This window comes from Marinomonas balearica (genome assembly GCF_004362145.1).
GTDB classification, from domain to species: Bacteria; Pseudomonadota; Gammaproteobacteria; order Pseudomonadales; family Marinomonadaceae; genus Marinomonas; species Marinomonas balearica.
The window spans coordinates 114,463-229,805 of the sequence record NZ_SNXC01000012.1 but is presented as its reverse complement, the minus strand read 5'-3'; the positions used below and the strand labels follow the sequence as shown (position 1 = coordinate 229,805).

General features: G+C 45.3%; 106 protein-coding genes. 66 read left to right on the top strand and 40 right to left on the bottom strand.

All coding sequences use genetic code 11. The features are described from left to right. Positions 1-481: 481 nt before the first annotated feature. The gene (locus DFP79_RS10870) at positions 482-1,426 is read left to right on the top strand and encodes a LysR family transcriptional regulator (RefSeq protein WP_133503972.1); all 945 of its coding nucleotides are present in this window, start codon (positions 482-484) and stop codon (positions 1,424-1,426) included. Positions 1,427-1,436: 10 nt separating this feature from the next. Here the strand turns inward: DFP79_RS10870 and DFP79_RS10865 are convergent, their stop codons facing one another. After that, positions 1,437-2,381 carry a LysR substrate-binding domain-containing protein gene (locus DFP79_RS10865; RefSeq protein WP_133503971.1) on the bottom strand — a complete coding sequence of 315 codons (945 nt, stop codon included), beginning with the start codon at positions 2,379-2,381 and terminating at the stop codon, positions 1,437-1,439. 92 nt (positions 2,382-2,473) lie between these two features. On the opposite strand from DFP79_RS10865, the gene DFP79_RS17895 reads away from it, so the two are divergent. Together DFP79_RS17895 and DFP79_RS10855 are read left to right on the top strand one after the other, a co-directional pair. Further along, positions 2,474-2,701, top strand: a complete 228-nt coding sequence (locus DFP79_RS17895; protein WP_166637690.1) for a hypothetical protein — start codon at positions 2,474-2,476, stop codon at positions 2,699-2,701. A 183-nt stretch (positions 2,702-2,884) separates the two neighbouring features. Then, entirely contained in the window at positions 2,885-3,658 is a 774-nt protein-coding gene (locus tag DFP79_RS10855) for an SPOR domain-containing protein (protein ID WP_133503970.1), read from the top strand. Positions 3,659-3,713: 55 nt separating this feature from the next. On the opposite strand, the gene DFP79_RS10850 is transcribed toward DFP79_RS10855, so the two are convergent. From DFP79_RS10850 to DFP79_RS10820, 7 genes are all read right to left on the bottom strand, one after another. Beyond that, complete coding sequence (locus tag DFP79_RS10850; RefSeq protein WP_133503969.1) at positions 3,714-6,692, bottom strand: hypothetical protein; 2,979 nt, start codon at positions 6,690-6,692, stop codon at positions 3,714-3,716. A 20-nt stretch (positions 6,693-6,712) separates the two neighbouring features. Further along, a complete protein-coding gene (locus tag DFP79_RS10845) occupies positions 6,713-7,471 on the bottom strand; it encodes a fimbria/pilus periplasmic chaperone (protein WP_166637689.1) in 759 nt (252 codons plus the stop codon). 105 nt (positions 7,472-7,576) lie between these two features. Then, positions 7,577-7,990 (bottom strand): DUF4402 domain-containing protein, encoded by a 414-nt coding sequence (locus DFP79_RS10840; protein WP_208111416.1) that lies wholly within the window; start codon positions 7,988-7,990, stop codon positions 7,577-7,579. A gap of 77 nt (positions 7,991-8,067) precedes the next feature. Beyond that, positions 8,068-8,661, bottom strand: coding sequence for a DUF4402 domain-containing protein (locus tag DFP79_RS10835; protein ID WP_133503966.1), 594 nt, complete (start codon positions 8,659-8,661; stop codon positions 8,068-8,070). Between the two features lie 243 nt (positions 8,662-8,904). Next, a complete protein-coding gene (gabT, locus tag DFP79_RS10830) occupies positions 8,905-10,185 on the bottom strand; it encodes a 4-aminobutyrate--2-oxoglutarate transaminase (protein ID WP_133503965.1) in 1,281 nt (426 codons plus the stop codon). Between the two features lie 90 nt (positions 10,186-10,275). Beyond that, positions 10,276-11,742: an NAD-dependent succinate-semialdehyde dehydrogenase gene (locus DFP79_RS10825; RefSeq protein ID WP_133503964.1), complete on the bottom strand. Its 1,467-nt coding sequence runs from the start codon at positions 11,740-11,742 to the stop codon at positions 10,276-10,278. Positions 11,743-12,152: 410 nt separating this feature from the next. Then, positions 12,153-14,186: a hypothetical protein gene (locus tag DFP79_RS10820; protein ID WP_133503963.1), complete on the bottom strand. Its 2,034-nt coding sequence runs from the start codon at positions 14,184-14,186 to the stop codon at positions 12,153-12,155. Positions 14,187-14,566: 380 nt separating this feature from the next. Here DFP79_RS10820 and DFP79_RS10815 point away from each other — a divergent pair, with 380 nt between their 5' ends. The 5 genes from DFP79_RS10815 to DFP79_RS10795 are packed head-to-tail and all read left to right on the top strand — an operon-like array spanning position 14,567 to position 23,823. Further along, complete coding sequence (locus DFP79_RS10815) at positions 14,567-16,036, top strand: circularly permuted type 2 ATP-grasp protein (RefSeq protein ID WP_133503962.1); 1,470 nt, start codon at positions 14,567-14,569, stop codon at positions 16,034-16,036. 1 nt (position 16,037) lies between these two features. Further along, positions 16,038-16,982: an alpha-E domain-containing protein gene (locus tag DFP79_RS10810; protein WP_133503961.1), complete on the top strand. Its 945-nt coding sequence runs from the start codon at positions 16,038-16,040 to the stop codon at positions 16,980-16,982. Further along, positions 16,979-20,344 (top strand): transglutaminase family protein, encoded by a 3,366-nt coding sequence (locus DFP79_RS10805; RefSeq protein ID WP_133503960.1) that lies wholly within the window; start codon positions 16,979-16,981, stop codon positions 20,342-20,344. The genes DFP79_RS10810 and DFP79_RS10805 overlap by 4 nt, the downstream gene beginning before the upstream one ends. 30 nt (positions 20,345-20,374) lie before the next feature. After that, complete coding sequence (locus DFP79_RS10800) at positions 20,375-22,939, top strand: circularly permuted type 2 ATP-grasp protein (protein ID WP_133503959.1); 2,565 nt, start codon at positions 20,375-20,377, stop codon at positions 22,937-22,939. 2 nt (positions 22,940-22,941) lie between these two features. After that, entirely contained in the window at positions 22,942-23,823 is an 882-nt protein-coding gene (locus DFP79_RS10795) for a transglutaminase family protein (protein WP_133503958.1), read from the top strand. A 111-nt stretch (positions 23,824-23,934) separates the two neighbouring features. On the opposite strand, the gene DFP79_RS18250 is transcribed toward DFP79_RS10795, so the two are convergent. The 9 genes from DFP79_RS18250 to DFP79_RS10750 all read right to left on the bottom strand — a co-directional run bounded on the left by DFP79_RS18250 (position 23,935) and on the right by DFP79_RS10750 (position 36,917). Then, positions 23,935-24,021 (bottom strand): multicopper oxidase domain-containing protein, encoded by an 87-nt coding sequence (locus tag DFP79_RS18250; protein ID WP_424960646.1) that lies wholly within the window; start codon positions 24,019-24,021, stop codon positions 23,935-23,937. A 145-nt stretch (positions 24,022-24,166) separates the two neighbouring features. Then, complete coding sequence (locus DFP79_RS18070) at positions 24,167-27,052, bottom strand: HD domain-containing phosphohydrolase (protein ID WP_133503957.1); 2,886 nt, start codon at positions 27,050-27,052, stop codon at positions 24,167-24,169. A 253-nt stretch (positions 27,053-27,305) separates the two neighbouring features. Next, the gene (locus DFP79_RS18065; protein ID WP_133503956.1) at positions 27,306-30,197 is read right to left on the bottom strand and encodes an HD domain-containing phosphohydrolase; all 2,892 of its coding nucleotides are present in this window, start codon (positions 30,195-30,197) and stop codon (positions 27,306-27,308) included. A 294-nt stretch (positions 30,198-30,491) separates the two neighbouring features. Then, complete coding sequence (locus DFP79_RS10775; protein ID WP_208111414.1) at positions 30,492-32,075, bottom strand: aldehyde dehydrogenase (NADP(+)); 1,584 nt, start codon at positions 32,073-32,075, stop codon at positions 30,492-30,494. 39 nt (positions 32,076-32,114) lie between these two features. Further along, entirely contained in the window at positions 32,115-33,023 is a 909-nt protein-coding gene (locus DFP79_RS10770) for a 5-dehydro-4-deoxyglucarate dehydratase (RefSeq protein ID WP_133503955.1), read from the bottom strand. A 136-nt stretch (positions 33,024-33,159) separates the two neighbouring features. Further along, positions 33,160-33,969 (bottom strand): NAD-dependent epimerase/dehydratase family protein, encoded by an 810-nt coding sequence (locus DFP79_RS10765; protein ID WP_133503954.1) that lies wholly within the window; start codon positions 33,967-33,969, stop codon positions 33,160-33,162. Between the two features lie 51 nt (positions 33,970-34,020). Further along, a complete protein-coding gene (locus DFP79_RS10760; protein WP_133503953.1) occupies positions 34,021-35,304 on the bottom strand; it encodes a TRAP transporter large permease in 1,284 nt (427 codons plus the stop codon). A gap of 1 nt (position 35,305) precedes the next feature. Further along, complete coding sequence (locus DFP79_RS10755) at positions 35,306-35,836, bottom strand: TRAP transporter small permease (RefSeq protein WP_133503952.1); 531 nt, start codon at positions 35,834-35,836, stop codon at positions 35,306-35,308. 88 nt (positions 35,837-35,924) lie between these two features. Continuing rightward, the gene (locus DFP79_RS10750) at positions 35,925-36,917 is read right to left on the bottom strand and encodes a TRAP transporter substrate-binding protein (RefSeq protein ID WP_133503951.1); all 993 of its coding nucleotides are present in this window, start codon (positions 36,915-36,917) and stop codon (positions 35,925-35,927) included. 268 nt (positions 36,918-37,185) lie between these two features. Here DFP79_RS10750 and DFP79_RS10745 point away from each other — a divergent pair, with 268 nt between their 5' ends. The 3 genes from DFP79_RS10745 (at position 37,186) to DFP79_RS10735 (ending at position 40,000) form a co-directional block, all read left to right on the top strand. Continuing rightward, entirely contained in the window at positions 37,186-37,929 is a 744-nt protein-coding gene (locus DFP79_RS10745; protein WP_133503950.1) for a FadR/GntR family transcriptional regulator, read from the top strand. A gap of 67 nt (positions 37,930-37,996) precedes the next feature. Further along, a complete protein-coding gene (locus tag DFP79_RS10740; protein WP_133503949.1) occupies positions 37,997-39,133 on the top strand; it encodes a mandelate racemase/muconate lactonizing enzyme family protein in 1,137 nt (378 codons plus the stop codon). 15 nt (positions 39,134-39,148) lie between these two features. Next, positions 39,149-40,000: an amidohydrolase family protein gene (locus DFP79_RS10735; protein WP_133503948.1), complete on the top strand. Its 852-nt coding sequence runs from the start codon at positions 39,149-39,151 to the stop codon at positions 39,998-40,000. 137 nt (positions 40,001-40,137) lie between these two features. Here DFP79_RS10735 and lpdA read toward each other — a convergent pair whose 3' ends face one another. After that, the gene (gene lpdA, locus DFP79_RS10730; protein ID WP_133503947.1) at positions 40,138-41,580 is read right to left on the bottom strand and encodes a dihydrolipoyl dehydrogenase; all 1,443 of its coding nucleotides are present in this window, start codon (positions 41,578-41,580) and stop codon (positions 40,138-40,140) included. A 156-nt stretch (positions 41,581-41,736) separates the two neighbouring features. Between lpdA and DFP79_RS10725 the strand changes: the two genes are divergently transcribed. The 4 genes from DFP79_RS10725 to DFP79_RS10710 all read left to right on the top strand — a co-directional run bounded on the left by DFP79_RS10725 (position 41,737) and on the right by DFP79_RS10710 (position 45,397). Beyond that, a complete protein-coding gene (locus DFP79_RS10725; protein ID WP_243730251.1) occupies positions 41,737-42,345 on the top strand; it encodes a TetR/AcrR family transcriptional regulator in 609 nt (202 codons plus the stop codon). A gap of 101 nt (positions 42,346-42,446) precedes the next feature. After that, positions 42,447-43,376 carry an oxygen-dependent coproporphyrinogen oxidase gene (gene hemF / locus DFP79_RS10720; protein WP_133503946.1) on the top strand — a complete coding sequence of 310 codons (930 nt, stop codon included), beginning with the start codon at positions 42,447-42,449 and terminating at the stop codon, positions 43,374-43,376. A gap of 28 nt (positions 43,377-43,404) precedes the next feature. Beyond that, complete coding sequence (aroE, locus tag DFP79_RS10715) at positions 43,405-44,205, top strand: shikimate dehydrogenase (protein WP_133503945.1); 801 nt, start codon at positions 43,405-43,407, stop codon at positions 44,203-44,205. 34 nt (positions 44,206-44,239) lie between these two features. Beyond that, on the top strand, positions 44,240-45,397 hold the full coding sequence (locus DFP79_RS10710; protein ID WP_133503944.1) for a GNAT family N-acetyltransferase: 1,158 nt from the start codon (positions 44,240-44,242) through the stop codon (positions 45,395-45,397). Between the two features lie 29 nt (positions 45,398-45,426). Here the strand turns inward: DFP79_RS10710 and hmpA are convergent, their stop codons facing one another. Beyond that, on the bottom strand, positions 45,427-46,617 hold the full coding sequence (gene hmpA, locus DFP79_RS10705) for an NO-inducible flavohemoprotein (protein ID WP_133503943.1): 1,191 nt from the start codon (positions 46,615-46,617) through the stop codon (positions 45,427-45,429). A 168-nt stretch (positions 46,618-46,785) separates the two neighbouring features. Here hmpA and norR point away from each other — a divergent pair, with 168 nt between their 5' ends. After that, positions 46,786-48,426: a nitric oxide reductase transcriptional regulator NorR gene (norR, locus tag DFP79_RS10700; RefSeq protein WP_133503942.1), complete on the top strand. Its 1,641-nt coding sequence runs from the start codon at positions 46,786-46,788 to the stop codon at positions 48,424-48,426. 7 nt (positions 48,427-48,433) lie between these two features. Here norR and DFP79_RS10695 read toward each other — a convergent pair whose 3' ends face one another. Further along, positions 48,434-48,850: a globin domain-containing protein gene (locus DFP79_RS10695; RefSeq protein ID WP_133503941.1), complete on the bottom strand. Its 417-nt coding sequence runs from the start codon at positions 48,848-48,850 to the stop codon at positions 48,434-48,436. After that, positions 48,851-49,051 (bottom strand): hypothetical protein, encoded by a 201-nt coding sequence (locus DFP79_RS10690; protein ID WP_133503940.1) that lies wholly within the window; start codon positions 49,049-49,051, stop codon positions 48,851-48,853. 331 nt (positions 49,052-49,382) lie between these two features. On the opposite strand from DFP79_RS10690, the gene DFP79_RS10685 reads away from it, so the two are divergent. Further along, entirely contained in the window at positions 49,383-50,699 is a 1,317-nt protein-coding gene (locus tag DFP79_RS10685; protein WP_133503939.1) for an MATE family efflux transporter, read from the top strand. A gap of 115 nt (positions 50,700-50,814) precedes the next feature. Further along, positions 50,815-51,429: an outer membrane beta-barrel protein gene (locus DFP79_RS10680; RefSeq protein WP_133503938.1), complete on the top strand. Its 615-nt coding sequence runs from the start codon at positions 50,815-50,817 to the stop codon at positions 51,427-51,429. 7 nt (positions 51,430-51,436) lie between these two features. Here the strand turns inward: DFP79_RS10680 and DFP79_RS10675 are convergent, their stop codons facing one another. Beyond that, the gene (locus DFP79_RS10675; RefSeq protein ID WP_133503937.1) at positions 51,437-52,228 is read right to left on the bottom strand and encodes a TSUP family transporter; all 792 of its coding nucleotides are present in this window, start codon (positions 52,226-52,228) and stop codon (positions 51,437-51,439) included. A 151-nt stretch (positions 52,229-52,379) separates the two neighbouring features. Between DFP79_RS10675 and DFP79_RS10670 the strand changes: the two genes are divergently transcribed. After that, positions 52,380-52,595 carry a DUF2798 domain-containing protein gene (locus DFP79_RS10670; protein ID WP_133503936.1) on the top strand — a complete coding sequence of 72 codons (216 nt, stop codon included), beginning with the start codon at positions 52,380-52,382 and terminating at the stop codon, positions 52,593-52,595. Positions 52,596-52,726: 131 nt separating this feature from the next. On the opposite strand, the gene DFP79_RS10665 is transcribed toward DFP79_RS10670, so the two are convergent. After that, positions 52,727-53,401: a pyridoxamine 5'-phosphate oxidase family protein gene (locus tag DFP79_RS10665; RefSeq protein WP_133503935.1), complete on the bottom strand. Its 675-nt coding sequence runs from the start codon at positions 53,399-53,401 to the stop codon at positions 52,727-52,729. A gap of 127 nt (positions 53,402-53,528) precedes the next feature. Between DFP79_RS10665 and pdxR the strand changes: the two genes are divergently transcribed. From pdxR to DFP79_RS10615, 10 genes are all read left to right on the top strand, one after another. Next, on the top strand, positions 53,529-54,953 hold the full coding sequence (gene pdxR / locus DFP79_RS10660) for a MocR-like pyridoxine biosynthesis transcription factor PdxR (RefSeq protein WP_133503934.1): 1,425 nt from the start codon (positions 53,529-53,531) through the stop codon (positions 54,951-54,953). A gap of 260 nt (positions 54,954-55,213) precedes the next feature. After that, the gene (gene alr, locus DFP79_RS10655; RefSeq protein ID WP_133503933.1) at positions 55,214-56,347 is read left to right on the top strand and encodes an alanine racemase; all 1,134 of its coding nucleotides are present in this window, start codon (positions 55,214-55,216) and stop codon (positions 56,345-56,347) included. Between the two features lie 18 nt (positions 56,348-56,365). Continuing rightward, positions 56,366-57,157, top strand: a complete 792-nt coding sequence (locus tag DFP79_RS10650) for a putative hydro-lyase (RefSeq protein WP_133503932.1) — start codon at positions 56,366-56,368, stop codon at positions 57,155-57,157. A 15-nt stretch (positions 57,158-57,172) separates the two neighbouring features. Beyond that, a complete protein-coding gene (locus DFP79_RS10645) occupies positions 57,173-57,901 on the top strand; it encodes a 5-oxoprolinase subunit PxpA (protein ID WP_133503931.1) in 729 nt (242 codons plus the stop codon). Then, complete coding sequence (gene pxpB, locus DFP79_RS10640; protein WP_133503930.1) at positions 57,898-58,581, top strand: 5-oxoprolinase subunit PxpB; 684 nt, start codon at positions 57,898-57,900, stop codon at positions 58,579-58,581. The genes DFP79_RS10645 and pxpB overlap by 4 nt, the downstream gene beginning before the upstream one ends. Then, entirely contained in the window at positions 58,574-59,572 is a 999-nt protein-coding gene (locus DFP79_RS10635) for a 5-oxoprolinase subunit C family protein (protein ID WP_243730250.1), read from the top strand. The genes pxpB and DFP79_RS10635 overlap by 8 nt, the downstream gene beginning before the upstream one ends. A gap of 15 nt (positions 59,573-59,587) precedes the next feature. After that, on the top strand, positions 59,588-60,469 hold the full coding sequence (locus DFP79_RS10630) for a DUF4392 domain-containing protein (protein ID WP_133503929.1): 882 nt from the start codon (positions 59,588-59,590) through the stop codon (positions 60,467-60,469). 71 nt (positions 60,470-60,540) lie between these two features. After that, positions 60,541-61,398, top strand: coding sequence for a D-amino acid aminotransferase (locus DFP79_RS10625; protein ID WP_133503928.1), 858 nt, complete (start codon positions 60,541-60,543; stop codon positions 61,396-61,398). Positions 61,399-61,604: 206 nt separating this feature from the next. After that, entirely contained in the window at positions 61,605-61,916 is a 312-nt protein-coding gene (ppnP, locus tag DFP79_RS10620; RefSeq protein ID WP_133503927.1) for a pyrimidine/purine nucleoside phosphorylase, read from the top strand. 267 nt (positions 61,917-62,183) lie between these two features. Beyond that, a complete protein-coding gene (locus DFP79_RS10615; protein WP_133503926.1) occupies positions 62,184-62,519 on the top strand; it encodes a zinc ribbon domain-containing protein YjdM in 336 nt (111 codons plus the stop codon). Between the two features lie 76 nt (positions 62,520-62,595). Here DFP79_RS10615 and DFP79_RS10610 read toward each other — a convergent pair whose 3' ends face one another. Continuing rightward, a complete protein-coding gene (locus tag DFP79_RS10610) occupies positions 62,596-63,225 on the bottom strand; it encodes a LysE/ArgO family amino acid transporter (RefSeq protein WP_133503925.1) in 630 nt (209 codons plus the stop codon). Positions 63,226-63,322: 97 nt separating this feature from the next. Here DFP79_RS10610 and DFP79_RS10605 point away from each other — a divergent pair, with 97 nt between their 5' ends. Beyond that, the gene (locus DFP79_RS10605) at positions 63,323-64,219 is read left to right on the top strand and encodes an ArgP/LysG family DNA-binding transcriptional regulator (RefSeq protein ID WP_133503924.1); all 897 of its coding nucleotides are present in this window, start codon (positions 63,323-63,325) and stop codon (positions 64,217-64,219) included. A gap of 17 nt (positions 64,220-64,236) precedes the next feature. Here DFP79_RS10605 and DFP79_RS10600 read toward each other — a convergent pair whose 3' ends face one another. After that, positions 64,237-65,010: an MmyB family transcriptional regulator gene (locus DFP79_RS10600; protein WP_133503923.1), complete on the bottom strand. Its 774-nt coding sequence runs from the start codon at positions 65,008-65,010 to the stop codon at positions 64,237-64,239. 103 nt (positions 65,011-65,113) lie between these two features. Between DFP79_RS10600 and DFP79_RS10595 the strand changes: the two genes are divergently transcribed. The 18 genes from DFP79_RS10595 (at position 65,114) to DFP79_RS10510 (ending at position 83,993) form a co-directional block, all read left to right on the top strand. Next, a complete protein-coding gene (locus tag DFP79_RS10595) occupies positions 65,114-65,548 on the top strand; it encodes a hypothetical protein (protein WP_133503922.1) in 435 nt (144 codons plus the stop codon). A gap of 321 nt (positions 65,549-65,869) precedes the next feature. Then, entirely contained in the window at positions 65,870-66,505 is a 636-nt protein-coding gene (locus DFP79_RS10590) for a LysE family translocator (protein WP_133503921.1), read from the top strand. A 316-nt stretch (positions 66,506-66,821) separates the two neighbouring features. Next, the gene (urtA, locus tag DFP79_RS10585) at positions 66,822-68,105 is read left to right on the top strand and encodes an urea ABC transporter substrate-binding protein (protein ID WP_133503920.1); all 1,284 of its coding nucleotides are present in this window, start codon (positions 66,822-66,824) and stop codon (positions 68,103-68,105) included. A gap of 244 nt (positions 68,106-68,349) precedes the next feature. Continuing rightward, a complete protein-coding gene (urtB, locus tag DFP79_RS10580; protein WP_133503919.1) occupies positions 68,350-69,966 on the top strand; it encodes an urea ABC transporter permease subunit UrtB in 1,617 nt (538 codons plus the stop codon). Then, complete coding sequence (gene urtC / locus DFP79_RS10575) at positions 69,963-71,096, top strand: urea ABC transporter permease subunit UrtC (protein WP_133503918.1); 1,134 nt, start codon at positions 69,963-69,965, stop codon at positions 71,094-71,096. The genes urtB and urtC overlap by 4 nt, the downstream gene beginning before the upstream one ends. Then, entirely contained in the window at positions 71,093-71,971 is an 879-nt protein-coding gene (urtD, locus tag DFP79_RS10570; protein ID WP_133503917.1) for an urea ABC transporter ATP-binding protein UrtD, read from the top strand. The genes urtC and urtD overlap by 4 nt, the downstream gene beginning before the upstream one ends. Continuing rightward, positions 71,968-72,657 (top strand): urea ABC transporter ATP-binding subunit UrtE, encoded by a 690-nt coding sequence (gene urtE, locus DFP79_RS10565; protein ID WP_133503916.1) that lies wholly within the window; start codon positions 71,968-71,970, stop codon positions 72,655-72,657. Before urtD ends, urtE begins: the two co-directional genes overlap by 4 nt. 161 nt (positions 72,658-72,818) lie before the next feature. After that, positions 72,819-73,703 carry an urease accessory protein UreD gene (locus tag DFP79_RS10560; protein WP_133503915.1) on the top strand — a complete coding sequence of 295 codons (885 nt, stop codon included), beginning with the start codon at positions 72,819-72,821 and terminating at the stop codon, positions 73,701-73,703. Positions 73,704-73,807: 104 nt separating this feature from the next. Then, positions 73,808-74,110 carry an urease subunit gamma gene (locus tag DFP79_RS10555; protein WP_133503914.1) on the top strand — a complete coding sequence of 101 codons (303 nt, stop codon included), beginning with the start codon at positions 73,808-73,810 and terminating at the stop codon, positions 74,108-74,110. An 86-nt stretch (positions 74,111-74,196) separates the two neighbouring features. After that, positions 74,197-74,532 carry an urease subunit beta gene (locus tag DFP79_RS10550; protein ID WP_133503913.1) on the top strand — a complete coding sequence of 112 codons (336 nt, stop codon included), beginning with the start codon at positions 74,197-74,199 and terminating at the stop codon, positions 74,530-74,532. After that, a complete protein-coding gene (ureC, locus tag DFP79_RS10545; RefSeq protein WP_133503912.1) occupies positions 74,529-76,247 on the top strand; it encodes an urease subunit alpha in 1,719 nt (572 codons plus the stop codon). The genes DFP79_RS10550 and ureC overlap by 4 nt, the downstream gene beginning before the upstream one ends. 100 nt (positions 76,248-76,347) lie before the next feature. Beyond that, positions 76,348-76,788 (top strand): urease accessory protein UreE, encoded by a 441-nt coding sequence (gene ureE, locus DFP79_RS10540; protein ID WP_272643712.1) that lies wholly within the window; start codon positions 76,348-76,350, stop codon positions 76,786-76,788. Continuing rightward, positions 76,769-77,446: an urease accessory protein UreF gene (locus tag DFP79_RS10535; RefSeq protein WP_133503911.1), complete on the top strand. Its 678-nt coding sequence runs from the start codon at positions 76,769-76,771 to the stop codon at positions 77,444-77,446. Before ureE ends, DFP79_RS10535 begins: the two co-directional genes overlap by 20 nt. A gap of 140 nt (positions 77,447-77,586) precedes the next feature. Further along, positions 77,587-78,234 carry an urease accessory protein UreG gene (gene ureG, locus DFP79_RS10530; protein WP_133503910.1) on the top strand — a complete coding sequence of 216 codons (648 nt, stop codon included), beginning with the start codon at positions 77,587-77,589 and terminating at the stop codon, positions 78,232-78,234. A gap of 24 nt (positions 78,235-78,258) precedes the next feature. Beyond that, complete coding sequence (locus DFP79_RS10525; RefSeq protein WP_133503909.1) at positions 78,259-78,858, top strand: HupE/UreJ family protein; 600 nt, start codon at positions 78,259-78,261, stop codon at positions 78,856-78,858. Between the two features lie 88 nt (positions 78,859-78,946). Next, positions 78,947-82,402, top strand: coding sequence for a hybrid sensor histidine kinase/response regulator (locus DFP79_RS10520; protein ID WP_133503908.1), 3,456 nt, complete (start codon positions 78,947-78,949; stop codon positions 82,400-82,402). A gap of 22 nt (positions 82,403-82,424) precedes the next feature. Beyond that, a complete protein-coding gene (locus DFP79_RS10515; RefSeq protein WP_133503907.1) occupies positions 82,425-83,342 on the top strand; it encodes a response regulator transcription factor in 918 nt (305 codons plus the stop codon). A gap of 24 nt (positions 83,343-83,366) precedes the next feature. Beyond that, positions 83,367-83,993 carry a nucleoside/nucleotide kinase family protein gene (locus tag DFP79_RS10510; protein WP_133503906.1) on the top strand — a complete coding sequence of 209 codons (627 nt, stop codon included), beginning with the start codon at positions 83,367-83,369 and terminating at the stop codon, positions 83,991-83,993. Between the two features lie 17 nt (positions 83,994-84,010). On the opposite strand, the gene DFP79_RS10505 is transcribed toward DFP79_RS10510, so the two are convergent. After that, positions 84,011-84,382: a winged helix-turn-helix transcriptional regulator gene (locus DFP79_RS10505; protein WP_133503905.1), complete on the bottom strand. Its 372-nt coding sequence runs from the start codon at positions 84,380-84,382 to the stop codon at positions 84,011-84,013. A gap of 100 nt (positions 84,383-84,482) precedes the next feature. On the opposite strand from DFP79_RS10505, the gene DFP79_RS10500 reads away from it, so the two are divergent. The 4 genes from DFP79_RS10500 (at position 84,483) to DFP79_RS10485 (ending at position 88,407) form a co-directional block, all read left to right on the top strand. Then, on the top strand, positions 84,483-85,232 hold the full coding sequence (locus DFP79_RS10500) for an SDR family oxidoreductase (RefSeq protein ID WP_133503904.1): 750 nt from the start codon (positions 84,483-84,485) through the stop codon (positions 85,230-85,232). A gap of 375 nt (positions 85,233-85,607) precedes the next feature. After that, entirely contained in the window at positions 85,608-86,660 is a 1,053-nt protein-coding gene (rsgA, locus tag DFP79_RS10495; protein WP_133503903.1) for a ribosome small subunit-dependent GTPase A, read from the top strand. A gap of 165 nt (positions 86,661-86,825) precedes the next feature. Beyond that, positions 86,826-87,254, top strand: coding sequence for a Zn(2+)-responsive transcriptional regulator (zntR, locus tag DFP79_RS10490; protein WP_133503902.1), 429 nt, complete (start codon positions 86,826-86,828; stop codon positions 87,252-87,254). Continuing rightward, positions 87,238-88,407: an SO_0444 family Cu/Zn efflux transporter gene (locus DFP79_RS10485; protein WP_133503901.1), complete on the top strand. Its 1,170-nt coding sequence runs from the start codon at positions 87,238-87,240 to the stop codon at positions 88,405-88,407. The genes zntR and DFP79_RS10485 overlap by 17 nt, the downstream gene beginning before the upstream one ends. Here the strand turns inward: DFP79_RS10485 and DFP79_RS10480 are convergent. Beyond that, positions 88,404-89,309: an alpha/beta fold hydrolase gene (locus DFP79_RS10480; RefSeq protein WP_133503900.1), complete on the bottom strand. Its 906-nt coding sequence runs from the start codon at positions 89,307-89,309 to the stop codon at positions 88,404-88,406. The genes DFP79_RS10485 and DFP79_RS10480 overlap by 4 nt on opposite strands. A 232-nt stretch (positions 89,310-89,541) precedes the next feature. On the opposite strand from DFP79_RS10480, the gene DFP79_RS10475 reads away from it, so the two are divergent. Next, positions 89,542-89,874 carry a DMT family transporter gene (locus DFP79_RS10475; protein WP_133503899.1) on the top strand — a complete coding sequence of 111 codons (333 nt, stop codon included), beginning with the start codon at positions 89,542-89,544 and terminating at the stop codon, positions 89,872-89,874. Between the two features lie 96 nt (positions 89,875-89,970). Here DFP79_RS10475 and DFP79_RS10470 read toward each other — a convergent pair whose 3' ends face one another. Genes DFP79_RS10470 through DFP79_RS10455 form a run of 4 tightly spaced genes read right to left on the bottom strand, consistent with a single transcriptional unit; the run spans position 89,971 to position 94,681 of the window. After that, the gene (locus DFP79_RS10470; protein WP_133503898.1) at positions 89,971-91,350 is read right to left on the bottom strand and encodes an ABC transporter ATP-binding protein; all 1,380 of its coding nucleotides are present in this window, start codon (positions 91,348-91,350) and stop codon (positions 89,971-89,973) included. Beyond that, a complete protein-coding gene (locus DFP79_RS10465; RefSeq protein ID WP_133503897.1) occupies positions 91,347-92,201 on the bottom strand; it encodes an ABC transporter permease in 855 nt (284 codons plus the stop codon). Before DFP79_RS10465 ends, DFP79_RS10470 begins: the two co-directional genes overlap by 4 nt. Continuing rightward, complete coding sequence (locus DFP79_RS10460) at positions 92,198-93,139, bottom strand: ABC transporter permease (RefSeq protein WP_133503896.1); 942 nt, start codon at positions 93,137-93,139, stop codon at positions 92,198-92,200. The genes DFP79_RS10465 and DFP79_RS10460 overlap by 4 nt, the downstream gene beginning before the upstream one ends. A gap of 3 nt (positions 93,140-93,142) precedes the next feature. Continuing rightward, positions 93,143-94,681, bottom strand: coding sequence for an ABC transporter substrate-binding protein (locus DFP79_RS10455; RefSeq protein WP_133503895.1), 1,539 nt, complete (start codon positions 94,679-94,681; stop codon positions 93,143-93,145). Positions 94,682-95,035: 354 nt separating this feature from the next. Here DFP79_RS10455 and DFP79_RS10450 point away from each other — a divergent pair, with 354 nt between their 5' ends. The 8 genes from DFP79_RS10450 (at position 95,036) to DFP79_RS10415 (ending at position 102,158) form a co-directional block, all read left to right on the top strand. Continuing rightward, positions 95,036-95,410 carry a hypothetical protein gene (locus tag DFP79_RS10450; protein ID WP_133503894.1) on the top strand — a complete coding sequence of 125 codons (375 nt, stop codon included), beginning with the start codon at positions 95,036-95,038 and terminating at the stop codon, positions 95,408-95,410. Positions 95,411-95,605: 195 nt separating this feature from the next. After that, complete coding sequence (gene cyoA, locus DFP79_RS10445) at positions 95,606-96,556, top strand: ubiquinol oxidase subunit II (RefSeq protein ID WP_133503893.1); 951 nt, start codon at positions 95,606-95,608, stop codon at positions 96,554-96,556. Continuing rightward, the gene (cyoB, locus tag DFP79_RS10440; RefSeq protein ID WP_013659359.1) at positions 96,556-98,532 is read left to right on the top strand and encodes a cytochrome o ubiquinol oxidase subunit I; all 1,977 of its coding nucleotides are present in this window, start codon (positions 96,556-96,558) and stop codon (positions 98,530-98,532) included. The genes cyoA and cyoB overlap by 1 nt, the downstream gene beginning before the upstream one ends. A gap of 2 nt (positions 98,533-98,534) precedes the next feature. Further along, positions 98,535-99,143, top strand: coding sequence for a cytochrome o ubiquinol oxidase subunit III (cyoC, locus tag DFP79_RS10435; protein WP_133503892.1), 609 nt, complete (start codon positions 98,535-98,537; stop codon positions 99,141-99,143). Continuing rightward, positions 99,144-99,470 carry a cytochrome o ubiquinol oxidase subunit IV gene (cyoD, locus tag DFP79_RS10430; protein WP_133503891.1) on the top strand — a complete coding sequence of 109 codons (327 nt, stop codon included), beginning with the start codon at positions 99,144-99,146 and terminating at the stop codon, positions 99,468-99,470. A gap of 9 nt (positions 99,471-99,479) precedes the next feature. Beyond that, positions 99,480-100,415 (top strand): heme o synthase, encoded by a 936-nt coding sequence (gene cyoE, locus DFP79_RS10425; RefSeq protein ID WP_208111413.1) that lies wholly within the window; start codon positions 99,480-99,482, stop codon positions 100,413-100,415. A 132-nt stretch (positions 100,416-100,547) separates the two neighbouring features. After that, positions 100,548-101,480, top strand: coding sequence for an allantoinase PuuE (gene puuE, locus DFP79_RS10420; protein WP_133503890.1), 933 nt, complete (start codon positions 100,548-100,550; stop codon positions 101,478-101,480). 144 nt (positions 101,481-101,624) lie between these two features. After that, entirely contained in the window at positions 101,625-102,158 is a 534-nt protein-coding gene (locus tag DFP79_RS10415) for an NADPH-dependent FMN reductase (RefSeq protein WP_133503889.1), read from the top strand. Positions 102,159-102,324: 166 nt separating this feature from the next. Here DFP79_RS10415 and DFP79_RS10410 read toward each other — a convergent pair whose 3' ends face one another. The 7 genes from DFP79_RS10410 to DFP79_RS10380 form a co-directional block, all read right to left on the bottom strand. After that, positions 102,325-102,690, bottom strand: a complete 366-nt coding sequence (locus tag DFP79_RS10410; protein ID WP_133503888.1) for a cupin domain-containing protein — start codon at positions 102,688-102,690, stop codon at positions 102,325-102,327. A gap of 87 nt (positions 102,691-102,777) precedes the next feature. Beyond that, positions 102,778-104,022: an allantoate amidohydrolase gene (locus tag DFP79_RS10405; protein ID WP_133503887.1), complete on the bottom strand. Its 1,245-nt coding sequence runs from the start codon at positions 104,020-104,022 to the stop codon at positions 102,778-102,780. Between the two features lies 1 nt (position 104,023). Next, positions 104,024-105,244 (bottom strand): pyridoxal-phosphate-dependent aminotransferase family protein, encoded by a 1,221-nt coding sequence (locus tag DFP79_RS10400; protein ID WP_133503886.1) that lies wholly within the window; start codon positions 105,242-105,244, stop codon positions 104,024-104,026. Positions 105,245-105,305: 61 nt separating this feature from the next. Further along, on the bottom strand, positions 105,306-106,124 hold the full coding sequence (locus DFP79_RS10395; protein WP_133503885.1) for a sulfite exporter TauE/SafE family protein: 819 nt from the start codon (positions 106,122-106,124) through the stop codon (positions 105,306-105,308). Positions 106,125-106,193: 69 nt separating this feature from the next. Next, entirely contained in the window at positions 106,194-107,813 is a 1,620-nt protein-coding gene (locus tag DFP79_RS10390) for a gamma-glutamyltransferase family protein (protein WP_133504169.1), read from the bottom strand. A gap of 22 nt (positions 107,814-107,835) precedes the next feature. Continuing rightward, positions 107,836-109,041 carry an amidase gene (locus tag DFP79_RS10385; protein ID WP_133503884.1) on the bottom strand — a complete coding sequence of 402 codons (1,206 nt, stop codon included), beginning with the start codon at positions 109,039-109,041 and terminating at the stop codon, positions 107,836-107,838. 303 nt (positions 109,042-109,344) lie between these two features. Next, the gene (locus DFP79_RS10380; RefSeq protein ID WP_133503883.1) at positions 109,345-110,166 is read right to left on the bottom strand and encodes a MurR/RpiR family transcriptional regulator; all 822 of its coding nucleotides are present in this window, start codon (positions 110,164-110,166) and stop codon (positions 109,345-109,347) included. A 370-nt stretch (positions 110,167-110,536) separates the two neighbouring features. Here DFP79_RS10380 and DFP79_RS10375 point away from each other — a divergent pair, with 370 nt between their 5' ends. Genes DFP79_RS10375 through DFP79_RS10360 form a run of 4 tightly spaced genes read left to right on the top strand, consistent with a single transcriptional unit; the run spans position 110,537 to position 113,376 of the window. Further along, entirely contained in the window at positions 110,537-111,340 is an 804-nt protein-coding gene (locus tag DFP79_RS10375; RefSeq protein WP_133503882.1) for a transporter substrate-binding domain-containing protein, read from the top strand. Positions 111,341-111,351: 11 nt separating this feature from the next. After that, positions 111,352-112,014 carry an amino acid ABC transporter permease gene (locus DFP79_RS10370; RefSeq protein WP_133503881.1) on the top strand — a complete coding sequence of 221 codons (663 nt, stop codon included), beginning with the start codon at positions 111,352-111,354 and terminating at the stop codon, positions 112,012-112,014. Continuing rightward, positions 112,011-112,661 (top strand): amino acid ABC transporter permease, encoded by a 651-nt coding sequence (locus DFP79_RS10365; RefSeq protein ID WP_133503880.1) that lies wholly within the window; start codon positions 112,011-112,013, stop codon positions 112,659-112,661. The genes DFP79_RS10370 and DFP79_RS10365 overlap by 4 nt, the downstream gene beginning before the upstream one ends. Continuing rightward, positions 112,648-113,376, top strand: coding sequence for an amino acid ABC transporter ATP-binding protein (locus DFP79_RS10360; protein ID WP_133503879.1), 729 nt, complete (start codon positions 112,648-112,650; stop codon positions 113,374-113,376). Before DFP79_RS10365 ends, DFP79_RS10360 begins: the two co-directional genes overlap by 14 nt. A gap of 34 nt (positions 113,377-113,410) precedes the next feature. Here DFP79_RS10360 and DFP79_RS10355 read toward each other — a convergent pair whose 3' ends face one another. Then, a complete protein-coding gene (locus DFP79_RS10355) occupies positions 113,411-113,893 on the bottom strand; it encodes a hypothetical protein (RefSeq protein ID WP_013659376.1) in 483 nt (160 codons plus the stop codon). Between the two features lie 182 nt (positions 113,894-114,075). On the opposite strand from DFP79_RS10355, the gene DFP79_RS10350 reads away from it, so the two are divergent. After that, on the top strand, positions 114,076-114,495 hold the full coding sequence (locus tag DFP79_RS10350) for a GNAT family acetyltransferase (protein ID WP_133503878.1): 420 nt from the start codon (positions 114,076-114,078) through the stop codon (positions 114,493-114,495). A 17-nt stretch (positions 114,496-114,512) separates the two neighbouring features. Here the strand turns inward: DFP79_RS10350 and DFP79_RS10345 are convergent, their stop codons facing one another. Further along, entirely contained in the window at positions 114,513-115,262 is a 750-nt protein-coding gene (locus DFP79_RS10345; RefSeq protein WP_133503877.1) for an SDR family oxidoreductase, read from the bottom strand. Positions 115,263-115,343: the final 81 nt, after the last annotated feature.

Here is a 115,343-nt window from a genome sequence, read left to right as displayed (position 1 = left end):
TAACGGTATATTTGCGTTGTATGAGTCATTTATGACCTTAAGACGTGTGTGTTCAAGGTCGTACGATAAAATGGAAGCACTGAGGTGTTTTTTCGTGATCCAAGATGGGGCAAAATCGTTTGTGGTTGTAGGTTCAAAGCGATCTAAGTGGGTTATTTAAAAAAAGCCCGCTGACAAAATTGTCAGCGGGAAAAAATCAAAAGTTTGCTGAAAGACTTCCAGAGAACAATGCACGTTGATCTAAAGAAGTGATGTCGATGGGAATACATATGAACATCATGTAAGTCGACGTTATACACGGTAAAGAAGGTTTATAGTTGATGAAAGCCAATCTATTCAACTTAAAGTTGTGTCCGAATCGAACTAATATTCAATTTTTAATAGGTATCATATTTTATTAGAGGTATTCTAATAGCCTGAGAGGTAAAGACACTGTTTCGGTAAGACACCTATTTTTTGGTAAGTTTGTTAAGGTAAGTTGATGAGCGCTAAAAGTTATTCACTTGGCCAGGTAGGCGATTACGAGATAAAACAACTGAAAGTTTTTAAGACCGTTGTGGATTGTGGGGGGTTTTCGGCAGCAGAAACCTCTCTCAATATCGGACGATCAACCATCAGTTTGCACATATCTAATCTTGAATCTCGGTTAAACCTAGTGCTGTGTAAACGCGGTCGCGGTGGCTTTTCCCTCACGGAAGAAGGTGAGATTATCTACGAGATGACCGAAAAGCTTTTGAGTACATTGGACGCTTTTCGCTCAACCGTTAATAACTTGAATTCCAGTCTTACGGGCTCACTGCGCATTGCCTTGTCTGATAAAGTGAGTTTGGATCCTCGCAGTCGTTTTCCAAAATTGATACATCACTTTTCTACTGAAGCGCCGGAAGTCTCTATCACTACGAATGTTGCTTCGATGAATAACATTGAACGCATGATTCTCAATGACGAAGTGGATGTGGGCTTTATCCCCTATCATCGTAAGTTGGACGGTCTAGATTACATTCACCTGTACAGCGACACTTGCTACTTGTACGCCGCCAAAGGCCATCCGTTGACTCATTTATCATCGGAGGAACAAATAGCGCACGTTGATACGTTCCCCGCAACTCATGGGGGCTTGAAGCCGCATCAAGGTGTTAGTGAGCATCTTACTAAGATGAACTTGTCCGCCATTAGTTATTTTTATGACACGCGACTCGCCTTGATTTTATCTGGGCAGTACATTGGTTTTTTACCTGAATTGTATTCTGCGCCTTTTGTTGAGTCGGGTGATATTCAACCGGTAGCAGTACAAGATCGATTTTATGATCTGGGTATGGCCGTCGCGACGAAGAAAACGGCGCAACCTAGCAAGCCGAGAGAGTTGTTCCTAAAAACGATTAGACACGTGTTTAATCAAGAAGAGTTAGACTCTGCGCCCTACTAAGACCTGTACTCTATTGAGAAGGGTCAGAACCTGACAAAATTTTTGTTGGGCTGTAAGGGGTTACAATATTCTCTTCGCTTTCTTGCTTTATCCATTTAACAAACGCGTTGATGCGTTCAAGTCTTGGTGATTGTTTGGAGTGAGCGAGATAAAAGCTCAATGGCTCTGACAGTGGTAAATCAAACGGCTTTACTAACTCGCCTCTTTCTAATTCTTCTTGAACCATAAACTCAGGACATAAAAAGATGCCGTGTCCGGCTTTGACCGCACTAATGCCCATATACCATGAGCTGACTTCAGCCCATAAGCGCTCTTTTCCCGCTAAGGTTAAACCGTATTCCTTTCCCCATTGTGACCAACTGTATTCCGGTATATTGGTTTGAATTAACCAACAGCATAAAAAATCTTCGATGCTGTTAAAGCCAATTCTCTGAAAGAGTTCACGAGAGCAAATAGGTACAATAGGAGACGTGAGGAGAATTTTATTTTCTGTATCCTCTCTTAATATTGGGACGTTGTAGATGGATACATCTATATCGCCAGATTGTAAATCTGGAAGCTCCTCAGCAGAAAAAAGCCGAACGTTAATGTCGCTGTGCATGTCGGAAAAACGCCACAGTTTAGGCATTAGCCAAAGCGAAGTAATGCTTTGCAAACCGTAGACGGTTAAATTTCCTGCAAGTGGCTCAAGTTTAACGCTGTTTAGCCCATATTCTATTTTTTCAAACCCTACACTTAAATGTTCAGCCAGTGTTTTTCCTTGACTGGTAAGCAACATCTTTCGTCCCGCTCTATAAAACAACGATACGCCAAGATACTCTTCTAATAAGCGAATTTGCTGACTGACGGCAGCTTGGCTGACAGACAATTTGTTCGCAGCGGCGGTGTAACTCAGTGTTTCACTGGCAACGACAAAGTAGTGCGCTGCTTTCAAATGTGCGAGACGTGTAGCCATAAGATTATCTAATGAATAAGTTAAGTTTATAACGTTCGTTTTTACACCTTCCTAGCACCAAAATAAAGTCTCATCTTGGAAGGAGTTTTATTATGTTCTCTTTATTATTGTGGCTAGATCAAAAAGCAGTGCATTTTTACAATCGGTATTTAGAAGCTCATAAGCGTAAAGTTGAGAAGCGGCGTATTGTTGAAGCGCAGCAGGCAGCGGATTCGCTTCCAGATTATCTAAAGCGTGATATGGGCATCTCCCCTTCTAGTAGAAAACCGCTCAAAACGATCGAAGTGCAACGCTTACCACGCATACGTTGGAAGAAATAGCCGAGATTTTTGATGTCCGTATCTTTTAAATACTTCGGTGTTCATTAGAAACCTCCAAAGCTGGTCAGTATGTAATCAGAGTTGGTGTAAATTGTGTGATTTTATTCAGGCCGAATTGACCAGCTTAAGGACAACGATCCTTAGATTAGCGTATGATTAAGCCAGTTAAGGGAGAGGAATAATATGATGTTGAAGATATTCCCTGTTGTTTTCTTAGCAAGTGCGATCTGCGCCTGCGCAACTCAAAAACCGGCAGATGTTGCCGATGTGATGACGAACGAACAACTGGAAACAATGCTTTTAAAGCAGCAAAAAGAATGGAATGAGATGAAGCCTCAGCTTCAACGTATTCTGGCGCTCGAATCGGATCTCAAATTGTTGGTTGAGACGCTGGATACTGTTCCAGAGTCGTCTGAAGCGCTTACTCAACAGACCGTTACTTCAAGCGATGTTCAGGAATCTCTTCAAAATGTACCTATCTTGCCAAGCTCTGCATTGATTGAGATTGAAAGTGCAGAAAATGGCGCAGCGCATGATAATGTGACCTCCGATATCGTGGATCAGAGTGCGGATAACAGTGAAAGTTCAAAGACGAATCATATAGCGACGGAATACGGTCAAGATTCAAGTCGAAGTAAGCCTGTTTTAGTTCAGTTTTATAACACGCCAAGTGAAAGTGATCGTATAGAGCGCATGTATCCATTTGGTGTACAACTTGCTGCGTATTTTTCATTTTCACAGGCTCAAAATGCATGGCCAAAATTGCAAAAACAACATGCACATCTTGTTAAAGATCTGAGCCCTATGATTGCGCATTCTGTGATTAAAGGTCGGGACTATTATCGTTTGATCGTTGGCCCCATCGCCAAGAAAGCGAACGGGAAAGCGTTATGCTTTAAATTTAAAAAGAACAATCAAGATTGTCTTGTAACGCGATTTCAAGGGACGATGATTTAGTGTCGTGAATGACGACACTGCTCATCTAATTTAAATTGTGAACTCATACAGCGTGTTATTGGCGAACAATATCACGCACACTGCATGAGTGTTTGTCGCGAATGATAGCGCATACCGCTTCGGCTTTAGTCTTAGTTTTATCGAAGGCAACGTATAGATTAAATACTCCGCCACTTTCTAGATAAAAATACGAATAGCTTTTGAGTTTGGGGTAGGCGTTTCGCAGAACGGGCCAGTAGCTCCGTAAAGATAGGAGGCTGTTAAACTGACCTAAATGCGCACTGAAGCCTGTTTTGTTATACGCTTTTCTAAGAACCAAGTCGGCACCTTCAATAAACTCTTCCCCCATCTGAGGAGAGACCTCTATTGAGTCACCTTTGGTTAGAAGGTATTGGTTGGTGTTTATAAACTCTCGTGCGACTCTCACGGTAAAGGTTTGTGGCGGTAATTCCGCGATAGAATAATAACCATCAAATTCACTGATTGCGGTTCTTATAACAACGCCCTCCTCGTCTACCACCTCTAAAGGGACGTATGCGAGGAAGCCCTCAGAACCATTCTCTTTATATTCTTTGACAAACCCCTCTACTTCTCGCGCAACGACGATAGGAAGATCAACGGATTGTAATGTTCCTTTTCTTGGCGATACGGAAACGCCTGCGCCACTTCTTATCATATAAGGGTTAGGCAAGGTTGTTGTATCGACATCAATATCGGTTTTTCGGTGAACCGGTAGTGCAGCGAGAATAGCGGTTCCTTGGTCATTGGTTTTGGCTTTGCGAACACTCTGCTTGCTCTCTACTGTGACGCCTTTTAATAGAGGCTCATTGAGGTCGTATACGCCATTATGATTCAGGTCGTGAAATACGCGCGCCGCAACAGAGCCAGCACGGGTGAGCGATTGACTGGTTGTAAATGCGGCTTTATCCGCTACGCCTAAACTAAACTGGGCGATAAGGCGCGCTGACCACTTTGTTTGGTCACTGTAGGATAAGTTGGAGCTGATAGAAAACTCATTGGGCTTCCATTTAACATTGAGGCTTGATTCGTTGTTTTTGGTGCTGATGTTTCGCTTATACGCAAATTGAGCTTGAATATCTTTACCAAAGGCCCGGCTGATCGCTGTATTGACGGTACTGACTTTCATGCTGGGGTCGATGTTATAGTCTATACCTCCCATTATTGTGTATTTATCGTAAAAATCTCGTGCTTGAAGTGATCCAGACGCATAATGGTTGTCACCAAAGCCCCAAGATATCTGGTTGGTAATAGGTACATTGAGCAGTCGCGTACCAATGCGATTTTGCAGGACATAGTCGTCGGAGGTGCTTGATGTTATTCGGGCAATGCTTTGGGAGTAAGACAAGTTTAAGTCAGAAAACGCACCGGAAATAGAGGCTTCTTGAGTCGTTGTTTTTGACTCGGCTGACTCATCTGTTAGTGTCTTTTCGGAGGTGTGTATGATGTTAACAGATTGATTTGATATCTTACTGGAGAGCTGAGCTTTTTGTTTATAAGCGCCCTCGTCGCCTTCTAGATAATCCAAAGTAAGTAGGGCTTTTCCGAATAGCGCAAGCGTTGAGTTATAGGCTTTTTTATCGGCTTGTTCCGTTGTCTCCTGATAGCGCTTTGTGCCCGCTTCAATGTTCCACCAATCTGTTACGGATAACTTCGCGAGTGCATTGATAGCGAGCGCTGACTCTCCACTGTTTTGTGAAGAATAGTGTTCAAACAGTCGTTGGTTTTCCTCTGCAATGGTAATGTCATAGTTAAATTTTCCTGCTCCGTGCCCAGCAGCACTGACATGGTAGAACTTTTCTTCACGTTTGATTTGCCCTTGCGGTCCGTAAAAAATCAATTCAATTTGGTTATCACCGAATTCCAGTGGCACATTTGAAAATGTGTAGTGACCATCGGAAGATGAAAGCTGGCTGGCGACCAGCAGTTTATTACGGTAAACCTCAATGTCCCAATTAGGTTGGGTATCACCTTCTAAGTTAATGCTGTTGTCACTTTGAGAGTGGTACAACGGGCTGTTGTTTATTCTTATTCCGACGCCAGACTGTGCGCTTTCTAAAGGGCTTATATCTGTAGTGGATAGGTCGCCAATTTGAATTTCGGTTGCTGATAACGGCCCTAACAAGGATGCGTTTTTATCCTGCCTATTGGCATTAAATCGAGAGGTTGTTATCTCTTTGTCTTGGTTAACGGCTAAAAAGTAGTTGGTACTGAAATACGCGAGGTCGTTTGCGCCTTGCATCGAGACTGAATATTTTGAATCTTGGTTATGTGCAGCAGATGCACCAAGCCTAAGGTCTAATAAAGGTTGTGTAACAGACGAGTACTCGAATGCCTGTAGAGGAAAAATGGATCTATCTTGATGGCTACTTAACCCTTCTAAACGCGCTTCTCGTGCTAGTCTTTCTTCTAATGGAATTGGAATTTCGGACGATATGGTCGCGTTAAGTTTTTGGTAGTTTATGTTGAATTCAAGGGAAAACAAACGGGCGAGTTGAGCGCTTTCTATGTATACATCGTCATTGATTTGTACGTCTTCTAACGGGATGATGTACAATATCTCGTCTACTGTAACGATGTATTTGTCTTCTTTTTGAGTCAGTTCGAAGTGGTTATCAGGTGCCCTCACCCACCCAGTCGCCAGAGTCTGAGGTGTGTTTTCAGTTTCGTCCGTGTCAGGGTTAAAGAGTGCGTTCTCATTTACTGTTATTGGAAAATCCAATACGCTTGAAACATCATTCAAGGACATCATCGTGCCTTTCGATGACTTGATACCAATCACATCACCCAGTATATACTGGCCAAGTTGAAGTTCTAAAATGAGTTCTTCCCCTACAGGGATGCTTACTTTGTCTTGTATTTTTTCGACACTTTCTCTTAAAGTGGGAAGCGTTTCTTCACCCGATTCGATTGCCTGATAACGATTTTTTAATCGTTCAAAGACATCATTATTTGCATGAATCGGCGTCGAAATGAGTCCAACACATGTTAGGCATAAGATGATCCATATTCTCATTAGACTGACTTTCAAAAAAGTTATCGTTGGGCGTTGCGAACGATTGAATCCGTGATCTCAATGCTTCGACTGGCTAACAGTCTTCCTGAAAACTCTTGTTGTCCTTCGTAGCGTACTTCAAGAATACCGGGCTCCAACGTGAAGTCCTTCCAGTACAACTCGGCGTTTGTAACGGGAATTTCTGGGTAAAAGTTAAATCCGTTCAACAAAGCAACTTTTCGACGGGTGCCGTTCTTAGAGGTCCAGTAGGCAACTAGGCGGCCTGTCGCACTGTATTTGTCTTTGTGTGCGAGTCTCACTTTTACAAAAGTTTGCCCCGTTTCTTTTTTCGTTGTGATGGAAATATTTTGGATATCGGGTTGAACGGATACCGCGCCATTACGGTACATAACGGGAATGGAGTAGCTCATAAGCAGGTTAATGTTTAAGCTCATTTTTCCTTGGGCGGTCGGGGCTTTTTTAACGGGCAATGCTACAAATTTTAGATGTGAACGGTACTCGCCGTCGCTTAGCTTACCTTTTTTACGCAGGAGTAATTTTATAGATTGGCTTTGACCTGCTGGAATAGTGACTTGTTTTGGGCTTATTCTGACTATTCTTTCTAAACCCGAATACTTTTGTTTCTCTTTTTCTGTTAATTCTCTGTAACTCCCATTTGGCAATGCGACCTTTTGTGTCCATTCGATACGATAGCTTCGGGTGACAGCACTCGAATTGATTAACGTCACTTTGGCTGAGCGGTCACGATCACCTAAAACCACTCGCGTTGGTGAAATCATAAGGTCTGCAAATAGGCTGCTGCAGAACGAAAGGGTCAGTATTGAAATAAAGAGCTTAAGCATAATAAAAATAAGGGCTATGTGACGTTAATAGTTGAGTTCAAGCTAATAGTTGATAGAAACCCGGTACGTAATCGAATAAGCCGTATCTCCATAATAACCTGAGTTCCCTGATGTCGTGAGCGTGCCTCCTACGTAGAAGGAAGCGCTTCCTGAGGAATCTGTCGTTATAACAGCAGGCACACTGAGATCTGTTAAAGTAAATTGCTCGACGGTATATCCCGTGCTAGAGCTGTTAGGGGTAGAAACACTGCTCGATAAAAAAACGCGTTGGTCGTTGGGGTAACCCGTTAAAATAAATTCGGCTCGTGTTGGCTCTGTTATGGGATAGATTCCACTCGAGTACGAAACATTCCCATTATAACTGAGAGACAGGCGTTGAACGCTACTGTTTGATGCGACAACAATTGTTCCGAAATCCAAACTGGACGATTCGGTTACTTCTGCATAAGTACTCAAAGGAGTACTTATGCTCAAAGCAATTAAGGCTACAGATATGCCCGTTCGCTTTTGATTGTGCATTTTAAAAAAACGTCTTAGTAGTCTACAGTGATTTCGTAGGTACCGGTATAGGTGCCATCGGTATAAGCAGCATCGGTTGCACCTGTTCCAGTGGTTAGCGTTGCGCCTACAGCGAAAGTAACGCCTCCTGTATCATCCGTTAGTAGATTTCCAGAAGCATACGCTGTGCCATCACGAGGGCCGCTGGTAATGGTCGCTTCAAAGTCATCAATCGAGAACAGGCCATCGTTCAATGTGCTTGTTAGCTCAATTGCGGCTGACGGTAATGTAATCGTTAAGTTGGAGCTTGGTGCTGCGCTGTCGATGGTGAATACCGCTGGTTCACCGGCTTCAATGACACTGATTGCCGCAGCAGTAGAGTCCGTGGTCTCTGGGTTATTGCTGGTTCCGTCTGAACTAATTTGTAATTCTGCGGTTTGAGTACCTGCAGTATCGCCAGTCGCTCTAATTGTCCCAAAAGACAGAGCAGTTGTTTCTGATAGGTTGAACGCATTTTGAACCGTTACAGATGCATTACCTGTTGCTGTTTCAGCCCCCATCGCGATGGATGAAGATACGGCTAAGGCGCCTACTGCAAGAGCTTTCGCAAGTCTAAAATCATTAATCATTTTAAATATCCTTCTTTATTTAATGTAACTGCATTTAGGTTATCGGCTATGTTTTATACTGCTTTAGATAATTAGAACAATTAGTTAGACAATAAACAAAGGGTAAACAAAGGACAAGTAAAGAAAAAAAAGCCACTATTCGGGGAATAGTGGCTAAGCAGCAAGAGTTGCCTCTTGCAAACGGAAGTTGTACTACGGTTATTTACACCGACTATGAAGCCGTCTTTTCGTAAATATGCGTCGTTATACCAATTCTTTTAGGCAGCTCTTGAAGATATCCATACCTTCGTCGATAGTTTCCATGTCAATTGTCAAAGCGGGTAAGAAACGTATGACGTTGGCGCGAATACCGCATGACAACAGGATTAATCCTTTTTCAGCGGCTTTAGCAGATAACGCTTTTGTTAATGCTGGATTCGGAGTATTTGTATCGCCATCTTGCACAAACTCCATTGCGATCATTGCGCCAGTGTTACGAATATTACCAACTAGTTGTGGATATTCTGCCTGAATGTCTTTTAAGTGAGTCATGAAGCGCTCACCGACCGCAACGGCGCGATCAATCAGCTTTTCTTCTTCTATGACATCAAATACAGCAAGCGCAGCAGCACAGCCGACAGGAGAACCGCCGTAAGTACCACCAAGGCCACCCGGAAGAGGTGCATCCATAATATCCGCTTTACCTACAACGGCAGCCAGAGGAAAACCGCCTGCAATGCCTTTAGCGGCCGTCATTAGGTCAGCTTCAATACCAGCGTATTCGTGTGCGAACATTTTTCCTGTGCGGCCAAAACCGGATTGAATTTCATCAAGAATCAACAGGATGCCGTGCTCATCACATAATGCGCGCAGTGCTTGAAGGAATTCTGATGGAGCTTGGTAGAAACCGCCTTCACCTTGTACTGGCTCGATAATGATCGCTGCCACTCGGGAAGGTTCAATGTCACACGTAAAACGCATTTTCAGTTCTTCAAGAGACTGCTCGATGGTAATGCCGTGATATTCATTTGGGAACGCAACATGGTAGATCTCATTTGGGAACGGACCAAATCCAGCTTTGTATGGTGCTACTTTACCCGTTAAGCCCATTGTCATATTCGTTCGGCCGTGAAATCCGCCATTGAACGCAATAATGCCTGAACGGCCAGTGTAGGCACGCGCAATTTTGACACAGTTCTCTACGGCTTCTGCGCCAGTAGTAACAAAAATAGATTTTTTCGGAGTGTCACCTGGTGCGGCTTCGTTTAGCTTTTCTGCAAGCTCAACCGCTGAGTCATAAGGGCTAACCATGACACAAGTGTGAGAAAAACGCTCAACTTGTTCTTTCACTGCGGCAACCACTTTAGGGTGGCTGTGTCCTGTATTACATACTGCGATGCCAGAACCAAAATCGATGTGACGATTTCCTTCCACGTCCCAAACTTCTGCGTTCAGTGCGCGTTCGACGTAAACAGGAGCCATATTGCCTTGGCCACGGGCGATCGCAGCGACTTTGCGTTCTTGTAAACTAGCGTTCGTTGTCATTGTATCTCTCTCTAATAGTATGCGGCTCGAATCGTATTGCGCCGCATATCGTCTCTATTTCAACACAGATGCAGTGTGCTGTTTTTATAATTACTTCAAGTTACCCATACATAGGTATTTGACTTCAACGTATTCGTCGATGCCATAAATGGAGCCTTCGCGACCGCTGCCAGACTCTTTAACACCACCAAAAGGCGCAACTTCGCTGGAAATGATGCCTTCGTTGATGCCGACCATGCCGTATTCCAAATTCTCAGAGACGCGCCAAATACGGCTAATATCTTGAGAGTAGAAATACGCTGCTAGACCAAATGGCGTGTCATTTGCCATGGCAACCGCTTCTTCTTCTGTGCTGAATTTGAACAAAGGCGCCACTGGACCAAAGATTTCACTAGAGAAGATGCTCATAGTGTCTGTTACGTCCGTTAGAATGGTTGGAGCAAAGAACTGAGAGCCTTTAGAGGTCAGTTTCTCGCCGCCTACTAGCGCTTTTGCACCTTTCTCAACGGCATCTGAAACGAGGCTTTCTACTTTTTCAACTGCAGCATTGTTGATCAACGGCCCGATCGTTACACCGTTTTCAAAACCGTCGCCTGTTTTAAACTCTGCAACGCGCTTAGCCAGTTTTTCTGCAAATGCGTCGTATACGCCTTCTTGAATCAATAGACGGTTCGCACACACACAAGTTTGGCCTGCATTACGGAACTTAGAAGCAATTGCACCTTCAACCGCAGCGTCCAGATCTGCATCGTTAAAAACAATAAACGGCGCGTTTCCACCGAGCTCCATAGAGGTACGTTTTACCGTTTGAGCACATTGAGAAAGCAGCAGTTTTCCGACAGGGGTTGATCCTGTGAAGCTGAGTTTGCGAACAATCGGGTTACTTGTTAAAACACCGCCGATGTCCTTGGCATTTTTACCGACTACAACGTTCAATACACCAGCAGGAATACCTGCTTGATGTGCTAGCTCAGCAAGCGCTAGCGCACTTAGAGGCGTTTCGTCTGATGGCTTGATGACAATCGTACAACCCGCAGCCAGAGCTGGGCCGGCTTTACGAGTAATCATTGCAATAGGGAAGTTCCATGGCGTAATAGCTGCAACAACACCCACGGCCTGTTTAATCGTTAAAACTCGTTTGTCTTTGGCAAAAGTTGGAATAACATCGCCATTTAAGCGACGAGCTTCGTCAGCGAACCAGTCAATAAAAGACGCGCCGTATGCCACTTCGCCTTTTGCTTCTGCTAGCGGCTTGCCTTGCTCTAGAGTCATTAGTTTTCCAAGGTCTTCTTGGTTATCTAATATGAGTTGATTCCAACGACGCAATGCAGCGGAGCGCTCTTTTGCTGTGAGTGCTTGCCAACCTTTAAGCGCTTTGTTTGCCGCTTCTACAGCGCGCGTTGTTTCGTCTGCGCCAAGGTCTGCAACATCAATAATGTGTTCGCCATTGGATGGATTTGTAATGGCGTAAGTGTTGCCAGAATCAGCAGAAATCCACTTTCCGTCGATGTAAGACTGGCTTTTTAACAAATTTGGCTGCGATAAGGTCACTTGCATAGGGCACTCCAGACAGCAATATTCATGATAATAGGTCGACGCAGACCTACTTGTGATTTTCGATAGTATGAGAAGGTGTAACTAAGGAAAATGGGAAGCTATCAACGCTTTGTTTGATGGCGCTCAAACTTTATTATTTATTGGTTTATTGAGTGGTACTTCGCTATGAAATCAGCTCAAAAGCACCGGAAAAGCGTCCGCGACACGTTGAAAATGCTGTAAAGCGTTTTGCAGTAGGTTATGAAATGTTCGTTATTAGTCGCACAAGGCGTTGACCTTTGTATTTTTCTCGGAATAAGAGGGCGGAAACGTCTTTTAAATTGCGTGCTATTTAGTGAAGAATGTAACGAGTGATAACATCACTCGTTACATTCTTCACTGCCTTTGGACTTGGCTTAATATAGCTGCCGTTAGTTTGGAGTGTAACGATACAGACTTTCTTCATCTAACAGGCATTCAAAACCTCTACTGCCTGTCGGCAATAGCTCACATTGATAATTGCTGGGTTCTTGTGCCTGAAGTACAACATCACAGCTGTCTCGACCTAATACCTTCTGTTCTTGAATAGTAAGTTGACCGTTGACCTGTTCCCATTTGTATTCAACATTGAAAAGTTCGCAGCTTGGATTCAAATCGTCAATTACGCTATAAGATCCTGTGCCATCGCTTTTTATCGTTTCGAAACCGTAAACACTCCACTGGCAATCGTCTCCCATTGTTTCTACTTGATAAGTACCTGGTAGAGCGATGTCGTTAGGTGCTGGATTGGCTGACGCAATCACATCTGTTTCAATGCCGTAATCATTGAAGGATATCTGTGTCGTCGATTTTACGTTTAGATTACTGAACTTTTGTAATTCGGAATGAACGGGAATACAGTTACTGACTGCCCTTTGTTCCTGACCTCCTAACATACCAAGCATGTTATCAAATGAACTCAAGGTTGCCGTGTAATCGATCGCTGCGCCTAATAACCCTTTGTTATTTAGCTTTTCTTGGCTTTTTTCTTCGGACAGTGCAGAGGCTTTTGGTCCGCTATACACCATAAGGGCATTTCCTTTTACACGGCCTTTTGTCTGTATGGTCGGCGGAACGTCTGGAATTTCAAGGTTAGAAGGGCTGCCGTCTTGTGCTAAAGGTAAGCCTTTTATAGGCGCTACATTTGATAAGATGGCGGCGAGATTGGTTGGGTTTTCTGCAAACACTGAAAGAATCGCATCAAGACTTTTTAGCCCTTGAGTTTGAGAAAATTCAAAATCAAATAGATCTAAAGATAAGCCTGTTACTCCGTGTGCAAGGCCTGCAAACATAGCTAATTGCGATGGATGCTTTGCTTTTAGCTCGGTTTGAAGCTCTTTTAATGGCGGGCAAGTCAGTTCTAAACTTTGAAACTGCATCCAAAAATTGGTCAGTACAGGAATGAGTGTATTTACGTCGACCCCAAGCCCAACACTGGCGAGAGCACCACTGTTATTCAGAGTGGTTGCTGAAAGGTGCCCATTTAATCGTTGTAACCCAGACCTAACCTCGTCGTTTTTGATTTCCCATATAGTTTTGTAGTGTACGTTATAGGTGTCGTTTGCGAATGTTTCTGAGTTAAAACTACTGACAATAAGGGGAGCACTTTGGGCAAACATTTGAATGTCAGCGTTGCAGGCGTCTGGTGTGGGCTTTAAACCCAGTTTCTGTAGGTCTTTGCTGCCTGAGTGATTTTTGGAAGCGGTAACCATTAAAGCCAGTTGTTCTAAATCGATAAACCCTTTGCCTTCATCGCTGAGGTCAAATTTAGATACTAAGGTGTTTAATTTGCCCGTTTCTTTGAGAGACAGTGTTTCCGGTATAAACCCTAATCGAGAGAGTTTTGTTTCTAACGAGTCGCTTTTAAAGAATAAACCGAGTGAGATCAAATTACCGTTTTGGGCAACGGCTAATTGAGGTGATTCTCCTTTAAACTCTTCTATTGTAAGTGGCCAAGTGAAGACTTCTTGCCCTTTCCAAGATTCTCGCTTAGCGTCGAAAAGCTGGGACTCTGCAACAGATATTACTTTATTAACAAAGGTTTGTGGCTGAGCTGATGTCGCTTGGAAAACAGGCAGCCCTCCCTCAAAGTAAAATGCGGAAGTGTCGTTAAGAGTGAAGCCGTATTCGTGTAATAAAGTGGCGTTCCCTTGGCTAAACTGAGTCATATCAGACAGTAGCATACCAATAAAGTCTGATGCACTCGGGTCTGAAAAAAACGTATGGAAAGCTTGTTTTATATCGTCATCGGACGAGTTCATGCTAGAGAAACTTGCCGTGTTTTCGGTAAGGTTACCCTCAAAATACAGTGGAGTATCGGCTGGCGCATGCATTCTAAAGTCGTCCAAAGTGCTATTTGCGAAAGAAAGAGAGCTAAGCAGCGCACAACCAACGCCTGAGATTACCTCATATATAGGTCGTTTCATTTTTATCTGTATCCATTTTATAAAAAATTAACAATTTGTTAAAAGCACGATTTTGAGCATAATCATTCCTAAAATGAACAATTGTCAAAATTTACTTTTCCTTCGAAACCTATCATTCACTATTGGCCTAACCTTTGCAAACACACTCTAGTGAATAGCAATAGACTTGCTTGATCTGCCTCTTAATTTGGATTGTGTAACCTGTTGTTAATGTCAGCAATCAATACTGTACAAAAGGTCACGAATGATGCACTTTAGGTACATAGGGACTGAGTGCGTTCTGAAATTATGGCTCGGAAGCTTTACCTAACGCACACAATGGTTATTAAAAAAATGATAATGTGCCGCGACCTCCTAGACCTTTTGTGAGGAAAACTTATATGGAAAAACTTAGTCAAGACTATCGGTCTGCTCCTTTTTTTGATGAACTCATAGATCACAAGGGTTCACCAAGGCCTCCTGCGAAACAACTCCTACACTATTTAGAATCTCTCCCTCCTGAAGAACTCGAAAAACGAAGGCAAACCGCAGAAGCTACGATTCAAGAAATGGGCATCAGTTTTACGGTTTATACCGATGAAGGAAACATCGACAGAGCTTGGCCTTTCGACATCATTCCACGGACAATAGATGCACAAGATTGGAAAATAGCCGAAGCAGGCCTCAAACAACGACTCACCGCCCTCAACAAATTCATCGATGACCTCTACCACGATCAAAACTGCATCAAAGACGGCATTATCCCCGAACACATTATTAAAGATTCGAAAAACTTCCTACCCGAGTGTGTGGGCGTGTCGCCCGCATTTGGCGTATGGGCACACATTTGCGGCACTGATTTGGTGCGTGATGCAGACGGTGAGTTTTACGTTCTAGAAGATAACCTACGTGTTCCGTCTGGTGTTTCCTATATGTTGGAAAACCGCGCACTGACAAAACGGGTTCTGCCAGAGCTCTTTGAAAATGATCGAATCTTACCTCTCGATTCTTATCCCGGCCAATTGTTTGAAACGCTTGCCGCCTTGTCTCCTCGCAAAGTTCCGCAACCGGAAATAGTGGTGCTGACGCCCGGTATTTATAATTCTGCGTACTTCGAACACGCATTCCTAGCACAACAAATGGGGGCAGAACTGGTTGAAGGAAGCGACTTATTTGTAGACGAAGACGACTGCGTTTACATGAAGACGATTTACGGCCCAGAACGTGTTGATGTGATTTATCGTCGAATTGACGATCTGTTTATTGACCCAGAGACATTTGAACCCGAATCCGTTTTGGGCGTACCGGGATTGATGCGTGCGTGGCGCGCAGGCAATGTGGCACTAGCAAATGCACCGGGTGCAGGTGTTGCCGATGATAAGGTTGTATACGCATACGTGCCTGCATTAATCCGTTATTACTTGGACGAAGAGCCTATTCTCAAGAACGTTGAAACGTATTTGTGTGAAAACGATGAAGATAGAGAGTTTGTTCTTGCTCACCTAGATCAATTGGTTGTGAAACCGGCCAATGAATCGGGAGGGTACGGTATGTTGGTGGGTCCACACTCTACGAAAAAAGAGCAGCAAACGTTTGCGAAGTTAATTAAAGAGAACCCCAGAAATTACATAGCCCAACCCACTTTAAAATTGTCTACTGCACCTATTTTAACGGATAAAGGCGACATTGATCCGCGACATTTGGATCTGCGTCCATTTATATTACAAAGTAAAGATACTTATGTAACCACCGGTGGACTGACACGCGTAGCAATGAAAAAAGGGTCTCTTGTCGTCAATTCGTCACAAGGGGGTGGTAGTAAAGATACCTGGATCGTCGATACAAAAGTGACTGAGGCGAAAGGAGAGTAGTATGTTATCAAGAGTGGCAGAAAGACTGTACTGGAGTGCTCGCTACCTCGAACGAGTCGAAAATACGGCTCGCTTAGTCAGTGTCTATGATGAATTATTGTTTGATCTGCCAAGAGAAGTCGAAATCTCTTGGTATAACTTGATTACCATAAACAGTGGCACACAAGCGTTTGATCAACGTTACAAAAACAAAGATGAGCGTAATGTCGTCAAGTTTTTGTTATCCGATGACAGTAACTCCGGCTCTATGCTTAGCTCGCTGAAGATGGTGCGAGAAAACATACGTACCACGCGTGATGTGTTGCCACAGGAAATGTGGGAGTTGGTCAATGAGCTGGACTTATACGCACGTCAAAATATCAAGCAGGGTATTAATCGATCAGAACGTCACACGTTTCTAAACACCATTATTGAAGGGTGTCAGAAAGTCGTAGGGCTGCTGGCGGCGACCATGTGTCGTGATGCAGGTTGGAACTTCATGATAATGGGGCGTTATATTGAACGTGCCGATATGAATACCCGAATTCTTGATGCGGCGGTGTCGCAGATGTTGCAATCAGAAGAAGACGAAGTCATTAAACTGGGTCAGGTTATTTGGACAAAAGTGCTTAAATCTCAGAGTGCGATCTTGAATTACCGACGTACTGTTCGTTCAACGGTAAACGGTGCAAAAGCGGCAACCTTCTTAATGACAGACAATTATTTTCCACGTAGCCAAAAATATTGCATGACTCAGATTCGAGAGGCCGCTTCAACGTTGCCGCGATCAGGGCTGATAGCTGCGAACATAGACAAATTGCTTGAGGAAACCAAATCGGTTGAATCGTCAGAAGCGCTCAACCACGACTATCGTGAACATTTAAATGATATTCAATTGGCTATTATCGAATTGAATCATCAAATTACGGAAAACTGGTTTTACTTTCGTCAAGGAGACGCTGCATGACCATTCGTGTCGCCATACAACATAAAACGCATTATGAGTTTGATCGACCTGTTAACGTATCTCCTCATCTTTTGCGTCTGCGTCCTGCTCCTCATTCGCGAACATACATCCACGGTTACTCGTTGAAAATTGGGCCAGAAGAGCATTTCGTTAATTGGCAGCAAGACCCATTTGGCAACTATCAAGCAAGGTTAGTCTTCCCTGAGAAAACCACTAAATTGAGCTTTGAAGTGGAAGTGATCGCAGATATGACGGTCATTAATCCATTTGATTTCTTTATTGAAGAATACGCCGAAGAGTTTCCATTTGCCTATGAAAGCGCATTAAAAGAAGAGCTTGCGCCTTATTTGAAGATCAGTGAAAGCTGTCCTGAGCTGGACAAATGGCTATCGGCAGTGGATCGAAAAAGTACACGAATCGTCGATTTTCTTGTTGCGCTAAACAGTCGTTTGGCCAGTGAAATTGATTACGGTATTCGTTTACAGCCCGGTGTTCAAACATGTAAGGAAACACTCACTCTTAATAAAGGCTCCTGTCGTGATACGTCGTGGTTGCTTGTTCAAATATTAAGGCACCTAGGCTTAGCTGCACGTTTTGCATCCGGCTACTTGGTTCAGCTCACGGCTGACGTCAAATCTCTGGATGGGCCGTCAGGGCCAGAAGAAGATTTCACTGATTTGCACGCATGGTGTGAAGTGTATATCCCGGGCGCTGGATGGGTGGGGCTTGATCCGACATCCGGCTTATTTGCCGGCGAAGGCCATATACCGCTTTCGTGTACGCCTGAGCCGGAGTCAGCGGCTCCAATTTCTGGTTTTACCGATGAATGTGAATGTGAGTTTTCCTATACCAACCAAGTCATTCGTATTCATGAAGATCCGCGTGTTACTAAGCCATACAGTGATGAAGAGTGGGAAAACATCAAGGCGCTGGGCGCGGCTGTCGACGAAAAGCTGGAAGAAGAAGACGTTCGCCTGACAATGGGCGGAGAGCCAACCTTTGTTTCAATTGACGATATGGAATCGGAGCAATGGAATACCGCGGCACTGGGGGACGATAAACTGAGCTTAGCTAAGAACTTATTGCTGAAGATGAAGCAAGAGTTTGGTAGCAATGGTCTTCTGCACTACGGACAAGGGAAATGGTATCCCGGAGAAGAAATTCCACGTTGGGCGCTCGGTTGTTTTTGGCGTAAAGACGGAGAAGCGTTATGGGAAGATGAAGCGCTTTTAGCGCGAGTCGATAAGGACTACAAATATTCCATCAAAGAGGCTGAAGATTTCGGCCGAATGCTGTGCGACACTCTTGGGTTGCAAAGTGAATACCTCCAAACCTGTTATGAAGACACACTGCATTACTTGTTGCAGGAACAGTCATTACCGGAAGAAATTGACCCAACTAAGGCCGATTTGAGCGATGACCTTGAGCGTCGTCGATTGGCTAAGCTTCTGACAAAAGGACTGAACACGCCGACGGGCTTCATTCTTCCTCTTGAGAACAGCAAAGGTTTTTGGAACAGTTCTAAATGGCCAATGCGCCGCAATGTGATTACGCTGATTCCGGGCGATAGCCCAATGGGATATCGATTGCCATTGAACTCCTTGCCTCCTATTGCGGAAGACGAGGTTCAACCTGAACGCGATCCTTTCGAACCCTTGCAGCCTTTACCTACTGAATTTGTTCATCAAGCACAATCTCAAGCCCCTCAAAGTGTACAGATTCAGAAACAGAAGAAGCCAGACGATAAAAAAGCATCACAAAAACAGAGCAATAGTGTCCCTGTAATTCGAACCTCTCTTTGTATTGAACCTCGAAATGGGCGATTGCATTTGTTCCTTCCGCCGCTGGTGAAGCTTGAACATTACGTTGCTTTGCTCAATGCGATCGAAACCAGTGCAGCTAAACTAAAGATGCCCGTCGTAATTGAAGGGTATGAACCGCCTAGTGATCCACGAATACAGAAATTCTTGATCACACCGGATCCGGGTGTCATCGAAGTCAATATTCACCCGTCCAAAAGCTGGAAGGAGCTGATGCACAATACTGAGACCTTGTATGAACAAGCCCATCAGTGTCGTCTAGGAACCGAGAAATTTATGCTCGATGGCCGTCATACCGGAACGGGCGGCGGTAACCACATTACTTTGGGTGGACAAACGCCAGCAGACAGCCCAATGCTGCGTCGTCCGGACATTCTGCGCAGCTTTGTTACGTTCTGGCAGCATCATCCGGGCTTGTCTTACTTGTTCTCGGGGATGTTTATTGGCCCAACCAGTCAAGCGCCTCGCCCTGATGAAGGGCGCGATGAAATGCTGTATGAGATGGAAATTGCCTTTCAGAACATGCCAGAAGGCTTCGTAGATGAGCCTTGGCTTGTTGATCGCTTAATGCGCAACCTGCTGGTGGATATTACGGGCAATACTCACCGTTCAGAGTTTTGTATTGATAAACTTTATGCTGCGGGCAGCGCAAGCGGACGTCTTGGACTGTTGGAATTCCGTGGATTCGAAATGCCTCCCCATGCTCGTATGTCGCTTGTACAAATGTTGTTGCTTCGTTGTCTTGTTGCCCGCTTTTGGAAAGAGCCGTACAAACAGCCTTTAGTTCGTTGGGGAACCAGCCTGCATGACAAGTTCATGTTGCCTCACTTCGTATGGCAAGATATTAAAGAAGTGGTGGATGACCTTCAGGCGCACGGCTATCCGTTCAAAATCGAATGGTTGGCACCGTTTGAAGAGTTCCGTTTCCCTCATTATGGTCGCCAACAAATCGACGATATTGAATTGGAGCTGCGTTGGGCGATTGAACCTTGGCATGTACTGGGTGAAGAAGTATCGCAATCTGGTACTGCGCGCTACGTGGATTCATCCGTTGAACGTCTACAGGTGAAACTGACGGGGCTGACAGAAGGGCGTTATGTTTTGTCCTGTAATGGACGACGTGTACCGCTTAAAAACAGCGGACGCAAAGGCGAATTTGTAGGGGCAGTGCGTTATAAAGCTTGGGCTCCGCCATCGGCATTGCATCCGACTTTGAACACAGATACCCCGTTGGTGTTTGATATTATTGACACTTGGAATGGCGTTTCGATTGGTGGCTGTACCTATCATGTCAGTCACCCTGGAGGCCGCAGTTATGACACGAACCCTGTGAATAGCTATGAAGCCGAAGCACGACGAGTGAATCGTTTCTGGGATCATGGTTTTACCCAAGGCACATTGACACCGCCGCCTGAGTTTAGCGCGATGCGTGGATTTTATGAGCATTCGGAAGGGCCGAAAGCCATGGCTCCTCCGCCAGAAGAGCCCAGTGACGAATATCCTCATACATTGGATCTTAGAAAGCAGTATACTAGGCTCTAAAATTTCACTAGATGTTTAGAATCCTTGTTTATGCATACAGATGCGCTTGCACCAATGACGCCCGAACAGGCGTCATTGGACTTCGACCCAGCTTCATCGAAACATTATGATGAGGCTTTTGATATGAATGGTTTTCCAAGGGATCACTGGCAAACTATTATCGAGAGCTTTAATGCACTTGGTGCCGAAGGAGTGGCAGACCGTCAACAACGAGCACGTCGTATTCTCAGTGACGATGGGGCAACCTATAACCTGACATCCGACCCGCTCTCCCCAAATGTCTGGGGTTTAGACATTGTTCCTTATTTGATCGAAAACGACAGCTGGAAAGCGCTTGAGCAAGGTATGGTTCAGCGTTCTAAGCTGTTCGATTTGATCATGAAAGATCTCTACGGCGAACAAACCTTATTAAAAGAAGGTGTGATTCCCAGTGAGATTATTTTTGATCATCCTGGCTTTTTACGAGCTTGTCATGGCATTTCCGTTCCGCACGCACAGGATATTTTGTTGCATGCTTCGGACTTAGTTCGAGATGAACGTGGCCAATATCTCATTGTAGGTGACCGCACACAGGCGCCTAGTGGCGCGGGCTATGCGCATGAAAACCGTGTCGTTTTATCCCGAGTAATGCCGAGGCTGTTTCGAACCAGCCGAATAAAAAGGCTGTCGCACTTTTTTCAGACGCTGCGTGATACGTTAATGCGCATCGGTAAACAGATTTCAGATAAACCGCGCATTGTGCTGCTATCTGAAGGTGCGAACAGTAAAACCTATTTTGAACAGGCCTATCTTGCGAACTATCTTGGTTTCCCGTTGGTGCAAGGAGGAGACCTAACTGTTCGTAATGGACAGGTCTGGATGAAGTCTTTAAACGGCTTATCGCCGGTCGATGTGATTATGCGTCGTATAAACGACGATGCTTGTGATCAGGCCGAGCTTAAACCGAATTCGCTGCTTGGGGTTCCTGGCCTTTTGGAAGTCGCCCGAAGTGGCAAAGTTGTTATTGCCAACCCTATTGGCTCTGGTTTGCTGGAAACGCCAGCACTGATGGCATTTTTGCCACAGATTAGCCAATTTCTATTAGGTGAAGAGCTTTCCATTGCGACGGTGAAAACCTATTGGTGTGGAACCGAAGAGAACCGATTGCATGTTGAAGCGAACCTAAGTCAGCTGATTATCAAGCCTGCAATGCGCGTTAATGGAGGCGACAGTTATTATGGTCACACGTTAGATCAAGAAGCTAAACAGGCTCTGTTAGATAAAATCCGTCTGGCGCCGCATCGCTGGGTGGCACAGGAATACGTGAGCGGTGCGCAATTGCCTGTATGGGCTGATCAAGGCTTGAAAAAGCGCCCAAGTATCATGCGTATGTTCACCGTAGCGGATAAAGACGGTTTTAGTGTAATGCCGGGCGGTTTAAGTCGGGTAGGCAGCCAAGGTAACGAACGGATCGTTGGAAATAATATTTCAGATACACTGAGTAAAGATACTTGGGTATTGGCGACTGATTTTGAAAGCACACTGCCTGCGGGAATGGACTCATCAAGCGTACAAGACATTGCATTGCAATCGAACCTTCCCAGTCGTGTTATTGAAAATCTATTTTGGTTTGGTCGTTACATGGAACGAGCGGAAGTCTCGTTGCGTTTAATGCGGACTTTCTTTAAGCAAATGAACGGTGTCGAACCGCTACCAAAAGAAAGTCGAGACATTTTACTAAAAGCCATTTCACTGCAAACGGGCTGTTTACCGGGCTTTGTTCAGGGCGATTCCAGTATGTTTGAAGAGCCTAACGACGAGCTTGCGTCGTTGATTTGTGACGGTGCTCGACCCGGAACCATTAAGTCTAACCTAAATGCCATGCTCGCATGCGGCGAGCAGGTGAAGGAGATGCTGTCGGCCGATACGCGCATCATTCTAAATGATTTGCGTGCCCACATTCATCAAGTGGATCGCGCTTACGCAAATGGTTTGCCTGAACTGCCGGAAGAGTCTTTAGACAATCTGGTAACGTCGATTTTGGCATTATCGGGCTTGAATCATGAGAGCATGTTGCGTGGCCCAGATTGGATGTTTCAGGAACTCGGTCGTCGTACTGAAAGGGCGTTGCAAACGGCAAAATTGCTGAAATCAACATTGACGGAGCCTCTCGCTTCAATGCAACAAAGCTTAGTATTGGAATCTGTCTTACTGAGTGTTGAGGCGTTGATTTCGTTTCGCCGTCGTTATCGAAATCGAAATCGTGTGGCGTACGGCCTTGATTTACTTATGGCAGATCGAACCAACCCGCGGTCATTGATTTATCAGACGGAGCAGTTGCGTAAATATTTAGAAGAGCTACCTCGAAACGAGTCGAGTGAGCTTGGCTTAAGTCCAGAAAAACGGATGATTATTAAATCGCTTAATGACATTCAGCTCGCGGATCTTGAAATGCTCGCCCATGTCGATGAAATCGACGGTGAACGTAGTGCGTTATCTGATTTTATGACGCAGTTAACCGAACAGTTAGAACGCTTTACATCTCATATTAGTGACAAATATTTTGACCACGCTGCGGGGCCTCAGCAGCTTGTGCCGGGTCATGGGGAATATTGAAAATGAAGTACAAAGTTCGCCATTTAACGGAATATGAGTACAGCGCCCCCGTTGCCTTGTGTTACAACATGGCGCACTTACTTCCTAGAGACACAAACAATCAGCGTTGTTTGAGTCGCCGAATTAAGGTCTGGCCGAAGCCGGTTTATCAGCACGAAGGTCAGGATTATTACGGCAATCAAACCTGTTACTTCTCAATCGAAGAGCCTCATCAAAAGCTGAGTATCGATGTTATAAGTTACTTTGAAATTCAGACAACCGATTTTATTGCCCAAGCGGAAGCGCATCCACTTACTTTAGGAGAGCTCAAAGCTTTATTAGAAAAGCCGCACACATCAGAGCTTCGAATGGCAAAAGAGTTTATTTTAAACTCCCCGCAAGTTCGTTGCTCGGAACAACTGGCTGAGTATGCGCGAGATTGCTTCTCTGATGAAATACCAATGATACAGGGTGTGAAGGCCTTTATGCATAAGGTGTTTACAGAATTCAATTTTGACCCTACCAGCACGACCGTGGCCACACCGCTAGAACAAGTATTGGAACAAAAGAGCGGAGTGTGTCAGGATTTTGCGCACCTTTCATTGGGGTGTTTACGTTCGCTAGGCATTCCGACTCGCTATATGAGTGGCTACTTAGAAACACTGCCTCCGCCAGGTCAAGAGAAGTTAACGGGTGCAGATGCTTCCCATGCGTGGTTCGCGGTGTTTGTTCCAGACTTTGGTTGGGTCGAGTTCGATCCAACGAATGACATCATGCCCACGGATCAACATATAGTGACCGCATTTGGACGGGATTACGCAGACGTTACTCCGCTTCAAGGCGTGATCTTTGAAGGCGGAGACAGCCAGACACTGAGCGTGTCAGTCGATGTTCAACGAGTGTAAGCGGCTCTCAAGCACAGAGCCGAATGGAATTTCTACCTAGGAAAATCTCTGTTTATCAATACAAAAAAGCGAGCCTTTTGGCTCGCTTTTTTGTATTGCGTATCTGTCTGTTTATTCTTTGAGTACTACTTTTTGCATCATTCCCTGATCTTCATGGTCGAGAATATGGCAATGCAGTACAAATGCGCCGGTATACATTTGTTTCACAGTAAGAGGGTCGTCGATACCCGGTAAGGAAGTCGGGTAGCGGTTTTCAGAGTATGCAACGGTATACGATGGAACTTACCTCGAATAAAGAAGAGTTATCCACATACTGAAGCCAGTGGACTTGTTCACACCTTATCTAGCTAATTTGCATTTGTGGCTCTTCAATTCCTGCCCATGTAAACAGTTGGGTTTGCGATACCGCATCGATCTGTTCAGGTTTTAGGTGTTTCTCAGCATACGAAAGGTAGGCTTTCGAAGTAATAAACAGTTTAAAGAGGTCTTTGTCTAAATGGTGATCTTTCACCATAAACGCTAATATACGCATCGATTCCGATAATGTTTTGGCCGTTTTATAAGGGCGGTCGGCTGCTGTGAGTGCTTCAAAAACATCGGCAATGGCCATAATTCGCTCAGGAATCGAAAGTTGCTCTTGAGATAGTCTTCTTGGGTAGCCTGTACCATCCATTTTTTCATGATGGTTCCCTGCGATGTTCGGAACATTTTTGAGTTCATCAGGGAAGGGCAAAGCCGAGAGCATCTTGATCGTTTGGACCATATGATCGTTGATCGCGAAACGTTCTTCGTTTGTTAAAGTGCCGCGTTCAACACAAAGGTTATACAGCTCGCCTTTGTTCAATGCATATTTTGGAAGCTCCATATCAAACCCCCAAATGTTTTTAGGATCGTCTTTCTGAACAGGTGGGAGGTTCTTGCCCCATGAAACAAGGTGTTCAACCTTATCTGATAGTAATTGCTCTGTGACGGGCAACGATTCTGAGGTATTTGAAGCCAATGCAAGTTCTTCGTGTGACAAACCTTCGAATCGGTTGAAATGGCGCTCCCATGTTTGCGTGCCGATCTCTCGTACTCGCTGAATATCTTCAGCAGCCATCCTTTCTGCACCCATGTTTGCGTTCGCGATGAAGCTGAAATTGTCTTGTAAGTCTGTTTGGGTTTTCGTTCTCGCGCGTTCAAGCTGCGCAGGGTCTTTTCCCTCTGCAAGGCCTTTGTAATACTCGACATCTGCATCGCGCCAAAGCACTTCAAATCGTGTGCGAATTTCGTGAATTCTATTGTGAATGGTTTCGAGTTTTGTGGCTTTGTCTATGATGTGTTCGTCACTGGTGATTTTCCCACAATCATGAAGCCATGCGGCGATACGGAACTCGCGCCTTTGCATTGCTGTCATGTTGAAATCAGAAAATTCGCCTTCTGAGGCGTCAATAGCGGCTTGAGCGAGCAGTTCTGCAAGTTCTGGAACGCGGTCGCAATGTCCACTGGTGTATGACGATTTCGCATCGATTGTATCTGCCAACAGCTTCATAATGGCGTCCATGAGTTCTTGTTGCGCTTCAAACTGCTTTCGGGCAGAAATGGCTGCGGCTGCGACACCAGACACTTCTTCAATAAAGCGTTGAAAAGCGGTATCCACATTGACGGGAGAGTTCGCTGGCAAACGAAGAACCAATACCCCAAGCATTGTGTTATTTCGTTCAATGAGCGGTGCTAGAAAGGTACGCTGGTCGTCAAACTTGAGCGCTTTTTCAAGATTACTCTTCACAGTATCCCAATCGAAATGCTCGCAACTCACTAATGTTGGGGCATCCAGTTTGGCTGACGAGGCTAATAGCAATTGCTTTTGTGATTCGTCACAGAGAAAAACAGCACCAGATTCTGACGCTGTAATGGTCACTAAGTTCTGACAGACGTGATCCAGCATCTTTTCCAGATCTGGGTCTCTGGAGAGCTCATTCGAAATAGATTGGAAATTTTTTATCGCTAGAACCATGTGATTGGTCAAGGTAGACAGCTGATTGACCTCTCTAACGAAGGACTTAACACTGATCTTGCGACTAAAATCAAAGGACGTTAAGGCTCCAACCTCACTGGATAATAACCTTAATGGCTTCGATACAGAGTGTCCCACGATCGCACCGACGCCCACTAAAAGAAGGATGATGAGGCCGGACAATAATAGCTCACTGACTAAGTGATCATTAATTTCAGCAAGAAGCTCGTGTTGCGGTACCGTATACAAAATCCGCCATTGTTGATCAGAATCGGTCGCGATGGACTGCGTTGAACCATACCAGTTTTCACCCCCTACGTTCATTTTGAAAAGTGGGTTGTCGGTATTCTTTAGTGCACTTAAACGCTCTAAAGCAGGCACGTTCAATTCATCTACACGGATTAACCTTGGTTTTTCGGCATCGTATTTTACGAGGGGAGTGTCACTTGGTGAGCCAACGACAAAACCTTCTTGGTCAACTAATGCAATGTTGGTATAGCTACTGGAACGTAGGTTATGGATAAAGTCTGAAATGTCTGTTATCGAAGCATCGACACCCACTACTGTTCCATTGCCTTTATTTTGGACGGCAAACGTTGTGCCTACTTCTAACGTAGAGAAAAAGACATACGGAGACGTTAGTACAACATCGTCTTGGCTTTTTGCCTTAGCAAACCAAGGCCGGCGACGAGGATCATAAGAATACTCGTTAGGAACGCTTGTTTTAACCAGTGCTAAGTTGCTGTCGTAGAATTCCCAAGAGACAGTTTTGTTCTTGTTAACATCGTATTCGATGCTTTGAAGCATAAATGCAGCGTTCTCTGGAGCATCTAGAACCTCTTTGGCGTGGTCATTTTTCAACGTACGAAGAAGAAAGAAGTCTCCGTTGCTGTAACCAACATACACGGCGCTCAGGACATGATTGAGCCGCATAATACGGGCGAGAGTGGGTAATCTGCTTTTTCTGCTTTTTAAATCCCCCATTGACGTTAGGCTGTCAAATTCGAGAATTTTCACCGTAGACTGTACGGATTCTGTTAGCTGGTGGATTTGGGTATTTAAATTGGTAGTGAATTTTACCGAGGCCTTCTCAACCTCTGTAACAAGAGTGTTTCTATTTGAAAAATAAGAAATACTGGTTAGCCCAGCAGCCAGTGTTAACATACTAATGATAATAGCCAAACTCATTATTACGTTAACTGGAAGGTCTCTATAACGTTTCTTACTAACCACTTTTGCTCCTTTTTGCAATAATATTGTGATTAGGTTGAACGTTTCAATTCAGCCCATTCTTATTCTTTTTTTGTGTCTAATCACATAACAGAAAATTTATACCGACGAGTATCGCTTTAGCATACAGGAAGGTCTTGTTTGATTATGTTGCGCATATGTAAGAAATAATCAAAACGAATACCTTATATTGCAGATAAGGTGTAAAACGGAGTTGTGATGCGGTGATTTACGCAGCATGCCGCGGAGGTGAGGGCTACTTTATGGTGTGCTCGTCGTGTTGGTTTTCGATTCCCGCCCATTGAAACAGCCGGCTTTGCGATACTGTATCGATCTGTTCAGCTTTAAGAAATTGTTCAGCGTAGGAAAGATAGGCGTTGGAGGTCACAAACAGTTTAAAGAGGTCTTTGTCTAGGTGTTGCTCTTTTGCCATAAATGCCAAAATACGCATTGATTCTGATAGTGTCTTTGCGGCCTTGTAAGGACGATCGGCTGCGGTGAGCGCTTCAAAGACATCGGCAATTGCCATGATGCGTTCAGGAATTGAAAGTTGCTCTTTTGTTAACTTTCTTGGATAGCCAGTGCCGTCTATCTTCTCATGATGATTCCCGGCAATGTTGGGGACATTCTTAAGTTCATCTGGAAAGGGTAATGCGGTGAGCATCTTGATGGTTTGAACGATGTGTTCATTGATGGAAAACCGTTCTTCATGGGTAAGCGTGCCGCGTTTAATGCTTAAATTGTAGAATTCACCTTTGTTTAAAGCCTGTTTGGGAACCGTCATATCAAAGCCCCAAATGTTTTTTGGATTGTTCTTTTCTACTGTTGGGCGTCGAATCCCCCAAGGTATGATGTGCTCAGTTTTGTCTGCGATCAATTGCTCTGTAACCGGTAACACTTCAGGTGTGCTCGGTAAATGAGCGATTTCTTCACGAGACAAACCGATGTGGCTGCTGAAGTGACGTTGCCAAGTTTGTTTTCCTATTGCTGCTATGCGTTCGATGTCTTCGTCGTCCATGCGCTCTGAGCCAATATTGGAGCGTGCAATAAAGGCAAAATCATCCAACAGTTTTCGCTGGGTTCGTATTTTGGACTTTTCCAGCTCTATCGCGCTTTCGCCTGCGATTAATCCGTTTAAGTAAGTGATTTCTGCATCGCGCCAAAGTACCTCAAATCGTGTACGTATTTCGTGGATACGATTGTGGATTGTTTCCAATTTTGTTGCTTTATCAACAATGTGTTCGGAGCTGGTGATTTTGCCGCAGTCGTGTAACCACGCCGCTATGCGAAACTCTCGTTTCTCGGCTTCGGTCATGGAAAAATCTTTGTATTCACTATCGTTAGAGTTTATGGCGGCTTCAACGAGCAATTCCGCTAAGATTGGGACGCGCTCGCAATGGCCACTTGTGTAAGGGGATTTTGCGTCGATTGCGTCTGCGAGCAGGCGTATGATTGCTTCCATCAATGTTTGTTGGGATTCGAACTGCTTTCGGGTGGAAATTGCCGTAGCGGCCGCGCCTGAAACCTCTTCAATAAAACGCTGGAATGCGGCGTCAGTGGCTAACGATTCTTTCGGCAAGCGTAGGACAAGCGCGCCCAACATGCTTTCATCTCGGTCTACAAGGGGTGCGAGAAACACACGTTTGTTGGCGTCGTCTAACACCTTGTGCAAGGAAATCTTCATTTTGGGCCAATCGTGTGCGCCACATAAAATGGATTTGGGCGCTTCCATATTGGTGTTGGTTGCGAGAATCATTTCCCCCTCTGTTTCACTGCATAAATAAACAGCGCCAGACTCGGAAGAGGTGATCGTAACCAAGTGCTGGGACACCTGATCGAGCATCTTTTCTAAATCTGGGTCTCGCGACAGCTCTTGTGTGATGGACTGAAAGTTTTTTATGGCTAAGGCCATGTGACCAGTGAGATTTGAAAGTAAATTGACCTCTTTGACAGATGAGGGAACATGAATTTTCCGATTAAAATCAAACGATGCCAGAGCGCCAACTTCTTCTGATAAAAGCAGTAAAGGACGTGATACTGAGCGACCAATAAACCACCCAAACAGCATTAATATCGCGATTATTCCGACTGAGAGGGTAAGCTGGTGGATAAGGTATTCATTAACGTCTTTCAGTAGCTCCGTTTCAGGCACACTGTATAAAATTCTCCAGTTTTGGCCTGATTCATTAATAACGGGCTGATGAAAACCATACCAATGGTCACCTGCAACCGTCAGCTTAGCGAGCGAATTTGACGGCGGCTCCAGATTCATCAGCTGTTCGAGAATCGGTGTTTCCAGCTCATCTACTGTGATTAAGCGCGGTGTATCAATGTTGTATCGAATCAAAGAATGGTCGGATGACGAGCCGATGACTAAGCCATCTTGATCGACCAGTGCTATCTCGGTATTCAGATCAGGGCGTAAGTCCTTCATAAATCCAGAGATATCTTGGATGGATGCATCGACACCGACCACCGCACCTGTCTTCTTATTTTGAAGCGCAAAAGTGGTGCCGATTTCTAAGGTGCTGAAAAATACATAGGGTGCAGTAAGAGAGACGGTCGATTGGTTACTCGCGTTTTTAAACCAAGGACGTTTTCTTGGATCAAAGAGATAGTTGGACGGATTTCTTATAGAGATTGAGTTGAGTTCATCATCGAAATACTCCCACCAAGTGCGTGTGACCTTGCCGTTAGCGTCGCGTTCTATGCTTTGGAGCATAAACTCCGCTTCTTCTGGCGCAGAGAGCGTTGTTTTGGCATGCGTGTTTTTGAGCGATCTAAGAAGCACAAAATCACCGTCTTCATAGCCTACGTATACTGCACTGAGAACATGGTTCAAGCGCATAATCCGAGCCAGTGTTGGTAGTCTTTGTCTGCGTGTTTCCAACGATTCCATCGAGGTAATAACGTCGAATTCTAGTAACTTTACCGTAGCATCAACCGATTTGGTCACTTGCTGAATTTGATGGTTTAAATGGTTTGAGACTTGGACTGCGTTTTGTTTCACTTCGGAAATTAGCGTTGTGCGATTGAGATAATACGAAACCCCTGTAAGGCCAGCAGCGAGGATAAGCATGCTAATGATGATGGCAGAACTGACAATGACTTGGAGCGGAATGCCTGAATGGGTTTTTCGTTCGATCATCCTTGAGCCTTTAATTTTTATCGAATTAATGTCTTTCAGTCGCGAACATCTTTCAGCAGTAACCACTTTGCGCGTACTAAGACTATAGTACCGTTTTTGGGATGGTGGGCTGGTTGAGTGAAAAATCTACAATTGCTAACGTTGTGGTAATAAAATGCGTTGGTAAGAGTTTAAAGGCGTGAGGAATGTTGTAGAAGTAAAAAAGCCTTTTCGACATACATCGAAAAGGCTTTTTGAAACGGCTTTTTAAACTTAAATGGAACCGAACAAGTCCGTTACTAGGGGCGTTTTAGCCTATTTACCATCAACTAACTGAGGCACTTTCCAAGGGTTTGCATCTTTGATTGCTGGAGCTTGTAGCGCCTCCGGCAAATCCTGATAACAAACTGGACGTACAAAACGCTGAATCGCTGCACTGCCTACTGATGTCGTTCGAGTGTCAGACGTTGCAGGGAAAGGTCCGCCGTGAACCATCGCGTGAGAAACTTCAACACCTGTAGGGTAAGCGTTGCATAGAATACGTCCCGCTTTGCGTTCTAGAATCGGCAACAATGCACGTGCTTCTTCGTAATCCGCTTCTTCTAATTGAAGAGTCGCTGTCAGTTGTCCTTCCAGCTTCTCAGCAACCAGTTTGAACTCTTCTTCGCTTCCACATTTGATGATCAGTGATGTAGAACCAAACACTTCACCTTCTAGTGAATCATCTTTCAAAAAGGCTTCAGCTGTTGTAGAGAAAAGGTGCGCTTGACACTGGTTTGTTTCAGCGTCAGACATTTTACCTTTTGCGACTAGCTGTGCATTCGGATTATCGACTAACAATTGTACACTTTGGCAGTAAGCGCCATAGATTCCAGGTGTTAGCATCGTTTGTGTGCCGCTAGCAAAAATAGCTTGAGCTGCTTCGTCGATAAACGCTTCAGCGCCTTCACCGTCTTTTAAGATCACAAGACCTGGGTTAGTACAGAATTGACCTGCACCCATTGTCAATGAGCCGATAAAACCTTGAGCAAGAGAGCGCGCTTCACTTGCAAGTTTATTAGGCATCATGAATACAGGGTTGATGCTGCTCATTTCTGCGTAAACAGGAATCGGTTCTTTACGAGCCGCTGCAATGTTCATAAGCGCTGTACCGCCAGCACGAGACCCAGTAAAGCCAACGGCTTTAATATGAGGGTGAGCAACCAATGTTGCGCCAACATCGCGACCAGATCCGTATAGAAGAGAGAATATGCCTGCTGGCAATTTCATCTTGCTTAACGCAGATGTAATCGCTTTACCGACTAACTCAGAAGTACCTGGGTGTGCAGAGTGAGCTTTAACAATTACTGGACAGCCCGCAGCAAGAGCGGATGCTGTATCACCACCTGCAACAGAAAACGCCAGTGGGAAGTTACTTGCACCGAAAACAGCGACAGGGCCTACAGGTACGAATTGTAGGCGTAAATCAGCGCGAGGCAGTGGAGCACGCTCTGGCATGGCTGGATCAACGCGAACATCAAGGTATTTACCTGCGCGGGCAACGCTTGCAAACATTCTCAATTGGCCCATTGTGCGGCCACGTTCGCCTTCAATACGAGCTTGTGGCAATCCAGTTTCCTGCATTGCTCTTTTTACCAATACGTCGCCTAGCGCTAAGATCTCATCGGCAATCGTTTCAAGCAGCAGTGCACGTGTTTCTGGGTCAGTTGCTTTGAATTGATCAAACACGGCCCAAGCAGCATTTGCCGCTTGTTCAACGTGAGTTTCAGTCCCACCTGCATAAAGAGGTTCCATAGACTGGTTTGTAGCCGGATTAACTGCGGATACAGGCTTTTGTGTTCCTTTAACCTCATTACCAGCGATAATTAGGTTTCCGGTTAATTCGATTGGGGCGGTCATATGAGCCTCCTTAAAAATCTTACGTTTATGTTCTGGGGCCTATTGGCGATCCATAATTTCTTTAAGTGCTGCGAATTCTGCGTCTGTAGGACGAGTAAGCGGTGCACGTACATCACCAGCAGAGCGACCAATGATTTCTACACCCGCTTTGATAAGGCCAACAGCATAGCCTTTCTTTGTGTCACGTAGACGACAGAAAGGAATGAAGAAATCTTGAATGATCTTCGTTACTTTTTCAGATTCACCTGCACGTAGGGATTTGTAAAAATCCATCGCCATATCAGGCATAAAGTTGAATACTGCAGATGAGTAAGTGTTTACGCCAATTGATAGGTACGCTTCAGCAAAAATTTCTGCTGTTGGAACGCCACCGATGTAAACCAAACGGTCTTCAACAGTTTTGATTGTATCGTTTAGTGCAGCAATGTTACCTGTACCGTCTTTAAGAGCGACAAGGTTCGGGTTGCGAGCAGCAAGGTCTTTAACGCTTTCTGCGCTCAAAATTCCGTTACCACGGTTGTAGTAGATGAAGTGCAGTGGGCTGCCAGTCATTACTTGTGTCGCGTAATCAACAACACCGTCTTCAGGACATTCTGTTAGGAATGGAGGCATAAGTAGAATGCCATCTGCGCCTGCTTCTTCTGCTGCGGCAACAAATTTGCGTGCTTCTGGAACGCTTTTACCTGCGGCAGCGATAACTGGAACACGTCCACCTACTGCTTCAACAGCAACTTCTACAACTTCTTTGAACTCTTCATAGCTAAGAGAGAAAAATTCACCTGTTCCGCCAGCAACGAATACTGTAGAAACGCCTTTTTCAACAAACCACTCAACGCGAGACTTGAATGTTTCGGCATTGAATTGGCCATTTTCATCTAGATCCGTAACAGGAAAAGATAGAAGACCATCACTTAGTGCTGTTCTCATTTGTTCAGTTGAAAAACTCATAAAATCACCTCAAAAAACAATTAATTTCTTATTTTCGACGCAAAGAATCCCATACCCGTAAATTCGGGTACTTATATTCTTTGTGTTTGTTTCATTGATTAAGTCAGAGACTTAATCATTAGATAAGCGGGTTCGGCTACTTTTGCTTGTCGTCAAAGTGACCTGCGGTCACAAAGGCGCCTCCTTGATACCGAATAGCCGGATCATTTGGATCGTTGGTTTTACCTTCTTCGATCAGGTGGGGCTGATTTGCAAAAGGTTCAGAAGAATCCTGCGGTTGCCACCCAATAAAGCTAGCGTGCTTGTTATCACACCATTTCGCTTTGTTGTTAGAAACTGCATAGACCATAGTGCAGCCAAGGCGATCGGCATCAAAGGTTGCTTTGATAAGGTCCGCCAGATCTCGCTCACTCAGCCATGTGCTTAGCATGCGGCGATTTGCAATTTCTGGGAAACAGGAACCAATACGCGCCAAAGTCGATTCGATACCGAACTTATCGTAGTAGTAGCGAGCAAGGACTTCGCCAAAGCCTTTAGATACACCGTATAAGCTATCAGGGCGCATTTGGCTGTCTTCATCGAGCAAGGTTTCTCGGTCGTGAAAACCGACTAAGTGATTGGAACTGGTAAAGAAAACACGTTTAACGCCTTGCTGTCTTGCAGCTTCGTAGACGTTGTAGGTGCCCTTAATATTTCTATCTAGAATATTATCCCAAGTACCTTCAATAGACTGGCCGCCAGCATGGATAATGCCATCGCAATCTTTAGCCAGTTCAATGACGGATGCTAGGTCACTTAGATCACAGTGAGCAAAGCTTTCGCCTTCTTGAAGATCTTCGATCGGTACAATATCGGATAAGCGTAATTCGTCCACCCATCCAGCAAGCTGCTTACGTAATGCCTTACCTAAGTTTCCAGCTGCACCTGTTAATAATATACGTTTCATATCTGTACCTTAAATTGCAGAGGGAATATGTCTATTCCCCCTTTCACCATGTTATGGATTAATCCAGTTTGGTAGTGTTAGTGAAATAGCTGGAACAAATGTAACTAACATAAGTGCCGCTAGGATGGCTAAATAGAAAGGCCAAATCGATTTCACTGCCTTCTCAATTGGCACGTTACCAATTGCACAACCGACGAACAAACACCCACCTACTGGAGGAGTACATAACCCAAGACCCAAGTTCATCATTAGCATGATGCCAAATTGAATTGGATCCATGCCAAGGCCAACAGCGACAGGCAAAAAGATAGGTGTACAAATTAAAATCAATGCCGCCATGTCCATGATCATGCCCAAAACAAGCAAGATCAGATTCATAAGCAACAGGATAACGATTGGGTTGTCAGACAAAGACGTCAGTGCGTGAGCAAGTAGCTTAGGCACTTCGTACAACGCCAGCATGTAACCAAAAGCAGACGCACAACCAACAAGCACCATAACAAGGCCTGTTGTTCTAACTGAGCGAACTACCGCTACCCAAAAATCTTTTAGGCTTAATGTGCGGTAAACCACCGCAGTAATGACGATCGCATAAATTGCGCCGATGGCTCCGGATTCAGTTACCGTAAATACACCAGACAGTGCGCCACCTACCACAATAATTGCGGTAATTAATCCAGGGATAGAAGCAATAAACGAGATGAAGATCGCTTTTAAACCTGCAAATGGCTCTGTTGGGAAGTTCTTACGGATCGCAATAGTACGAGCCGCGAACGCCAACAATAAACACATTAAGATGCCAGGTACGATGCCTGCAACAAACAAGCTCGCTACCGACATGCCGCCGCCCGCTGCAACAACGTATAGAATCATATTGTGGCTAGGGGGAATCATGATGCCCGCGATAGACGAGGTAACAGTGACATTGACCGCGTAGTCGTCGTCGTAGCCTTTTTCCTTCATTACAGGAATAAGCAGAGAGCCCAATGCAGACGTATCTGCTACAGCGGAACCTGAAATACCACCAAATAGCATACTTGAGAAAACGTTAACTTGTCCCAGTCCGCCTCGCATCCAGCCAACACTTGCAGAAGCAAGTCGAATCAATCGAGCGGCGATTCCGCCATGCAACATTAATTCGCCAGCAAAGATGAAGAATGGAATTGCTAACAGTGAAAAGGTCGAAACACCAGAAACGATACGTTGGAACCCGATCATTAGTGGTAAACCTTCGTAAAAGAATGCGGCAAGAGCCGCCATACCTAGCGCAAAGGCAACGGGCGCACCGATAACCGTTAATAGCGCGAAGAATCCTAATAAAATTGCTAAACCCATACTACTCTCCGCTTACTTGATTTATAGAGGCGGGATTAAACAGTCCTGTTAGACCCTGATACGCACGATATAAAGCAAAAATACATATTAACCCCCCTGAAATAACAACGGGTAAATAGCGATAACTTTCACTAATGCCCAGTAGGGGAATTTTTTGAAATTGGGTAAAAGACATAAGGTCATTTGTATACCACGCTAACGCAAATCCAAACGTAGCGAGCATTAAATTAATAATTACATCTAGGAACAACGCTGCTTTCTTAGAGATCACCAATGTGATCATTTCTACGCTCAAGTGCGTGCGTTCATATATGCCGACAGCTGCGGCAAGAAAAGTAATACCAACAATGAGGAGCATAGCCATTTGCTCGACCCAAGTTGGCGTATCATTTAGCACATAGCGCCCAAATACAAGCCACCCAAATGACATTACAAGGACAACGATCATGGCACCGGCTAAATTGGTTGCTGCAAAGGCTAAGGCGTCTAATACGCGCTCAATCAGAGGCACTTTTTTAGAGGTAGACTTCATAAGGCTACTCGCTTAATAAACAAACTTAAAAGAGAGTTCACCGAAGAACGTCTTCAGTGAACTCTGGGTATACCGACTTAAAACTTAATTAGTCGACGCTTTGGATTTTTTGAACTAGAGGTTTCAAAGTAGGATTATCTTGGAAGGCTTTTTCATAAACGACTTTCATCGCGTTTTGGAAAGGAGCTTTATTAGATATTTCGTTAAATGCTACGCCAGAAGCCAATACTTTTTCACGGCTTGACTTGTCACGTTCCGCCCAAAGTTTACGTTGTAAAACCGCACTTGCACGAGCGGCATCTTTAACAATCTTTTGATCGCCTGCAGCAAGCTGGTTCCATGCACTTACGCTTACGCAAACACACTCAGGTAAGATCAAATGTTCAGTCAAAGAATAATAACCAGCGACTTCAAAGTGGTTACTAGACTCGTATGATGGCCAGTTATTTTCCGCACCATCCACTACGCCAGTTTTAAGAGACTGGTAGATTTCAGAGTAAGCCATTGGTGTCGCGTTGCCACCTAGTGCTTCAACCATACCCACGTAAAGTTCGTTGTTCATAACACGGAATTTCATACCATCAAGATCCGCTGGAGTCTCGATTGGTTTTTCGGTGTTGTAGAAAGAACGTGCACCCGAATCATACCAAGCTAACGATTTGATGCCGTGTTTTTCCATCGCGGCACTTAGTTCATCACCCACTGGCCCATCCATTACACGATGCATGTGATCGACGCTTTTGAAAATGAAAGGCAAAGAAACAACGTTTGCTTCAGGTACGATTGTACCGATTGGCCCTAAGTTAAATTCAGCGAATTGGATTGCTCCAATTTGCAACATTTGGATGCTGTCTGCTTGGCTGCCAAGAACCGCACCGTTATAAACCCGACCAGCAACACGTCCGTCTGTTTTAGCATCGACATCAGCAATGAATGACTCAAGTGCTGTGGTTACAGGGTAACCTGGGTTATGGATGTTCCAGCCTTTCCACTCAGCATTAGCAGAAGTTGAAACGGCAGCGGCAGCGGCTGCAACAAGTACAGCTCCACTAACTTTTTGTATAACGGTTTTTTTTATCATTGTTATAGCTCCAATACTCTTAAGTTAGATGGGGATATCCCCATACTTAGTTGACAAACAGAGAAGCGGTTTAGCAAATTTTGCTGACTTCATCGTTTGGTCTTTTTAAATTATTAGCACTGATAATATTAATTCGCAATAGTCATACTATGAATTTTTACAAAAATGTCAATGACAGCTATTGTTATCTACAATATAGTGCATTTTAAAACATACGCCAATTAGCGCCCGTGCCGAAAAGAAGTTGCGTAATTAGAGGTATATAACAATGAGTAACGAACGGAAGAAGTCGATAAAACGCTCAAAAACGAGCCTGCCTGAGTTAGCAGCTGAGAGAATTAGAGAAAAAATTCGCACTAGTAATATGTCTGTTGGAGATAAACTGCCAACTGAGCCTAACCTAATGACCGAGCTAGGGGTAAGTCGCACGGTCCTCAGAGAGGCGATGATGACCCTGAAAGCTGAAGGTTGGGTTTCTCCAAAGCAAGGCGTTGGTGTTTTTATTTCAGAGCCAAAACCCAGTAGTTTTAACGAGTTCTCTACATCAGATACGCTTACCATTAGCGATGCAATTGAATCTCTTGAATTGCGTACAGCAGTTGAAGTAGAAGGCGTTGCACTCGCTGTATCACGGCGTTCAGCGGTACAGGAAGCTGACATTTGCAGCAGTTTTGATGCCTTTGAACGAAAAGTTGCTTTGGGTGAGTCTGCGGAGCAAGAAGACTATGAATTTCATCTAGCTATTGCCCGTGCAACAAACAACGAAAGGTTCGTTAAATTCCTCAATGTATTGGGCAAAAAAACGATACCAAGAACACGCCTTCGCGAAGACGCTGGCTTACCCAGAGATCCCAACTTAGAGCAAATATTAAATCAAGAGCATAAGGCTATATTGGACGCTTTCCTTGACCGTGATATTGATCGTGCTCGAGATGCGATGCGCGCACACCTAACAAATGGGTGCAACCGTTATCGTGATCTTGCGAGGGCCATACAAAAATCCAAGTCATAGTATGAATTTCTTGATAACTTGAAAATACATGCTATGATCCAATAAAAATAACAATCAGGGTTATTACATGAAGATCACTGAAGTACGACTACATCCTCTAACTTATCCGCTGGAACATGCGTTTGAATCCGCTTCCATGTCTTTTAAATCGAGAGAGCATTTGCTCGTTGAGATTGTTTGCGATAATGGACTTGTAGGTTGGGGTGAATGCTTGGGTAACCGAGTGGTCAACGCCGCGTACCTTGAAGTGATGACTCCTCTCCTGATTGGAAAATCTGCTTTTGATATCGAACCTATTTGGCTAAATCTGTACAACACCTTCCGTGATCAAGGACAACGTGGTGCCGTGATCAACGCAATCAGCGGAATTGACATCGCGCTATGGGATGTCGTTGGTAAGTTTCACGATAAACCCGTGTCTGAATTATTGGGCGGCCAATTCCGTTCTGAGATCCCTGTATATGCAACAGGTGGATTCCGAAAAGTAGGCTTTGACCGCCTAAGCAGCTTGATGGAAGAAGTTCGTGACTACAAAGCTAAAGGGTTTGAAGCGGTTAAAATCAAAATTGGCTTTGGATTAGAGATAGACATTGAGTGTATTAAACAGACTCGTGCCGAGCTGGGCCCTGACATTGAGTTGATGATTGATGCCAATCACGGATACGACTTAATTGATGCCAAACGCATTATTGATGCAGTAAAAGATCTGGACATCCGCTGGTTTGAAGAACCTGTAGTGCCGGAAGCGTTCACTCAATACAAGGAATTGCGACAGTCTTCTCCAATTCCAATTGCCGGTGGTGAAACTTGGCATTCTCGCTGGGGTTACCATGAAGCACTTAAACAACATACGGTCGATATTATTCAACCTGATGTTTGTGGTGTCGGCGGTCTTAGTGAAGCGCGTAAGATTTTGACGTTGGTGGACGTATACGGCGTACGCTGTGTTCCTCACGTTTGGGGAACGGCTGTAGCAATCGCAGCAGGATTGCATTTCCATGCGATTATTCCACCGAATCCTCCTTCATTTGGTACGGACTCTCCAAGATTTGAGTTTGACCAAACTCATAATCCGTTCAGAACCAGCATTGTTGAAGAAGACATCGTTGTGAAAAATGGCAAACTGGCAGTGCCTTCAAAACCAGGATTAGGGATCACCATTAACCGTGATGAATTGGCACGCTATGCGCCAGTTTCCAAATAGATGAGGAGTGATGACATGACTGCGAAACGAATTCTTTTTGGACAACCTCCAAAGATAGCGTTACCTGACAATGCGATAGACAGTCACATGCACGTCTATTCTGCTCAGCATCCTTCTCAACCTGGAGGCCCGGATTTGCCGGCGGATGCCGCAAGTTTAGAAGATTATCAAAAAGTACAACAATGGCTTGGATTAAAGCGCGTTGTGATTACTCAACCCAATGCATATCAAACTGACAACACCGTTATGCTTGAAGCGTTGGATGTGCTTGGGGATCGTGGACGAGGCGTTGTTGTTGTGACGCCTGACACAACAGAAGAAGAGCTGGAAGCATGGCATGCAAGAGGGGCAAGAGGGGCGCGTATCATGCAGCTTCCTCAAGGCGCGGCTGGCATTGATAAGCTTTTAGAAGTAAACGCAAAAATTCGCTCTTTAGGCTGGACGTGTATTGTTCAATTTTATGGCCACGAAATCATGGAGCACCTGCCTGTATTAGAAAAAATACAAGGCGATTACTCTATTGACCATTTTTGTAAATTTATTCCGCCCGTCAAGACTGACTCAGTGGAATACAAAGCGCTGCTTAGCCTGATGGAGCGCGGCAATGCTTACTACAAAATGGCTGGAGTGTATGAAAGTTCACAAGTAGGCGCGCCAAATTATGCCGATATTGAAGCCATGGCGAAACCTATTATTGAGCGCTTTCCAGAGAGAGTGTTATGGGGAAGCAACTGGCCGCACGTATCTGGGCCAATAGAGAACGCGCCTAACGACGCGATTCTGTTGGACAAAATGATGGAATGGATGGGAGATGAGCGTACACGTCAGCAAATCTTCGTTGAGAATCCACAAAGACTTTACTGGTAGACGCTGACATCTACCATTTTGGTCGACAGGGCTTGGATGTCTCTGTCGGCCTTTTTTTATTCTAAGGCTCCATTTTAGTGTTCGATACAGAGGTAAAAGCATCAATCTGTGCTTTGTAGAACACTGCTTACGATGCATTACTCTCTGCGCTTTACAGAAGAAGGGTTAGGGTAATCGGTAATGGTTCCTGCCCCAAGCTCGGCGGCGAGCCCAATGCTTTCATGTAGGCTCGGGTGAGCATGAATGGTCAAGGCAATGTCTTCTAATGTTGCACCGTATTCCAATGCAAGCGTCAGCTCTCCCAGTAATTCTCCGGCGTGAGCACCGACCACACCTGCTCCAAGCAAACGATGGTACTCAGGTTCGTAGATTAACTTTGTTGCACCATTTGTTTGCCCCGACGCGATTGCTCGGCCTGATGCGGACCACGGAAATGTCGCGACTTTATAGTTAATACCCTGTGCTTTCGCTTGAGTTTCTGTCAACCCAACCCATGCGACTTCGGGATAAGTGTATGCGATAGAAGGAATGCCTAACGATGAAAAATGAGCAATATGCCCCGCAGCGACTTCTGCCGCAACGTGCCCTTCGTGGCTTGCTTTATGAGCTAACATGGGGCCATGAGTAACGTCTCCGATTGCGAAAATATGATCGATCGATGTTCTGCACATATCATCGGTGATGATAAACCCTCGGTCATCTACATTTATATTGATTTCTGGGATGCCTGCATTGAATCCGTTGGGCTTTCTTCCAACCGCCACCAATAATGCATCGGCTTCTAAGGTTTCATCACCAGCATCCGTGGTTAGTGTAAGGTTCAGCATCTGCCCTGAATGATCGACCTTGGTCATTTTTGTGCGAGTTTTAAATGTCATTCTGGAAGTGTTTGCTTTTTGGAACACGCGTACCTGATCCGCATCCGCGCCGGGCATTAGCTGTTTTCCTTGCTCAACAATGGTTACTTTTGCTCCGAGTGCTTCGTATACAGTGGCCATTTCTAGTCCAATAATACCGCCACCTAAAACGACTAAATGATTAGGAACGTAAGGCAATTCAAGCGCACGTGATGAGTCCCAAATACGGTCGTCTTCTGGAATAAAAGGCAAATGGACAGCCGCCGAGCCGATGGCGATAATCGTGTGTTTAAATGTCAGCGTGTCAGTAGAAGCGCCTTTTTTGGCGTCATTTGAGTGTATTTCGATGGCGTGTTGGCTGCTAAAGCGCCCTTCTCCAATGTAGAGGGCAACGTTTCGTTGCTTGGCCATCAGAGCAAGGTTTCCTGTGAGTTTATTTACCGTGGATTCTTTGTGCTTTCGCACTGCATCAAGATCTATTTTTGGCTTCAAGAAAGTGACGCCATGTTTTGCCTCTTGCGCCGTTCTAATATCGCCAGCTATGTGTAAAAGTGCCTTTGATGGGATACAGCCAACATTTAGACAGACTCCTCCTAAAGTTTCGTAGCGTTCAATCAGGGCAACGTTTAGCCCCAAATCGGCCGCTCTAAATGCTGCGGCGTATCCTCCTGGACCACTTCCTAATACAACTAGGTCATATATTGTCTCGTTCCGTTCAAGCATTGTTTTTTCCTTTCAAGCGTTTGAGTGGATCTGTGAAGTAGGCGACTTATTGTTTACCTATCAGTTGATACATAACTTTTGATTGAATTTTGCTCGCATTTTTTTTCTTAGTCAATAGAATGTCTACCATATGATAGAAAAATAAGAGGAACGAGTATGGATATGCAGGCCACTATCGAATCCGCAACGACTGCGGTAAACCCTACTAAAGTTGCCATTATGGACGCAGCCGAAAAAGCGATATTGAAAAACGGCTACAAGGCAATGAGCTTTCGTGATTTAGCTGCGGAAGTCGGCATTAAGAGTGCAAGTGTTCACTATCATTTCCCAACAAAAGCGAATCTTGTCACCGCGGTAATGCAGCGCTACAAAGAAGAGTTTGCTAAGCGTTTAATTTTACCGAAAAAGAAAAAAAGTGCGGCGCAAAAGGCGTTAAATAAATTTATTGATGGCTTTAAAGAGACGGTTGTAGATCAAGATAATTTAAGTCTTTGTACGGTGTTGTCTGCAGAAAAAAATTTGCTGGAGCCTGCCACTATAGAAGAGTTGAATGAATTCTATCAGTTAAAACTCGATTGGTTAGGTACGGTCGTCTCCTATATGCGAAAAGACTGGATGACAACCGAAGAAGTCCACAATTACGCAAGCCGTATTTTGGCGAGTTTGCACGGCGCGTCGGTTTTGGTAAAAGCAACGGGAAATCCAGATATGTTTAATCAAGCAACGGTGCATTGGCGCGATCTTATTAAGCACTTAGATAGCTGATCTAATGCTGCAATGCTTGCTTAATGATTGAGGTGGTTACTTCCTTAAATACCGGATTATTACTATCATAACCCCCTTTATTTAAAGAGACGGAGATACGTGTGTCCCACAGCCTTTCCTCAAAGGATATTGCAGCGGTAAAAGAGTACCTAATGTCGCTACAAGATCATATTTGCCGTGGCCTCGAAGGATTTGAGCCACAATTAAGGTTCCATGAAGACGCTTGGAACCGACCCAACGGCGGAGGTGGCCGAACTCGTGTTATCGCGGGCGGTGAGGTGATCGAAAAAGGCGGCGTAAACTTTTCGCATGTTATGGGAGATACGCTGCCGCCTTCTGCAACGGCGGAGCGTCCTGAATTAGCCGGTGGCCGGTTTGAAGCCATGGGCGTTTCTTTAGTTATTCATCCTAAAAATCCGATGGCACCGACGTCTCACGCAAACGTCCGTTTGTTTGTTGTTCATAAAGACGGCATGGACCCAGTATGGTGGTTCGGTGGTGGATTTGACCTAACCCCTTACTATGGATTTGATGAAGACTGCATTGCTTGGCATCAGACCGCGTTAGACGCATTGACGCCGTTTGGGGAAGAGTACTACGACCGTTTTAAAATCTGGTGTGATGAATATTTCTACTTAAAGCATCGCGGGGAACCGAGAGGCGTAGGTGGTTTGTTTTTTGATGATTTTAATGAACTGCCGTTTAATGATAGCTTCGCGTTAATGCGCTCGGTAGGTGATGCTTATATTAAGGCTTACGAGCCTATTTTGAAGAAACGACAGGCAATGCCCTATACGGAGCAGCAACGAGACTTCCAGCTTCATCGTCGCGGACGTTATGTGGAATTTAACTTGGTCTTTGACCGAGGAACACACTTTGGTTTGCAAAGTGGCGCCGGACGAACGGAGTCCATCTTGATGTCGTTGCCGCCAGAAGTTCGATGGAGTTATGGCTATGATGTTAAGCCTGACAGCGAAGAAGCAAAATTAACGGATTACTACTTACAAGCCCGAAATTGGCTGGGACGTTAATCATTTTTACAGATATTTGAGGTGTACATTGGATCAATACGTTGTTGTGGGTAACCCCATTGCCCACAGTAAATCGCCCGCCATTCATGCTACGTTTGCAAAACAGACCGGTCAGGATATGAACTACAGCACCCTGCTCGGTGAAGACGCTCAGTTTGAAAACCAAGTACGTTGTTTTTTTTCCGAAGGCGGAAAAGGAATGAACGTAACCGTTCCTTTTAAAGAGCGAGCATACGCTCTGTGTGATGTATTAAGTCCACGTGCAAAACTTGCGGGTGCCGTTAATACCCTAATGTTGGGGAAAAATGGCAAAGTGTACGGTGACAACACAGACGGTGCAGGCATGGTGCGTGATATCGTTCATGTTCTGGGTCAATCGCTAGAAGGTAAACGTATACTGATTGTGGGCGCAGGAGGCGCTGTGCGCGGAGTGCTTGATCCTGTATTGGCTCAAAATCCTTTGTCCGTGACCGTCGCGAATCGCACGGTATCCAAGGCGGAAACGTTGGCAGAAGCATTTGGTTGTCAGGCTTCCTCATTCGAAGCGTTAGAAGGCACGTTTGACGTGATTATTAACGGATCTTCAGCCAGCCTTTCTGGGCAGTTACCGCCTCTGAAAGACGAACTGGTGGGTGCGCATACATGGTGCTATGACATGATGTACGGCAAGGAGCCAACCGTCTTTTTGAAATGGGCCCAGACGCTCGGTGCGAAGGGCGCTGATGGCTTGGGTATGCTTGTTGGACAAGCCGCAGAAGCCTTCTTTGTATGGCGTCATGTCCGACCGGAACAAGCTCCTGTTATTGAGCAATTACGCCGTGAGATGTGATTTTGCTCAATAGACATCCAACTAGGAGAATCGCGTGAAAGCACAATGGTTCGGTTCTGCTGAAAAAATAGGACGAAATCGCTGGAACACCGCGATTGGTGAAACCGCATATCCGTTTGCACAATTTGATTTCCATCTTGCTTTGGAGCAAAGCCACAGTATCGGAGAAGGTACAGGCTGGTATCCTGAGTATTTGTTGGTAACAGAAGACGATGATGACCCCATAGCCATTGTTCCGACGTATCTTAAGACACATTCTCAAGGTGAATTTGTCTTTGATTGGTCTTGGGCGGATGCGTATCAACGACATGGCATGGCGTATTTTCCAAAACGTATTTGGGCTGTGCCTTTCTCTCCCGTCTCGGGGCCACGCGTGTTTTCTCAGCTTGATCCAACAGGAGAAAGTGAAGAGTTCGGGCATTTATACGCCACATTGGCGGACTTAATCACGGAAGCAAATAAAGAGCGGGACTTTTCGAGCTGGCATTTATTGTTCACGAAACAGCATCATGCTGACTTGCTTGTCCAAAAGCCTGAGCTGTTGCATCGAGTTTCTTGCCAGTTTCATTGGTTTAATCGTAACTACCGAGACATGACAGATTACTTTGCGACATTCGCTAGCCGTAAACGTAAATCCGCCCGCAAAGAGCGTGATAAAGTGAACGCTCAAGGCATTCATCTTGCTCGAAAACTAGGCACTGAGCTTAGTACAGAAGACATCGAATTTTTCTACCAATGTTACCAAGCAACGTACGCCAAACGTGGCCAAGAAGGCTATTTAACACAGGCCTTTTTCGAGCGCCTTGTGGACAGTATTGGCGATAACATTCTTCTGGTATTAGCCTATCAAGGAGAGCGAAAGGTGGCTGCATCGTGGTGTTTCTTTGATGATCACAGCCTTTATGGGCGTTATTGGGGCTGTATTGAAGAGTTCGACTGTCTGCATTTCGAAGCGTGTTACTATCAAGGTATCGAATTTTGCATTGAGCGCGGGCTGCAACATTTCGATCCCGGTACTCAGGGCGAGCATAAGATTGCACGTGGTTTTGAACCCGTTTTTAGCCACAGTATTCATTACATCGAGCACTCTGGCTTTCGTGATGCCATAGAGCGCTTTTGTGATGAAGAAACCACAGCAGTGCGTGAGTATCATCAAGACACCCACACATTGCTGCCGTTTAAGCAGACGTAACTGTTTAAGGCTTCTTAGATATTGTTGAGTTAAATATCCAAATGAGGGCCAAACAGTTCATAGTGTATTCGGCTCGCATCCACGCCTAACTCTAGCAGTTGTTGCTTTATAAAGGTCATAAAGCCAACTGGTCCACACAGATAAAATTCCCCTTGTTCAAGCGGCAAAATGTCTTTCATTGGCTCAAGCTTCATTAGACCTTCTTGCATCGTCTCGTCGACAACATTCGCCTGTTCGAACCAATACTGTGTGGTTAGGTTCAATACGGCTTTTTGCGCTTCAACGTGCTCTTTGAATGAAAGTAACGCTGTATTTTTACAAGCATGTAAATAGAAAACAGGTTGAGTGCTTTTCTTATCCGCTAATGTATCCAACATGGCTTGCATTGGGGTCAAGCCGACGCCCGCTGAGATCAAAACAACGGGTTGATCGGTTTCTTTTAAAGAGAAATCACCTGCCGGAGGCATGGCTTCAATGATGTCACCTTCTTGAACGTGATCGTGTAAATAATTTGAGACGATGCCCTCGCACTCTCCAGAGGTTTCTCTCTTCACACTGATTCGATAAGTGCGATTATTTGCCGATGTCGAGAGAGAGTATTGACGTATCTCATCGAATTCATGTCCGGTTGGATGTATTTTAATCCCAAGATACTGGCCGGGTTTATAGTGGATTACTGCGTTTTGATCGACAGGTTCTAAAACGAAACTGGTGACTAACTCTGATTCAGGTGTTTTTGAGATTACTTTGAAGGAACGAAACCCTTCCCAGCCGCCTTCTTGCGCTGCTCTGGTTCGGTATAAGTCACCTTCTACCTGAATAAAGATATCGGCGAGCTGCATGTACGCGGCAACCCAGGCTTCTTCAACGTCTTTAGTGAACGCGTCAGGAGCAAGCTCTCGTAACGTTTCAATAAGATGATGCCCGACGATTTCATATTGCTCTGGCTGAATATTGAAGCTGGTATGTTTATGTGCAATACGTTGTACCGCGTCTGTTAGAACATCAAGGTTATCGATGTATGTTGCGTACGCTGCAATGGCATTAAACAGAGCCGTGGGCTGACGTGTTGTGTGTTGGTTACTCATATTAAAAACATGCTTCAGCTCGGGATTATGCGTGAACATGCGGTTGTAAAAGTGTGTTGTGATGGCCGTGCCTGCAGAGGCAAGTAACGGGATAGTGGCTTTGACGGTATCAATATGTGTCTGAGTCAGCATGGTTTTTCCTTATGAGCAATGAGTGTTACAGAATACTAAGCAGTAAATAGCGAAACTCATGCCAGAAATAAAAAAACAATATTATCAATAGGTTATGAATTTTTGACAGAATGTAAGAGTCAAAATGACTTGATTAATAGTCGGTCTATTTATTATAAAAGAGTCAAAATGACTCAAATTAGGCCGACCTCTGTGAATAAAGTGACTCAAAGTTCGTTATTAAACCTTGCGATGGATCTTGCCAGTGTGACCGCTCAATCTAATCGTTTTGAATTGCTTATTAGCGCGGTACGTGGCGCGATAAATTGCGATGCGGTTGTGTTATTGGAATGTCGAGAAAACGTATTAGTACCGCTTGCTCAACGAGGGTTATTGGATGATGTTTTAGGGCGTCACTTTGTAATTGATGAGCATCCAAGGTTAGCTGCCATCTGCGAAGACCGATATCCGGTGCGATTCGCTGCCGATTCTCCGTTACCCGACCCTTACGATGGCATGGTTGTTGGCCATGATGATCTTTCGGTGCATTCCTGTATGGGAATCCCGTTGTATTTGGAAGGCAGCTTGATCGGAGCGGTCACATTAGACAGCATCGCGCCGAATGAATTTGATGAAATCGACAGTCGTGCTTTGGACATCATTGCAGCGATGGCGGCAATGGCTTTGAATACTTCGATGTTAATGTCGAAGCTCGAACGGAAATCGCATCGTGCTCAGTCTTTAGTTCAAGCGCTTACTGAGGATGAGCATTTAAAAGAAGGTTCATCAATATTGGGTCAGAGTGAGGTGATGTCTAAACTGATGCAATCTATTGAACTGGTCGCACCGTCGGATTTTGCTGTGTTGATAGAGGGTGAAACAGGCGTGGGTAAGGAGCTGGTCGCCCGAAAACTTCACAGCTTGTCACAACGTTCCAGTGCGCCAATGGTGTACGTTAATTGTGCTGCCATTCCGCAACACCTAATTGAAAGCGAGCTGTTTGGTCATGTAAAAGGGGCATTTACCGGCGCAGATAGAGATAGAGATGGTAAATTTTTGCTTGCTGATGGCGGTACGTTATTTCTGGATGAAATAGGGGAGTTGCCGTTAGAAGTACAAGGCACATTATTGCGAGCGATTCAGAATCAAGAAATACAGGCTGTCGGTCGAGATAAAACGAAGAACGTCGATGTGCGCATTATCGCAGCGACGAACCGCGTCCTCAGTGATGAAGTTGAGAACAAACGGTTTCGTGCGGATTTGTTCCATCGGCTAAGTGTTTTTCCTGTCCATGTGCCGCCCCTGAGAGAGCGGCAGGGTGATACTCTCCTGTTAGCGGGACATTTTGCTGAACAGTACCGTAGAAAGCTTGGTTTACGGCAGCTTATTATCTCGGAGTCCGCCGGTGAGGTTCTTAGAGGCTATCAATGGCCGGGCAATGTGAGAGAGCTAGAGCACGTTATTTCCAGAGCGGCGTTGCTTGCACGATCTGATCAACAATCAGAGTTAACGGTTATTGGACCAAGTCATTTAACCGGTATTCAGGAAGGGAAATATACAGCGTTCTCTCAACCTGAACCTCAGCTTAGCAGTGAAGATGCCCGTCAATTCAGTTCCAAAGATGAGTTTTCCAACACTGATGTTCACCCAGTAGTGAATTTAAAAGAGGCAACGGAGCGTTATCAAAAAGGCATCATTCTTGATGCTTTGCGTCGAAAAGAGGGGAATTGGGCGCAGGCCGCACGCGAGTTATCCATGGATCGCGCTAATTTGGTACGGCTTGGAAAAAGGCTAGGGATTACGGTTCATAAAAGTGTCGTTCCCAACTGATTTTTAGCTAATCATCGTGCCCATGACGCGCTTGGCTTACTTGATGTATGCGTGTTGCTGGAAAGTTTAGTTTCTCAATAAGATACGCTTTTAAATCATCCGGATAATCGAGAGTGTCTAGCGCATCGCTCATACAGCCGAGCCACATCTGTTTTTCTTTTTCGGTAACGATCAAGTGTGCATGCGCTTGCGGTAAGCTGATTTGGCCATAGGTCTTTGCAAAGAGGCGTTCTCCGCCCGTCCAACCCGATAGAAAGGCAACGAGTTTGTCTATGGATACGTGGGTATTGCTGGGATGCATATCAAACAACGGTCGGTAATCGGGAGTCGATTCCATAATTCGATAAAAGGCTTCTACTAAAGTGCGAATACCTTCTAATTTACCCAAGGCTTGATAAGTACTGTCGCCGTCGCCGTATGCCATTTATTCGTTGTGCTCGTCAGGGATCTTATTCTTTTCCGCTTTTTCTTTGTCCATCTTGATGGCGTTACGGTAACCCCCTAGTGCAGCCAATGCGCCGATAATTAGGCTCATATACATAGGAATTGAAAACAACATAGTGATACTGATGAACACACAGCCAACGGCTAAGCCTTCAAGAATAGGTTTGAGTGATTTTTTCATAGTGACTCCAGTGTAAAATTGGCACTGTCTAAGGGTAAAAGCGCCAGTATAATAACCTCTTGTGGAAAAAGGAATCTGAAATGCTGTGTGAACACCCCTTAAACAAGTAATTTTCGGCGAAATTGTGGGCAAAAGTCGTTTATATCCCCGTTTAAAGGGTTAATCCACAAGCGTTATTTAAAAAAAGTACGGATTCACCGCTATATCATATAAATAATGTGTATAACCTGTATGCTTTTCCACAGTGAATGTGAAACAGTGCAAAAGGCGTGTTATCCACTGATCTGATCTTGTTTTGGTTTTTGCTCTATTTTTTTAAAAAGGACGTTGAATGACAAATTCGGCTTTGAATCGCAAGATTTGGTATCTTGCGTGGCCTCCTATGCTTTCCAATATTACCACGCCATTGTTGGGGCTGGTGGATACGGCTGTTGTTGGTCATCTAGGTACTGCAACCCACTTGGGTGCTGTTGCGATCGGAGCCTCAATTTTTAGCTTCTTGTTTTGGGCGTTTGGCTTTCTGCGCATGGGATCAACAGGTCTGACCGCGCAAGCGCTAGGCCAAAAAGACAATGAAAAAGTTCAGGCACTGCTGATTCAGTCTGTGTTGATGGGCGCGTTTATTGGCTTAGTGTTGATCGTCTTTCGAGCACCGATTGTCGATTTGGCGATACTGTTGATGTCTCCAAGTGCGGAGGTTGAACCTTGGGCACGCTTATATTGTGAAGCAAGAATATTGAGTGCGCCTGCTGTGTTGGCAGGTTACGCGCTTATTGGATGGTTTTTTGGTGTGCAATATTCCAAAGGGCCACTGTGGATGCTGCTTGTTATCAACCTGATTAACATGGTGTTGGACTACGTTGCAGTGTATCAGTTTGATATGGCGAGTGAAGGTGTCGCATGGGCAACTGTCATAGCTCATTACATAGGCACTTTGTTTGCTCTTGTTCTAGCCTATCGAAAACTTGTTGAATTGAATTTAGTTGTTAAATTGAAGCCCGTATTGGATTGGCAACGCTATGCATCGCTGATCAAGGTGAACCGCTACTTGTTTGTGCGTACCGTACTATTGCTGATCGTGATGCTGTTTTTTACTGCGCAAGGCGCGCGCCTTGGCGATGATGTGCTTGCAGCAAACGCCGTGCTTCTGATATTTCTTACCATTATCTCCAACTCATTGGACGGCTTTGCTTTTGCATTGGAAGCGCTCTGTGGGGAGTATTATGGTAGTAAAAATAAGACGTTATTTAAACGAGTCATTGCTTATTCAAGTTTATGGGCGTTGATCGCTGCGATTGGCCTGAGCGCGATATTCTGGCTATTTGGTGAAGCGATCATTGAGTTATTAACGAATGTGGAATCTGTTCAGCTCGTCGCTAAAGAGTATTTGCCTTGGTTGATCGCTTTACCACTGCTAGGGATTTGGTCGTTTATGCTTGATGGCATTTTTATAGGCACGACCAGTGTCAAACAAATGCAGGACACTATGATTCTTTGTGTACTTGGTGTGTTCTTTCCGGTTTGGTTTATCACTCAAGGAATGGGCAACCATGGGTTGTGGCTTGCACAAGCGAGCTTATTCGTCGCAAGAGCAGTGACGTTGCTGATCAGTTATCGCAAAAACATCAAACAGAATGTGTGGTTTTGACGACGAGTGGCTTTTCTCATGAAAGTGTAAAGGTTTTTACAAACTTGTAAGTGTTATTTACGGGTGTTAAGCGCTTGTTTAGTATGCCTCTTTTGCTTCATTAGAGGATTCTGCAATGAAACGTCTTTGTCTGGCTGCTTCTTTCTTTTTACTTCCAATCACTGTGTACGCGGATGATTCAAAATTTCAGTTTGGTGTTGGGTTTTTTGGACAATCTGCGTGGGCTGGTCGTACTGAGACACAGGGACAAGGCAGTGCGAGGGAGCAGACGGTTTATACTTCTGGTGTCTATGCAAACAGTCGATACGTCTTCAACGACAATGTCGCGCTGGATGCCAACTTTCATTGGGCGCCCAGTGGCCAGAAAGAAACGCGAAATGAAGTGGGTGGATCGAGTTCAACCAGCACCTACGATATTGAAGGGTTTTCTGCAACAGAAGTGAACGCTAACTTTCTTGTTGGGTTGTCTCTGTATCGACGTGGTTGGTATGGTTTTACCGGCGTTGGGGTGTTTCAGGAGGAGTGGGAATATACTGGTGGAAGTGAGCGTTTCACTGGCTTTCAAGTACCTGTAGGACTTGGTTACAACTTTAAGAATCTTTCAATGGAGTTTCAAGTAGGGTTTAAAAACGTGTCGGATTACGCAGAGTTTTATCACCAAGAGTTAAGTCGTGATTCGCTTGACTTATTTGTTGGTTGGGCGAAGTTTGGTGTACTTGCGAACTTTTAATGGCCACTTACATACCCACTAACGTCGTATAAAGCCCAATGCCACATACGATCAGCAAGGCGGCTCCAACACACTGAAAGAACCGGGGCGTTTCTGCTTTGTGCAGGCTGTCATGCAAACGCTGACCAAGTAGGTGGCCAATAAAGGCGCATGGGAACAACCACAGCTGATGGATAAGTTGCAGATCGGCTCCGACAATTAAGAAAGACACCATTTTAATTGAGACCAGAATAAACCAAAGTACGAATAGAGTGTCTCTGAGTTGATGGCGGGCAACCTTCGTCGCGAAAACAGCAACAATTAAAGGTGCGCCTATCAGTGATGTTCCGCTGACATATCCTCCGAGCATGAGGAAAAATGCATCGAGGTATTTGTTGTTGCTCTTAAACGGTTTGTTGATGATATAAGACACGGCAAACACGGAAACAATGACGAAGATTACGCCTGTTACAATATCGCTGGGAAGTGTGAGTAAACCAAATACACCAATGAGCTTAGGAACGATCATAATGCCCAGAGCGGTCTTTAGATAACCCCAGGCGATGTTACTTTCGCCCGCTTCGCCGTTTGATTTGGCCTCTTTTCTGGTTTGCTGAGCGCCACGAAAGGCAATCCAACTTGAGAAAATTAATAAATGGATGGATATAATCGGAAGGAATACAACGGGATCATTTTTGACCAGCAGTAGAAATGGAAGTGCCAGCACTGCACCGCCGAACCCTAGCCCACTTCGAACAAACCCACTCCATATAAAAATGGCGCCAATTAACGCATATTGCCACCAAAACAGCCCTTCCATCTTGCCTAGATACCCATTACATTAATCAGATCGCATTCTACCTTTTTTAACTCGTCATTAGAACGCAGAAAAAGGGCATCTAAGTGCCGCGCTGCTTCCTAATAAGAGGAATATCCGGCAGCACTACTTCTAAACAATAACGGATCAAACAATGAAGCTTCGTATTATTTTCGCCATGCTAATGTCCTTTAGCTTATCGTTGGTTATGTCGGGTTGGATTACCTTTTTGAACATGGGCGCACAATCAAATTTCTTTGGCATTTGGATTAATGCTTGGATATTAGCTTGGCCTGCTGCTTTTATTGTCGCGTTTATATTGGGCCCCATTATTCAGAAGTTATCGAAAAAAATAGCGGATACGTTGTAACGAGTTCCGTTTTTCTTTTTCTAACATTCTTGTTAGAAAAATGGTGTTGGCCGTTGTGGTGTAAATAAAAAAGAGCCGATCACATGAAAGTGATCGGCTCTCTGATAAGGTTTGGGAAAAGACTGACGCAGTTAGAAAGCAAGCGGAGGTGTTGGTTGGGTTAAGTCGAGTTTTTGTCTGCTGTCTGAATCCTGTAGCGGCGCGTCCCAAGTACGTTTCAATGGAAGAACACCGGCCCAAACCGGCCAATCCATGTCTTCAGCATCATCATTAACGCCTTCATCTCGCATTTTTACAGACGCTTCTTCAATTTTTATGCGCGCGAGCCCTGTGGCTTTGACTTCTGTTTCTGTGATTGGCCTCAATGAATCCCAGCGATTTGGACTGACTTTATCAAGCATGTTTTTAAACTGACGTACTTTTTCATCGTAATTATCAATCTGTTCCGGAATGCCGAACAAACTCACAGATCGGTAGTTTACTGAGTGGTGAAACGCTGATCGAGCCAGTACCAAACCGTCTAATGCACAGATGTTAATACACACTTTCTTTTCTTCTTTAACGCTGTCTCGAACATTTCGAGCTTTGCTGTGTGCGTGCCAGTAAAGGTATTCGCCATCTCGCCAATGACACGTTGGTGTCACGAAGACTTGCTCATCTTTAGTTTGCGCAATATGACCTATGAGTGTTTCATCGAGAATTTTGTAAACTGTTTCGGTGTCATAAAGAGCGCGGTTTGGACCTCTTTTCACCGTGGATAAGTCCGTTTTCATCGATTGGTTTAGTTGTGGTGTGGATTGCTTCATAGGGAACTCCTTTACTGCAAATAAATAGCGAAACTATGGCGTATCGTGTCGCTTAACGAATGCATCAAGGTTAGATAATTCTGGTATTGTTATAAATATCCACTTTTAAACTGTTTAGCCAGTCCAGATGATGAGCCCAATTGCGAGTTTAACGTTAAGTATCAGCGACAATGCAACGCCTTATTACCTTCAATTACGAGAGCAAATTCTTGCGGCCATTCGAGAAAAAAGGGTGAGTCCAGAAGATAAGCTGCCTTCCAGTCGCAGCTTAGCGAACATGTTAGGGGTCTCTAGGAGTGTGGTCACGCAGACGTACGATCAACTTGTTGCGGAAGGCGTGCTAGTCAGCAAGCCGAAACGCGGTATTTTTATAGCAAACACGTCTCTTATTACAATGCCACTTGAATCATTGCCTGAGGCTAAAAGCGCAGAGCCTGAAAAAACCGTAGGTTATTTCGACTCCAGTGCAGACCACAGCGTGTTCCCTCATAAAGCGTGGGCAGCGAGTATGCGTCGAGCGTGGCTGAATCCAGATCCAAAGATCTTAATGGGTAACTATCGTTTGGGATTCCCACAATTAAAGGAGCAACTGGCTAAATTCCTTTATTCGTTACGAGGTCTGGAATGTGGGGCGGAACAAATCATTATAACGGCAGGAAATCGGGATGCATTGCAATTATTGCAGCATATGCTCAAGAAGCACGTTAACCAATGGTATACGGAAAACCCAACGTACCCGCCGATTAATGCGTCCTTAACCGGTCAGCTTGAGCATCTTGATGTGCAATTGGGAGGTGCTCTTCCCCCAGAAAACACATCACCGTGGGCGGCTGTCATTACACCCTGTCGTCAGTATCCGTTAGGAATCAGTTACAGCTCCCAATGTCGCGAAAAATGGTTACAGACACTGAGCGAAAAACAGGGCTTTGTGATTGAAGATGATTACGACAATGAATTCATTTTTCATGGAAGACCAGTAACTACCTTGTTTCAAGCGGCAAAACATCGAGTGAGTGCAGAAGAGCGAGTGTTCTATGTGGGAAGCTTCTCAAAAACCCTGTTTCGAGGCTTAAGGTTAAGTTACGTTGTTGTCCCAAAAGCATTTGTAAAACCTGTGCTTGAAAGTCAGAAGCAGTTAGGGCAATCCGCCTCGTTACCCATGCAGCCCGCGCTCTCGGACTTTATGGCGTCTGGCGCGTTTTATCGACATCTCAACAAAATGCGTCGGCATTATCGTATGAAACGAGATTATTTAGAGAGCCTGCTAAATGCACATTTATCCCAATGGTTTGAGTGGGAAAAGCCAACCGCTGGGATGCACATTCTATTGCGCTTAAAAACGCCGTATGCGGACGATCCTGAAATAAGCGGATTTTTAAAGTCTTACGCCATGACTCAAGGGTTACAGCTCAGTTTGTTGGAAGATCACTACGTAGATCCTATGTTAGCGACCAAAGGGATTGTTCTGGGTTTTTCTAATACCTCGGAAAACGATATGGAATGTTGGGTAAATGTTATTTCTCAGTGTCTTGGCTGCTATTTTGACGGCTAAAAAAGTTCAGAAGTTCGTTCGTTTTAACTTGCTCTATTTATAAAATATTTTTGCTCGCATAATTGAATATCAAAAGTTTGATGTTTGGTCTTAATCTGTATTCACAGCGTTTTCTTCTATATCTCTGTAAAATAAAAGAAATATAAACTTAAAAATAGATTATATAAGGTTTAATATTTCTTTAAAGCTTTGCGTTATGGCGTATAATTTTTAATCTGTTGTTGGTTCTAGTGAAAGATACTGATTGAAGAGGTTGATGCATGTTTTATCGCGACACGTGGGCACAAATCGATTTGGATCGAATTGCGCACAATGTTCGTCACATAAAAGAGCATTCTGGCTACGAGCATTTATTTGCTGTCGTAAAGGCGAATGCTTATGGCCATGGCGACGTTGAAGTGGCGAGCACGGCATTAGAGGCGGGTGCGACTCATCTTGCGGTTGCTTTTCTTGATGAAGCATTGCGTTTACGCGCAGCGATCAAGCATGTCCCCATTCTAGTCATGGGGCCGGTTCGTCTGTCTGACGTAGCGCTCGCCGCAGAGCAAAATATTGATATTACCGCACACGATATTGATTGGATCACTCAACTTGCACAGTACCGTGGCCCGGTTGCTAATGTGCATCTAAAAATTGATTCAGGTATGCACCGTATTGGCCTGACGAATGCCCACGCATTAGAAACCGCAAATTCCCTTCTCAGTGATCATAAATGTATAAATTTAGTGGGTCTTTTTACCCACTTTGCAACGGCAGATGGTAGTAAAGACTATTACGCCAAACAATTGAAGAATGTGGCCGAAATAACTGCGGGCATTGATTTGGCGGCGTTTAAGTATGTGCACCAGTCCAACAGCGCAGCGTTGCTTTATCACGATGCTCAGCCAAATACGAACAGTGCTCGATTGGGCATTGCAATGTATGGGCTTGAGCCAAACGATTCTGTCTCTTCGCCCATTGAGCTAAAGCAGGCGCTGTCTTTGCATAGCCGAATTACTCAAATTAAACGCATTCAAGCGGGTGATAAAGTTGGGTATGGCGCGACCTACGAAGCCAACGAGTCCTTAAAAGTTGCCGTTATTCCCATTGGTTATGCCGATGGCTGGTTGCGCTATCACCAGAACCGCCCTGTCAGTATTAACGGTAAAAAGTACCCCATTATTGGCCGTGTTTGTATGGATCAGTCTATGATTTTAATAGACGAAACGGTTAAAACAGGGGATCGCGTAGACCTGTTAGATGATCAGTGTACGATAGAAATGGCAGCAAAAGACTTGCAAACCATTAACTATGAGATTGTGTGTTCAATCTCTGATCGAGTGCCGCGCCGTTACATGCGAGGCGGAAAAGTAGTGTCAGAGCGCAATGATCGCTTCGGACATGTGGCGATATAAGTAAAAGGTTGAGAACAAATGAACTTACAAATTTTATCCCCAGTAGAGTTAAGACGCGCGATCCGCGCTGGCGAGTTAAAGGGTAACACGTCGGGTCTGGCTCAGGGTTTTGTACAATGTAACCTTGCGATTCTTCCCGCGGACTGGGCAAACGACTTTTTAAAATTTTGCCAGTTAAACCCTAAACCTTGTCCGCTGGTGGGGATTTCAGCGCAACCGGGTGACATCGCGATTGCCGAATTAGGTGAAGATTTAGATATTCGTTCTGATGTGCCTAAATATCGTATTTTTAAAGACGGTGAGTTTGTCGAAGAGGTACAAGATGTGACGCAGCATTGGCGTGATGATCTGGTGATTTTTGCACTGGGTTGCTCGTTCTCATTTGAAGAAGCTTTGCTTGCAGATGGTCTAGATGTACGAAATATCTCCGAAGGTGTGAACGTTCCCATGTATCGCACAAATATAGAGTGCAAACCTGCTGGTCGATTCAGTGGGACGAATGTGGTGTCAATGCGCCCGATGAAGCCTGCGGATGCCATTCGAGCGATACAAATTTGCAGTCGCTTTCCTTCTGTACACGGCGCACCGATTCATTTCGGCGATCCAGCTGCGATTGGTATTGAGGATATTCACTCTCCGGATTTTGGCGATGCCGTCACAATAAACGAAGGCGAAGTGCCGGTTTTTTGGGCGTGTGGTGTGACTCCTCAAGTTGTATTAGAGCAGGCAAAACCGTCGTTCTGTATAACGCACAGTCCAGGGCATATGTTGATCTCTGATTTGCCTAACAGCCGTCTTGCGGTTCTTTAGTTTGGAGCTTGGATTATGAAACTTAACTGTGATCTGGGTGAAAGCTTCGGTTCTTGGAAAATGGGCATGGACGAAATGGTGATGCCTCACATAGACCAAGCAAACATTGCCTGTGGTTTTCATGCCGGCGACCCTGTCATTATGTCGCGCACGCTGTCCTTGGCGAAGCAATACTCTGTCGAAGTGGGCGCGCACCCAGCGTACCCTGATTTAGTCGGTTTTGGTCGTCGATCTATGAATTGCAGCGCGGCTGAAATCGTCGCTTTTATGCATTATCAAATAGCCGCAATGGATGGAATGGCTTTATCTCAACGGATCGAAATCCAGTATGTGAAACCGCATGGTGCCTTATACAACGACATGATGGCAAAAGATGACGTGCGCGCTGCGATTATGACCGCCATAGCATCGTATCACCGTCCCATTAAGCTCATGCTGCAAGCGACACCGCAAAGTGATGTTCACAGAGCAGAAGCAAAAGAAGCGGGCATAGACGTGTTGTTTGAAGCTTTTGCGGACCGTTGCTATGACGATGATGGAAAATTGCTTTCGCGTACCAAAAGCGGTGCCGTTCATACCCGCGAAAAAATGCTTGAACAGGTTAAACAGCTTAATGAAGAAGGCACGTTGACCACCGTCAGCGGACACACTCTAAAAATTGATGCGGATACACTGTGTGTTCATGGCGACAATGAAGAAGGCGTGAAAGCCATTGAAGAGATTCGTAAGGTAATCAACGCATGAGAATTGAAGTCGCAGGGGAAAATGCTCTGATTCTTTATGTTGGTACGCATGGTGAACAAGGTGTTGCTCATCGAGTTGAGCAAGTAACACGACTTCTCAAAGAATCGATGGGTGATTTGTTGATCGATTTAGTTCCGTCTTATGCCAGCGTATTGATCATCTTCGATTTATTTCGCTGTGATCATCTTAAAGTACGTCAGGCGATTCGTAATATTGAACCCCAACTGACAAACGAAGCCAGTGAAAATGGCCGTATCGTGACGTTACCTGTTTATTATGCAGCGGAAGTAGGGGCGGATTTAGAAGACCTAGCTCGTAATGCCGGATTAACGACAGACGAAGTCATTCACTTGCATCAGGCGACAGATTATCGAGTGTACGCCATCGGCTTTGCTCCGGGTTTTGCGTACCTTGGAGATGTGGATGAGCGTATCGCCGCGCCACGATTGTCTACACCTAGGCAACGTGTTCCTCGTGGCGCTGTTGCAATTGCGGATCGTCAGACGGCTGTTTATCCGGCGGTGTCTCCGGGAGGTTGGAACCTGATTGGACGATGTCCTCAACGTATGTTTAATCCGGATTTAGATCCTAGTATGCCCGTTCAGGTGGGGGATAAAGTGCGTTTTGAATCTATCACGCGAGACGACTATCTGTCGTTGGGAGGATCGTTGGATGACTAACGCAGCGCAAAATACTATTTTCCAGCAGGGTTCTATGGATCAACAGCAAGGATTTCTGGTTCAACAGCCCGGTTTGATGACACTGATTCAAGATGCCGGACGCTATGGTCAACACGGTATTGGATTGACAGTGGGCGGCCCTTTGGACGCAGAAGCATTTCGTTGGGCAAACCGCTTATGCTCTAACGATGTGGGCGCTACTGCATTGGAAGTGAGTTTTGGTGGTTTGGTGCTTGAAGCTCAAGTAGAAACGGTCATTGCTCTGACAGGCGCAGATATACCTTTGACGATTAATGGTGAAGCACAGCCGATGTGGCAAACCTTACCTGTAAAAGCCGGGGATAAAATTAAACTGGGCTTCGCAACATCAGGAAGTAGGGCGTACTTTGCGGTTGCCGGTGGTCTGTGTGTTCCTCATACATTTGGCAGCGCTGCAACCGTCGTTCGAGAGGGAATTGGCGGATTAGCGGGCGAAAAACAGGGCGCGAAGTTGGCAAAAGGTGATGTGCTGACGTGTCAAAGCAGCACGGGTATCGAACTCCGTTGTCTTCCTGAACAGCATCGTCCGGACTATTCGAAAGACGTTAAGTTACGGGTCATTCTTGGGTATCAAAAAGAAGCATTTTCGGATCTTCAGATTGCTACTTTTGTCTCCAGTGAATACACCACGACAGATCGCAGTGATCGAATGGGGTTCCGCTTAGAAGGCCCGCAGATTAAACCGTCTATTAACGGAATATTGTCGGAAGGCATTTGCCATGGTGCGATTCAGGTGCCTGCCGACGGGCAGCCGATTGTCCTGTTGAATGACCGACAAACGATTGGCGGGTATCCAAAAATAGGTTCTGTACTGTCACTTGATACCGGCAAGCTTGCGCAGCTGTCTCCCGGAGCCAAAGTGCGTTTTGAAACCATCACAATAGACGACGCACATAACCTTCATATGTTGGCGAAGCATCGTGAAGAGTCTGCCAACTTAGTTCCAGTTTAACGAGAGAATGGATACATGACAGCTCAGAAAACCACTCCTGAAAATGTGTTAGAAGCGATTCAACTCAGCGCCGAGATTGAAGATCTATTGGTGTCTCGTAATCCGCGTGGAATGAAATCGGTTCAGGCTTCCATGCTTAAGGGATACTGCTTACGTGCAGCCATGATGATGCATCAATGTGACGGATATGTCTTGATTGGCACTGGCTTTCCTGTTGCGGGCACATTTGAAACCGATGGCCCCGTGGGTGCTATTTCATTGTATCGCGCTTTTGAAATGATCGGAGCTAAGCCTGTCATGGTGTGTGGTGACCCATTAGCGTCGGCCATTGGTTCAGATTTTACGGTTGAGAAACTGTCAGTCGGAGAGACCTCTGCCGAAGAACGATCTGCTAAAGCCACTGAAATCCTAGAAAAATATCAGCCTCAACTTGTGCTTTCCATAGAGCGTCCAGGGCGAACAGAAGACGCCGGCTATTACAACATGCGCGGTGAATCCATTGCTCCAAACTCCGCAAGCTTCGATGAAATTATTCTAGAGGCGGGGTGTCCGACCATCGCAATTGGCGACGGCGGTAATGAAATTGGAATGGGCAATGTGAGACCCGCTCTTCGTCGTCTGGACATTACTCCAGCGGTGACTCGTTGCAGTGAATTGGTCATAGCCGATGTTTCTAACTGGGGCGGTCATGCTTTGGTTGCCTTGTTGGGTTGGTTATCAGGGAAAGATTTACTGGAAAGTTTTGATAACAAGGCAGTACTGACCTACTTGTCGGAACACGGCAGTGTGGACGGCGTAACGCGAGAAAATACACTAACGGAAGACAGTTTACCGCTGGAAGAAGGCAATAAAATGTTGCTGGATCTGCGTAAATTAACGGGTTTTATTAACAAATAACTGAATGTTAACGGGTGGCGACTTAATCGAGTTATTCGCGATAAATGTTACCTAATAGTTGGGAGAGAATGATGAGTATTGTATATCTAAACGGCGAATACATGCCCATGTCAGAAGCGAAAATTTCGCCAATGGATCGTGGCTTTCTTTTTGGTGATGGAATTTATGAAGTAATTCCTTCCTACGATGGCAAGTTAGTGGGCTTTGCTCCCCATATTGAACGTATGGATCAAGGTCTAAGCTTTATCGACATTGAACTCGATTACAGTATCGACACATGGCGCGATATTTGTGAAACGCTGATCGAAAAAAACGGCGGTGGAAACCAAGGGATTTATCTGCATGTCTCTCGGGGTACAGATTCTAAGCGTTTCCACGCCTACCCAGACAATATTGCTCCCACCGTATACGCTTTCTCGTTTGAAATTGCACCCGCACCTAAACCTGAAAAAGGCACAGTGAAGCAGTATAAAGTATCCTCAACACAGGATTTGCGCTGGAAGCGTTGCAACATCAAATCAACTGCTTTGTTGGGTAACGTGATGCATTTTCAACAAGGTTATGAGGCAGGGAATAACGAAATTATTCTCTATAACGCCAACGACGAAATGACAGAAGGCAGTGCCTGTAATGCTTATATCGTAAAAGACGGTACCGTTATTACTCCGCCATTAGATCATCAAATTCTTCCAGGAATCACGCGTTTGATGTTGTTGGACATCTTACGTAAAGACGGCTCGATTAAGGTTGAAGAGCGAGCTGTTACCATGGATGAAGTTCGTAATGCGGATGAAATCTGGTTAACCAGCTCAAGTAAAGAGATTGCCCCTGTCGTTGAGTTGGATGGAACCCCGGTTGGAGACGGAAAAGTGGGCGACGTATGGGAACAGGCTCAACGTTTATACAGCGCAGGTAAATACGACTACTAAGTCCTATCGACACGTTAGTTGGGTGTCTTTGTAAAACGAGTTTGTTATTAAAAGCCCACTGAAAATTCAGTGGGCTTTTTTTATGCATAAATTTCGTATCCAATTTAGCGAAAAATTTTAGAAAACTTATCTATTTTTCTATAGAGCATTCCATCGATTCATCATACACTCACTGCCAAAATTCAATGATTGATTAGGAGTAGAAAGTGTCTCAGTTTGATAATGTTTCTGTACTAAAAGCAGCGAATGTTTATTTTGACGGTAAAGTAACAAGTCGTGTTGTAATGTTTGCCGATGGCACGAAGAAAACGTTGGGTATCATGATGCCGGGCGAATATGAGTTTGGAACAGAAGCGGCTGAGCTAATGGAAATCACAGCGGGTGATCTAGATGTTTTGCTTCCTGGTGAAACAGAGTGGCAAACGATTAAAGGCGGTGAAGAATTCAACGTACCTGCTAACGCGTCGTTTAAGCTTAAAATCCGCGCCGTAACTGACTACTGCTGTTCATACCTGTAAGTTTACTTTCTAATAAGCTTACATTGTTTATAAGTTCTCATCGCTTATAAACGCAGATAACTGGGCAATACCGCATTTTAGCTTGCCCAGTTTATCTTCCTTGATGGGTTCTCCAATGCGTAAATCAATTAAGCTCATCATAAGCTGCATCTAATGTGCAAAAGCTCATTTCATGCTTCACGAGTATCTAATACTTCCCCCGTTCCTAAAAAATAAGCGTATAATGCCCGCACTTTTATTCCGGTTTTTTACGAGGTAGTGATAAGCATGAGTCTTCCAAATTGTCCTAAATGTAACTCAGAGTACGTATATCAGGATCAAGAGTTATTGATTTGCCCTGAGTGTGGTCACGACTGGAATCCAAATGAAGTCGAGGTGGACGAAGACGCGCTTTTCATTAAAGACGCAAATGGCACGCAACTACAAGACGGCGACAAGGTAACGTTAGCAAAAGACCTGAAGGTAAAAGGTTCGTCTCAAGTGCTTAAAATCGGTACCAAAGCGACAATCAAACGTTTAGTTGATGGCGATCACGACTTAGACTGTAAAGTCGACGGCGCTGGCGATATGATGTTGAAATCTCAGTTCGTTAAGAAAGCCTAAGATAAAACGAACAGAATATTTTGTTGGAAAAAGCCTCGAAGAGATTCGGGGCTTTTTTATGCTTATTATACAGCCTCTAAACCATCATGCCGTACGTCCATTTCGCAAGTTCAAACGCGATATAAAACATAATAATAGCCACGATGCTGTCGAGTATTTTCCAAGTACTTGGGCGAGAAAACACAGGCACCAACTTCGTAGCAGCGTACCCAAGGCCATAAAACCATAGAAAAGACGCTGAGACAGACCCGATTAGAAACCACAGTTTTTCATCCAATGTAAAGGAAGAGGCAACGCCGCCAATGACGACAACCGTATCTAAATAAACATGCGGGTTTAAAAAGGTAATCGCTACGGTGGCTAAGACAATCGAGGTTTTTCCCCGCTTTTGCGTATCATCAGACGATACATTCAGAGCATGTTTGCTGTGCAAAGCAGATTTCAAAGAAAGCGTTCCATACCAGCTTAAAAAAGCTGTCCCTAAAATACCCAACACGATCTGAGCAATGTCATAGTCCTGAATGATTGCTCCAATACCAAAAATACCCAATGTCATTAGCAGAGCATCGCCCAAAAAACACAGCGTAGCGACGGTGAAAACATGCTGTTTTTTCAGACCGGACTTAAGTAAAAAAGCATTCTGGCTGCCGATCGCTACAATTAGGCTACCGGATAAAAATACGCCTTTCAGCATCATAGATAACATGGGGTGTGAATGTCCGTTGTGTGAGATTGACGCTAAGATTGATCTTCTTTTGAATTAAGGTAAAGTTAAATTAACTAATGCAAAATAAGTAATACTAATGTTGGATTATCGATTGTTAGAAGCGTTGGAAAAAGTCGGAACATTAGGCAGCTTTGAGCGAGCAGCCAATGCGCTTGGTATTACTCAATCTGCAATTTCTCAAAGAATCAGCACATTAGAACAAAGAGTAGGGATACTTCTGGTTAAAAGAGACCGCCCAGTTGCACTGACCGACGTTGGCTTGGAGATCGCAAAGCACGTTAGTAAAGTAAAGCTGCTGGAAAATGAACTCATCAATGTTTATAACCCAGACTCTTCTATCCCAACCTTGAAAATTGTCATGAATGCCGACTCACTTTCAACTTGGTGGCATGACGCAACGGCTCCCTTTTTAAAGCAACATAACGTTGCCATTGAGATCATAACTGAAGATCAAAGCCAAGGGCTTGCTCATCTTCAAGAGGGTTCTGTGGTGGCGTGTATTTGTAGTACCGAAAAGACATTAAGCGGCACACGCAGCCATTATATTGGTAGCATGACGTATCGCTTTTATTGCTCTCCTGAATTTCACCAATCATACTTCTCTAGTGCTATTGATCAACAGAGTCTCAATCAGGCTCCGGCTGTGCTTTACGGCGTGAAAGACAAGATTCACGAAGATGCCTTTACGCAAATGGGCTTAGAATTTTCATCCCCTCGTTACCTCTGTCCATCCAGTATAGGGATGGTGAAACAAGTGGCTTCTGGCAGCGCCTACGGCGCATTACCCACATACCAAGCAGCAGAAAGCACGAGTGAACTTGTTGATGTATTTCCCGACCAAGCTGCCATTGAAATACCGCTCTATTGGCATTACTGGCGCGAGGGTGGGGAGTTATTGGAACGTCTTACTGATGTGCTTTTATCTAAAAATACTCGGAATGTGCTGCAAGCATCAAACTCTCTTTCGCTTTAATAATCATCGGTCGTATATCAGTGGCCTTCGTAATGAAAGTGTTTTGTTTCTTCATTAGATGGAAACATCAGCTCGACTTTGTACTCGCTGGTTGTAGTGTCCAGAACCGCTCCCATTTGTGTCACAAGCGAGAAATATGTCAGTCGATGGTTGTCGAGTTGAAACGTCGTACTCAATGCGGCTTGATTGTAGTCAATCTCTTGAGAGAGGTTGTCTCTTTGAAGTTTTTCCGAAAGCGCGTTTTTAAGCTGAATTAAGCGTTCGGAGCCGCCTGCTAGATCGATCTCATAGGTGATGCGACTGAGTAGAACAGAAGCTGTTTCGCCCCAATTAATAACGCTAGAGCGGTTAGGATCATCGAGTATGAAGCTTTCTATTAGATTCGGCGTGTTGGCGAACCCTAGTTTAGTCATGATATTGATGGCCGCTGGGTTTGCTTTCACAACATCCCAATCACGGTTTAATACCAGTGCGGGTAATGGCATATGGTTTGCCAAGAGCGTGTCCATCGCAAAAAGAACAGGGCTCATGTCTACCGTGTTGCTTGGGTGCTCGCTATCCTGAAAAACAGGAGCGTAACCTGATACGCTCAACATCCGGTTAATCTCTCGTTTTGGAATTTTGAGAAAGTTACCCAGTTTAATCACTGTATCTTTACTGGGCATCGAGCGACCCGTTTCTAGAAAACTAAGGTGCCGACTGGATATGCCAGATTCAACGGATAATTGCAGCTGGCTGTAGCGCCTTTGCTTACGCCAGTTTTTTAAAATCACACCGTAGCTGTCGTTCATGGCTTTCCTTGTTACCCACTTTTCATTACCTCTGAGGTAATTGTTTCGTCGTCGTTGAGAATTGTAAGCTCAACTTGGATTTACATTGCTAAGAGGATACCAAATGAAACCGTCTACAAGTGCACTTTTTATGCGAATCGTCGCCAGTCTATTTGCGGCCTACGCGTTACTTTGGGCAACGGCACCCTTTGCTGGCATCAATTTACCCGCAAGGCTGATATTGGATATTTCGGATTGGCCATTAGACCGACTCAATCAACCTTTGGATCGTAACACCATGTGGATTGTCTCTATCGCCGCGGGTCTTTTAGGCGCTATTGCTGTTCTTTTTTGGCGGGTCGTTGCTCCCGCGATTGAAGCTGGAAACAAGGCCATCATGCGAAGCACGCTTTACGCCATTCTTGTCTGGTACGTGATTGATGGCATTGGTTCCGTTGCATCGGGTGTGGTTTCCAACCTAGTGTTCAATACGGTGTATTTGGTGCTGGTGATAGCTCCGTTGGTTTTGACGAAGTATGAAAGAGAGGAATCACTGTAATTTCGTGGAATTTAGACCACTCTGATATCGATTAGATATGGAACGGTACTATATACGTTAGTCGGTGTTGACTGACGCATCAGGGTGCTATTAAAAAAGAGGTTGCTAAGCCTTGGTACGGGAGAAGCAATTTGGGGCGTCCGTTAGTTACTGATTGAACTTATTGATTTAGGGTGTTGCACTTCGGAGTCGGATTCGCGACTATATTTAGGGAGAAAAACGTTTTGACTTATAGGAAGAGGGAGATACGTCTCCACGATGTTACTCTTTCTCATCGTGTTTTTAGGAATCGTCAGGGTAATTTATAGAAGGAGCTTTTAGATGGATATACATGTTTGGCTAATGTTTTTTTTAGCCTACTTCGTAACAACGCTTGCACCAGGCCCGAACGTTTTTTTAGTGTTAAAAAACAGCATAAAGTTCGGCTGGAAATACTCATTTATAACCATTTTTGGTAATTTGCTTTGCCAATTTTTGATTGTTTGTATGGTCGCACTTGGTTTTGGTGTGTTACTCCAATCATCTCCTACTTGGTTTCTATATGCGAAAGTGATTGGCGGAAGCTATCTTATTTATATTGGATTAAAAAGCTTACTCTCTAAGAAAAACTCGTCATTTCATATAGATAACAATGGCGCTTCTGTGAAGAAAAATACTACTTTTTCTATTTTTCTTGAGGCGTTTTTAGTATCGGCTAGCAACCCGAAAACCGTTATCTTCCTATCCGCATTTTTGCCTCAGTTTATCGATGTTAACCATTCCGCGAATGAGCAGTTTTTGATTATGTTTCTCACGATATGTTTGATCGTAACGGTTGTTCATATAGGTTACTCAATTGGTATCCATCATATAAAAAAGTACTTTTCCGAAAAGAAATTCAATTCATATGTTTCCAAAATCACGTCTAGCGTCCTTGTCTTAATGGGAATAGCCGTCTTAAGTAGTAATAAAAGTTAGGGAAGGTGCGGAGAGAAGCCAGCGTAAGCTCATAGTTAAAGTGAAAAACAGCTTTAGTGAGCTTTCGTTCCTAACGTCTGGAGCCGTTCATTTTATATCTAAAGGAAGCCTCTGGGCGTTCATTACAGACGTTTAAGAGAGTGTTTCTCTAGCCACAACTACGTCAAATGACGTATGCCCCTAGTGCATTTCGCGCATACCCTTTGTCGCTGTGATTCTGAATACTGTGTTTAGCGAGTTGAATGGAAAAAGAGCTTAAAAAGCCACGCCGTTCCACTTCTATTACTTATTCAAAATCACATAGGACAACCTCAACATGAAAATCAAAACGCTTGCTTCTGCAATTGCGCTTTCTGGCGCGACGCTTATTGCGTTGCCTTCTATGGCAGCGGATACCATCAAGGTCGGTGTGTTGCACTCTTTGTCTGGCACGATGGCGATTTCTGAAACCACGCTGAAAGACACTGTCTTAATGATGGTAGAAGAGCAAAACAAGAAAGGTGGTTTGCTGGGCAAAAAGTTAGAAGCGGTTGTTGTTGACCCTGCTTCAAACTGGCCACTGTTTGCAGAGAAAACGCGTGAGCTTCTGACAGAGGAAGAAGTGGATGTGATTTTCGGTTGTTGGACGTCCGTGTCTCGTAAATCTGTTTTGCCGGTTATCGAAGAGCTAAACGGTTTGATGTTCTACCCTGTTCAGTATGAAGGCGAAGAGTCGTCTAAAAACGTGTTCTACACAGGCGCTGCGCCGAACCAACAGGCGATTCCTGCGGTTAATTACCTAAAAGATGAGCTAGGGGTTGAGCGTTGGGTTCTTGCCGGTACGGATTACGTTTACCCACGTACCACGAACAAAATTCTAGAAGCTTACCTAAAAGACATGGGTGTAGCGGAAGAAGACATCATGATCAACTACACGCCATTTGGCCACTCTGATTGGCAGTCGATTGTTTCTGACATTAATAAATTTGGTAGTGCGGGTAAGAAAACGGCCGTTGTTTCGACCATCAATGGGGATGCAAACGTACCGTTCTACAAAGAGTTAGGTAACCAAGGTATTTCTTCCGAAGACATCCCCGTTGTGGCGTTCTCTGTAGGTGAAGAAGAGTTATCTGGTTTGGATACGACGCCTTTGGTTGGGCATCTAGCGGCTTGGAACTACTTCCAAAGTGTTGAAACAGAAGAGAACGAAGAGTTTATTACTCAATGGAAAGCGTTCACTAAGAACCCTGATCGCGTAACAAATGATCCAATGGAAGCGACGTTCATCGGCTTTAACATGTGGGCGAATGCTGTGAAAGACGCAGGTACGACGGACGTTGATGCTGTAGAGCAAGCCATGATTGGTCAAGAAACGCCGAACCTTACAGGTGGTGTTGCTGTTATGAATAAAAACCATCACTTGAGCAAGCCAGTGCTTATTGGTGAGATCCAAGACGATGGTCAATTTGAAACGGTTTGGGAAACAGACGGCGTTGTTGCTGGTGATGCATGGTCTGATTTCCTTCCGGGTTCTAAAGACCTGATTGCGGATTGGACTGACCCAGTTAAGTGTGGCAACTACAACACTGAGACTAAGGCGTGTTCTGGTCAGAACTATTAGTTTAGTTGTCGTTTTTTACTGAGACCCCCTCCCAATCTCCCCCTTGGCAAGGGGGAGGAGTCAGACCGAAGTGTTGATATTTCCTCCCTTGGTAAAGGGGAGGGTTAGGGAGGGGTCTAAGGCTCTTCTGTAAAAACGCAATCACTGTCCGAACTTTACTCTCCCAGGGGTAAACCTCTCAGCTGGCGTTACGCTGGCTGGGAGTTTTTTTAGATCATCTTCCAATCTATTTTGGAGCAGAAATTTGAACGCTATTCTGACGCTTTGCTTATTAATAGGTGCGTTGCTGCCTTTTAGTGTCGCTCATGCGGCGACAGGTGAGGCTACGGTTCAGTCGGGCAGCCCTATGTTGCTTGAACTGACCAAAACCAAACTGTCTAAGATGCCTGCCGTGGTTGAAAAGCTAGAAGCGGAAGGCGGCGATGCCTACCTTCCTCTTTTTCGCACGTGGCTTGCGGGCAATCTTTATTATGTAAAATCGAACCGTTCTCTTGTTGAAAAAATGGGATCAGGGAAGCAGGTTACCTTTCAGGCAATGTTTTCCGGCGATCCAATGCCCGACCTTAAAAAGAAGCAGGTCAAAAAAGTTAAAGTAAATAATAAGTTACGCGGCAAGTTGCGCAGTGTAATTGCCCGTATTCAGTTGACGTCAGAAGACTCAAGCGTGCGGGAAGCGGCGGTACGTGAGTTGTTAGCGAAGCTCGATAAAAATGTGATCGGTATACTCGAAGGGTTGCATGTCAAAGAACAAAATCTCGATGTAAAAGCCATGATAGCAACGGCGCTTTCTTTGTATGCCGCATCGGATAAATCGAACAGTCAAAGTGTTCGCCTGTCTGCTATTGAAGATTTGTCGGACAGTTTAGAAAACGATGTTCGTAATGGTTTAACGAAACTTACGAACGATTCAAACAAGGCTGTCGCAGCGGCGGCCGACGAAGCTTTAGTCAGTATTAACCAACGCGTCGAGCGTTACGCCTTGGTCGATCAACTCTTCTTTGGTTTAAGCCTTGGTTCTGTGTTGTTGCTGGCATCAATCGGCCTTGCGATTACGTTTGGTGTGATGGGTGTGATTAACATGGCACACGGCGAGATGATCATGCTGGGCGCTTACACGACTTACGTTGTTCAGCTTATGATGCCGAACCACATTGATTATTCCATCTGGGTTGCAATTCCTGCGGCGTTTTTGGTTTCAGGGCTAATGGGGGTTCTCATTGAGCGTTTGGTGATTTGTCGGTTGCATGGGCGACCGTTAGAAACCTTGTTGGCAACGTTCGGTATCAGCTTGATTCTTCAGCAATTAGTTCGAACGATTTTTTCTCCCCTTAACCGTCAGGTATCAACACCAACTTGGATGAGTGGCTCGTTAGAAATTAACCCAGTGTTGTCGTTGACGTTAAACCGATTGTACATCTTGGCGTTTGCGCTCTTGGTATTTATGGCACTGGTTTTACTGCTTAAGAAAAGTTCATTAGGGCTCAATGTGCGTGCGGTTTCCCAAAACCGAAATATGGCGAAAGCAATGGGTGTGAAAACGGAATGGGTCGATGCGATGACGTTTGGCTTGGGTTCAGGCATTGCTGGAATTGCGGGTGTTGCGCTTTCTCAGCTTACGAACGTGGGGCCAAATCTCGGTCAATCCTACATTATTGATTCGTTTATGGTGGTGGTCTTTGGAGGGGTTGGAAATCTCATGGGAACGCTGGTGGCGGCTTTCACTCTAGGGATTGCAAATAAGTTCTTAGAACCGACAACGGGTGCAGTGCTCGCGGCCATTCTCGTGTTGGTCTTCATCATACTCTTTATCCAAAAACGTCCTAAAGGACTGTTCCCTCAAAAAGGGAGAGCGGCAGAATGATAAAACTCTTAAATTGGTTTTCAGCTGGGCGTACTTCTGGCAAATACACCTTACCTTTTGTGGTGATCTTGTTGAGCATCACGGTATTGGCATCAGCGGCGAACCTGTTGCTACCGCAAGATTCTGCACTTTATGTCAGCACATACAGTATTACGTTGCTGGGCAAGTACCTGTGTTATGCTATGTTGGCGTTGGCTGTGGATATTATCTGGGGTTATTGTGGGATATTGAGTTTGGGACACGGTGCGTTCTTTGCGTTGGGCGGCTATGCCATGGGCATGTATTTGATGCGTCAAATTGGTGATAGAGGCGTGTATGGCAATCCGCTATTGCCCGATTTTATGGTGTTTTTGGATTGGAAAGAACTGCCTTGGTTTTGGTTAGGTATGGATCAATTTTGGTTCGCCATGGTGATGGCGGTTCTTGTTCCTGGTTTATTAGCGTTTGTGTTTGGCTGGTTGGCGTTTCGTTCTCGTGTCACGGGCGTGTATTTGTCCATCATGACACAAGCTCTGACTTACGCTTTACTGTTGGCTTTTTTCCGCAACGAAATGGGCTTCGGTGGCAATAACGGTTTGACGGACTTTAAAGAGATTCTAGGGTTTGATCTTCAAGCCGATACAACGCGCGTATCGCTTTTTTTGATTACGGCGATTTTGTTGGCCGTCATATTGATGCTAAGCCAACGCATCCTGTCATCACGCCTTGGAAAGGTAACGCTTGCAGTGCGAGATTCCGAAGCCCGTACGCGCTTTATCGGTTATCGAACTGAGTGCTATAAAGTGTGGTTGTTTGTGTATTCTGCGGTGATTGCTGGTGTTGCTGGGGCATTGTACGTTCCGCAAGTTGGGATCATTAATCCGGGTGAGTTTTCACCGATAAACTCAATCGAGATTGTCATTTGGGTGGCGGTCGGCGGTCGAGGAACCTTAATAGGTGCCATTATTGGCGCGTTGTTAGTGAACTACGCAAAAACGCGATTCACCGCCATTATGCCTGATGGCTGGCTGTTTGCGTTAGGCGCATTGTTTGTATTAGTGACCCTCTATCTACCGAAAGGTTTAATGGGTTTGTATGGGCAATTGACGTCAAAACGTCTAACCAAGGGTGAACAGGAGGCGGCATCATGAGTACCTTGGATCAATCCTTACAAGGCCTTCGAGACACTTTTCGTCGTGATCAGGTGTGGCCATTTTTAGCGCCGGAACAAGCTCAGGTCGACGTTGGGAATCAAATGATTCTGTACGTCGAAGGTCTTAATTTAAGCTTCGATGGTTTTAAAGCACTGAATAACCTTAACCTGTATGTGGGTGACGGTGAATTACGGTGTTTAATTGGCGCGAATGGTGCTGGAAAAACGACTCTTATGGATGTCATTACCGGTAAAACTCAGTGCGATTCTGGCACCGTATATTTTGGTCAAAATCATAATCTTTTAACGAAAGATGAAGCGGACATTGCCCAGCTTGGCATCGGTAGGAAATTCCAAAAGCCGACGGTTTTTGAAGAACAAACTGTTTTCGATAATCTTGAGCTTTCTTTAAAAACCGATAAACGGGTTCTTCCCACGTTATTTTCTCGGTTGTCTCCCTCAGAAATTGATCGTATTGATGAGGTTCTAGCGATTATCGGGTTGCGTAAACAGCGCTTTATGAAAGCAGGCGCATTGTCGCACGGACAGAAACAATGGTTAGAAATTGGAATGTTGTTGGTTTCTGATCCGAGGCTCTTGCTGATTGATGAACCGGTCGCGGGGATGACAGCTCAGGAAACAGAACGAACAGCGGAATTATTGACGTCATTGGCGGGGGAGCGCACGGTTATTGTCGTTGAGCATGATATGGAGTTTGTTCGCAGTATTGCTCGCACTGTCACTGTTCTCCATCAAGGGTCGGTTCTCGCAGAAGGCACGATGGATCAGATTCAAAACAATAAGGATGTGATCGAAGTTTATCTGGGTGAAGAACAGGATGATGAAGGCAACCTAGCAGGAGTGATGGCATGATTTCCATTAATAAGGTGAACCAACTGTATGGTGGCACTCAAATTCTTTGGGATCTGGATCTCGACATCGTCCCTAAATCCATCACTTGTATTATGGGGCGTAACGGCGTTGGCAAAACGACCTTGCTCAAGGCCATAATGGGACTATTACCGATTCAAAGTGGCGAAATCACGATGGGCGACGAGGAGTTACATAAACAAAGCGCGGAGCGACGAGCATTTGCAGGAATCGGTTATGTGCCTCAAGGTCGTGATATTTTTCCTATGCTTACGGTTGAGGAAAACCTTCGTATTGGGTTGCCTGTTCGCAAAAGTAAGGAGATTCCGGAAAAGATCTTTGAGCTTTTTCCCGTATTAAAGGAAATGCTGCATCGACGAGGTGGCGACTTATCGGGAGGGCAACAACAACAGTTGGCCATTGGCCGTGCTTTGGTGCTGGAGCCCAAAGTTCTTATATTGGATGAACCAAATGAGGGCATTCAGCCGAACATAGTGAAGCAAATTGGTGACGTCATTCTTAAATTGAATGAGGAAGAAGGGCTTACTGTGATCTTAGTGGAACAAAAATTGGGCTTTGCTCGTCGGGTGGGTAAAGAGTTTCGTCTGATGGAAAAAGGCCGCATTGTTGCAGCAGATAAGATGGAAAACCTAAATGATGAGTTAATAAAGCAGTATTTGGCAGTATAAATTGAGCTATTATGCCTAGCCTCCTTCTTTTTATAAGACGGAGGCTAGGCTGTTTGTGACACAGTGAAAAAAACTGGGCACGAATTTCGCATGGGGAATAGATTTGTTTGTGCCCATCTTGGTGCATAAGCACAGACATATGAATAAGTAGTAGAGGTGTTATGAGCCTATTGGCAGAGCCCGTAGTAAGTACTGAACATTTTGTCGCTCCTGTTAGCCAGTGGCAGGCTTATTTGAAACTGGGATTTGATCAAACGGCGCGTGGTACTGTTTTGAAAACGTGCGACCATAAAGGCCCGTTATACGTTCAGAAACCGTTTTATCCAGAAGGAAAAGACACCGCTCACGTTTATCTTTTACATCCCCCCGGTGGTTTGGTTTCGGGCGATGAATTGGTTATTGAATCTAAACAAACGCCTGATACACATGTATTGATCACCACCCCCGGAGCTGGACGAGTATATAAAGCCAGACCCGATAAAACGCTACAGCGTCAAACAACTCACCTTCATGTCGCCAAAGACGCCGTAATGGAATGGTTGCCTCAAGAAACGATTTTGTATCCCAATGCGAATACCAAGCTGATTAATAAAGTCGAACTTCATGGATCTGCGCGTTTTATTGGCTGGGAAGTGACTTGTTTTGGTTTACCCGCTAATCAGTTGGACTTCAGCGAGGGTCAGGCGGATCAATGCATTCAAATCCGTGTGGATGGTCGTATTCGATTAAGAGAGCGTTTGCTTATCGATGCACAAAGTCGCGATTTGATGACAAGGGCGGCAGGGCTTCAGGCGAATCCGGTCAACGGTGTTTTAATCGCTGGGCCATTTAAGCACGAAAACGCCGCACTTCTGGAATCATTAAAAGACGCGTGCCGCGAGGCAGACGGAGTATCCGGTGCTACGCTTGTAGATGAATTTATTGTCATTCGAAGTCTAAACAATGACAGCGAAAGAATGAAACGATTGTTTACAACATGTTGGCAATTAGTACGCCCTGAATTACTGGGAAGGGCGGCATGTGAGCCAAGGATATGGGCGACTTAACAACGACCCCCGTTTGTACATGGGGTCATTATGTCCTATAGAGCGACGGCCCACAGGGCAATGCCCTATAGGATAATTAAAATTTACTAAATCAAGAGACGACAATGGAATTACTACCAAGAGAAAAAGACAAGCTGCTGGTATTTACTGCCGCTTTGTTGGCTGAGCGTCGCTTAAATCGCGGTCTCAAGCTGAATTATCCAGAGGCCATGGCTTACATCACCATGGAAATTATTGAAGGCGCTCGTGATGGAAAAACGGTGGCTGAATTGATGGCGTTTGGCAAAACATTGTTGAGCGCCGATCAGGTTATGGACGGGGTTGCCGATTTGATTCATGAAGTTCAAGTCGAAGCAACGTTTCCGGACGGGACTAAATTAGTCACGGTTCATAACCCTATTAATTAGAAAATGCAGCGTACTATTTTGCCCTGATGCTCAGCATCAAGGTGAAGCGGTTATCTGCTTTTGTACTGTTTCTTGGAGGGACTGTAATGATTCCTGGTGAAATTCAAGTCGCCGATGGGGCGATTATCCTAAATGAAGGGCGTGAAACTCTGACTCTGCGTGTTGAAAATACTGGAGATCGCCCTGTTCAAATTGGCTCGCATTACCATTTTTATGAAGTGAATCCAGCCCTAGTTTTCGAACGAGAAAAAGCGAAAGGCTTTCGACTTAATATCGCGTCGGGTACAGCCGTGCGTTTTGAGCCGGGTCAAGGCCGAGAGGTCGAGCTGGTAGAATACGCAGGCAGCAAAACCATTTACGGCTTTAGAGGCGATGTAATGGGAACACTGACCTCCGACTCATCTGAGGAGAGTAAATCATGAGTACATCCAAAAAAACGATGGACCGTGCCAGCTACGCTCAAATGTTTGGTCCAACAACCGGCGATAAAGTGCGCTTGGGCGACACGGACCTTTGGGTTCAAGTAGAGAAAGACTTTACAACTTACGGCGATGAAGTGAAATTTGGCGGTGGTAAGGTTATTCGTGATGGTATGGGGCAAAGCCAGTTAACCAACGATGTTGCGGTTGATCTTGTGATTACCAATGCTTTAGTGATTGATCACTGGGGCATTGTTAAAGGCGATGTCGGCGTTAAAGAAGGCCGTATTTTCAAAGTGGGTAAAGCGGGTAATCCAGATGTCCAAGATAATGTTGATATTGTCGTTGGGCCGGGTACGGAAGTCATTGCCGGAGAAGGTTCAATCTTAACGGCGGGTGGCATTGACTCACACATACACTTTATCTGCCCACAACAAATTGAAGAAGCGCTGACATCTGGTGTAACAACCATGATTGGCGGCGGAACTGGGCCTGCAACTGGCACCAATGCTACGACTTGTACACCGGGACCTTGGTATATCGGAAAGATGCTTCAAGCAACAGACAGTATGCCGATGAACCTTGGCTTTCTTGGTAAAGGTAACGCCAGCTTACCGGAGGCGTTAGAAGAACAACTGGAAGCCGGCGCGTGTGGTCTTAAGCTTCACGAAGATTGGGGTACAACACCTGCTTCGATTGATTGTTGTTTGTCTGTCGCTGAAAAGTATGATGTTCAAGTGGCGATTCATACCGATACGCTTAATGAGTCGGGCTTTGTGGACAGCACTTTAGGTGCGTTCAAAGACCGTGTTATTCATACCTATCACACGGAAGGTGCGGGTGGTGGTCATGCGCCGGATATCATTCGTGCAGCAGGTCAGCCAAATGTGTTGCCGTCTTCAACCAACCCTACGCGTCCATATACTCACAATACCGTTGATGAACACCTTGATATGTTGATGGTGTGCCACCACTTGGACAGCAACATTCCAGAAGATGTTGCGTTTGCCGATTCTCGTATTCGTAAGGAAACCATTGCGGCAGAGGATGTGTTTCATGATCGTGGTGCGTTCTCGATGATCTCTTCTGACTCTCAGGCAATGGGCCGAGTGGGAGAAGTGGTTACTCGTACATGGCAAACCGCGCATAAGATGAAGCAACAGTTCGGTCTGCTACCGGAAGATCAAGAACTGGGTGCAGATAACTTTCGTGCTAAGCGTTATATTGCAAAATATACAATCAACCCTGCAATTGCGCATGGCATGAGCCATGAAGTGGGTTCCATTGAGCCGGGTAAATTGGCCGATTTGGTGTTGTGGAAGCCTGCCTTTTTTGCGGTTAAACCGTCGATGATCATTAAAGGCGGAATGATCGCAAGTGCGCCGATGGGCGACCCAAATGCGTCTATCCCAACCCCACAACCGGTTCATTATCGTCCGATGTTTGGTTCGTTTGGTAAGGCCAGTGCGGCAACGTCGGTGACCTTTGTGTCCGATGCAGCTTTAAAAAATGGTATTAAAGACCGCCTTGGTTTAGATCGTTCACTGGTGGCGTGTAAAAACACCCGTACAGTCAGCAAAAAAGACATGGTTCACAACGATTGGATGCCAGACATTACCGTCGATCCGCAAACGTACGAAGTGCGTGCGGACGGTGAATTGTTAACGTGTGAACCTGCCAAAGAATTGCCTTTGGCGCAGTTATATAATTTGTTTTAGTGATGTAGACCCTACAACCTCCAGTTCGTAGTGGAGGTTGTCAGCATACGGTGTCCGTTTTTCTCAAGCAGGAGAACGGAAGGGTCTTAGGAGGAATAGTTTGGATATTTATACTCGATTGGGCACACATTGCCACGAAGATGTGTTTACAACCGTTATGTTGGATTCCGATCAGCGAGAGCGCGGTCGTTTGAAACTCACAGCGGAAAATGGTGAAGAGGTGCGTGTATTTTTAGAGCGCGGTAAGCCTTTATTGGTTGGCGAGTATTTGCGCTCCGAGTGTAATAAAGTGGTGCAAGTGGTGGGCGCAGTTGAACCTGTCTCGCATGCGAGCTGCGATGATTGGGAAGTGTTTGCTAAAGCCTGCTACCACCTTGGAAATCGACATACCAAAGTTGAAGTCGGTGCGCGTTGGTTACGCATTAAGCCTGACCATGTGCTAGAGGAAATGCTTCACCTTTTAGGCTTGGTCGTGACTCATGAAGAAGCCATTTTCAAACCGGAATCTGGAGCCTATAGTCATGGACATCAACACCACTGATCGGGCATTGTTGCGGTTACTTCAGCTGAGCAGTGTGAGTTTGCCCGTTGGCGGATATGCATTTTCACAAGGGCTAGAATACGCGATCGATCAGGGTTGGATTAAAAATCAGGCTCAGGTAGAAGATTGGACATCACTTCAGCTGATGCAATCGTTTGCACGGGTGGACTTGCCGATATTGAGATTGGCGATGACGGCTTGGGCGACTCGGGATCATGCTCGCATGGTGGAATTGAACGATTTGGCCTTGGCTTGTCGTGAAACCAAAGAGCTGAGACTGAACGATTCTGCGATGGGAGAAGCCTTGGCACGTCTGCTTCGAAGTTTGGAGATAGATACACCATTCTCAAAAGCAGAAGAAGTGAGCTTCACCATTTTATTTGCGATTGCCGCAAGTGATTGGAACATAGAATTTGATACAGCGGCGCTGGGTTTTACATGGTCGTGGTTAGAGAACCAAATCGCTGCGGCGACGAAGTTGGTTCCGTTAGGCCAAACTCAAGCTCAGGTTTTGTTTGGTACACTCCAGCCTGTACTCACCGAAGCGATCCAGTTATCAAAAACGCTTGATGAAGACGATGTGGGCGCGGGACTTCCCGCTGTGGCGATTGCGAGTTGTTTGCATGAGACGCAATATTCACGGTTATTTAGATCATAGATAGACCCTCTCCCAACCTCCGCCTTAAAAAAGGGGGAGTAGATCGGATTTTCTTTTTCCTCCCCTTAAAAGGGGTGGATTAGGGAGGGGTCATAGGCATCAGCCAACAAGATTAGAATTTTAAAAGATAGGTAATAGCAATGACAAAACCAAAGCAAACGCTGCGTATAGGGATTGGCGGTCCAGTAGGGTCCGGTAAAACGGCATTACTTCGTTCATTGTGTTCTGCAATGCGTGAGTATTACAACATCGCCGTTGTTACGAACGACATCTACACGCAGGAAGACGCGAAATTCTTGACGCGTCATGAAGCGCTGGAAGCCGATCGAATTGTAGGCGTAGAGACGGGCGGTTGCCCACATACCGCGATACGTGAAGACGCGTCTATGAACTTGTCAGCAATAGATGAATTATTAGCACGTCATGGTGAATTGGATGTGGTGTTTGTTGAATCAGGAGGTGATAATCTATCGGCGACTTTCAGCCCTGAATTGTCTGATTTAACGATCTACGTTATTGACGTTTCAGCGGGCGATAAAATCCCACGTAAAGGTGGACCGGGCATTACTAAGTCTGATCTGTTGATTATTAATAAAACGGACTTGGCTCCGTTGGTTGGTGCGTCACTGGATGTGATGGATCAAGACGCAAAAGCACAGCGCGGCGCGCGTCCTTTTGTGTTTTCCAACTTGAAAAAAGCAGAAGGCTTAGATGACATTATTCAATTTATTGTGTCTGAAGGGATGCTGGAAGCGAAACAAATACCACCGGCAAAAGCGGTCGTTTAATTTATCTATTTAGGAGATTTCTTCATGCGTTTATCTTTTTCTAAAGGAATGTCAGCTAAAGTGTTAGCTGCTTCTGCTCTTGCAGCTACTTCTGGCACAGCGTTGGCCCATGCTGGTCACGAGCATGTGTCTAGCTTTATGTCGGGTTTAATGCACCCTATGGGCGGATTAGATCATCTTCTTGCGATGGTTGCAGTTGGTCTTTGGGCGGCGGCAATGGGTGGACGCGCACTTTGGGCTGTGCCAGCCGCGTTTGTAATCGCAATGGTGTTGGGTGGCTCGATGGCTGTTTCAGGTTTGAACCTACCGTTCGTTGAGCAAGGTATTCTATTGTCAGTGGTCGTTCTAGGAACATTGGTATTGGGTGCTAAGCGCCTTCCAGTTGTTGCATGTGCAGCCATTGCTGGCGCATTTGCAATGTTCCACGGTGCGGCGCACGGAGCTGAAATGCCAATGACAGCAAATGGCATTCAATACGCAATTGGTTTTGCTCTTGCGACAACGGCATTGCACCTAGTGGGAGTGGGTCTTGGTCAACTAGCAACACGTTTTGGTACGCCTGTTGTGACGCGTATTTCTGGTTCTGTTATTGCTCTTGCTGGTGTTGTTCTTGCGGTAGCGTAAATAACAACTTACCCCTCCGATCCTCCTTCTTCTTTTTAAGAGGAGCGGGAGGGGTAAGATCTTCGATTTGCTTTAAAGGTGCGCTTAAATGTCTGCTGCTCAAAAGATCTTTAAAGTTAGGCGCCATTACAATAAATGGGTAGCAGACCAAACCATGGAAGACTACGCCTTGCGTTATACGTCAAAGCAAGGTCATACCATGTCGATCGAGCGCGTGGGTCATACTGCACTGGGTGCAGCAGCCTTTCTCGCATTAGAAGGTTTAGCCGCCGTTATCACTCTAAGTTACGGCTTTACCAATGCTGTTGCCGCTATTTTGACGGTGTTGGCCGTTTTTTTCGTGACCGGTTTTCCGATTGCTTACTATTCTGCTAAGCACGGTTTAGACATTGATTTACTGACTCGAGGTGCAGGTTTTGGGTACCTCGGATCAACCATCACATCGCTGATTTACGCGACTTTCACCTTTATCTTTTTTGCCATTGAAGCGGCTATTTTAGCGTCTGCCTTAGAAGTGCTTTTAGGTATACCGCTTTCCATTGGTTATGCCTTGTCTGCATTATTGGTTATCCCGATTGTTACACACGGTATTCGAGCCATTAGCCGTTTTCAAAATGGTACTCAGTGGATTTGGCTGGTGCTGCAGTTTGCGGCCATTGCAGTGGTACTGACTACAGAGTATCGGCACATTGATGATTGGTCTAATTACACTCCGCCTCAGCTTCCAGAAGGAGCGCACTTTGATTGGGTTTTGTTTGGTGCTGCGGCATCGGTACTGTTTGCGTTAATGGCGCAAATTGGCGAGCAAGTGGATTACTTACGCTTTTTCCCTAAAAAAACCAATGAAAATGCAAAACGCTGGTGGTTTTGGTTGGTGCTAGCTGGGCCGGGTTGGGTGTTTATCGGTGCGATAAAGATGCTGCTTGGATCGTTCTTAGCGTACTTAGCAATCTCGGATGGCGCTTCAGCCATTCAGGCAACCGATCCGACTTTTCTATATCAGCGTATCTTTCTCTTTTTGACGACCTCTCCTACTACCGCTCTGATATTAGCGGCAGTGTTCGTATTCATTTGTCAGATGAAAATCAATTTAACCAATGCATATGCTGGCTCAATTGCTTGGTCGAACTTTTTCTCTCGGCTGACCCATAGCCACCCCGGACGAGTCGTCTGGTTGGTGTTTAACGTTACCATTGCGTTGTTGTTGATGGAGCTGGGTATTTATCAGGCTCTGGGGGCTATTTTAAGTGTGTTTGCCATCAGTGCCGTGAGTTGGTTAGGCAGCTTGGCAGCCGATTTATTAATCAACAAACCCTTGGGCTTAAGCCCAAATTACATTGAGTTTAAACGAGCGCATTTATACGACATTAACCCTGTCGGAACGGGATCTATGTTGATTGCGACGGTCATTGGGTTGGTCAGTTATCTAGGGGCATTTGGTGAAGTGGCCAAAAGTTTGAGTCATTTTATCTCTCTAGCAACCTGTTTTGTCTGCGTCCCCGCAATCGCTTGGTTTACGAAAGGGAAATACTATTTAGCTAGGCAGAGTCCAGAGCTTGTTCCTTTGATTGATGCAGAGCGAGTACGACACCCTCATGCCAATCTCGTGACGTTAACCTGCGGTATTTGCCAAAATAAATTTGAGACAGAAGACATGAGCTTTTGTCCTGCCTATATTCAGCCGATTTGTTCGTTGTGCTGTTCGTTAGACGTTCGTTGTTTAGAGAGCTGCAAACCGAGAGCGAACATCAGCGCCCAAAGTGGCTATTTTCTGCGATTGTTTTTGCCTAAGCGGGCGGTGAAAGCCATCAGCTCTCGATTTGGACGTTTTACCTTATTACTGTTTTTCATTAATTTAATTAATGCGGCGTTGATGCTGCTGATTTACCGACAAATGTCACCAGAAACCGCCAGTGAAGCGGTGTTATTGCAAGACACGATGTGGGCGCTGTTTTTTACATTGTTGATTGTTTCAGGGGTATTGTCTTGGCTCTTTTTGTTAGCCCATGAGAGTCGAGTGGTAGCGCAGAAAGAATCTAACCGTCAAACGCGAAAATTAGTAAAAGAGATTGATGCTCACCAAGAAACCGATCGTGCATTACAAGATGCAAAAGAGTTGGCTGAGCGAGCAAATGAAGCGAAAAGTCGCTATTTGACCGGAATTAGTCATGAACTACGTACGCCGCTGCAATCCATTATTGGTTACGCGCAATTGCTTTCCGATAAGAAAGATGTGCCTACGCAGCACCAAAACGGCTTAGATATTATTCAGCGCAGTGGTTTGTATTTGGCCGATTTGATTGAAGGGTTGTTGGACATTTCCAAAATTGAGGCAGGGCGATTTGATCTATACCGTAATACGGTGGATTTACCGAACTTAATAGAGCAACTCGAAAGCATGTTTGAAATGCAGGCAAAAGGAAAAGGCATCGAGTTCGAGCTTAATATTCGTGCTCCTTTACCGCGTTTTGTTGTGACCGATGAAAAACGGCTGCGACAAATACTGATTAATTTATTATCGAACGCCGTGAAGTATACGCAAAAAGGGAAAGTGACATTCGAAATTAACTACCGTAATCAGGTTGCGGAATTTCATATTTTAGACACGGGTGTCGGTATTAAACCAGAATACTTACAGCGTATTTTTGACCCGTTTGAACGTGTGCGAGACAAATACTCCGCAAATCTACCGGGAACGGGGTTAGGTTTAACGATTGTTAAACTGCTGACAGAAATAATGGGAGGAGACCTTAAAGCGAACTCTAAAGTGGGTACAGGCAGTGAATTTACCGTTAGCTTATTGCTACCGTGGGTAAACCATCCAGATGCCCAAACGAGTTTACATCAGCGCATAGTAAGTTATGAAGGGTATCAAAGGTCTATTATGGTCGTCGATGATGATCCCGTTGTGCGCGGGTTGTTATCGGATATATTGTCGCCCATTGGGTTTAATGTGTTGGAAGCGTCCGATGCTAAAGCGTGTTTGGAGCAATTGGACTCTGTCTCACCGGATCTCTTTATACTCGATGTATCGATGCCGGGAATGGACGGTTTAAGCCTAGCGAAGCACCTTCGTGATCAAGGGTTCACATCGCCCATTGTTATGTTGTCTGCCGATGCACAAGAAAGTCAGCGTAAGCCAGACGAACAGGCAGCATTTAATCAGTATTTAGTGAAACCAATTAACAACGGTACGTTGCTTGAAGTGGTAAAGAGCTGGCTTGCTATTGAGTGGGTTTATCAATCATCCAATACCGACTCTGAAGCGCATCTCGTTTCTGAGTTCGACCCTAAAGAAGATGAAAAACGCTCTGATCCGGTGGATGAAAATGCATATATTCAAGACCATGACCTGATTAGAGAATTGATTGCGTTTTCAGAAATGGGGTACAAAAAAGGCATTCGTAGTACACTCGATAGCCTTGATCAAATGAAATGGATGTCGGAGTTACACATGAATCATCTGGAAGCGCTGTATAAGAGCTTTCAATTTGAAAGTATTGCGCAATATCTAGAACAACATCTACAGCAACCATCATCGTAATTTGAATTGAGAATGGATAAAGATGAACACCACAAGTGATCTCGTGAGAAGTGAAGTTGTACTGGTAGCGGATGATTCGCCCGACGCTCTAAGCCTGATTCACGACACGTTGGAAGCTGCCAATATGGATGTGCTTGTGGCTTTAGAAGGTAAGCAGGCACTTACTATCGCTAAGAGAATTCGCCCCGATATTATATTGCTGGACGCCATTATGCCGACCATGGATGGCTTTGAAGCGTGCAAAGCGTTAAAGGCCGACCCCAATCTTTCGAGTATTCCAGTGATTTTTATGACAGGGCTAAGCGACACCGACGACATCGTTCGAGGCCTAGAAGCGGGTGGCGTCGATTACCTCACCAAACCCATTCAACCCAACGAACTGATTGCACGAATGCGTGTACATCTGAACAATGCGCGTCAGGCAAACAATGCGCAATCGGCGTTAGACAGTATGGGGCAATACCTCATGACAGCAACGGAGCAAGGCTCCATCGCTTGGGCGACGCCGCAAACCTATGCTTTGTTAGCCAAAGCCCGTGCCAGCCAAGTTTGGCAGACAACAGAATTTGCTCAGCAAATTAGAAGCTGGTTGTTTCATTCCCCCGAAACGGGGAATACTTTAAAGTTGGAAGGGTTAGAGTATCCGTTATCCATCAAAATGATGGGTTATACAGAACAGAAAGAAGCGCTACTCAAGCTAGAAGATGGCGTAAAGCCGACGGAAGTAGAACTACTAAAATCTGAGTTGAACTTAACTGATAGAGAATCCGAAGTATTGCGCTGGATCGCAAACGGCAAAACGAATCGAGAGATCGCCGAAATCCTCGAAATGAGCCCTAGAACGGTTAACAAGCACCTTGAACAAATTTTTCCGAAGTTGGGGGTCGAAAACCGCACTGCGGCGGCAGGCGTTGCATTGAGAGTCTTAGCCAAATCCTAATTAATCAATGAGTTAGTACCAAAAATGCCGTCCTCAAACCAAATTCCATATCTTCAGCGACTCGCCTCAACGCTTGACCAAGGTGAACAATATTGGATCGGTTTAGTCGGCGCTCCGGGTAGCGGAAAAAGCACCTTTGCAGCGCAGCTTAAAGATGCGCTTGGCGATAGGTTGATGGTCATCCCAATGGATGGCTATCACTTGTATCGCCATCAACTTGATCAGATGCCAAACCGAGAAGAGGCTTATATTCGCCGAGGTGCGCCGTTTACGTTTGATGCTGTCAGGCTGGTTTCAGAGCTGGTCGGCGCTAAACACAAAGGCTCAGGTGTTTTTCCTAGTTTTGACCATCACAACGGCGACCCAATTGAAAATGACATTGAGCTGAAATCAACTGATCAGATTGTATTGGTGGAAGGGAATTATCTGCTGCTCAATGAAGAACCTTGGAATCGCTTAAAGGCAGAAGTCTTTGATGAAACTTGGTTTTTGGATGTACCAATTTCTGTGAGTAACCAGCGCGTTGCAGAGCGTCATATTAAAACCGGCTTAACTGCTCCACAAGCATGGCAACGAGTGATGACAAACGACGGTCTAAATTCGGAGATGATCATTAAAGCGTCTCGTGAGAAGGCCAATCGGTTAGTCTGATTTGCTTAGCGATCGACTCACGGCTGCGACTGCTTTTCTAACAAGTCTGATTTATGTTCCGTCATCCACTTCGCCAGCGAATCGAGTGTTGGCTTTAAAGTCCTCCCCAACTCAGTAATTTGATATTCGACCCGTGGCGGCATTTCTGGGTAGGCGGTGCGCTTCACTAATCCGATGTCTTCAAAAGCGCGAAGCTGTTTGGTCAACTCTTTTTGAGTGATAGGCGCGACTGCACGTTGCAAGGTTCCAAATCGAACTGCGTCGGTGGTTACAATCAGTCGATACAGTATTGGAATAGCCCATTTTCCTGACACGATGTTAACGAAATCAACCATTGGGCAAGGGGGGATACGATCCGCTTCGTCAGAATGTGGAAGTAATGTGGTCATTGCTATAAGTTCCTTTAGTATCCAATTAGTACCTACTATCAATAGGGTACTTTAGTAAACATACTGGCTTCTCCAAATTACTTTTTCAAGGAGAATTCTTATGGGACGGTTAGCCCAAAAATACGCGTTGATTACAGGAGGAAGCGCGGGAATAGGCTTTGAGACTGCGAGGCAGTTTATCGCAGCAGGAGCAGAGGTCTTGATTACTGGACGTCATGTCGAAGGGCTCGAAAAGGCGAAAGCACTATTAGGTGATAATGCTCATATATTCCAGAATGACGCAGGTGATATTGCCAGTCAACAAGCTCTTTCGTGCTACATTGCAGACACTTTTCCGAGGCTTGATATTGTTTTTGTTAATGCTGGAGACGTAACACACCTTCCAGTAGCAGACTGGGATGAAGCGGCCTTTGATCGAGTGATATCAACCAATCTGAAAGGTCCATTCTTTTTGATTCAATCACTGCAAGCGCTTCTGTCAGATTCTGCGTCTATTATATTGTGCGGCAGTGTATCGGCTCACATAGGCTTACCACAAAGTAGCGTGTATGCAGCGAGTAAAGCCGGTTTACTGTCGTTAAGTCGTACGCTTTCGGGAGAACTAAAACATCTTGGTATTCGTGTGAACTCGCTAAGCCCTGGCCCGACGGAGACGGACGCTTTCGACAAGTTCGGTTTACCTCAAAAGGAAAAAGAAGCGCTAAAGGAACAGGTTCGTCAACTTGTGCCTTTGGGTCGCATGGGGCGAACCGAAGAGCTAGCTAAAGCGGCGGTTTTTCTGGCGTCGGATGAATCCAGTTATATGCTTGGCTCTGAGCTGCTGGTCGATGGCGGTGTTGGTAACGTCTAGTGTTGTTTCGGTAGCACCGAGTTGATTGTCTTTTATTCGCTGTTTTTTAAATTTGCTAATAAGGCGTTCCAAAAGTCCTCAGTGATGCTATTGGAGGGTTAGGGCTTGGAACGTTTGAATATTCTCTAGCCTATTAATGTGACGTATCCCAACGTAACCAGCCTTTCGTGATTGACTAACGCCTTACTCTTCTCTACATTGAAGGCTCAACTGATTATTTTTATCTGGAGGGTGTTCATGATTGTAATAAAGACCTTCCGGGCAGCTCGCTAAGCCAATTTAGCGTTTTTATAGCCCGGCTTCCTTAACTTAAGACTTTCTGTCTTAATTTGGATTCACTTTGGATGCAGGTTTTTCCTGTATCAGGGCTTTGTTATGACTAAAATTTACTCTCTACCTCAATTAGGTTGGACTCCTTTTTTCCAACAACAACTTTCCCTTGAAGAATTGTCTTACTGTATTCCTGCACGGCTTGCGGGTCAGCATCGTGGCCATTTAGATTTTTATTCCGATCAGGGCAAACAGCGTGTGCTTACCTCATCTTTACATTCATCTGATATACCCAGTTTAACGGTTGGTGATTGGGTTCTGTTGCGAGACGGTAGGATCGATCGAGTGTTGGAAAGAGTGTCTTTGTTTTCACGTCGAGCGGCGGGAGAAAAGGTTTCTGAACAATACATTTGCGCTAATGTTGATACGGTTTTTATCACGACTTCGCTAAATAACGATTTCTCTTTAAATCGCATTGAGCGGTATTTAGCGATGGTGAAAGACGCGGGAGCACAGCCTACAGTTGTGCTCACTAAAGCGGATTTGTGTGCGGATGTGGATGCTTATGTTTCGCAGGTTCAATCATTAGACCCTTTGCTGATTGTGGAAGCGGTTAATGCGCTTGATGTAGGCAGCCTCGCTTTTCTAAAACGTGGATGCTCCGCGGGAAATACCGTTGCCGTTATGGGATCATCGGGCGTTGGAAAATCGACTTTGATCAATGGACTATTGGGTGAATCCGTACAGAATACGGCGTCTATCCGAGACGATGATGATAAAGGCCGACATACAACGGTGTCACGAACCCTGCATATGATCCCTAACGGTGGTGTATTGTTGGATACGCCTGGAATGCGTGAGCTGCAACTTAGCGATTGTGAATCGGGTGTAAATGAGGCTTTTGCCGATGTTCACTCTTTAGCAGGACAATGTCGTTTTAGTGATTGTTCTCATCAATCTGAAAAAGGGTGTGCTGTACAGAATGCCTTGGCTCAGGGAAGTCTTGATGAACGACGCTTAGCCAACTATTTGAAACTTTTAAGAGAGCAAGAAAGAAACGGCGCGACGCTTGCTGAGAAACGAGCGCGTGATCGCTCATTAAGTCGGCATTATCGATCGTCGCAAAGTGAAGCTCAACGATTCAAACGAGGAGAGTGACAACCCGACTTCGCGGGCTTTACATTCTGTTTAATTGAAATCTAGAAGTGTAAAAAATGCGTGTTGAACAAATTGATAGTCAGTCATTGACCTTGGATATAACTCTAAGGTTTATACTTTCACATATTGAGCATTAGTTGCATTGAACACTGTGTGAGGTGGTAAATGGATTATCAAATTGGAGCATTAGCGAAGCGTCTTGGAGTAAGCGCAGATACATTGCGTTTTTATGAAAAAAACGGTTTGCTGGCACCGTCTAAGCGAAGCGAATCTGGCTATCGTTTGTATTCGGATAAAGATCAGCAAACCCTTTCTTTTATATTAAGAGCAAAAAGCGTGGGGTTCAGTCTTGCTGAGATCAAGGAGTTGATTTCGCTTGATCAAAATAAGGTGGACTTTGCCTGCGGCGATGTTAAAGAGCTGGTTGATCTGAAACGCGCACAAATTCAGACCAAAATCTCTGAATTACAAGCATTTGAGCGATCCCTTAAAGTACTGTCGGATGCCTGTTGCGGTGGAGATGAAAGCGCTTTGAACTGTTCAATTTTGCAAACACTTGAAGATGATGGAGGTCTGTATGGCATTTCTAAATGAGCTTGTGAATATGTTTCTTATCTCGGCTCCATGGCTGTTGTTGGGCTTTATTGCGGCAGGCTTAATGAATGCGTTTATTCCTATGAATTGGATGAAAGACCAGCTCGGACAAGACGATCTTAAATCCGTGATAAAAGCCGCTTTGTTTGGCGCGCCATTGCCTCTTTGCAGTTGTGGCGTGATCCCTGCGGCCATCGGACTTCGCAAGGCCGGTGCATCAAAAGCTGCAACGACGTCCTTTCTTGTGTCGACTCCCGAAACAGGGGTTGATTCTATCTCACTTTCCTACGCGTTAATGGGGCCCATTATGGCCATTGTGCGGCCAATTGCGGCGGTGTCTAGTGCCATTCTTGCGGGACTTTTAGTTGGAAAAAACCAAGCAGAGTCATCGGAGAAAGGTGATCAAGAGGCGAATTTGTCGCACTCTTCTTCATCGACAGCAGCGTCTTGTTGCTCGCAAAAGCACGCGCCAGAGAAATTAGAAAAGAGACTAGAAAAGAAATTAGAAGAGCCTAAAGCCAATAGCGAGAGCTCATCTCACTGTTGCGCTTCGAAAACCTCAACCGCAGAAAAATCGCCTTCTTCATCCGGCATTTACCAGCGAGCCAAATCCGCTTTTGCCTATGCGACAGGGGATTTAATTGAAAACACGGTGGTTTGGCTGGTGATTGGATTAGGTTTCGCAGCATTGATTCAGACGTATTTACCCAAGGATTTTCTGATTCAATGGGGGGATAGCTTTGTGACCATGCTTGTAATGATCCTGATTTCTGTGCCTATGTATATTTGTGCAACGGCGTCTACTCCCATAGCGGCAGGCTTGATGCTTGCTGGCGTTTCTCCCGGCGCAGTTTTGGTTTTTATGATGGCAGGTCCAGCAACAAACATCGCCACATTAGGGGTGATAACCCACCAACTCGGAAAACGTGCTTTGTTCGGTTATCTTGGCGGAGTGATAGGAGGCGCATTGTCTTTCGGCCTCTTGTTAGATTATATGCTTGAACAGCTATCTATTACGATTGTTCCGGCATATAGCCATGATCACTCGGATATGGCAAACGGGCTTTCAGTGATCTGTGCTGCGATTCTGGCCGTGCTTTTTCTAAAAGCGGTGGTAAAAAAGATTAATATTAGTTCGCTGAGACGCGCTTAAATATTAGGTTGAGTGTCTGTCTCCTTTTGCGCCAGTTCGCGTATGGCGTTTTTCACATCATCCACGTGCGTTAGGTTTATGATGTGGCTTGCGCCTTTTAGCCATTTCACCTCGACAGGTGCATTTTCAAACAGCTTAGGTGCCAGAGGTGCATTTCCTGGCCGGACTAACTCGTCGTCTGTGCCTTGCAAGACCAAAACGGGTTGTGTGAGTGTTTTGAATTTACTTTGGCTGTTCTCAAGACTGTCCGAAAGGGCGAGGACTTCGTCGTTTGAATGCTTCCACATGTCTGGAATTAACGCCGATGGTACCCAGTCTAAAACGTGATTATACCATCTAGCAGCAGCGAGCTCTGGGTCAATATCACCCGCGAGAATGATGACGTTTTTGACATATTCAGGATATTCCGCCGCCAATAAGGGAACAAGTGATCCGCCTAGAGAATGCCCGACTAAGGTGAATTTTTGCTCGTCATTCAGGCTCCAAATTGCTTTAAGCATCGGTTTTATCAGTGTGGCCTGAGATTGCAACGAGATAGGAAAAGAATCTCCCGCGTAACCTGATGCGCCCCAACCGGGTCGATCTACGGAGATAAGTCGGAACTCATGTTCTAAATCTTTTTCTAAATAGTATTTGGAAAAACTCGACCAACTCCCAGGTGTCCCGTGTACGAAAACAACGGTGTTTCGGAATTTTTTGCGTAGGTCATTACTCATGTAGTGCAAACGGTATGGCCCAAATGAATTCTGCGCGTCAACATAAGCCGTTTTTACCAAATCGGGCGTTTCTAATACTTGATCTGTTTTTTCCTGATTCTGACGAATATCTTCTGGAACGCTGCACGCAGTGACAGCGATAGTGCATAGAGCCATAAGAGAAACACGTTGGGCGAATGCTTTCATATCAACACTGATTTCCAAGAGTGGGTTTAAAACGGCGTTCGTACTTCAATCTGACAGCAATGGAAAGAAAAGTTCCTCGAATCGTACTGTTGATAGATCCCGATTGATACGCAAATTTTTATGTCGCGACCAATGCTAAGCTTTTCGCCTCGCCGTGATAGAGTGAGGTTACTCCTTAATTCAGACAATAAGTATTTAAATTCAGATAATAAATATTAAAGAGGTGGGCGATATGAAAACGTGGTTATTTCTTATTATTGCCATTGGTGCTGAGGTTATGGCGACGACCGCTTTAAAGGCCAGTGATGGCTTTAGCCGCTTGGTGCCGAGTGTGATCGTTGTGATTGGTTATGCGGTGGCATTTTATTTCTTATCGGTGGTACTGAAGTCGATGTCAGTGGGCATTGCTTATGCTATCTGGGCGGGGCTTGGCATTGTACTCACGGCTCTTTTAGGTTGGGTCTTATTTGAGCAGAAGCTTGATGCACCGGCGTTTATTGGCATAGCGATGATTCTCGGCGGAGTCGTGGTGATCAACTTATTTTCTAAAACCGGTGGACACTGAATCACTCTGCATTTGTGACAAGCATAAAAAAGCGGGCAAAAATTGCCCGCGAAAAGAAGGTGAAAAACACCCTCTGCAAGGTTTCGATGAACGTGTTTAGAGTCGGATCACTCGGTCACAGCGTTTTTCGATCATATTTGGGTCGTGGCTGACGAGAACAACACTACAGCCTTGCTCTTTTGCCACTTGAACCAGTAGTTCACTGACGTCTTTTTGAGTTAATGGATCAAGCCGCGAAGTCGGCTCATCTGCAAATAAAAACACGGGCTCTAGCATCAAGGCGCGCAGCAAACAAAAGCGCTGTAGCTCCCCTCCAGACACTTCCGATGCTGTACGTTGCATCAGCTCATGGGTTAGCCCTAAGCGTTTCATAAGCGGCGTGGCTTTGCTTGCATCCAACTTATGTAACTTAATGAGATCCTCTAGCAAGGTTTGCAATGAAACAGAATGCGTGACCGAGGCCGTCGGGTCTTGATAGAGCTTTTGCCAGCGCTGTGGTTGAGTCTCCTCATGCTTTACAACGCAGCCGCTTTCAACGGGCAATAGTCCAAGGAGCGCATCTCCTAACGTGCTCTTGCCACAACCACTGTCGCCTACAATGCCAACAACCTCGTTTTTATGAATATCGAGAGAGAGTCCATTAAAGAGTGTTTGTTTGCCTCGTTTGACGGAAATAGCGTCCGCAGAAATAAGTTTTTCTTGGCTAGACGCTAAGTTCTCGCTGTTAGGCCATTGCAAAGGGTCGGCTTCAATCAGCGCTTTGGTAAAATCGTGAGCGGGGTTGGACAGAATGTCGTTTGATTCTCCTTGCTCAACAACGCGCCCATTTTTTACCACCATAAGCTTACCGGGTAATTGTCTTGCAACGGCAACGTCATGGGTGATCGTCAGTAGTGCGCCACCCTCTGTTTGTTCTTTTAACGAAGCAACAACTTGATCACGACGAGATACATCTAAGCCTTTTGTTGGCTCATCTGCTATGACAAGCTTTGCGCCGCCAGCAGTTGCGCAGGCAATAGCAACACGTTGAGCCATACCGCCTGACAGTTGATCAACTCGTTTTTGACCGATGTGACCTAACCCCAGCTTTTTCAGCTTTGCGAGCGAATCGGATAACGCGGTCGACCATGTCTTTCCGGCCACATAGTATTCTGTGTCGGTTAACTGGCGTTCGGCGCTCATCAACGGGTCTAACGAGTTCCAAGGTTCTTGCGGAAGCATACTGATTTGTTTGCCCCACATTGCCTTTTGTTCCTTAAGCGAAAGATTGGTTTTTCCGAAAAGGTCGATTTGGCCACGTCGTGTGAGTGCTTTAGGCAGATTCCCCATGATTGCTTGGGCTAAAAGACTTTTTCCGGAACCTGTCTGCCCTAAAATAGTAAGGCGTTCGCCTTCTTGCAGCGTAAGTGTCACGGGAGCAAGTAATTGAGTGTCACCGACATAAACCGACACATTTGAGATGTTTAAAAGGCTCATGCGTTGCGTCTCCCTAGCAGCTGACAACCAAGAACCATAGCCGCAAGGCTGACTAAGGGTTCTGCGAGTAACCAAGGCGCGTCGCTGTAGTATGGGAAAAGCTCAACGGTCATCAAGCCCAGCTCTGCTAGCGGCGGTTGAATACCGACGTAGACAAACCCCAACGACGCCATCATCAAGATGGCATTTGCAGCACCAAATGCAGCAATGGTTAGAACTTGAGGTAAGATCGCGGGCAGTAAATGGCGTTTAAAGCAATACCAACGACCGAATCCCATCAGCTGCGATGCTTCCATTTCGGGCGAATGAATAAGAGGTTGGCAGATTGCTCGTACGACTCGGTAGTATTCCACCCATTGGATCAGTGCGATCGCAAAGTAAAGCATCCAGAAGGAGCCGGGTACGATCGCGGCAAAAATCAAAACCAGTACTAGGCCTGGTAAGGCGAGCAAAATGGTTGTGAGTAATTCGACAACCTTTCCAAAGCGGGTTGGGAACCATGCGGACAGTACGCCCAGTGCGATACCTGCTGTCGAAGCAGTAAGGACACACAATGCGGCAAGACCAAACGACAGTGCGATGGCATCTGCAAGGCGAACCCACATACTGCGACCAAAATGGTCGGTACCGAGCCAGTGCTCTGCGTTAGGTGAGGTTAAAATGGCGCCCAAATCTTGTTCGGCACCGTCAACGGAGACAAAGTGCGGGGCTAAGAACGAAAATATCAGTAAGGTCGCGAGGATCGCGAAACCAAACCACTGTTGGGACGTCGCTGAACGGAACGCTTTTTTCACTCTATTAGTAGGTCGGAACGTCGGTGTCGGAGGTGAATTAGCTTCTGTATACATCATTCTGAAAACTCTTGCTTAATTCGAGGATCCAAGTAATAGCTGATTATGTCTACGAGCGTGTTAAGCACGACAAACATAATGCCCATAAGCAAGGCAGCACCCTGAATAATAGGAATGTCTCTGGCGAAAATAGCATGTGCAAGCCCATGTCCGATCCCCGGCCAAGAGAACAATGATTCGATCATCACAACGCCTTCCACAACAGTAATCAACTGAATAGCAAAAAAGGCAATAACGGGGACAAGTAGGTTCCTCCATCCGTGTCTTTGAAAAGCTTTTCGTGTAGACAAGCCTTTGATCTGAGCGAACTCAAAGAATGATGAATTGAAAACACGTTTGGCTTCGTTGCGTATGATTCGACTTGAAACTGCAGCCAATGAGATAGCCAGCGCCAGCGAAGGGAGAATCAAATGAGCGGGTGTACCAAAGCCTGCAACGGGCAGCAATTCAAGTTCCAGTGAAAAGACCAATATAAGCAATACGCCTATGACAAACACAGGTAACGCTCTGACAGACGTGGAAAAAAGCAGAGTGAGTCTGTCCGCCCAGCCTCCGTATTTTGCAGCCCAAAGGCCCAATGGAAACGCCAACAGTATGGCTATGATCATGCCGACTCCGGCTAAAAGCAATGAATGCCCTAGCATGTGAGAAAGTGTGTCCATAACGGGTAAGTCACTGACCATTGAATTACCAAGGTTTAGCTGAAGTAAATCGCCTAACCATGAGAAGTAAGCACTCCATGCACTTTGATCTAATTTGAGCTCGTGGCGAATGAGCTCGGCAGTTGATGAGTCGAAATTATCCTGACCGTATCGACTGGCAGCCAATCGATACGCCATGTCACCCGGAAGCGAACGCATCAGAATAAAGGTCAGCGTCCCGACCCCCCAAGCAACCATAATGAGCTGTATAAAACGTTTAAATAACAGGTCTTTCATAGGTTACTTAATGGTTATCTTGTTCAGATAGAAGTTACGTTCGAATGGATCAAAACGAAAGCCTTCAATGCGTTTATTAACGGACGTCTGTTGAGTGTAAGAGGCAATCGGAATGACAGGTAATTCTGTCGCGACGGCTTCAGCAAAGGCTTGAGCTGTTGCTCGGTAGCGATCAGGGTTATTTTCGTTTACCAGCCCCTTAAGAGCGACTTGAATTTGCGGATTGTGCCAGTTCATTGACCCCCAATCACCACCTGATTCTTGTCCGAAGTCTTTAATCAGTGTTAAAAGAGGATCAACAATAAATCCGTAATTACGGGCAATAAGCGCTAGGTTTAGCGTCCCATCTTGATGTCCTGCAGGAATCGCACTGGAGTTCGTAATGTCTACTTTTAGATCCACTCCCAGTTTTTTCCATTGCGCCTGTAAAGCGGTCGCTACGGTGGTTAATTCAGGGCGATCCGCATAGGTAATGAGGTGAAGAGCAAACGGTTGGCCGTCACGCTGCAATATACCGTCACTGTTTTCTTCCCAACCAATTTCTTTTAGAAGAGCACGGGCTTGATCAAGGTCTTTGTCTACTTTTGGTGCGTTAGGAATAAACCAGTTCGACATAGAGGATGGCAGTAGCTGCGTTGTGGCTGAATCTGGAGTTCTCAGAACCGCCATGGAAATGCCCTTACGCTCAATGGCTAAACTAAGCGCCTGCCGAGCTTGGACTTCCTTCAAAAATGGGTGCGCCGCATTGACTTTAAGAACCAGAGTGCGAGGCAACTTAGACTGAATGATTTCGACTCGATTAGAACGAGCTAGCATTGGTGCCGCTGCTGGGTCTAGCCCAAATACAATATCGGCTTGCCCACTGCGAGCTTGCAGAACGCGTGCTTCTGCTCGGTGGCCTGTCAAATAACTTGCGAATGGAACAGAAGCGACTTGTCCCCAATATTGATCAAATTTCTCCACTACCAGCTTATGAGGTGGTTTGAACTCATACATTTTGTACGGCCCTGTGCCCACGAGCTCAGTCAACTTATCATCGAAGCTATAGCTTTTTGCAGGAAGAATTGAAGTAGAGTAGTGCGCTAGAGCGGCAGGAAGCACTTTATATGGTTTTGTTAGCGAGATAACCAGCTCACCCTGATCACCCGCAAGGATACTGTCTATTGGCGCAGATTTAAGAGGTCCCTGTTTTCTCTTAGCAACTTTCAAGCTGCTTATAACGTCTTTAACGGTCATTTTCTGACCATTATGGAAGACAACATCAGGGCGCAGATTGATGCTCCAAGTTAGACCGTCGTCTGAAGTTGTCCATGATGTCGCCAGTCCAGCGGTTAGATTACCATCGGCGTTAACATCAACTAATGTTTCTAAAACCTGCATACGCGTATATAAATAACCGCTTACAGAAGGGTCTATGCTGTTAAACTCAAAGGCAGCATTGACCTTAATTGTGTTACTGGAAGTTGGCGTGTCTGCATACATATTGGATGCAAAGAAAATGATTAAGCTAGCGAATGCCGCATGCATCTTTTTAAAAGACATTGTTAATGAACCTTTATGGGTGATTGTCCGTATCTAAAGTGTATAAGACTGTATCAAAATGAACAGTTCTATGAATATTATAATGTTATATCATAACATCTTGATCCGTATTACTCAAAAAACAAAATTATTGGAGCATTCCACGTGTTTTTTATTAATACGCAGTGTAAACGATGTAATTCGACCTGTTTACGAATAAAAACGTTCGAAAATACCCCAATATTTAAATCGGGACTGGAGCAAATGGCGACAAATGTGTACACTTCCTCGAAATAAATTCCGTAAATCGAATTACTCCAATAATTAACGGAAATTTGTCGCAGACAGAGTTTAGAGTAGGTCGTGAGAGCTATTATGGCGAATACATTCATGCAGAACAGCACAAACGAGTGGATTCAGCCCCTTCGCAATGCGAAGTGGGGTGCTCGCCTGTATGCATTTGTATATGCTGTTGTTACGGCCAACTTGATCATATTTCCTCATTGCGGCTTTTATGACCCCAGTGATTTCTTCCATAGTGTCCTTAAGGACATTCCTATATACGCCCTGTACATTTTCTGGGGTGTCATCAGCCTATTTATGTTTGTTTGCTGGTTCGTCATGAACAGCGAGCAAATTGCGCTCTTTCAACCATTTGAAAGTGTGGGATATGTAGTGCTAAATGAAGAGGTAAAACCCTCATTTCATCGAAGGCTACATTCCACCCGAGCGCCACCTTTTTCCGCTTAACGTGTACCAAATTTCTATTCAGTTCGTATAAGGAATAATCATTCCCTATGTGATCTGGATCATCCTTTATGGCGTTTTTATATAGGATGAATGAAATGAGGTGTTACGTTGGGTTTGGAAGTTTCCGGCTACCGGTCGGACCGAACGCCTGCAATCCTTTAGGTTTGCAGCCTTTGTAAATAATAGGGTTAGAGGATGAATCTCTTGTTAACTCGTAACTTAAGTAAAATCGCGTTGGCGGCATTGGTAGCATTGCTAGCAGGCTGTCAAGGTGGAGTGCTGGACCCGAAAGGCTCAATCGGTGCTCAGGAGAAAGAGCTGATCATTACAGCGACTATCCTGATGCTGCTTGTAGTTATCCCAGTAATCCTTATGACGCTTTACTTCGCATGGAAATACCGCGAAGGCAGTGGTGAGGCTTACGAACCAAAGTGGGACCACTCTACTAAAATCGAAGCCGTTGTATGGGGCATTCCAATCGTCATTATTATCATTTTGGCGGTTATCACTTATAAATCAACGCATGCGTTGAACCCATACAAGCCTATTGAATCAGACGAAGACCACATGACGGTTGAAGTCGTTTCTTTGAACTGGAAATGGTTATTCATTTACCCAGATCTAGGAATTGCGACTGTGAATGAACTGGCATTCCCTAAAGATGTGCCTGTTGAATTCAAAATAACGTCAGCGGGTACGATGAACTCTTTCTTCATTCCGCAACTGGGTAGCCAAATCTACTCAATGGCAGGAATGGAAACTAAATTGCACCTGATCGCTAATGAAGCGGGTACGTTCGACGGTATTTCTTCGAACTATTCAGGCCATGGTTTCACTGGCATGAAGTTCAAAGCAATTGCAACGCCAACGAAAGAAGACTTCAACGCTTGGGTTGAGAAGGTAAAAACAAGTGGCGAAGCGCTTTCAACTGAGCGCTACGAGAAACTTGTTGAACCGACTGAATATCACCCTGTTGAGTATTTCGGTACTGTGAAAGATGGTTTGTTCTTCGACATCATCTGGGAATACATGGGCGATATGGGTCGTATCGATTTCTACGGTAAGCCTGAATACGGCGCAACAAAACCGGAAGGTGTTGTGCTGCCTGAGCGTATAGCCCCTAAAACTGAAGAGGCGTCTCACTAATGAACTTGTTAGGTAAACTATCCTGGGATTCAATCCCACACGATCCTATCGTTATCGGTACGTTGATCGTGATTGCGATCGGTGGTGCGGCCTTGTTTGGCCTTATCACTAAATTGCAAAAGTGGGGATGGCTATGGCGCGAATGGTTAACGTCTGTTGACCATAAACGTCTAGGTATCATGTACATCATTCTTGCGTTCGTGATGCTGATCCGTGGTTTTGCTGACGCCATCATGATGCGTACACAGCTTGCTGTGGCGACGAATGGTAGCGAGGGTTATCTGCCTCCTCATCACTATGACCAAATTTTCACCGCACACGGTGTTATCATGATCATCTTTATGGCGATGCCATTTATGATCGGTTTGATGAACATTGTTGTACCGTTGCAAATTGGCGCACGAGATGTGGCATTCCCGTTCCTGAACAACTTGTCATTCTGGCTAGCCGTTTCAGGTGCTGTTCTAGTAAACATCTCTTTGGGGCTTGGTGAATTTGCAATGACTGGTTGGGTGGCTTATCCGCCATTGTCTGGTCTTGAATTCAGTCCCGGTGTCGGGGTCGACTACTATATCTGGGCTCTCCAGATATCTGGTATCGGTACAACGCTAACGGGTGTTAACTTCTTGGTAACTGTTATCAAGATGCGTGCACCAGGCATGAAACTAATGCAAATGCCGATCTTTACTTGGACCTGTACTTGGGCCAACGTACTGATCGTTGCTTCGTTCCCTATCTTAACAGCAGCGCTAGCGATGCTAACGCTTGATCGTTATCTTGATTTCCACTTCTTCACGAATGATTTAGGTGGAAACTCAATGATGTACATCAACCTGTTTTGGGCTTGGGGTCACCCAGAAGTATACATTCTGGTATTGCCAGCGTTTGGTATCTTCTCGGAAATTGTTTCGACTTACACCGGTAAGCGATTGTTCGGCTACAAGTCGATGGTATACGCCAGTGGTGCGATTTCCATCCTTGGATTCATCGTATGGTTGCATCACTTCTTCACGATGGGATCCAGCGCGAGCGTTAACGCCTTCTTCGGTATTATGACCATGATCATTGCCGTACCAACAGGTGTGAAGCTGTTCAACTGGTTGTTTACCATGTACAAAGGTCGTGTTCGTATGGAACCGCCAATGCTTTGGACAATCGGTTTCATCATCACCTTCTCTGTTGGTGGTATGACGGGCGTTCTATTAGCGATTCCTGGCGCTGACTATGTATTGCATAACAGCTTGTTCCTAATTGCCCACTTCCATAACACGATTATTGGTGGTGCGGTATTTGGTTACCTAGCTGGCTTCGCATTCTGGTTCCCTAAAGCAATGGGCTTCCACTTGAATCCTAAGATCGGTAAGTTCTCTTTCTGGTGTTGGTTCATTGGTTTCTTCGTCGCTTTCATGCCTTTGTATGTACTTGGTTTCCTAGGTATGACTCGTCGTCTAAACCACACGGATAACCCTGACTGGAACATCTGGCTATACATTGCTGCCGGCGGTGCGTTCATCATTGCATTGGGTATTGCTGCTCAGTTTGTTCAACTTATTCTTGGTTTTATTCAAAAAGACAAGAACTTGGACAAAACGGGCGATCCATGGAATGGCCACACGTTGGAATGGTCTTTGTCTTCTCCGCCACAGTTCTATAATTTCGCTAAAATTCCTCATGTTGACGACATCGATACGTTTACTGACATGAAAGAAAAAGGCACCGCATACAAGCGCGAAGAAAGTTATGAGCCTATACATATGCCAAGCAACACAAATGCTGGCCCAATTATGGGTGCAATCGCAACGGCATTTGGTTTCGCTATGATCTGGCACATTTGGTGGTTAGCGGGTGCAAGTTTCATCGGTCTAATCGTAGCCTTTATCATGCGTGCTTACGCGAAAGATACTGACTACTACGTACAACCAGATGAAGTGGCTCGTATCGAGAACGCTCACCTGGACAACGTGGCTAAGGGGTAATCATGAGTACTAACATGTCTGCGCATGCTGATGCGCACCACGAAGAGCACCACGATACCGGTCGTAATACCACGTTCGGTTTCTGGATCTACCTGATGACAGACTGCATTCTGTTCTCATGTTTCTTCGCTACATATGCAGTGCTCTTCATGAACACTGCGGGCGGAGTATCAGGTAAGGATATTTTCGACTTAACATTGGTTGGTGGCGGTACTGCTGCACTGTTGTTTAGTTCGATTACGTTCGGCTTTGCGATGATTAGCGCTTACAAAAAGAATAAAGGCGGCACGCTATTTTGGTTAGCGGTCACTTTTGTCTTTGGTGCAGTCTTCCTAGGCTTGGAAGTCTATGAATTCCATCACTTGATCCACGCTGGTCACGGTCCTGATAAGAGTGCATTCCTAACAGCCTTCTTCTCATTAGTTGGCCTTCACGGATTCCACGTTACCGCTGGTATGATTTGGATCATCGTGATGTTCTGCGAAGTATCTAAGAGCGGGCTAGAAAACCGCACAGTGACTCGCTTAAGCTGCTTAAGCTTGTTCTGGCATTTCCTAGACGTTATCTGGATTTGTGTATTCTCTTTCGTCTACTTAATGGGAGCTATGTAAATGAGTCAGCATGATCACGATTCACATGACGCTCACGGTAGCGTAAGTTCATATGTCGTTGGCTTTGTATTGTCGGTTGTTTTGACCGTCATTCCTTTCTGGGCCGTTATGACAAGTGCTTTCGATCGCGCAACTTTATTCGCTGTTATTGTTGTGACAGCCGTTGTTCAGATCTTCGTACATTTGAAGTACTTCTTGCACTTGAACTTCACGAAAGAAGGTAAGCTGGATACTTTGTCCTTTATATTTACCGCCATTATTATCGTTATGGTCGTAGCATTGTCTATTTGGATTATCTACGAATCTGTATTGATGATGATGTACTAGGCATTATTGATGACTAAGCGAACTTTATCCTCGCAAAAAGATAACGGTCATTCTATTTTTGATCGTTATCTTAAGGTCACCAAGCCCGGCATTATTATGGGCAATTTGATTTCGGTTGCGGGCGGCTTTTTTCTAGCCGCTCGTGGCGATATCGATTGGTTTTTGATGTTGGTTACTGTCATTGGTTTGTCTTTGGTAGTAGCGTCGGGCTGTGCAGTGAACAACTGTATCGACCGAGATATTGATGCGAAGATGCAACGTACGCGAAACCGAGTCACTGTGACCGGTGAAATGTCGCTGAGAGCAGCGCTTGCACATGGGATTGTATTGGGAATTATCGGCTTTGCTATGCTGGCTTATTTTACCAATATGGTTGCTGTGTTCTTTTCTGCTTTCGGCTACTTCGTCTACGTCGGACTTTATAGCTTGTACTTTAAGCGTCATTCCGTCTACGGCACATTAGTAGGCAGTTTGTCCGGAGCGGTTCCTCCTGTTGTGGGATACTGTGCTGTGACAGGCCAGTTTGATGCTGCTGCAGCGATCTTATTAGTGATGTTCAGTTTGTGGCAAATGCCTCATTCTTATGCCATCGCTATCTTCCGATATAAGGATTATGCCGCGGCAGGTATTCCGGTATTACCTGTTGCCGAAGGAATCCAAAAAGCCAAGCACCACATTGTGTTGTACATTGCCGTATTTGGATTGGTAACCGCTTTGTTACCTCTAACTGGCTATGTAGGCGTTGGGTTTATGGTCGTGGCTGCTGCAACCAGCTTATGGTGGTTGGCAATGGCGCTGCGTGGATATCGTAAAGATATCGATGTGAATGGATGGGCGCGTCAAGTGTTCTTCTTTTCCATCATTACAGTAACGGCTTTAAGCATTACTATGTCTATCGATTTTAGAGTCGTGGCTCCAGATTATTTAGTGATGTTAACTCACTAATCTAAGCCTCGATTCAGAAACAGAAGATGCCCGCTTTGCTCAACGTATTGCGGGTATTTTTTTGTCCAAAAACTGACCATTTGGTTTGTTTTTTGCTTGTATTTTTTGTATTGAAACAGGGTGAGTGACGATATGAAAAATTACTTAGAGCGGGATTATAAGGGTTACGGCCGCGATGACGTGCCTAATGTCGAGTGGCCTAATGGAGCACGCATAGCGCTTCAATTTGTTCTGAATTTTGAAGAGGGCGGAGAAAACTGTGTGCTTCATGGAGATGAACACGCGGAGACTTTTCTATCGGATATTTTTGGTGCACAACCTTTTAAAGATCGTCACATGAGCATGGAGTCGTTGTACGAGTACGGTTCTCGTACAGGCGTATGGCGGATTCTCAATGAGTTTGAGAAACGCGGAATACCGCTTTCAATTTTTGCCATTGCGACGGCCTTACAGCGCAACCCGGATGTTGCGAAAGCCATTGTTGAGGCAGGTCACGAAGTCGTTTGTCATGGTTTAAAATGGATTCACTACCAAGACATGCCCATCGAACAGGAGCGAGAACACATGCGTGAAGCATTAGCTCTGATCGAGGACGTTACCGGAGTTAAGCCCATTGGTTGGTATACCGGACGTGATTCCCCAAATACGCGTAAGTTGGTCTCGGAGCAGCCGCAGTTGCAGTACGATTCGGATTATTATGGCGATGATCTACCCTTTTGGATGGAAGTTCCCCATCACGAAGACGCTATGAAAACGAAACCACATCTTGTGATTCCCTATACATTAGACTGTAACGACATGCGTTTTGCTTCTCCGTATGGGTTCAGTCACGGTACGGAATTTTTTGATTACCTCCGAGACAGCTTTGATTGCCTGTACGAAGAAGGTGCAACGGCACCAAAAATGATGTCAATTGGATTACATTGTCGCACGATTGGTAAACCGAGTCGTTTTATGGGGCTAAAACGCTTTCTCGATTACGTGCAATCTCACGAGGGCGTTTGGATTACAAAGCGCAGCGATATCGCCAAACATTGGATGGAAAACCATCCGCCTTCAATGTAATCGATGTGAATACTGAGATTAGTGACCTAATGGAAACAAACCGTTCATAGTAAGGGTCTTATTCCGGTCTTATATTTCATTTATAGTGAATAGCATAAAAATACGTCAACACTGACGCATTAATCAGATGGAGAAAGAAAAAGCATGAAACTACTAGCCTTCGCTGCCAGCAACAGCAAAAAGTCGATAAACAAACAACTTGCCACCTATGCAGCTTCATTGGTCGAAGCGACAGAGGTCGAGATTTTAGACATCAATGATTACGAAATGCCTATTTACAGCCCTGAGCGCAATGAAGAAGGCATACCGGAACTAGCAACGAAATTTTTTAATAAAATCGGTGAAGCGGATGGCATTATTATCTCATTTGCAGAATACAACGGTTCGTATTCCGCCGCATTTAAAAATATATTCGACTGGGTTTCACGCATTGATATGAAAGTGTATCAGAACACTCCAATGGTATTGCTTGCGTCTTCTCCTGGTGGTGCTGGGGCTGCAAATGTTCTTGCATCGGCTGTAGGCTCAGCACCGTACTTCGCAGCGGATGTAAAAGGCAGCTTATCGGTGCCTAAATTCTACGACGTATTCGACTTAGAAGCGGGCAAGATCAAAGATGAAGACTTGGATGCAGAGCTGAAGAAAACGCTTGCAGAGGCGTTTACGCTTAAGGCGTAAACTGTTACGTAAAGAGCCTGAAAGGCGTTTTTTCAAGGCAACTTACTGAGCTTGAACGTCAATCCATTTAAAGTAACCATTGTTTGTATCACTGCTGATCGTTGCTTTAAATGGATTTATTCCAGACTTATAAGAATTCTCTGCATCACTTAACCGTAATACAATGTCAGAACGTAACACCTTCTGGCACAGTCACAAAGATTGAATGTCGGACTTCGTTAAATAAAGCCTTGCTACAATGTCCTTGGCCCTCGGTGTCTTCCAATAGGATTAAATCTCCACCGCCAAATTGACGTGCTTCTCCGGAAGACACGGTAAATTCGCATCGACCTTTTAAAATGAACAAAAATTGTCGAGTCGGAGCGGGGTGCCATTTAAAATCGTAGTCTGCGGGTGTTTCTCGAAATATGAGATTGCCTACAGGGAATTTTTCAGACAAAAAGCCAATCGCTCCGCCGTCTTTCAAAGCAATGTTTAACTCACCAAAATGGCTGTTGCCGTTAGCATCATTGTAGATCCGTGTGATTTTCATAGCGTTTCTCAGTTGCTCTCTTCTCATTGTGATAACGGTGCTCTAAGAATATTTTCAGTATTTTCTTCAGCATCGATTATTAATGACTTACTTTCCAATCTTGCGCAGTGCTCTATCAAGCACTTCGAGCGTCACTTCTACATCGGACTCCATAATCGCTTCCGCTGGGTGATGGCTAATGCCTTTGTCACAACGCATAAACAGCATGGCAACAGGGCAAATATCAGCGATGGCCATAGCATCGTGGCCGGCACCTGAGAGCAGTGTAAATGGTGTGTAGTCCGCGTCTTCAATCGCGTGTTTTAAGATAGCTTGAAGTTTTTCATCACAATGAACCGCGCTGGCACTGTGTGTTTGGCGGGATGACAATGCTACGTTTCGTTGAGACGCGATTGTTCCCAATGAGAGAAAAATGTCAGATAAAGCGATATCACGCTGTTCATCAGAAGCACTTCGAATGTCCAAAGAAAACTCTGTAAGACCAGAGATGACATTGACGCCATTTGGCTTATTGGAAATTCTTCCTACGGTTGCGACAATGTCGTGTTCTGTTGCAATTCTTTCAATGGCGAGAATCATCTCACTGGTTGCACTAAGTGCGTCTTGCCTTAGTGGCATAGGCACGGTTCCCGCATGTCCTGCCATGCCTTTAACCGTGAAATCGAAACGTTTCGCGCCTGCAATTGCACTGACAATGCCGATTGGCAAATCGTGGTCTTCTAGAACAGGGCCTTGTTCTATATGCAATTCGAGATAACCCATAAGCCCGTCGGTATCAATTTCGGCATTTGAAACGAGGTCAAAATCCAACCCGAAATCTTGCAGCGCTTGTCTTAGGTTTGTACCGTTGTCGTCTTCAACGTTCGCCCATTCATCCTGCCACTGTCCTGTCAGTGCTCGACTGCCTAATAAGGTTGAGCTAAAGCGAGTGCCTTCTTCGTCGCCAAAGCCGACAATATCAAGATGAAAAGGGAATTCGACACCGCATTGGTTATACATCTCGATCAAAGTGAGCGGCGCAATGACGCCGAGCATACCGTCGTATTTTCCGCCATTCGGTACGGTATCTAAATGGCTTCCGAGAATAAAACGTTCGGCATTTGGATTACGATTTTCGTAGCGCCCCCACAGGTTACCTGCTTCATCTTGCCACGTTTTCATACCTGCACTTTTAAGCCAGCTTTCTACGTTCTGATTCGCTTTCTTGTGTTCGGCAGTAAGATAGCGACGATCCAGATAAGCGTCGGATTGGCTAATGTTTCCAAGCTCTTCGCAACGCTCCATAACCTGTCGCGCTAAGCCTGCATAGTTGATCTCGCTAAATGTCGCCATATTAGTCCCCATTGCGATAGATCGACATGGCTGTATCCACCGCTTCACCCAGAGGCAGTTTACAACCTCCGCGTCGTAACACAGTTTCTAAAGACTGTAATGTATGCAGGACGGCATCTTGACGAGCGTTGTAGCCCATTGTACCAATACGCCAGACTTTTCCTTTTAGTGGTCCAAAGCTTGTCCCTATTTCAATGTTAAACGTGGTTAACAGCTCCTTTCGAATGGCTTCGCCGTCCACTGAATCAGGAATATTGACGCCAACGACGTTTGCCATCTTGTGATCAAGATCGCCAAACGGAGTTAGCCCCATTGCTTGAATGCCTGCCAGCATTGCATCCCCTGCAAGTTGGTGTCGTTTAAGAACCGCATCTTGTCCTTCAGTTAAGAGAGCAACCGCGCATTCTCTTGCCCCAAATAGCATGGTTGCCGCTTCAGTGTGGTGATTGAGTCGTTCCTCTCCCCAGTAGTCCATTATCATTGAAAGGTCGAAGTAATTAGATCTAATACGTTGGCCATTAGCGTCTTTATGATGAGCATCGCGTATGCCAGCTTCCACATGGTGTCGTTGTCTGACACTGTGAACAAAGCGCTCACTCAATGAGATGGGCGCACTGCCAGAAGGGCCACCGAGACATTTCTGTAAACCCACACTCACAGCATCAATTTGCCACTTGTCTGTTTCGAAAGGGTTTCCCGCGATCGATGCGGTTGCATCTGTGTAAAACAGAACATCGTGAGCACGACATATCGCGCCCAGCTCCTCAAGCGGTTGTAACATGGTTGTCGATGTATCGCCTTGGACGATCGCAAGTAATTTAGGTTGAACTTTTTTGATCGCATCTTCGATTTGCTCAGGTTTAAACACGTCTCCCCAAGGGATCTCGATAGTATGAACCTCAGCATCGGCTCGTTCAGCGATTTCGGCGAGCAGATGCCCAAAGCGCCCAAAAATCGGAACAAGCACTTTGTCTCCGGGTTCAAGAATGGAAACAATCGCAGCTTCAATTCCCGCTCTAGACGTCCCGTCGATCAAAAATGTCTGTTCGTTCTGGGTGTTAAAAACTTGACGATAAAGCGCCATGACATCGTTCATATAGTCGGTCATGGTAGGATCGTACTGACCGACCAATTGAGTGGACATTGCTGAGAGCACGCGTGGGTAGCAATTTATTGGGCCTGGCCCCATCAGTAATCTAGGCGGTAATGATAAAGGTTGCATGTGTACACTCCTGAAAAGTTCTGAAAAAGCTCGCTGTGCGACTCGCAATGTAGGTTTTGGTTTAGAACAAAGCCTGATACAACATGCGTAAGCCTGTGATAATTAATACGACGGCAAACACTTTTTTGAGCTTTGCGGCGTCTAATTTACTTGCGATTCCTGCGCCTATTGGAGCGAAAAATACGGTTAACGGAACAATAAAGATAAAGCCGATCAAGTTAACCAAACCGAAGGTAGCAAACGGAGCGTCAGCAGGACTTTGTCCAAACAACAACATGGTGATCGCGGCCGGAAGTGAAATGATCAAACCGACCGCCGCAGCTGTCCCGACCGCTTTATGTGCGGGATAGTTGCAAAATGTCAGCGTCGGGACGGTCAGAGTGCCGCCTCCGATGCCAACCATACTGCTGAAAAAACCGATGAAATAGCCAATGACACCACGGCCAAACTTACCCGGCAGCGATGAAAATAGCGCTTCTTTGCGCCCAACCAACATGTTGATGGCAGAAAGCGTCGCGATAATGCCGAACATTAGTGTAAGCAGTTCTCCGTCGACTTGAGTAACAAGGTAACTGCCGACCAGTACACCGATAAAAACAAAGAAACCGAGCTGTTTTAGCAAATCAAAATCGACATTGCCTTTCGCCTTGTGTGAGCGAATTGAGCTAATTGAAGTTGGAATAATAGTGGCCAGAGATGTCGCTGTGGCAACGACGATTGCAGATTCTGGACTGACGCCAAGACCCTGAAAAAGGAAAAATAGAACGGGAACGATAACAATACCACCGCCGACACCTAATAACCCCGCCAACAGCCCAGCGACGACTCCTGTGCCCATCATAGCGATTAACATGGAAATATTTTCCATTAAAAATGACATGTAACTTCTTCTCCTGAGTTGAAATTTTGAATAAACATTGTGTATTTGTACGCTTCTACAACACTTGTATTAGCGTGGATTACTGTCCCAAAAGGCGCTGCCGTCACTGCGTGGATCGGTAGCCGCCTCAGTGGCACCATCAATATGGCAAACCACCGCGCCTGCATGCCCCATGAGCTCATTGCGAGACGCAACCGTCACTAAGTCGTGACCGCGTGCTTTGAGCGTGTCTGCCAATGTGTCGGCAAGGTCGGATTCTATTTTAAGATTGTGGCTTTGATCTCCCCAAGTCCTGCCGAGTAACCAGCGACCGTCGCTGATGGATTCAGACAAAGAGCGATTGTGGTAAATGTATCGGCTAAACAGAGCGGCTTGAGTTTGTGGTTGACCTTCTCCTCCCATGGTGCCGTAACTGATACGTCTGCCATCAGTGAGCTCTGCAAAAGCTGGGTTGAGCGTATGAAAAGGTTTTAACCCGGGCGCAAGCTGTTGCAGAGAGCCTTCTTCTAAAGTAAAAGAAGACCCTCTGTTGTTCCAGACGATACCCGTAGACGGGCTGACGATGCCGCTGCCAAACTCCCAATACAAACTCTGAATGTAGCTCACCATACGACCCTGATCGTCACATGCGCCCATCCAAATTGTATCGCCGTGTTTGGCTTCGTGCGGCCACGGTAATGCGGTCTCTTTTGAAATACGAGCGACCATGTTTTCAATACTTTGTTCAGACAATAAAGATGACAAATCAATGTCTAAGCGTGAGTGATCGGTCACGTATTGGTTACGAGCAATAAAGGCTTGTTTGGTGGCTTCAATCAGCAAGTGAGCCATGTCAGCTTCGTTTTCTGCTTGAGTATGGAGTCTGTCGTACAGCGCAAGAATGATAAGCGATGCGATGCCTTGCGTGGGCGCAGGGAGATTGTAGAGTGTCCCCGCGTTTGTCGTGACTTCTAATGGCGTTACGATTTGCGCTCGGTATTGCTCAAAGTCCGTTAACCTCAGAGGAGAGCCTGCTTGCTCTAAGTCGGCCGCGAGTGATTGAGCGATTTCCCCTGTATAAAAGTCTTGCAGGCCGCGTTGAGACAGCGCTTTTAGCGTGTTCCCCAATTGAGATAAATTCAGCTTAGAGTCTTTTTTTAGCGTCTCCCCTTGATGGAGAAACGTATCGAAACCGTCGAATTGAGACAAATCAGCATGGGTTTTGACGCTGGCATCTTCGAGGCTTTGTGTTACATCAATGCCCTGAGTTGCGCGCACGATTGCATCGTTAAGCAGTGTTTCTAATGGCAAGCCGGCCATCGACAAGTTATCTGACGGCAACAGATTGCTCCACTTATGACTGATTTCAAGCGCTTTTTCCCACCCCGCTACGGCACCCGCCATAGTGAGTGCCGCCTTGCCTCCTCGGGAAGGGATAGCCTCGTGCCCTTGATAAAATTCGGTTGTCGCTCCGGTAGCAGCGACACCTGAAGCATCAATAGCGATTGGCTTTTTACCCGGTTCACTGATGAGCCAGAATCCATCGCCACCTAAACCGTTCATGTGAGGATACACAACCGCAATGGTGGCTGCGGCAGCGACCATTGCTTCGATTGCCGTTCCACCTTGTTGCAGTATTTTGGTACCTGCTTCTGTCGCAGCAGAATGCGGCGCAGTAAACGCGATGGAGGTTGGGCTGTGTTCGGTCATGCTGCGGGAGTTCGTCACGTTGTTACCCTTCTATTGTTGTTTTTGTGAGCCAGACTTTAGCTTGTTGAATGAGTTGTAAATCGCTGTTTCTTGGGCCGATGAGTGATAGACCACACGGTGCTCCATCAATGTTACAAACTGGTAAATGCAGCTGGGGTAATCCTGCTAGACCTGCAATCGCAGTGAGATTCATCAGGTGGATCCGGTAATCGGCCAACTCGTCATCGGGTGTCGACAGTAGAGGAGACCTGCCAGGTGTTGTTGGTATGATTAAAATAGCATCTTTTAACTCAGAATCTATCCAGCGAGTAAACGCATCTCTTTGTGTCGCTGCACGCTTTTGGTCATCTCTTGCAATGCTCTTGCACCAATCAAAGCGCATGCGTATATCGGGTGCAATAATGGGGTTGTGTTCAGCTAACCATTCACCGTGTTGTTCTAGGATCTCAGCGCCTTGAAGCGTGCGAAACGTTTCACTTGCCTTCCAAGCGTCGAGGTCAATTTCGAGCGATTCCGTTTTTTCACTGTTATTGAGCCATGTATCCAGCTGCGTTTGTATTTGGTCAGCATGCTCGACCGACTGAATTAAATTGTCTGCAATCAAGATTTTTTGAATCGTTTCTGAATGCTTGGAGGCAAGGAGTGCATTTGCCGTCGCTTCCAAATGATCCAAATCCTGAGCGAGCCAGCCTACGGTATCAAACGAAGGGGCGAGTGGAACAAGGCCATCAACAGCAATGACGCCGTGTGTAGGACGTAATCCAAAAAGCCCATTGTAGCTGGCCGGAACTCGAATTGAGCCGCCAGTATCTGTGCCTAAGCCAATGTCTGCAAAATCCGATGCAACTGCCACCGCAGAACCCGACGTCGAACCGCCTGGGAGTCGGTCCGGATTCGTCGGGTTGCACGGTGTTCCATAATGAATGTTTTGACCATTTAAGCTATAGGCCAATTCATCTGTAATTGTTTTTCCGCAAAAGCAGGCACCGTGATCAAACAGTGTTTGAACAGACGAGGCGGTTTGTGACGGTGTCTCGTGTGTTGCTAACCAAGTAGGGTTGCCAGCTGAAGTAGGAAGGCCCGCTATGTGAAATAGATCTTTCACAGCGAGGCGCATGCCTGTAAGCGGTAAGCCTTTTGAATCCTGCATGCATGTCATACGTTCAGTCTGTTTTAGCTCTTGATCACTTAGCGGCATAAACGGATTTTGTGTTATTGAGTGATCCATCAGCAATGTCTCCCAGCCAACGTGTACTTTTTCTCTTTTAAGGCGCTCTTCGACGAGTTATCGAAGTATTCTCGAAGAGTTACTTGCAAGATTCAGGCAATAATTCCACCTTCAATGAAACAATCGTTTCATATGTTTGTCAACTGAAACGTATGGCGTTGTTTGTGAGGGAAGCTGGGGGTCAGCCATCGAGATGCGAGAGACTGACATCGGAGACAGATACTAAAGGCAGAGCTAGAGCGAGTAACTGAGTAGAGGGAATAGACACCTAAAACGTATGAAGTACCATTGTACGAATCTCTATTAAGGCTCAAGCTCTCCAAGTTCGTCATACAGATTAGAGATTGCTTGAGTGCGCTTGTGTGCTTGTTCACCGATATGGGAATACACTTGATTGCTCAGCATCGAGATTAAACTCATGGGGGCGGCGTAGCTGTCAAACGGGGTTTCACCTCCAATATGGCATACCAACACATGAGATACCTGCTGATTGTAGACCTGACCTGTCGGGTCAGTAATCAAAAGAGTGGTCTTTCCTTCTAACGCCGAGACGATCTTTTTAAACAAGTGTGTGCGACGGCGAAACCCAAATAAAACGACCACTTCATCTTCAGAAATATCATAGAGGTCTTCTCCCAATGTTTGGCCGGGCATCGGAAGTAGGCGTACTGACGAGCGTATTTGCTGAAGCTGTTGGCGAAAATGCAAAGCCAAAGGATAAGCATTGCGGAACCCAATGAGCGTAACGCGACTGGCCGTTGCCAGTTTTTTGGAAACGTCGTCCAGCAGTTCAGGGCGCAAGCCTTCAAACGTTAACGAGAGATTTTTAAATTCTTGAGCGGTTTGATCGAAGTTACCAACTGATTGAATCGCCACCGGAACGCCGCTTTCACGCAAAGCCAGTTGCGCTTGCTTCGCATCTTGATGAGATTCAAACCCCAGTTGTCGGAAAAATCGACTGACGGTTGCTTTTGAGGTGTTCGTTTGTTCAGCGATATCAGCGGATGTTTGGCTTACGATAGCCAGAGGGTGTTGCTGCAAATAGTTTGCAATAGAACGAGCTGAAGGCGACAGGTTAGGGTAATTTTGCTCGATTAAGGCAAGAACGTCCTGCTTAGTACTCACTGATAAACCTCAATTTAATAAATAGATTGCATACGGTAATGGAAACGGCTCTTCGTGCCAACCATGTTAGTAAATACGTGTTTTATCACTTTCTTGCACCCGATCGGTGCGATTTAGAGCGCTCCCGCTCTAAGTTAGTTGTGGTTTTCACTTTTTCTTGTTGTGTTCGTCATGCTTCGCGCTGGCTTTAGAAAGGCTCAAGAACGTACGACGTTGAGTGTAGAAGATAGACGCACAAAGATCTTTTTGTTTTATGTTAGATCAGTTAGGAAACCTTTGTTTCATTTTGGCATATAGGTTGCAAAAGTTGTTTCACCTCATTGGCAACAATTAAAATGATTAATCAACAAAGGAAGTAGGAACCCTCACTATGAAAAGATTGACTCAACTTTTAAGTAAGACCCTTATCGTTGCTTCAAGTGTCGCCGCGGCGATGACAACAATGACGGCAGGGGCGGATGTATTACAGGATATTCAAGATCGTAAGGAAATTCGTATTGCTGTACCGCAGGACTTTCCGCCATTCGGCTCTGTTGGCCCCGACCTTAAACCTCAAGGCATCGACGTTGACATGGCGAACTATATTGCTGATCAACTGGATGTTGATCTCAAAATTGTTCCTGTAACCAGTGCCAACCGCATCCCATATTTACAAACTAAAAAAGTGGATCTGGTGATCTCAAGTCTAGGTAAAAATCCCGAGCGTGAAAAAGCCATCGATTTCACAACACCTTATGCACCTTTCTTCTTAGGCGTGTTTGGTGAAAACAGTGTCGATGTCACGAAGATGACAGACTTAGCAGGGAAAACTGTAGGTGTAACACGCGGCTCTGTTGAAGATTTAGAGCTTGAAAAATACGCGCCAAAATCACTCAATGTGCGCCGTTTTGAAGACAACAACACGACATTAACTGCGTATTTAACCGGTCAAGTTAAGCTGATTGCAACAGGTAACTTAGTGGCGACAGAAATTGCGAAGCGTCAGCCACAACGCGCGCCAGAGACGAAGTTTTTGCTAAAAGATTCTCCTTGCTACATCGGCTTGGCTGAAGGAGAAGCTGCATTACAATCGAAAATCAACGGCATTATTTCTACTGCGTTGGAAAACGGCACGTTAAACGATATTTCTATGAAGTGGTTGAAAGCGCCACTGCCTAAAGGCTTTGGCGCTTAAGGCTGACTAATATGTTGTACTTTGGCGATCTCTTGCCGTACAGCGATGTGTTTTTCGGTGGTCTGATAACCACCGTTGAACTCACTGTACTGACCACCTTTTTAGGTATCGCGCTGGGCACATTATGTGCGGTATTGCGCCAATATGGTGGCGCTACGCCTCGTCGTATTGTTGCAAGCTACGTTGAGTTAATTCGAAACACGCCCTTTATTGTTCAACTCTTCTTTATCTTCTTTGGGTTGCCTGCAATCGGTGTCATGCTGACGCCGTGGCAGGCCAGCGTGATTGCCTTGACGATTAACTTAGGTGCGTACAGTACCGAAATTATTCGAGCCGGACTTGGTAGTATTCCAAAAGGGCAAGTCGAAGCGGCGAAGGTGTTGGGTATGACGTTTAGGCAAACTCTAACACGCGTTATTTTTGTGCCTGCATTTGAGAAAATTTACCCAGCATTGACCAGTCAATGCATCATTGTCATGTTGGGTTCTGCGGTGATTTCTCAAATTTCTGTGGAGGAACTGACTTATGCTGCAAACCTCGTTCAGTCTCGTAATTTCCGCGCATTTGAAAGCTACCTTGTAACAGCACTCCTGTATCTTGGTTTGGCGATGATGATGCGATATGTATTCAAACTGATTGGTAAACGGTTGTTTTCATTCAGGGAGTCATCATGATCGAATTTTCGAACTACGACATTATACGGAATCTAATTTTTGCTGCTCAGTGGACGGTACTTCTTTCTCTGGTGGCGTTTATCGGTGGAACTCTTGTTGCCCTCGCGTTAACGGCACTTCGCTTGACTCGTAATTCGATATTGCAAAAGCTAGTTGCGGTGTACATCGAACTGTTTCAAGGAACGCCTTTATTGATGCAAATGTTCCTTTGTTTCTTTGGTGTTTCACTGCTGGGTTATGAAATCTCCGCTTGGAGTGCGGCGATATTGGCACTCACTCTTTTTACCAGTGCATTTTTGGTGGAAATCTGGCGAGGCTGTATCGATACATTGCCCAAAGGGCAGTGGGAAGCCAGCCGATGTTTGGGTATGAGCTTTCTACAGATATTGCGCCATATCATTTTGCCTCAAGCCTTGCGGGTTGCGATTGCACCTACGGTAGGGTTTTCAGTGCAAGTGGTCAAAGGAACGGCATTGGCGTCAGTGATTGGCTTTGTGGAATTGACCAAGGCGGGCACCATGCTAAACAACGCCACTTTTGAACCCTTCAAAGTGTTTGCTATGGTGGCGGTTATCTACTTCCTACTTTGTTACCCGTTGTCTTTAAGTAGCAAAATTCTGGAGAAAAAATTTAATGTCTCTCGTTAATCTACATCAGGTTCACAAATATTACGGTGACTTCCATGTGCTTAAAGGCATCGATCTCGATGTAAAAGCAGGGGAGGTGGTTTCCATTATTGGAAAAAGTGGATCGGGAAAAAGCACCTTACTTCGCTGTGTTAATGGGTTGGAAGAATATCAAAAAGGTGGCATTACCTTGGATGGAAAAGAAGTGACATCTGAAGACATCCAAGTACGTCGTCTTGCGTTAAGCGTGGGCATGATTTTCCAAAGCTTCAACCTCTTTCCACATCTGACAGTGGGTGAGAACATCATGTTAGCGCCTACGATTGTGTTAAACAAAACTAAAGCGGAAGCAAAAACCATCGCAGAGGAGATGCTCGAAAAAGTAGGGTTGGGGGACAAATTTGATCGTTACCCTGAAAAACTGTCGGGTGGCCAGCAGCAGCGAGTGGCCATTGCGCGGGCATTGGCGATGTCGCCTAAGGTCTTACTGTGCGACGAAATTACGTCCGCGTTGGATCCTGAGCTGGTGGGTGACGTTTTAAAAGTGCTAGAGCAACTTGCCGCAGAAGGGATGACGCTGATACTGGTTACGCATGAAATGAACTTTGCGCGGGATGTCGGCGACAGAGTGGTTTTTATGCATGAAGGCAAAGTATGGGAAGAAGGCAATTCTAAGAAGCTGCTCTCGGAGCCAGAAACCGAAGAACTGCGTCAGTTTATTGGCGCTGTGTTGTAACGGTATATCAAGGCTTGATCACCCTAATGAGGCATTATACAGCCTCGTTGGGGTTCTCTATATCAAACGTATAAGCCCACTCTTTTTCGTCGCCGTCGGCATCTATTGCACGTACTTGAAGTTTCCATTGCATACGGTTGTCCGTACACAAGGGGATCACGACTTTACTAATCCAGCGGTTATTCTCTTTTTCAAACATTGGGTATTCATATACCCCCAAATACATTTCTCGCCCTTCTAATACTAACGTGATCGACTGAGCATTTTCCGCTTCTTTCGGCAATTGTAATTCGGTATGAATACGACGGTTTAAGCGAATTCCATCTTCGAACTGAACGGTGGTGATCCCATTAAAGTCCTGAGAATTGACGGTGCATAACCCCGATTCCAAAATACAGGGTCCAACATCGTCAGGGAGAGGATCATCGGAATGAATGGCGCGCACAAGGGCAGCCACTCCAAAAATGGAGACAAATGCACCCGCGTAGAACATAAGTTCGAATTTATTGATTTTCATAGGTAGCCTAATGAACGCTGTAGCGATATTTTACCTTCTTAAAGACTGCGTGTGGAGTGAATAGTTCGATCAAAAATTTATATTGATTGATCTTATTTCAATCAAATTTGAACATAACGAGGATAAATGGCGCTCCCCTCATTTTTGTTGTAAAACTAGGGGAACGATTTGGAGCGATAATTATGGCAATAAGGCGAGTACAACCTATCGATTTAGAGCAGCTGATCGAACTTTGGGAAATCGTATTCCCAAATGATCCGCCACACAATGCACCTCATTTGGTTTTGCCAGCAAAATTGGAAGTCGATGATTTAATATTGGTCTCTTGGGAAGAAGGAAAACTCATCGGAGCGTGTATGCTTGGATACGATGGGCACCGTGGTTGGCTGTATGAAGTAGCAGTGCATCCTGACCATCGTCGCAAAGGCGTGGGAACCGCATTGATTAAAAGTGCCTTTGAGACGCTCGCGTCGCTTGGGTGTGGCAAATTGAATCTGCAAATCCGCACTGCAAATGCAGGTGTTGTCGCCTTTTACCAATCCGTTGGGTTTGAAGTAGAAGAACGAATCAGCATGGGTAAGCATTTAAAGAACGCCGAGTAAGAGAGTGATAAAAAATGTTATCGCCCGCCAGCAACATCAATAAATGTACCGGATGTGTAGCTGGCTTCTTCTGACAGTAACCATATAATCGCATTTGCAACTTCGTCGGCGGTTCCTCCTCGTTGCATTGGAATGGAAGGAGCCAGTCGTTTCACCCTTTCAGGTTCTCCACCGGTGGCATGCATGTCTGTTTCGATGAAACCAGGGCGGACGGCATTCACTCTGATGTTTTCACTGGCGACCTCTTTGGCAAACCCTTTGGTAAAGGTATCGACTGCTCCCTTACTGGTTGCATAGTCTACGTATTCAAATGGTGAGCCTGTTATAGATGCAAGGGACGATACGTTCACAATGGCACCGCCGTTGCCTCCATGTTTTGGAGACATGTGTTTATAGGCTTCTTTTGAGCACAACATGGTGCCGATTACGTTGGTATTAAACACACGGTGCCAGCGATCAAGATCAGACTCGGTAAAGGGCATCTGTTGTTCGAGAATACCAGCGTTATTGACCAGCCCGGAAAGGAGGCCAAATTTAGTTTTTATCTTCTCAAATAGGGTGGTTATGGCTTCGGGATCACTGATATCGGCTTGGATGCAATCCGCTTTTCCGCCAAACTCTTCTATACGCTGCTGTAGAGTCAGTGCGGCCGTTTCGTTGCTTTTGTAGTTGATGACTACATGCCATCCTTTTTGTGCCGCTTTGAACGCGGTGGCCGTGCCGATTCCACGGCTGGATCCGGTTATAAGTAAAATTGGCTGTGTCATTTTATTTTCTACTCCCTTTTTCGCCGTTCTGTACATCTATTCCTCATTCGTAACTTTAAACTCGTATAAGTCGCGGTGAGT

Coding starts and splice junctions, on each gene's coding strand:
- DFP79_RS10470 (WP_133503898.1), bottom strand. CDS start 91,350: ATGAGCCTTTTAAACATCTCAAATGTGTCGGTTTATGTCGGTGACACT.
- DFP79_RS10415 (WP_133503889.1), top strand. CDS start 101,625: ATGAAACTACTAGCCTTCGCTGCCAGCAACAGCAAAAAGTCGATAAAC.
- DFP79_RS10410 (WP_133503888.1), bottom strand. CDS start 102,690: ATGAAAATCACACGGATCTACAATGATGCTAACGGCAACAGCCATTTT.
- gabT (WP_133503965.1), bottom strand. CDS start 10,185: ATGACAACGAACGCTAGTTTACAAGAACGCAAAGTCGCTGCGATCGCC.
- DFP79_RS10405 (WP_133503887.1), bottom strand. CDS start 104,022: ATGGCGACATTTAGCGAGATCAACTATGCAGGCTTAGCGCGACAGGTT.
- DFP79_RS10550 (WP_133503913.1), top strand. CDS start 74,197: ATGATTCCTGGTGAAATTCAAGTCGCCGATGGGGCGATTATCCTAAAT.
- DFP79_RS10590 (WP_133503921.1), top strand. CDS start 65,870: ATGGATATACATGTTTGGCTAATGTTTTTTTTAGCCTACTTCGTAACA.
- DFP79_RS10510 (WP_133503906.1), top strand. CDS start 83,367: ATGCCGTCCTCAAACCAAATTCCATATCTTCAGCGACTCGCCTCAACG.
- DFP79_RS10865 (WP_133503971.1), bottom strand. CDS start 2,381: ATGGCTACACGTCTCGCACATTTGAAAGCAGCGCACTACTTTGTCGTT.
- DFP79_RS10775 (WP_208111414.1), bottom strand. CDS start 32,075: ATGACCGCCCCAATCGAATTAACCGGAAACCTAATTATCGCTGGTAAT.
- DFP79_RS10680 (WP_133503938.1), top strand. CDS start 50,815: ATGAAACGTCTTTGTCTGGCTGCTTCTTTCTTTTTACTTCCAATCACT.
- DFP79_RS10455 (WP_133503895.1), bottom strand. CDS start 94,681: ATGTCTTTTAAAAAGATGCATGCGGCATTCGCTAGCTTAATCATTTTC.
- DFP79_RS10535 (WP_133503911.1), top strand. CDS start 76,769: ATGGACATCAACACCACTGATCGGGCATTGTTGCGGTTACTTCAGCTG.
- DFP79_RS18250 (WP_424960646.1), bottom strand. CDS start 24,021: ATGTATACCGGCGCATTTGTACTGCATTGCCATATTCTCGACCATGAA.
- DFP79_RS10820 (WP_133503963.1), bottom strand. CDS start 14,186: ATGAAACGACCTATATATGAGGTAATCTCAGGCGTTGGTTGTGCGCTG.
- DFP79_RS10645 (WP_133503931.1), top strand. CDS start 57,173: ATGAAACTTAACTGTGATCTGGGTGAAAGCTTCGGTTCTTGGAAAATG.
- DFP79_RS10480 (WP_133503900.1), bottom strand. CDS start 89,309: ATGAAAGCATTCGCCCAACGTGTTTCTCTTATGGCTCTATGCACTATC.
- DFP79_RS10460 (WP_133503896.1), bottom strand. CDS start 93,139: ATGAAAGACCTGTTATTTAAACGTTTTATACAGCTCATTATGGTTGCT.
- DFP79_RS10845 (WP_166637689.1), bottom strand. CDS start 7,471: ATGATTTCACCAACGCGAGTGGTTTTAGGTGATCGTGACCGCTCAGCC.
- urtC (WP_133503918.1), top strand. CDS start 69,963: ATGATAAAACTCTTAAATTGGTTTTCAGCTGGGCGTACTTCTGGCAAA.
- DFP79_RS10370 (WP_133503881.1), top strand. CDS start 111,352: ATGTTGTACTTTGGCGATCTCTTGCCGTACAGCGATGTGTTTTTCGGT.
- DFP79_RS10735 (WP_133503948.1), top strand. CDS start 39,149: ATGACTGCGAAACGAATTCTTTTTGGACAACCTCCAAAGATAGCGTTA.
- DFP79_RS10695 (WP_133503941.1), bottom strand. CDS start 48,850: ATGGCATACGGCGACGGCGACAGTACTTATCAAGCCTTGGGTAAATTA.
- DFP79_RS10385 (WP_133503884.1), bottom strand. CDS start 109,041: ATGGATCACTCAATAACACAAAATCCGTTTATGCCGCTAAGTGATCAA.
- urtD (WP_133503917.1), top strand. CDS start 71,093: ATGAGTACCTTGGATCAATCCTTACAAGGCCTTCGAGACACTTTTCGT.
- DFP79_RS10465 (WP_133503897.1), bottom strand. CDS start 92,201: ATGATGTATACAGAAGCTAATTCACCTCCGACACCGACGTTCCGACCT.
- DFP79_RS10350 (WP_133503878.1), top strand. CDS start 114,076: ATGGCAATAAGGCGAGTACAACCTATCGATTTAGAGCAGCTGATCGAA.
- DFP79_RS10390 (WP_133504169.1), bottom strand. CDS start 107,813: ATGACCGAACACAGCCCAACCTCCATCGCGTTTACTGCGCCGCATTCT.
- DFP79_RS10835 (WP_133503966.1), bottom strand. CDS start 8,661: ATGATTAATGATTTTAGACTTGCGAAAGCTCTTGCAGTAGGCGCCTTA.
- alr (WP_133503933.1), top strand. CDS start 55,214: ATGTTTTATCGCGACACGTGGGCACAAATCGATTTGGATCGAATTGCG.
- puuE (WP_133503890.1), top strand. CDS start 100,548: ATGAAAAATTACTTAGAGCGGGATTATAAGGGTTACGGCCGCGATGAC.
- cyoB (WP_013659359.1), top strand. CDS start 96,556: ATGAACTTGTTAGGTAAACTATCCTGGGATTCAATCCCACACGATCCT.
- DFP79_RS10600 (WP_133503923.1), bottom strand. CDS start 65,010: ATGAACGACAGCTACGGTGTGATTTTAAAAAACTGGCGTAAGCAAAGG.
- norR (WP_133503942.1), top strand. CDS start 46,786: ATGACTCAAATTAGGCCGACCTCTGTGAATAAAGTGACTCAAAGTTCG.
- DFP79_RS10815 (WP_133503962.1), top strand. CDS start 14,567: ATGGAAAAACTTAGTCAAGACTATCGGTCTGCTCCTTTTTTTGATGAA.
- DFP79_RS10505 (WP_133503905.1), bottom strand. CDS start 84,382: ATGACCACATTACTTCCACATTCTGACGAAGCGGATCGTATCCCCCCT.
- DFP79_RS10625 (WP_133503928.1), top strand. CDS start 60,541: ATGAGTATTGTATATCTAAACGGCGAATACATGCCCATGTCAGAAGCG.
- DFP79_RS17895 (WP_166637690.1), top strand. CDS start 2,474: ATGTTCTCTTTATTATTGTGGCTAGATCAAAAAGCAGTGCATTTTTAC.
- DFP79_RS10615 (WP_133503926.1), top strand. CDS start 62,184: ATGAGTCTTCCAAATTGTCCTAAATGTAACTCAGAGTACGTATATCAG.
- cyoD (WP_133503891.1), top strand. CDS start 99,144: ATGAGTCAGCATGATCACGATTCACATGACGCTCACGGTAGCGTAAGT.
- DFP79_RS10765 (WP_133503954.1), bottom strand. CDS start 33,969: ATGAAACGTATATTATTAACAGGTGCAGCTGGAAACTTAGGTAAGGCA.
- DFP79_RS10520 (WP_133503908.1), top strand. CDS start 78,947: ATGTCTGCTGCTCAAAAGATCTTTAAAGTTAGGCGCCATTACAATAAA.
- DFP79_RS10365 (WP_133503880.1), top strand. CDS start 112,011: ATGATCGAATTTTCGAACTACGACATTATACGGAATCTAATTTTTGCT.
- DFP79_RS10825 (WP_133503964.1), bottom strand. CDS start 11,742: ATGCAAGTGACCTTATCGCAGCCAAATTTGTTAAAAAGCCAGTCTTAC.
- DFP79_RS10760 (WP_133503953.1), bottom strand. CDS start 35,304: ATGGGTTTAGCAATTTTATTAGGATTCTTCGCGCTATTAACGGTTATC.
- DFP79_RS10475 (WP_133503899.1), top strand. CDS start 89,542: ATGAAAACGTGGTTATTTCTTATTATTGCCATTGGTGCTGAGGTTATG.
- DFP79_RS10355 (WP_013659376.1), bottom strand. CDS start 113,893: ATGAAAATCAATAAATTCGAACTTATGTTCTACGCGGGTGCATTTGTC.
- cyoE (WP_208111413.1), top strand. CDS start 99,480: ATGACTAAGCGAACTTTATCCTCGCAAAAAGATAACGGTCATTCTATT.
- cyoC (WP_133503892.1), top strand. CDS start 98,535: ATGAGTACTAACATGTCTGCGCATGCTGATGCGCACCACGAAGAGCAC.
- DFP79_RS10560 (WP_133503915.1), top strand. CDS start 72,819: ATGAGCCTATTGGCAGAGCCCGTAGTAAGTACTGAACATTTTGTCGCT.
- DFP79_RS10675 (WP_133503937.1), bottom strand. CDS start 52,228: ATGGAAGGGCTGTTTTGGTGGCAATATGCGTTAATTGGCGCCATTTTT.
- pdxR (WP_133503934.1), top strand. CDS start 53,529: ATGATGAGCCCAATTGCGAGTTTAACGTTAAGTATCAGCGACAATGCA.
- lpdA (WP_133503947.1), bottom strand. CDS start 41,580: ATGCTTGAACGGAACGAGACAATATATGACCTAGTTGTATTAGGAAGT.
- DFP79_RS18065 (WP_133503956.1), bottom strand. CDS start 30,197: ATGATCGAACGAAAAACCCATTCAGGCATTCCGCTCCAAGTCATTGTC.
- DFP79_RS10810 (WP_133503961.1), top strand. CDS start 16,038: ATGTTATCAAGAGTGGCAGAAAGACTGTACTGGAGTGCTCGCTACCTC.
- DFP79_RS10500 (WP_133503904.1), top strand. CDS start 84,483: ATGGGACGGTTAGCCCAAAAATACGCGTTGATTACAGGAGGAAGCGCG.
- DFP79_RS10395 (WP_133503885.1), bottom strand. CDS start 106,124: ATGTCATTTTTAATGGAAAATATTTCCATGTTAATCGCTATGATGGGC.
- DFP79_RS10450 (WP_133503894.1), top strand. CDS start 95,036: ATGGCGAATACATTCATGCAGAACAGCACAAACGAGTGGATTCAGCCC.
- DFP79_RS10485 (WP_133503901.1), top strand. CDS start 87,238: ATGGCATTTCTAAATGAGCTTGTGAATATGTTTCTTATCTCGGCTCCA.
- rsgA (WP_133503903.1), top strand. CDS start 85,608: ATGACTAAAATTTACTCTCTACCTCAATTAGGTTGGACTCCTTTTTTC.
- DFP79_RS10745 (WP_133503950.1), top strand. CDS start 37,186: ATGAGTAACGAACGGAAGAAGTCGATAAAACGCTCAAAAACGAGCCTG.
- DFP79_RS10800 (WP_133503959.1), top strand. CDS start 20,375: ATGCATACAGATGCGCTTGCACCAATGACGCCCGAACAGGCGTCATTG.
- DFP79_RS10665 (WP_133503935.1), bottom strand. CDS start 53,401: ATGAAGCAATCCACACCACAACTAAACCAATCGATGAAAACGGACTTA.
- DFP79_RS10690 (WP_133503940.1), bottom strand. CDS start 49,051: ATGAAAAAATCACTCAAACCTATTCTTGAAGGCTTAGCCGTTGGCTGT.
- DFP79_RS10855 (WP_133503970.1), top strand. CDS start 2,885: ATGATGTTGAAGATATTCCCTGTTGTTTTCTTAGCAAGTGCGATCTGC.
- DFP79_RS10345 (WP_133503877.1), bottom strand. CDS start 115,262: ATGACACAGCCAATTTTACTTATAACCGGATCCAGCCGTGGAATCGGC.
- DFP79_RS10630 (WP_133503929.1), top strand. CDS start 59,588: ATGACAGCTCAGAAAACCACTCCTGAAAATGTGTTAGAAGCGATTCAA.
- DFP79_RS10555 (WP_133503914.1), top strand. CDS start 73,808: ATGGAATTACTACCAAGAGAAAAAGACAAGCTGCTGGTATTTACTGCC.
- hmpA (WP_133503943.1), bottom strand. CDS start 46,617: ATGCTGACTCAGACACATATTGATACCGTCAAAGCCACTATCCCGTTA.
- DFP79_RS10795 (WP_133503958.1), top strand. CDS start 22,942: ATGAAGTACAAAGTTCGCCATTTAACGGAATATGAGTACAGCGCCCCC.
- urtA (WP_133503920.1), top strand. CDS start 66,822: ATGAAAATCAAAACGCTTGCTTCTGCAATTGCGCTTTCTGGCGCGACG.
- DFP79_RS10850 (WP_133503969.1), bottom strand. CDS start 6,692: ATGAGAATATGGATCATCTTATGCCTAACATGTGTTGGACTCATTTCG.
- ureG (WP_133503910.1), top strand. CDS start 77,587: ATGACAAAACCAAAGCAAACGCTGCGTATAGGGATTGGCGGTCCAGTA.
- DFP79_RS10525 (WP_133503909.1), top strand. CDS start 78,259: ATGCGTTTATCTTTTTCTAAAGGAATGTCAGCTAAAGTGTTAGCTGCT.
- DFP79_RS10605 (WP_133503924.1), top strand. CDS start 63,323: ATGTTGGATTATCGATTGTTAGAAGCGTTGGAAAAAGTCGGAACATTA.
- DFP79_RS10770 (WP_133503955.1), bottom strand. CDS start 33,023: ATGAGTTTTTCAACTGAACAAATGAGAACAGCACTAAGTGATGGTCTT.
- DFP79_RS10805 (WP_133503960.1), top strand. CDS start 16,979: ATGACCATTCGTGTCGCCATACAACATAAAACGCATTATGAGTTTGAT.
- DFP79_RS10635 (WP_243730250.1), top strand. CDS start 58,574: ATGACTAACGCAGCGCAAAATACTATTTTCCAGCAGGGTTCTATGGAT.
- DFP79_RS10685 (WP_133503939.1), top strand. CDS start 49,383: ATGACAAATTCGGCTTTGAATCGCAAGATTTGGTATCTTGCGTGGCCT.
- pxpB (WP_133503930.1), top strand. CDS start 57,898: ATGAGAATTGAAGTCGCAGGGGAAAATGCTCTGATTCTTTATGTTGGT.
- DFP79_RS10595 (WP_133503922.1), top strand. CDS start 65,114: ATGAAACCGTCTACAAGTGCACTTTTTATGCGAATCGTCGCCAGTCTA.
- ureC (WP_133503912.1), top strand. CDS start 74,529: ATGAGTACATCCAAAAAAACGATGGACCGTGCCAGCTACGCTCAAATG.
- DFP79_RS10650 (WP_133503932.1), top strand. CDS start 56,366: ATGAACTTACAAATTTTATCCCCAGTAGAGTTAAGACGCGCGATCCGC.
- DFP79_RS10750 (WP_133503951.1), bottom strand. CDS start 36,917: ATGATAAAAAAAACCGTTATACAAAAAGTTAGTGGAGCTGTACTTGTT.
- DFP79_RS10360 (WP_133503879.1), top strand. CDS start 112,648: ATGTCTCTCGTTAATCTACATCAGGTTCACAAATATTACGGTGACTTC.
- DFP79_RS10740 (WP_133503949.1), top strand. CDS start 37,997: ATGAAGATCACTGAAGTACGACTACATCCTCTAACTTATCCGCTGGAA.
- DFP79_RS10515 (WP_133503907.1), top strand. CDS start 82,425: ATGAACACCACAAGTGATCTCGTGAGAAGTGAAGTTGTACTGGTAGCG.
- DFP79_RS10670 (WP_133503936.1), top strand. CDS start 52,380: ATGAAGCTTCGTATTATTTTCGCCATGCTAATGTCCTTTAGCTTATCG.
- urtE (WP_133503916.1), top strand. CDS start 71,968: ATGATTTCCATTAATAAGGTGAACCAACTGTATGGTGGCACTCAAATT.
- DFP79_RS10725 (WP_243730251.1), top strand. CDS start 41,737: ATGGATATGCAGGCCACTATCGAATCCGCAACGACTGCGGTAAACCCT.
- zntR (WP_133503902.1), top strand. CDS start 86,826: ATGGATTATCAAATTGGAGCATTAGCGAAGCGTCTTGGAGTAAGCGCA.
- DFP79_RS10755 (WP_133503952.1), bottom strand. CDS start 35,836: ATGAAGTCTACCTCTAAAAAAGTGCCTCTGATTGAGCGCGTATTAGAC.
- DFP79_RS10400 (WP_133503886.1), bottom strand. CDS start 105,244: ATGCAACCTTTATCATTACCGCCTAGATTACTGATGGGGCCAGGCCCA.
- cyoA (WP_133503893.1), top strand. CDS start 95,606: ATGAATCTCTTGTTAACTCGTAACTTAAGTAAAATCGCGTTGGCGGCA.
- DFP79_RS10610 (WP_133503925.1), bottom strand. CDS start 63,225: ATGTTATCTATGATGCTGAAAGGCGTATTTTTATCCGGTAGCCTAATT.
- DFP79_RS10375 (WP_133503882.1), top strand. CDS start 110,537: ATGAAAAGATTGACTCAACTTTTAAGTAAGACCCTTATCGTTGCTTCA.
- DFP79_RS10870 (WP_133503972.1), top strand. CDS start 482: ATGAGCGCTAAAAGTTATTCACTTGGCCAGGTAGGCGATTACGAGATA.